We start from the raw sequence: 114,786 nt of genomic DNA, 5'->3' as shown, positions 1-114,786 counted from the left end.
GTTCGCCGGTGTAGACCGGCCGATGGAAGTTGAATTCCATCGTACTGGCTAACACTTCGTTGTCGCTCCCCAGTTTCGTCGGGAGCGTCGCGGTCAGTAATCCCTGTACCATCACCCGTCCGTCTTCGTCCGGCTCGGTATGACGGGATTGATCGTCACCAGTGAGGTCCGCAAACTGCTGTACATCTTCGACTGTGAACGTTCGCTCGTATGTTCTCGTCTCGCCTTCGATTGGCTGCGTCATCGGAATCGACCTCGAGAATGAATCTCGTCGTATAACAAGATACCGAGACGAACGTGCCCGAACTGCGAACCCGGATTCGGAGAAGCGATGTCTAACGGCACCAACACTCGAGAGGCCCCGGTTCCGAACCGGCCAGCGATCGATGTCGACGGGTAGTGTGCGGTGATTTCGATCGGACCCGCCGACCGACCGGCTATAGTGTCAACTGAAACGATTGCCATACCGATCGCATAGTCCGCGGTTCTCGCTCGCGGTGCTCGCTCACGGCTCGCTTTGCTCGCCGTTCGCATCCCCGCGGTTCTCGCTCACTCCGTTCGCTCCGAACCGCGCTCGCTCCGAACCGCGCTCCTGTCGTGCGATCAGATATGCAGTGACGCCCAGTTGGGACTGTCGTCCTCGAGTTGGCGACCTGACCGCCATCTCGTTCGGTCCAAACGAACGAGCAACCGAACCGGAGGCCCAAATCTATATCCACACCGTACCGAGAGATAGGGCATGAGCAACCGAGACGAATCTCGGCACGAGAGCGTCTCGATCGAGCCGGTTCGCGTCCTCTGTGTGGACGGCGACCCGGAGCGCCTCGCTGAGACGGTCGACGCCCTCGAGCGAGCGGACGACGCCATCGAAACGCTCGATGCGACCGGCACGAGCGATGCACTCGAGCGCCTCGCCGGGACCGACGTCGACTGCATCGTCTCGGAGTACGAGCTCCCCGATGCGGACGGGCTGGCGTTGCTGGACGCGGTCCGAGCTGACGACGAGGCCTGTCCCTTCGTGCTGTTCACGGGCGCGGGCTCCGAAGCGATCGCGAGCGAGGCGATTTCCGCCGGCATCACGGACTACCTGCGGCGGGACGCGACCGAGTACGCGACGCTGGCGGAGACCGTCCGCACCGCCGTCGAGACGACGCGGAGCCGCCTGCAACGACAGCGCCAGCTCCGCGCAATCGAAACCGCACGGGAGGGGATCAGTCTGCTCGACGAGGAGGGACGATTCGTCTACGTCAATCAGGCGTACGCTGACCTCTACGGCTACGAGCCCGCCGACCTGATCGGCCAGCACTGGGGGCGACTGTATCCGGACGACGAGATCGAGCACGCCCGCGACGTGATCATCCCGACGGTGATGGCCGAGGGCGACTGGTACGGCGAGACGACGGGGCTCCGATCGGACGGGAGCACCTTCGCCGAAGCCCACTCGCTGTCGACGACCGGCGACGGCGATCTGATCTGTACGGTCCAGGATGTGACGGACGAAAAGGAACGCGAGCGCGATCTCGAGCGCTACGAGACGATTATCGACGCCCTCGGCGATCCCGTCTATACGGTCGACGCCGAGGGCCGGTACGCGTTCGTCAACGACGCCTACGCCGAAATGACTGGCTACGAGAAGGACGAAATCGTCGGTCAGGACGTTTCCGTCCTGCTCGATGAGCCGTCCGTCGAACGCGGCACCGACTGCGTCCGGTCGCTGCTCTCCGACGCGACCGCCGAGCGCAAGCGCACCTACGAGATCACCGTCGAAACGAGCGACGGCAGAACGATCCGCTGCGAGGATCACTGCTCGTTACTGCCCATCGAGGACGGCCAGTACCGCGGCGTCGCCGGCGTCGTTCGCGATATCACCGAGCGCACGGCCCGCGAACGAGAGCTCGAACTCGACGAGACGATCCTCGAGACGATCCCCGACGAGGTGTACGCGCTCGACGAGGAGGGGTACCTCACCAAGGTCGTCCCGCCGATCAACGCCGAGATGACGACGACGGGGTACCGGCCCGAGGAACTGGTCGGCGAACACGTTTCGATCATCATGGACGACGACGATATCGCCACCGCCGAGGCGGAGATTCGTGCACTGATACAATCGGACGAACGCGAACACGCCTCCTTCGAAATGGAGACGATCACGGCCGACGGCGAACGCGTACCCAACGAGAACCACATCGCGCTCCTCCCGCGCGAGGAGGACGGTCGCATCCAGGGAACCGTCGGCGTCTTGCGCAATATAACCGAGCGCAAAGCGCGCGAACACGAGCTAAAGGCGCAAAACGAACGGCTCGATCGCTTCGCCGGCATCGTCTCCCACGACCTCCGCAACCCGCTGAACGTCGCGCAGGGGCGACTCGAGATCGCCCGCGAGACCTGTGACTGCGCCGACGACGATCTCGAGGCCGTCGCGTGGGCGCACGACCGCATGTCGGTCCTGATCGAGAACATCCTGACGGTCGCACGGGAACGCGATCCGTCGCTGGACGTCGAATCGGTCGACCTCGCGACGCTCGCCGAGGACTGCTGGAGCCACGTTGAGACGGCCAACGCCGCGTTGCGAATCGAGACGGATGCCGTCGTTCGTGCCGACCGGTCGCGACTCGCTCAGCTCCTCGAGAACCTGATCCGCAACGCCGTCGAACACGGTTCGACGAGCCCTGACTCACAGACGCATCAGGATACCGTGGAGAACGGCTCCACGAACCCCGACTCGCAGGCTCATCGGGACACCGTGGAGAACGGCTCTGCGACCCGTTCAGACCCCAAAGGCCCGATCGGACCCGGCCGCCCGAGCGTCACGATCACCGTGGACGATCTCGCGGACGAGACCGGCGGCGGCTTCGCCGTCGAGGACGACGGTCCCGGTATTCCAGCGGACGACCGCGACCGCGTCTTCGAGAGCGGCTACTCGAGCGCCGACGGCGGGACCGGCCTCGGACTCTCGATCGTCGACCGGATCGCCGAAGCCCACGGCTGGACCGTGACCGTAACCGACGGGAACGTCGGCGGGACCCGGTTCGAACTGACCGGCGTCGAGCGGGCGGATCGGCGACGAGCCGACGGCGACGGAGAGTAATCCTTTTGCGGGTCCCCTGCACACGGTCGGGTATGAGCAGCAACTGGCCGGTCGATCCCGACGGCGAGGAGGGCAGCGAGGGGATGCGCAAGTTCGACATGCGGATCATCGCGGACAAGGTCGACGAGGCGGAGGACTTCCCGATGGATCGCGACGAGTTCGTCGCTGAGTACGGCGACTATCCGATCCGGATCAACTACGAGACGGTCGTCCCGATGAGCGAGATCTTCGAGTACGTCGAACCCGAAGAGTTCGAGACGATGGTCGACATGCACAAGGCCGTCGGCGCGGCAATGCGCGCCGGTAACTTCTGGAAGTACCACCCGCAGGGCAAAAACCCCGAGAAGAAACCCGCCTGAGGCCCGGTTCCCGAGTCGCGTCACGAATCTGGATTACGTATCACTTATACGACGGCGTTCGAAAGAATCGGTCACAGTGACTAACACGCAGGTGACGCTCGTTCAGATCGACAACTACGGGCCGTGGACCGTGACGCCGGAACCCCGACGGGAGGCCGACCTCCAGACGATGCAGTCCCGACTGTTCGCAGATATCTCTCAGTTCGTCGGCAACCGCGGTGGCTACACCTTCTTCACTCGCTTCGACAACATGATCGCCGTCACGAACGGCTGTTCGCTCGAGGACCACGCGCTCCTCCAAGAATCGGTCGGTAACCGGTATCCCGTGACGCTCAGTCTCGGCGTCGCGACCGGCACGAGCCCCGTACAGGCCCTCTCGGACGCAACCGAATGCCTGCAAGACGCCGGCAGCGCACAGGACAAGCATCGCCGCGAGTGCCTCGAGGGCCGGACCATCGCGGACGACTACCGGACTGACGACGACATCCAGATCGCACACTTCGACGTGATCGACGCGACCGGCAACTACACCGACGAACTCAACGCCTTCGACACGTTCATCGAGATCGAACAGGGGTACGCAGAACTGATGCGGCACATGCGCTACACCCACAACAGCCTCTCCTTTTTCGTCGGCGGCGACAACGTCATCGTCGTCTGTCCCAATCTCGAGCGGGCCGACTACGAGGAGGCGGCCGCTCACGTCGCCGAGGCCGTCGACGTCGAGATGCAGGTCGGCGTCGGTCGCGGGAAGAGCGCCCACGAGGCGGGCTACGATGCGAAACACGCGCTCGAGACCTGCCGGGCCGACGGGACCAGAGTCGAACTCGAGTGGGAGACGGCCTGAGACGGACCGATGATCGTCGGTTTCGGTCCGACCGGGACCTGCCCTGCGATTGCTCCGGGAACATCGGTACAGTAGCCCGGATGAATTCTGGAAGAAAGGAACTTTGTTGCCGATTTGCTTAAGCGTGATGGAGGTAGCTTTTAGCCCGTTCGTGGGATGCGTTCACACATGGAATCGGAACTGTCAGTCAGAGAAATCCTGACGAGCGACTACGTCGGTGTCAGCGAGTCCGACACCGTTCTCGATGTCGTTTCCCTCATGCGAGACGAACGGACGAGTTGTGCGCTGGTCGTCCGCGGTTCGGAGCCAGTCGGCATCGTGACCGAGTGGGACGTGCTCGGTCTCGTCGATGACGAACGCGATCCCGCCACGACGACCGTCGGCGAGGCGATGACGACTCCAGTCATCACGGTCGGTCCCGACCGGTCGCTCACCGACGTCGCCACCACGATGGCTCGACAGAACATTCGCAACGTCATCGTCGACGACGACGACGGGATCGTCGGCCTGGTCACCCAGCGCGACGTCATCGCCGCTGCGAGTTCGTTCCAGGCGACGATGACCCCCACCCGCTCGAGCGAGCCGCCGGTCGATCGGGATCGCGAGCTCGCGGATCCCGTGGCCGCCCGTGCGAGCGGGGCGGGCAACGGCGGAGCGCTCCCCAACGGCGGCGACGAGTACACCACCCAGGGCGTCTGCGAGGCCTGCGGCTCGCTCGCGGACGCGCTGTGGGACGCCAACGGCCAACTCGTCTGTACGGACTGTCGGTCGGTGTGACCGGCCTCCGGCCGGACGGCGGCGTGATCCGTGTCACCGGTCGCCGAGCCCTATCTCTCCGATAGAAAGACCTTTCGGGGGCCGCGGTGCACGGATCGATAATGATCGCGACCCTCGACGATCTTGACGTCGAAGGGACTACCGTCGGTGTTCGCGTCGACGTCAATAGTCCGATCGGCGATGATGGCACGCTCGCGGACGACGCCCGACTGCGCGCTCACGTCAACACGCTCTCGGAACTCTTAGAGCGCAACGGTCGGGTCGCCGTCCTCGCCCATCAGGGTCGGCCCGGCAGCGACGATTTCGTCACCCTCGAATCCCACGCCGACCGCCTCTCGGAACTGCTCGGCCACCCCGTCGACTACGTGGACGCGACCTTCACCGCCGCCGCCCGCGAGGCCGTTAGGGACCTCTCGAACGGCGACTGCCTCGTCCTCGAGAACACCCGCTTTTACAGCGAGGAGTACATGGAGTTCGAGCCCGAACGGGCCGCCCGGACGCATCTCGTCGACGGACTCGAGTCGGTGCTGGACGCCTACGTCAACGACGCCTTCGCCGCGGCCCACCGCTCACAGCCCTCGCTGGTCGGCCTGCCGACCGTCCTCCCCAGCTACGCCGGCCGCGTGATGGAATCCGAACTCGACGTGCTAGGCTCCATCGAAGAGACGCCCGAGCCCCGCGCCTACGTCCTCGGCGGCGCGAAGGTGCCCGATTCGATCGACGTCGCCTGGTCCGTCCTCGAGAAGGGGCTGGCCGATCACGTCCTCACCGCGGGCGTCGTTGGCAACGTCTTTCTCATCGCGGACGGCGTCGATCTCGGCGACGCCAGTTCCGACTTCATCTACGATCAGGGCTACTGGGACGAGATCGACCGTGCCGCCGATCTGCTCGACGCGTACGGCGACCGGATCGCACTGCCCCGCGACGTTGCCGTCGGCCGGAACGACGAGCGCCACGAACTCGGCGTCAATGCCCTCCCGCCCGGTGACGGCGAGTCCGCAATGGACATCGGCGAGTCGACGCTGGATTACTACCGGCGAATCCTCGCGGACGCGGAAACGGTGATCCTCAACGGTCCCGCCGGCGTCTTCGAAGACGAGCGCTTCCAGACGGGGACCCGACAGCTCTACGACGCCGCGACGGACAGTCCGATGAGCATCGTCGGGGGCGGCGACACCGCCTCCGCACTACGCAAACTCGGCGTCAGCGGGTTCTCCCACGTCAGCACCGGCGGCGGTGCCGCGTTGCGGATGCTCACCGCCGAATCACTCCCCGCCGTCACGGCACTCGAGAATGCCCCCGAACGACCCGCAGCCGACGATTGAACCCGCCTCCCGGGACGACCTCGAGACGCTCACGGACCTGTGGGTCCGACTCGCCCGCGATCAGCGCCGGTACGAGTCGGCCGTCCGCGCCGACGCGAACCGCGAGACGATGCGCGAGACGCTCGGGGCCTATCAGGTCGCCGACGGGCTGCTCGTTGCCCGCCTCGAGGGCGACATCGTCGGCTTCGCGTCGGTCTCGATCGAACGCGGCACCCTCGAACTCGACAGCACCCGCGGCATGCTCTCGAATATCTACGTCGAACCGGCCGTCCGCGGTCGCGGGATCGGTACCGCGTTGCTCGAGGCGGCCGAGGAGTCGGTCGCAGAGCGGGGCGCAGACGAACTGTTACTCGAGGTGATGGCGGACAACGAGGCCGCTCGCCGCTTTTACCGTCGCCAGGGGTACGACGAGTTTCGGGTCACGATGTCGCGCTCGCTCGAGGACCGGAAGGAAAACGATACACATTCAAAGGAGGACGGCTAACCGACGACCTGTGCCAGGGGAGCATGGGCGGTTCATGCACTCGACTTGTAATCGAGACTCCCGGGGTTCAAATCCCTGCCCTGGCTTTTCTCCTCGCGAACGGACGTGAGCGTCGGCAGCTGAAGTGGGAGTTCGAGTAGCCCGCGAACGAGCGCAGCAGGGACGGAGGCGTGGGTCAAATTCCACCCTCGGCCGTTTCTCGCGACGGATCTGCGCAAGTGAAAAGCCGGCTGTTATTTGAACGACGCGACAGGTACCGTCTCGCTGCTTCATTTTCGCGGATTAGTCTCGCCTTTGTTGGACGAACTGACCGACAGATCGGGGAAGACGCTTCCCGCTAGATCGAATGTGCCCGGATTGATATGTGGCCATACAGGTTAATGTACTCTCGGAGAAATTCGAGGATGTGAAAAACAGGTATATCGCGATATTCGCGGTTGAAGGCGCTGGAGTCGGGGTCCTCTTCTATTTACTCCTTCGGCATACGATTAGAAACATCATCGATGTCTCTCAATTGATACCACAGTTTCCATATGTCGGGATCGTTGCGAATATAATCGGACTCGGTCTCGTTCTCCCGCTCGTCGTGTACGTGACTATCATGGCAGTAAAGCGTCTGAGTTTGCACAAGGTGTAGTGTTACGAGCGATGGATTCGATCGAACAGTCGAATCGTTGTACACCGCTTCTCACAGATCGCCGCCGGTGAGTAACGGCAACCGCCCCGTCAAGCGGTCACGGCTTCATACCGGAGTTCAATCCGAAAGCACTCGGTTCGCTGTTCCTGAGCGCAGGGAATTGGCACGTACTCCAGTAACGTCGTTCGATACCCGACGCTACGCGGTCACCAAGCGATGGCACTTAGCCGCTCGAGACAGAATCCGACGGCTGACCGCTATGATATCGTCGCATAACGAGCGCGCGCTCACTCGAATACACGTACACGTTGCATTCCCTACTCGGTGTCGGGTCCCTTGGCGACCCGGGCCTCGCTCGTCACGGCGTCGACGTGGACGTGGACTGGTCCCGCGTCGGTCTCGAGGGGCACGATCCAGGAGGCGCTGGTCCGGTGTGGATCATCCGAGACGCGGATCCCGTCGTACCCCTCCTGATCGGCGGTCTTTCGGGCGATCTCTGCGGCTTCGTCGGCGTCTTCGATCCGAATCTCGTCGTTCAGGCGGACGGTGACGACCGGGATGTCGGCCATTCGGACGATGCGTTCGGTGACGCTGCCGACGAGCACCCGATCGAGTCCGGTCCGGCCCTGCGTTCCCATGACGATCATGTCGATCCCGTGGTCGTCAGCGTACGCGAGGATCGCCTCGTGGGGGACACCCTGTTCGACCGCCGTCTCGACGTCGACGCCCTCCCGCGTCGCTTCGGCCTCGATCCGCTCGACCGCCCGCTCCGCGGCGGGGATCGCTTCGTCGGTCTGGAGCGTCCCCAGCGGCCCTTCGGGGACGACCGACAGCGCGTGAATCGTCGCGTCGAATCGCTCTGCGATCGCCAGTCCGTGCGTGAGCGACCGACGAGTTCCGTCGCTCCCGTCCGTCGGAACGAGGATGTCCTGGTACATCGATACCGCGAGGCTAGGCAACGCGGCCGTAAATACCCTCGAGTCCGTCCCCGTTCCTCACAGTAGCGTTCTCGTGACGACGGAGAGTCAACGCAACGACACTATTATATATTCGCACAGAGAAGTCGGAAATATGTTCGACGGATTTCGACGCGGGCTGGCGGGTATCGACGCCAGCATCGACGTGTTTCGAAACCGCCCCCGACTCGCGATTCTTCCGCTGTTGAGTCTCGCGGTCGTCGGAAGTGCGTACGCGGTCGGCGGTGTCGCATTACTCCACTACGGACTCGTCGATTCGGTGTTCACGAACCGGCTCGTCAAGTACGGCGTCATCTTCGTTGGCCTCGCCGTCTCCTCGAGCGTCGGCATCTTCTTCAACGCCGCGATAGTCCACTGTGCGACCCGACAGTTCGCCGGCGAGGAGCCGACCGTCCGCGACGGGTTGGCCGCCGCGTGGGCGGTCCGCGGTCGGATCGCGAAGTGGGGGCTGCTGTCCGCGACCGTCGGCACCCTCCTCTCCATCTTGAACGACAACGTTCCCGGTGTCGGGACGCTCACCCGGTCGATCCTCGATCTGGCGTGGGGGCTTCTGACGTTTTTCGCCGTCCCGGTGATCGTCACTGACCGGACCGATACGCTCCGGTCGGATCTGCGACGGAGCGGGGACACCTTCGCTCGAACGTGGGGCGAGAGCGTGACCGTGACGTTCGGGATCGGGCTGGCGCTACTTCCGGTCGCGCTCGCCGGTATCTGCCTCCTCGCCGCCGCGTACCTGTCTGCGACGGGCATTGCCGCGTACGTTATGGGAACGGTCGGCGGCCTGCTGCTCGTCGCGACGATCGTCGTCACGCAGGTCCTCGGCATGATCGTTCGCGCCGCCCTCTACCAGTATGCGACCACCGGCGAACCGGTCGGTCCACTCGAGGCCCTCTCGCCGGACGATATCTTCTCGGAGTGACTGGCGATGCCTCGTCAAGCCGTGTATGAGTGACCGCCGGGGTCTCCTTCGTTCCATCCCTTGACACGGAGATTCCGTATGAAGGATACCGAATATGAGGTGTACGGACGTCTGCGGCCTCGAGTCGCCCGTCGTTCGACTCATCATCGTTCTCGAACGATTCGTGTCACAATGTAACACTCGTCAATGGCGTTATTCTTGGAAAGAGATACCGCCGCTGTCCCCGAACGATGTAAATCTTTTTTACGATACACGGAAACGCATTGCACGGACTATGACAAATCTTGTCACTAATGTTGCGGATGCCGTCGAGGAACACGGCGAGAACACCGCGATCGGGTTTCAGGGGTCCGAGACGAGCTACGAGGAGTTCTGGGGGCAAACGGGTGCGTTTGCGACAGCACTCGAGGAGCGCGGCATCGGCGAGGACGACCGCATCGCGCTCTATCTCCCCAACCTGCCGCAGTTCGTGATCTCGTTCCACGGGACGCTTCGGGCCGGCGGGGTCGTCGTTCCGATGAACCCGCAGTACAAGACCCGCGAGATCGGCCACCTGCTCGAGGACAGCGAGGCCAAGGTGGTCGTCGCACTGGCCGACCTCGTCCCCTTCGTCGACGAGGTCCGGGACGACACGAGCGTCGAACACGTCGTCAGCGTCGGCGGCGACGCCGAAGGTGCGACCGCGTTCGGGGACTTCCTCGAGCCGGGTGATCCCGGAATCGCCGACCGTGACGACGACGACGACGCGGTCCAGCCCTACACGTCCGGGACGACCGGCCAGCCGAAGGGCGTCCAGCTCACCCACAACAATCTCGCGTCGAACGCGAACGCCGCCGCGGAGCTGATCCCCGACGGGATCCGTCCCGACGACAAGGGGCTTGGCGTCCTCCCGCTGTTCCACATCTACGGGATGACCGTCACGATGAACGCGGCGCTGTTCAACGGCGGCGCCTACTACCCGATGGCCTCGTGGGACGCACAGGAGGCCATCTCGCTGATCGAGGACGAGGAACTGACGATCATGCACGGGGTGCCGGCGATGTACAACGACGTCATCAATCAGCCCGACGCCGAGGAGTTCGACATGTCGTCGCTGCGGCTCTGCGGCGTCGGCGGCTCCGGCATTCCGGTTGAGGTCCTCCGACAGTTCGAGGAGCTCTACGAGCCGAAGATCTACGAGGGGTACGGCCTGACCGAGACCAGCCCGATCACCCACTTCAACAGCCCGATCGAGGGCCGGCGAGTCGGCAGCATCGGGAAGACCGTCCCCGGCGTCGACTCGAAGGTCGTCGATAGCGCGGAACGAAGTTCCGCTGACCATTCGGGCGGCGACGAGCCGCCCGAAGACGACGACTTCGGCGAGGTCGACCCGGTCGAGGAGGGACCGGTCGACGAGGAGGAGGCCGACCTCCACGAGATCACCGGCGAGATTGTCGTCGCCGGCCCGAACGTGATGAAGGGCTACTACGGCCTGCCCGACGCGAACGAGGAGGCGTTCACCGAGGAGGGTGGCCGGCGCTGGTTCCACACCGGCGACATCGGCTACCACGACGAGGATGGCTTCTTCTACGTCGTCGATCGCGAGAAACATATGATCGTCACCGGAGGCTACAACGTCTACCCGCGCGAGGTCGAGGAACTCCTCTTCGAACACCCCGACGTGGCCGACGCGGCCGTCGCGGGGATTCCGGACGAGCGCCGCGGCGAGACGATCAAGGCTTTCATCGTTCGCACGCCCGACGCCGACGTCACGGAAGACGAGATCAAGGAGTACTGCCTGACCAATCTCGCGGAGTACAAACACCCCCGAGAGGTCGAGTTCGTTCAGGAACTGCCGCGGACGACCACGGGCAAAGTCCAGAAGTTCAAACTCCGTGAGCAGGACGGCGACGAGGAGGTGACCGAATAATGGCGCTCGGCGACGCGGTCCTTCTCGATATCGAAGACGACGGCCCCGCGACGATCACGCTGAACCAGCCCGACCGCCGAAACGCCTTCTCGGCAGAGATCCACGACGGGTTCGTCGCGGCCTTCGAGGAGATCGAGGGCAGTGACGCCCGCTGTGTAGTTATCGAAGGCGCTGGCGGTGCGTTCTCGGCCGGGGGCGACGTCGAGCGGATGGTCGACGCCCTCGAGGAAGACATCCCTGCCGACGATCGTGCACGCAGCCTCGAGCAGCGAACGAAAGAGATGATGACCGCGCTGGTCGACTGTCCGATCCCGACAATCGCGGTGATCGACGGCCCCGCAGTCGGTGCCGGCGCGAACCTCGCCATCGGCTGTGACGTGCAACTGGCCAGTGACCGCTCGGTGTTCGGCTTCGTCTTCCGACAGGTCGGGCTGAGCGTCGACGCCGGCACCTCCTACCTGCTCCCGCGGATCGTCGGCGAAAACGTTGCAAAGGAACTCGTCCTCACGGGCGACATCTTCGGCGCGGATCGCGCGGCCGACCTCGGCCTGGTCAACCACGTCTACGCCGCCGACGAGTTTGATGACCAGGTCGACGAGTTCGTCGAGAAGATCGTCTCCGGCCCGCCGATCGCGCTGCGACACGCCAATCGACTTGTCGGCGAAGGCCTCGAGAAATCGCTCGAACAGGCCCTGACCGACGAGGCGGTCGCACAGGGGATCGTCTTCGAGACGGACGATCACGCGGAAGGCGTGAACGCCTTCCTCGATGATCGCGAGCCCGAGTACGACGGGCAGTAGCATCGGTCACCGGGTTCGATACCGTTCTCTTTCTTCGGAGTTGCGGCCGTTGGCAGGACACTTCTCACACGGATCCACTCAGAACCCGCTGTACCGTTCACACGTTTACTGATACACGTATTCACCGAACCGCCAAACCGCGACAAAATCAGTGGCCGCTGACCGAAACCGACTGCGGAGTCACTGAGAGCTGCCGTGGAGTTCCATTAGCGTCGACACCCGCGCGTTCTCCTTCAGTCGGAGCCCGCCGTCGGCCACCGACAGCGGCAGCAATGGCAGGTGGTCTCGGACGTGCATCGAGGGATGGGAGCCCCCTCGAGCCAACAGCTCGTTGCGCGCCTGGAGCTGTGCTGCTCCCTCCAGCCCCGTCAGAAACTCGTTGTGCTGGATCACGTACTGGCCGCCCTCGAGGTGCCACCAGCCGTACTCGTCGTGGGGGCTCTCCTGTTCGGTCGGCACCGGCTCGAGGTCGGCCTCCGCGAGTTCGTCGCCGCCGAAGTCGATGCGACCGGGAGCGGCGACCTCGTAGATCGCACCGACGGTCAGGTCGATCCCGTGTTCGTGAACCTGTACCGGCTCGTACACCAGATTGTCGACGGAGTCAGCAAGGGGGTGTTCGGCGGACATATCGGGTTGGTAGACGGTCTCGAGTCCAAAAAGAGTATCCTCGCCGGTGGCTCGCGTTTCAGACAGCGATGGCCGACACCGTCGGCTGACGGGATCGACACTCTCGTCCACCCGCGGAATGGACAGCGGGGGAAAAACGACCGCTACGAACGGGTAACCGATCTCTACGAACGAGTCCTCGAGCGATTCGACGAACATCCCGATCGCGTCTCGTTCCCCGTGAGTCGGAACCGGTAGGTATCCGTCGGGTGCGGAACGCGGATGACGGGACGAGTGGGACGGAACGACCGCGTCCGGCTCCCCGAACCCTATAGGCTGGCGATCGTATTCTCGCGTATGACCGATGTCCTCACGGACGAGATCGGCCGCTTCGTTCGCGCCGTCGGCCCGGATCCCGACGAAACCCTGATCGAGATGGACGAGTACGCCGCCGCCGAGGGGTTCCCCCACGTCGGCCCTGCGGTCGGCGCGTTCCTCCGGTTCGTCGCCCGACTGAGCGACGCCGAGCGCGTCTTCGAGTTCGGATCGGGCTACGGCTACTCCGCCTACTGGGTCGCCGACGCCCTTCCCGCGGACGGCGAGATCGTCCTCACCGAGGTCGACGAGGACGAACTCGAACTCGCCCGCGAGTACTTGGCTGCGGGCGGCTACGACGGAATCGCGCGCTACGAACTCGGCGACGCGATGGAAACGATCGATCGCGCCGACGGCCCCTTCGACATTGTCCTGATCGACCACCAGAAAGACCGGTACGCGGACGCGTTTGAGGCCGTCCGCTCGAAGGTTCCGGTCGGCGGCGTCGTTGTCGCTGACAACGCGATCACAGCGAGCGTCCTCGACTTCGAAGACTTGCTCGAGTGGGCCGAGGGCGGCGTTCCCGTCGACTGTACCGAACACACGCAGGGGGTCATCGACTACCTCGAGACGGTTCGTGCCGATCCGACCTTCGAGACGGTCGTCGTCCCGCTGGGAGAAGGAATTGCCGTCAGCTATCGAGTCGAGTAATCTGACGCGTCGCCGTCGAACATTTGGTCGTCGGGTTCCGCTGCTGGAGCCGGGGAGCCGTACTCGCGGAAGCCAAGGAAAATCGTCGACGCAGCGGCGGCGAGCAGCGTCGCCCACGTGACCGCGGTGAGCGCGACGACCGTCGCCTCAGCGGGGCCCGGTGCGACGGAGCCGATCGACTCGAGGCCGACGGCGTGAGCGCCGGCAACCCCGAGAAACGAGACCCACAGCGCCAGTGCGGTGACGGCGAGCGTCTGTCGGGAGACGGACTGGGCGTAGCGAGCGACGCAGTAGACGCCGACGACGGCAAGCCCGGTCGCTCCGAGCAGTAGTCCGAGCCCGTCGATAGCAGCGGCGGTCGCGACGCCGGCGACAGCAAAACAGGCGAGCGAGGCGGCAAGCAGAGATCCATCCGAACCGCGTATTGTCGGAATCACGTCGTGCACCGCTTTGCCGGGTCGAGTAGGTGCTCGAATATATAGCTGTTGACTGACTGCAGTCGACTCGAATCGATCGCTTGAATCGGTGTTACGGCGATAGTAGCCACTGAAACGAACCACATGCTGATCGCAACGCCGTTATGCGATCAGGTGTGCACTGGCGTTCAGTGACTACTATATTCCGACGCCGGCGGCGACGGTTCGGTCTCGTCGACGGCGGGCAGGGTAAGCGAGAACGTCGACCCTTCGCCGGGCTCGGAATCGACGCGAATCTCGCCGCCGTGGCGCTCCACGATCCGGTGACAGAGCGCGAGGCCGATCCCGGTTCCCTCGTGTTCCTCGTGACTATGGAGGCGCTGGAACACCTGAAAGATCCGATCCTGGGCCGACGGATCGATGCCGATGCCCTCGTCGCGGACCGAAATCTCCCACTCCCTGCCGCTCCGTTCGGCGCTAACGTGGATCCGCGGGGGCTCGTCCCCACTGTACTCGATCGCGTTCGTCAGGAGGTTCTGGAACACCTGTCGGAGCTGGCTCGCATCGCCCGCGACGACGGGAAGCGGCTCCGCCGTGATCTCGGCGTCTCGCTCCTCGATCCTGACCGTCAGATCCTCGCGGACGTCGGCGAGAACGTCGGCGAGATCGACCGGCTCGAGGGGATCGCCCTGCGACTCGACGCGGGAGTACTCCAGGAGGCCGTCGATCATCGCCGCCATCCGCTCGGCACCGTCGACCGCGTACTCGATGAACTCCTCGCCGTCCGCGTCGAGTTCGTCGCCGTAGCGGTGTTCGATCAATTGGAGGTAACTCGTGACCATCCGCAGCGGTTCCTGGAGGTCGTGGGAGGCGGCGTAGGCGAACTGCTCGAGTCGCTCGTTCGACTCCTCGAGTTTGCGCCGGTACTCCGTTCGCTCGGTAATGTCCTGGACGACGAGCATACCGCTTGCGACCTCGCCGCCGGTCTGAACCGGCAGCGTCGTCGCGCGCAGAGTTCGACCGCGATAGGTCACCTCGAAGGAGCGTTCGTCGCCGTCGAGAGCGGCCCGAAAGTGGGGCTCGATCTCCGTCACTAGCTCGTCGGGATACCGCTCGTAGATCGTCTGCTCGAGTTCGGCCACTCGATCGGTATCGAGGTCGTCGAGGAGCTGTCCGCCCGCGGCCGTGTACCGTAGCTCCTCGTTAAACAGGGCGACGACGCCGTTCGGGAAGTTCTCTGCGAGTGTACGGTAGCGCTGCTCGCTCTCCTCGAGCCTGCGCTGGCGTTCCTTCCGTTCGGTGATGTCCCGGACGACACCGATCCGTTCGGACCCGGACTCGTCGGTGGTGATCGACGTGACCGTCGCTTCGACCGGCCGTCGCTCGCCGGACTCGGTCTCGAGATCCGTCTCGACGGTCGGCATGTCGCTCTCGTCTTCCGCGACCTGCCGGGCGTGGTCCATCACCTGTTCGTCGACGACGAGCGAGGCGTGGCTTCCGATCAACTCGTCGCGATCGTAGCCGGTGAGCGCCACGTACGCGTCGTTGACCATGGTGAATCGGCCGTCCCCGTCAAGGACGTAGATCCCGTCCTCGACGGTTTCGATGATCCGTTCGTACTGCTCGAGTTGGCGCTCGCGACGTTTCCGATCGGTAACGTCTCGGAAGTATACCGATAGCCCCGTCTCGGAGGGATACGCCTGAATCTCCATCCAGATGTCGAGCGAGCCGGAGTAGCGCTCCCACGAGACCGGTCGCTGAGACTCCATCGCCTCGCGATACCGGTCGCCGAGATCGGATGTCGTCGCGCTGGGAAACACCTCCCAGATGGTCTCACCGAGAAGCTCCGCCTCCGTGTGGCCCAGCAGTTCCGCGGCGCGATCGTTGACGTGGGTAAACCGCCACTCGTCGTCGAGCGCGTAGAACGCGTCCGAGACGCGTCCGAGGATCTCGCTCAGTTCGGTCTCGAGTTCGTGCTTGCGGCGCTCGAGGCGGCGTTCCTGTTCTTTGAGCGTCGTGATGTCTTCGCCGGCGGAGATGACTCGCTCGAGCGAGCCGTCCGGCCCGAAGACGGGAACGGCCGTGATGGAGAACCACGTTCGGTCACCGGTCGGGTCCTTGACGACGAACTCCTCGTCACGTACCGACTGGCCGGTCGCTCTGACGCGCGCCGAGGGACCGGTCTCGGGATCGATCGGCTCGCCGTCCGCATCGAAGACGTCCAGCGCGGCGAGCAACTCGGTCTCGCCGAGGGGATCGCGGTCGCCGAGTCCCAGTTCGGTCTGCGCGTGACGGTTCGCCAGCACCGTCTCGCCGTCGGCGTCTTCGACCGAGATCGCGACCGGTGCGGTCTGGAGGAGCGTTTCGGTCTGGTTCCGCTCACGTTCGAGCGTCCGTTCGCGGCCGATCCGGTCGAAGGTCGCCTCGAGACTCGAGGCGACGATGTTCGCGAGCGAGAGATCGGCCTCATCGAACGCGGTCCGCTCCTCGGAGCCGATGATGACGACGCCGTGGGTCCCGAGGGGAAGGCAGATCTCGCTTTGGATCGGCGTCTCCGGATTGTAGACGTTCGACTCCGTCGTCACGTCATCGTAGATCGCCGGCTCGCCGGTATCGTAGACGTGCCAGGCGATCCCCTCACCGGCCGCGAACGTGGGAATTTCCTCAAACAGGGACGCTGCCGGCTGGGACCAGGCGACGGGCTCGAGCGTCGCTCGCTCCGGTTCATACAGGAAGACGCCGTTGATCTCGAGGTCGAGGATGTCGAACAGGTGCTGACAGGCCTGCTCGGCGACTGCTTCGCGCGTCCCGGTCTCGAGCCACTCGCGAACGGCCTCGTTCAGCCGGCGAAGCTGGTAGGTGCGTCGGTGCTGTTCGGTGACGTCGTAGTAGAGTTCGACGCGTCCGCCCGCGTACGGGCCGGATTCGATCGGTTTACTTCGGTGCTCGAGCCAGCGTTCCTCCCGGTCCTCGCTCGGCGTCACGTGACAGTCGAATCGTTCGGTGTCGCTGTTGTCATCGTAGGTCGCACTGAGCGTCTCGACGAATCGATCCGGATCGCTGACCCGCTCGGCGATGATCTCATCTAATAGCTCGCGTTTGTCCCGGTCGACCACCGCCGTCGAGTCGAGGCCGAAGTATCGCTCGATCGCGTCGTTGACCCACGCGACGTCGAACGATTCGTCGAGGACGAAAACGCCCACGTCGGCCCCCTCGAGCACTGCAGTAATCGATTCGAACGAGCGAAACGAGCCGGACTCGGACGCCGCGGCCGGCTCAACCGGCCGGTCTGCGCTCTCGCCCGTCTCCAATTCCGCGGGCGACGCGCCCTCGAACGGTCGCGACTCGAGGTCGCGAACGACGCCGACCGTCCCCCGCCGGCCGTTGTCGGCAGGCACCGTCCCGAGGCGTAGTTCGCAGGGAATTTCGGTGCCAGCGGCCGTCCGGATTACTCCCTCGGTCGAGGTGACGCCGCCCTCGTCATCGCTCGCTGTCCCGTCCCTTCCTTCGTCCCCGTCGGTACCTGCGTTCCTATCGCTATCCGCGTCCCCATCGCCATCCGAACCCGGATCGCTATCCGCGTCCCCATCGCCACCCGAACCGTTCTCATCGCCCCCGAATGCGTCGGTTCCGAATCCGCTAACGAGTTGCGAGATGTGCTCGCCGCGGATCACCTCGCGGTCGTAACCGGTCAGCTCGAGGAGGGTATCGTCGATTGCGATGATCCGATCGTCGGCGTCAAGCTGGAAGACTCCCTCCGCGACCGTGTCGACGAGCGTTCGGTACCACTGGAACCCTGACAGATCTCCACCATCGCTCCAGGGCGCGAAATCCGCCGGTTCCACCCGTTCAGTCATTGGACGAATGATGCCGTTCGAACGGATAAGTCCAGCGCCGCCGGTCTCGACTGTACGCCGGTTTCAGCGCCCCGTCATCGCGGTCGGCGGACGGACGCAAGGACAGGCCGCTCGTCGAGAGCCGTTACTCCTCGCCGCCGTCGGCGAGGACGCGCTCCTCCGGCGTGGGCCGTCCCGGATGGATACCGTACCGGGCGAAGCCGTACAGCACCGTCACCGACACCGCACAGCAGACCGTCGCGCCGGCGACCGACTCGAGGACGAGGCTGGCGACCGGACTGGCGAACGCGTCGCCAACGGCGGCCGCCGACTCGCTGGCGGGAGCGGTCGCCAGCGCGTAGGGAAGAAACGTCGCGAACGCGAGCAGCCACCATCGCTTCGCCGTGTGGCGGAGCTGTGTCGTGCTGTACTCCTGGGTCGTCCTGGTGACGCCGGCGACGCCGAGTGCGATCAAGAGGAGCGCGGGAATCGTTCGGAGGGGGGAATCAAAGCCGGTATTACCCGCGACGCCGAGGGCGACGATCGCGACGGAGCCGGCGAGGAAGAGAATCGAGCGGCTGCGGCCTGTTCGAGGCATTCTGTCCTGCGGTAGTCGCGGATTGTACAAAACTCTCGCGAAGCGACGATCCCCTCGATAGAGTGACAGTCTCGCCGTCCGACCGTCTCTCACAACAAAGGACGTATTACCGATGCCCGCAACTCGAACGTGAGAACGAATGAGGGAACGCGATGGCGCCGACGCCGGGACACTCCTCCGCCGGTACTCGTCGGCCGCGGCCAAAAGACTCACCAACGTCGTCTCGGGGTTGCCCGGCACCGGAACTGCAGGGCGTCTCGGGCGACTCTGGCAGCGCCACGTCCGGGAGCGTCCCGACCAGTATCGGGCGTCGATCACCTTTCCGACCGCCCCGGACCGCCCGTCGGTCGGCGAGGTCCACGGCTGGATCGAGGATCTCGAGTACGCGTTCGAGGGCCGCCTCGACGTCTACGCCCGGCGCGGGAGCGTCGCGGTCGAGACGGACAGGGTCTCGGCCGAACTGTTCGACGAGGCCGAGTTCGACGCGATCTGTGAGCGCATCGAGGACGGGTACAGCGGTTCGCACTCGATCGCCCATCTGAAAAAGTGGCGACGACACGACGATGGACTCGTCAGAGCCCACGTGATCGTCCCGGTCAAGCCGCTGTTTCCGCCCGACGAGGCCGACGATCCGACGGCTCGAGCCGCGACCGAAATCGAAGCCGACTGATCGGTGAGTCGCGACCGATCGGAATCGGCTGCGCGCGGGTACTGTGCCGACTGCGCGAGTGCTGTGCCGACAGCGTCGACTGCGATTGATACCGTGCCGACAGCGTCGACTGCGATTGATACCGTGCCGACAGCGTCGATCGCGAGCGTGACTGCGCGATTCGACGCGTGCGATCAGTCGTCGTCGTCGCTCGGCCCGGGACCGGGCTCGGATCCAGGTTCGCGGTCGGTGCTCGGACTGCTTCCGGCCCGCTCGCTGCTTCGGGATCGGCTCCCGCTGGACTCGTCCTCGCTCGGGGTGACGCTGCTCGTTCGGCTCATCCAGCCACTGATGTTCTCGGCGACGTAGTCCTTGCCGCCCCAGCCGAACGCGATGCCGGCACCGATGGCGACCGCCGCGCCGAGACCCCACGCGAGCGCTCGGGCGAACACGTAGAGAATGCCGACGTCGATCCCCATCGTGTCGAGACCGATGACGACCGCCGTGAAGTAGAGGAACATCCGCGCGCCGGTCGCGAACCACGTGGTGTAGGCTGTCTGGGTCGCCGCGCGAGTTCGTTCGATCGCGTCACCGATGAAGTCCGCGACGACGAACCCGATGGTGATGACGAGCAGCCCCGCGATGAACGCCGGCAGGTACGAGACCGCCGTCGAGATCCACTCCGACAGCAACGGGATCGCCAGCGCGTTCGCGGCCGCGAGGAACGCGAGCGCGTAGACGAACCACTTCGCCAGCGAGCCGAACGCGCTCGAGACGGCCTGTTCGGTACCGCCGAGGATGCGCCCCAGCGGCGTCTCGAGGACCATCCGGTCGAGTTCGACGCCGTCGGCGATTCGTCGGACGACGCCCGCGGCCAGTCGGCCGACGATCCAACCGATGAAGAGGATCACCAGCGCGCCGACGATCCGCGGGAGGAACGTGATCAACTCCGCGATCGGGTCCTGTAGCCAGTCCGGAACCTGTGCTTGAGCGGGATACAGTGGTGCCATGTGCAGTCGTGGTTGGTGCCGCCCGCCTTTCGTAATTGAGTGCGTATTAATCAGTCACGAAACCAACCTGTTCCGATCGCTGTCGACGCGACGATTGAAGTGTCTGTTACGGCGAATTGCGCGATGACCGTACCGTGACAGTTCGTGACGGGTTCGGCTCCGGACGACAGCGTTTCCGGCCAGCGATCGCGAAATAACCCTCGAGCCGGCGGGCGATAAACGCGTTTTGTAACCGAGTTCGGAATCGGCGACGAACAGTTGTCAATCGAGTGGAAACGGCTGGAGGAACCGACCGGCCAAACCTGTCCAGTTTCACTCATAGGGGCCGGTCAGCGGTCCGTCGGACGGGACGGAGATATTGCGGCCGAACGCGGCCGATTTCGATACGATGAGTGGCTGTCGTTGCCAGCACTCTACGGATCTCGATACTCCAACTGTGGGGCGACCGAATTGGACGAACGAGCGTCTCCTAGCCGATCGGTCGAAATACTTCTTGCAATTCGACGTCGATCCGTACACCTTGACGGAACGAATCGGACAGAGAGACCGGGAGCACCCACGAACACCGCCGAACTCGGTAACCAACAATTACCGATGTCGCCGCGTCGACGCCGCTGGCGTCCCGAATTCGCGTCCCGGCCCCACCGGGTTCGGCGCTGGTACTGCGACCGGTGTCCGGACCGGGTTCGCTCGCGGATCTGCCGTCGACAACACGTTATTGGTGGCTCGCACACGAAACCTTCCCATGTACCTCGGCGACGAAGCGTGGCCCGACCTCGAGTCGTACTTCGAATCAGAATCGCTCGCACTGGTCCCGCTGGGATCGACGGAACAGCACGGGCCGCACCTGCCGGAGGCGACCGATCACCTGATCGGCGAAGCGTTCGCGCGGGCGGTCGCGGATCGGACGGGCTATCTCTGTACGCCGACGATCAATATCGGCGTCAGCGGCCACCATCGGCAGTACCACGGGACGATGTGGGTCGAGCCGCCGGCGTTCCGACAGTACATGGAGTCGCTGACGCGAAACCTCACGTCGCACGGGATCGATCGGGTGATCTACGTCAACGCCCACGGCGGGAACGTCCCCCACCTGCGCGAGGTCGGAGCACGCCTTCGGCAGGACGAAGTCGCGTACGCCATCGAGTGGATGTGGAACGACTCGATCCCGGAACTCGTCGACGACCTGTTCGAACAGAACGGCCCCCACGGCGGTCCGAAGGAGACTGCGCTGATCCAGTACCTCGAGCCGGAGCTGGTTCACGACGACCGACTCGAGGAGGCCAGAGACACCGGAATCCCGGACGTCGAAGCGGCCGAGACGGTCAAACACGGCTCGCGAACGTTCTACGACGCGGCCGACAATACGACCAACGGCGTGCTGGGCGATCAGACGGATGCGACGGCGGCGAAGGGTGAGCAACTGTTCGAGGCGGCGAGTGATCAGCTCGTCCAGCTCTGTGAATGGCTGGCGGCCCAGGAGTTCGAGGATTTGCTTCCAAGGGAACACGTTTGAGCCGGTCGGACACGGATCAACTGGAAGCAAGCACCGCTGTCCCAGTCGGTTCTCGAGGCATATCGACGGCCGCTCGTGATGATAATCCTTAATAGCTGTAGCGTCCAGTTTATTATATGGCAGTTGTCAGCGTCTCGATGCCGGACGAACTCTTAGAACGGCTCGATCAGTTCGCCGAAGAGCACGGGTACACCGGTCGGAGCGAAGTCGTCAGGGAGGCCTCGCGAAACCTGTTGGGCGAGTTCGAGGACACCCGGCTGGAAGAACGGGACCTGATGGGAATCGTCACGGTGTTGTTCGATTACGAGACGACGAGCGTCGAAGAGCGGATGATGCACCTGCGCCACGAACACGAGAGTCTCGTCGCGTCGAACTTCCACAGCCACGTCGGGAACCACTACTGCATGGAACTGTTCGTCCTCGAGGGAGAACTCGAGGATATCTCGGCGTTCGTCGGAAAAATTCGAGCGACCAAGGACGCGCTGACAGTCGACTACTCGGTCATGCCGGTCGATAGTTTCGATCCGCTCGCTCAGGGGTAGGACCGCAGAGCGAATTGAATGCCGATTCAGCGTAGACGAATCGAGACGGTGCAGACCGCACGTACCAGTACCCAACGGTCATGATAGTAGAGAGACAGGACGATCTCGGCGAATTCCGCGACCAAAGCCAGTCAACAGGATAGTTTTACTGTCGTCCTCACGTAAGGGTCCGTATGACATACCGGAAAGTCAACTACGAGGAGGTCGAGCAGGTCTCGAGTGCGATGCACGTTCTGAGCGATCCGCTCGAGACGGAGCAGGTGGGAGTCACGGTGGCTCGCTGCGATCCGGGCTGGAAGAGCAAGCCCCACGATCACACGGACAACGACCACGAGGAAATCTACGTCCTCATCGAGGGGGAGGCGACGGTCGTCGTCGACGACGAACCCGTCTCGATGGAAACCGGCGACGCGCTGTGGATCCCGCCCGCGTCGACCCGACAGATCCGCAACGGTGACAGCGAAAGCGCGTTCGTCCTCGTGAGCGCGCCCAGCATCGGGGACGACGAGGGCGACGGCGACGAATGGCTCCTGTCGGGATTCGCCGGGTGAGTCTCGAGCGGCGACGGGAGGGCCGCGACGTCCAGAACCGGAAAGAGGCAGGACGGTTTTGTGGTCCCGCGTCGTCACCGCCCGTAGGTGACCCTCGATCTACTCGAAACACCACGCAGCCGTGTCGCTTGTCGTCGCCGGGGTTCTGACCGCATTGCTCCCGTCGAATACGCTTTTCGGTCATTCGGTCCCCGCCGCGGCCGTCGTCGCCTACGGCACCGTAGTCGGCGTCTTCATCGATCTCGATCACTTTCTCATCGCTCGTCTCAAGACCGGCGACTGGGACGCCGTCCGATTCTGTCTCACCGATCCGGGTGCGGCCGTCGCTGACCAGTCGGAGATTTTCGATCCCGGTGACGTCGGCGTCCTCTCGCGTCTGTTGAGCCACGTCGTCCTGACCGGAATCGCGGTCCCGGTGATCGCCATCGCCAGTGTTCCACTCGCTATCGTCACCGGCGCCGTTCTCTACGCACACCTGCTCGCCGATCTCGTCTGGGATATCACCTTGCTCGAGGACCACGCGGACGCGGCGACGTCCGTCGACGACCTCGCACGGATGCTCGGATAGGAGCGTCGGCAGTATGATCGTATCATCTGGATTTTGACCCATTCGCTACTTTGCTCCCTAGAATCCGATGCCGACATCACCATTTGGGAATAACTGCTGTTGCATAATCATTAAGTACAGAGAGATCCAATACTCCAGTAATGTTCATGACCCGTCTTGGCTTTCCGGCCAAGATAAATTCTCGCCGCGCTCTGGGTAGCGGGTACACCCAGCGCGGAATATCTGAGTAAGAAGGGGCCCAATAGGAGAAGCCCCCTCACCCCCCTACTTAAAGGCTCCGCGTACAGATTCCCTTTTGGTTCCGTAGGAGCACTATTCCTGATGTTGTCTATCCTAACACTCCTGTTAGCCATAGTGCTTTTCGTCGGCTATACTCTAGAGGTCATAAGCGGAGAGTATGTCGTCAAAACCATTGTCAGTGGAATAAAGACTATCATCACCGGGCTTACTGTAGCAGTTGTGGTAGAATGTTACCAATCTGGTGATCAAACATAATGAGCTCACATGAGCGGTTGTCCGAGATGAATGAGGAAAGAAAAGAAATTCTCTACGAACGTATAGGTACGCCAGAACGGGGTGAGGAAACAAGCGAAGTCGGGAAGATGGAAATAGAAACGCTTGGTCAAACTCTTGAGTTGAAGTCGAGCGCACTGAACGTTGCGCGGGCTATTTACCAACGAGCGGTCCAGAATCGAACGATCGTTGAAAATTGTCGTGTAGTGGACCTTGCAGTTTGTTCAGTATATTTAGCTTGCCGGATAGAACAACTCGGATTTGATCCAGTAGCCGTTTCAAAAGAAAGTATGATTAGTCAATATACACTCAAGAAAATATTCCCACTGGTTAAGCAGGAATTGGATCTGGAAATCGGCCCTGTTGACCCTGAGAACCATGTCCAGCGCTACTGTGAGAATTTGGGGCTCTCTGAGGCAGTTGAAGAAACAGCAATCGAAATAATTGAGGCCACAAAAGATGACGTTCTCTCCGGCCGTTCTCCATCAGGATTTGCCGCTAGTGCAGTCTATGCCTCCTCTTTGCTTCAAAATGAGAAGCGGACTCAGAGACAAGTATCAAGACATACTGGTGTAAGTGCGAGAACCATCAGAGACACTTATCAGTTACAGATCCATACTATGGGAATTGCTGATAGAAATTAAATCTAATTCAATTAGAGATGCTCTCTACGTCGAAGACAGGTCCAGCTGTTATGAAAGCGCTTGCAGACACCAATTCAGAATGTAGTCCGGAAAGTAGGGATTTTCACAAAACAATTATCTAACTAATCGATCACCTGTGCTTATGGAACGTTGTAGAACACCCCACGTAGCGAGGTCGTGAGTAATAATCGTTCGGCATATAGACGCCCCGTATTTCCGGTAAACGGCTTAAAAACCGATCTAAACCATCATATCCGGTACAAAAATCCTACGCCGTCCCGAAATGAGGAAGGCATAGTGGGCTTACATTAGGTCGACCGATTTCTCGGGTTGCATTGTTCGACCGCGGCTATTTGCACCGCGCGACCGTTTCGCGGGATATGGAGTTACTCGACGACAGCATCGTGCCTGAGCACGCTCAAGGTGTCAAGGCCGAGGCCCGCGAGTTCGCGCGCGAACACATCGAACCGAACGCTCGGGAGTACTTTCAGGCCGGCGAGTACCCCGAGGAGATCCTCGAGGCCGGTCAGGAAGCCGACCTCGTGGCACAGGACATTCCGGCGGAGTGGGGCGGCCGGGGGCTCGATCTGGCGCAGTTGCTCGCGATCACGGAGGAGTTCTACCGGGCCGACGCGGGGATCGGGCTGACGCTGCAGCTGGCGAGTTTCGGCTGCGAGATCACCTACGAACACGGCACCGACGAGCAGTGCGAGGAGTACATCCGACCGGTGGCGGAAGGAGAACAGCGCTCGGGACTGGCGGTGTCGGAACCCGACACCGGCAGCGATCTCTCGGGGATGCAGACTCGAGCGGAGAAAGCGGGCGACGAGTACGTCATCAACGGCGAGAAGTATTGGATCGGCAACGGCGTCGAGGCGGACTGGGTGACGCTCTACGCCCGCACCGGAGACGACGAGGACAACCCCTACGGGAATCACTCGATGTTCATCGTCCCGACCGATACCGACGGCTACGAGGCCGAGCACATCCCCGAGAAGATGGCGATGCGCGCCTCGAAGCAGGCGCACATCGAGTTCGACGATTGCCGGGTTCCCGAAGAGAACCTGATCGGCGAGGAGGGTGACGGCTTCATGCTGCTCGCGGACTTCTTTAACCACGGTCGCGTCGCCGTCGCCGGCCACGGACTCGGCATCGCCGCGGCCGCCATCGAGGAAGCCTGGGAGTTCACACACGACCGCGAGGAGTTCGGGAAGACGATCAGCGACTTCCAGGCCGTCCAGCACGGCCTCGCCGACATGCTACTCGAGTTCGAGAGCGCTCGAACGCTCACCTGGCGCGCCTGCGAGAAGGTCACGAACGAAGACAACGCGGGGTACTGGGCCGCGATGGCGAAGACGAAGGCGACCGAGACGGCCGTCGACGTGTCCGAGCAGAGCATGCAGTTCCACGGCGGCCGCTCGATCCTCGACGAGCGACGGATCGCCCGCGTCTTCCGCGACGCCCGCATCCCAGTTATTTACGAGGGGGCGAACGAAATTCAGCGCAACCTCATTTACGGGCAGGCTCCCTGATCGACGGCTGCGGTCTCCTCAACCGCAGCGAGGAGCCGGTTCGACACTCACCCATGGCGACGCCGCTGTCACACGTCGGTCGAAAGAACAATCTCCATCGGTAACATGTGATCGGGCAGACTAACTACTGTGGTGATCGAGATGACATCTGTCCGAACTGCTCCGTTATGAGTCGACCACGCGTGCTCTGTGTGAGCGGCAATCGTTCGACACGAGCGGCCGTCACGCTGTCGTTGACTGACGCCCCGGTCGACGTCGTCATCGCCCAGCGACCCGCGGCGGCAATCGACCGACTCGAGCAGGAAGGGATTGACGCGGTCGTCATCGACGCGAGCACGGTGACGGACGTGCCGGCGCTCGTCGATACCGTCGAGTCCGAGGCCCCGAGGACGCCGACGTTCGTCTCCTGGGGAGCGAGCGACGACGGCGGTGGGGTGTTGAGCGAAGTGATCGTCCGGGCTGGGGAGATCGAACCGGGAGCGCAGCTGGCGGCCGCCATCACTGATCGACTCGACGACGACTCGAGCGCGGAACTCCCGAGAGCGGGCGACCCGAACACGGGCGATTTCACGACCGAGCCCGCGGCGTCACTCCGAGAGTTGCCCGCCGACCTCGCTGAAATCGTCGGTGCCGTTCGCCGCCGGCTGGTCGATGTGACCTCGCCGCTGGCGGTCGAACGGGTGCTCCGCGAGGAGCTGACCGGCTGCGATCGGTTCGCGTTCGCCTGGATCGGCGAGTACGACCGCGGCGAACGCGAGATCGTGCCGTGGCTATCGGATCCCAAGGCGATGGCGTGGTCGCTCCACCGAACCGTCAGTATCGGCGACGGCGAGCAGCCGCTGCTCGAGCGAGCGATTCACAGCGGAGAGATCCAGTATCGGCGGTATGGCGAAGACGATCGCGATGCCGTCCCGTTCGGCGACCGTGCGTTCGAGCGCGGCGCTCGATCGGTCGCCGTTGCACCCCTTGCGGCCGGCGGCGAGCTGTACGGAGTGACGGTCGTCTACGCGACGGAGCCGATTTCCGAACGCGAACGGAATGCGATCCAAACGATCGCCGCGACCGCATCCCACGTCCTCGAGACGATCGCCATCCGCGGCCGCCTCGATCAGCGAGAACGCGCCCTCCACCGGTACGAGCGACTCGTCGAAACGGCCGGCGACGGGATGTACGTCCTCGACGACGCGGGTCACTTCACGACCGTCAACGACGCGCTCGTCGAGATGACCGGCTACAGCCGCGAGGGGCTGCTCGGCGAACACGCGTCGATCCTCTTCGACCGCGAGGACGTCACCGCCGCGACGGCCCTCATTCGATCGCTGCTCGAGACCGAGAGTCACACCGAAACCATCGAACTGCCACTCGAGACGAAAGCCGGCGAGCGGATCCCCTGCGAGGCTCAGATCGCGGTCCTCGTTCCCGACGGCGAGTTTCTCGGCTCGGTAGGTGTCCTCCGCGACATCACGGAGCGAAAGCGAAGCGAACGGAAGCTTCGCGAACGCAACGAGCGACTCGATACGTTCGCTCGGATCGTCAGCCACGACCTCCGCAATCCACTCGGCGTCGCTCAGGGCTATCTCGAACTCTTCGAGGAGACTGGGGACGTCGAGCACGCCGAAAAGACCCGCGACGGACTCGATCGGATAGGGTCGATCATCGAGGACGTGCTGGCCATCGCCCGCGAGGGCGACTGGGCCGCAGACACCGACCCCACCGATCTCGAGTCGATCGCTCACGAAGCGTGGGACCACGTCTCGACCGCGGAGGCGACGCTGTCAGTCACGGGCACGATGACAATCGAGGCCGACCGCTCGCGACTCCTGCGGCTCCTCGAGAACTGTTTCAGGAACAGTATCGAACACGGCGACACGACCAGAACCGTTCGCGTCGGACCGCTCGAGCGAGACGGAAGAGACGAGCGTGACAGGCGAGGCGGCCGTGGCGAACGGGACGGACGTGCGCGGGGATTCTTTATCGAAGACGACGGAGAGGGGCTCCCCGAGGAACTCCGGGACGAAATCTTCGATCCGTCGGTTTCGTCGTCGACGGAGGGACTCGGAATCGGCCTCTGGATCGTCAGAGAAGTCGCTACCGGGCACGGATGGTCGGTCGTCGCGACCGAAAGCGAGGGTGGAGGGGCTCGATTCGAGTTCGAAATCGGCGTCTAGTTCTCTGACTGGAGATCTTGAAATGCGCCGACGAAATCGTCGTGGGAGGACATTCCGGAGACCGTCTCGTCGACGCGCTGCTCGAGCTCCGCGACGCGGTCGGTGAGGTCCTGATACTCCTCGTTGTTCGTGAGTTCTCGGTCGGCCTTTTCTGACTCCAGTAGCGCCTTCTTCGAGACGAGCGCGTAGTACTCCTGTATATCGGACTCGTAGTCGGAACGGTCGGCGACGTCGTCGACCATATCGACGAGTTCGTCCTTCGAGACCGGTTTGACGAGGTAGTCGTCGAACCCCATCTCGATGATGTCGAAGTCCGGATCGACCGCCGTCACCATGACTACCCGCGAATCGTATCCCTGCTCGCGAATCTGCTCGAGGACTTCGTCGCCGGAGAGACCGGGCATCCGCCGGTCGAGAAGCACGACTTCGACAGAGTCGGCCATCTTCTCGAGCGCCTCTTCACCGTCATAGGCCGTCTCGACGACCCAGTCGGTCTGTAGCCAGGCGGCAAACAGGTCCGCGAGCCGAGCCTCGTCGTCGACGACGAGCACCTCGGCACCGTCACTCATTGGGGAACCCCTCCATTCTCTTCATCGATTACAGCCACGCGTCACCAATGGTACCTCTCTGTGATAAATCTCGCGACCAGATATCAACTGTGTAACGTTACTATCGGTCAATTAGGGGAACAGATTCGGTCACTCATATTTCATGACGAACCCGACGCTCCATTCGTCGGCGGTCGCTTCATACGATCTGCTGTCCCGATGTGTTGGAGCAACCGCAGAACGGTTCGCGGTTGCTCCGGAACTGACGTATACTATAGTAGCCACTGAACGTCATTGCACACCTGATCAAACGACAGCTGTACGATCAGTATGTGAATCGGTTCAGAGGCTACTGTAGTCCGTCTCACTCCCCCTGGAAGTTCGGCTCTTCGTCTCCCATGAAGGCCATAATACCCTCCATCAGGTCGTCGGTCGCCATCAGATGACCGAACGCGGACGCCTCATACTCCAGTCCGGCTTCGGTATCGTCGCGACCGGCGAGCATCGCGCGCTTGGTGAACTTCTGGGCGATCGGCGGCCCGCCGGCGAGGTCGGTCGCCAGCTCGAGCGCGCGCGCTTCGAGCCCGTCGCTATCGACGACTTCGGTGACGAAGCCGTAGTCGGCCATCGTCTCGGCGTCGTAGCGCTCGGCGGTGAGGATGATCTCCTTCGCGCGGCCCTCGCCGATGATGTGTTTCAGTCGCTGCGTCCCGCCCCAGCCGGGGAGCAGTCCGAGGTCGAGTTCGGGCTGGCCGAACTGGGAGCGTTCGCTCGCGACGCGCAGGTCCGCACAGGTCGCCAGCTCCATCCCGCCGCCGAGACAGAAGCCGTCGATCCCCGCAATAACTGGCAGATCGCAGGCCTCGAGTTCGCCGAACGTCGACTGTCCCAGTCGCGACAGCTCCTGGCCCTCGATCGGGTCGGCACCGTCGCCGGCCATGCTCTGGACATCCGCGCCCGCGGAGAATGCCTTCTCACCTTCGCCGGTGACGAGGATCGCACGCACCTCGTCGTCGTCCTCGAGCAGGTCGATCGCCGCCGAGAGCTCCTCGAGGAGTTCGTCGCTGATGGTGTTCATCCGGTGTGGCCGGTCGAGGACGATGTGGCCGACCATGTCGCCGGGGTATTCGACGCGGATCGCCTCGAAGTCGACCGCGTCCGAATTCTCATCACTCTCGTAGAAACCGCCCTCGTCGGCGCGTTCCGCGAGATACTCCGCGGGCGCGTACCGCTCGTGGCCGGTCTGCTCGTAGGCCTCCTCGAGCGTCTCCTGGAGCTCCGCGAGGCCGTAGTCGTCGACGAGTTTGACCGGCCCGTCGGGGAAGCCGGCTCCGAGCTGGACTGCCTCGTCGATCGACTCCGGCGGAGCGACGTCGCCGCCGATCAGCTTGGCCGCCTCGTTGGCCATCGTCGCGAGGAGTCGCTTCTTGACGAACTCCGACTGCTCGTCCGTCGGGATCTGGACGCCCTCGCCGTCTTCGTAGTCGTAGAACCCCTTCCCGGACTTCTTGCCGAACTCCTCGTTCTCGACCTTCTCCGCCAGAAGCGGCGCCGGCTCGTAGGCTTCGCCCAGTACCTCGTGCATGTACTCGAGGACGTGGTAACTGACGTCGTTGCCGACCTGATCGCCGAGTTCGAAGCTGCCCATCGGCAGGCCCATGTCGAACTTCGTCGTCGAGTCGACCTCGGCGATGGTCGCCTCGTCGTTGCTGACGAGCCACGCGGCCTCGTTCATCAGCGGCACGAGAATACGGTTGACGATGAATCCGGGCGAGTCCTTGTGGACGCGAACCGGCGTCTTCCCCAGATCTTCGGCGAGGTCCTCGACGACCGAGAGCGTCTCCTCGGCGCTCTCGGCACCCGAGATCACTTCGACCAGCTGCATCCGAACCGGCGGGTTGAAAAAGTGCATGCCACAGAACCGCTCCGGTCGCTCGGTGAACTCCGCGAGGTCGGTGATCGAAAGACTCGAGGTGTTCGTCGCGAAGATCGCGTGATCGGGGGCGGCCTCCTCGAGTTCGGTGTACACGTCCTTCTTGATCTCCATCTGCTCGGGCACGGCCTCGATGACGACGTCGGCGTCGGCGACGGCGTCCGCCATGTCGACCAGCGGCGTCACTCGCTCGAGGGCGGCGTCAGATTCTTCTTCGGAGAGTTGATCGTTCTCGGCGAGCTTGCCCAGTGACCACTCGATCTGGTCGTAGCCGTTCTGGACGAACTCGTCTTTGATATCGCGCATGTTCACGTTGTAGCCCGCAATCGCGGCGACCTCCGCGATACCGTGGCCCATGTTACCCGCACCTAGAACTGCGACAGTGTTGATATCCTCCAGGTCCATGCTCACGATTCCTATTCGGACCCGTTTCAACGTTTCCCCTCGTATGATGGAAACTACACTTCCGTTTACAGACGGTTACAAAGTTCTTTATCACTGCAATGGTAACGGTTGTCTATGGAATTCGGACTCAGCGAAGAACAGGAGCAAATCCGCGACGAGGTTCGCCGATTCGCCGAAAACGAGATCGTCCCCAACGCAGAGGAGTACGACAGCGAAGAGAAGTTCCCCCACGAGATCGTCGACGAGGCCGCCGAGATGGGCCTGGTCGGCACCTCGATCCCGATGGAGTACGGCGGTGCCGGTTACTCGACCCTCGAGTCGGCGCTCATCGCCGAGGAACTGTTCTCCCACGACGCCGGGATCGCGCTGTCGATCATGGCCTGCTCGTTCGGTACCGAGGCCATCAGCGAGTTCGGGACCGAAGACCAGAAGGAGCGCTTCCTCGAGCCCGTCGCGACCGGCGAGAAGATCTCCGGCGCGGCGATTTCCGAGCCCGACACCGGGTCGGACGTCTCCTCCGTCTCGACGCGCGCCGAGAAGGACGGCGACGAGTGGGTGATCAACGGCAACAAGATGTGGATCACCAACGGCACCGTCGGCGACTTCTTCGTCGTGCTCTGTAAGACCGATCCCGACGCCGACAGCCGCTACGGCGGTTTCAGCCAGATCATCGTCGAGTCCGACCGCGACGGCTTCAGTTCGGACAAGATCACGGGTAAGCTCGGCATCCGAGCCTCCGACACCGCCGAGCTCATCTTCGACGACGTCCGCGTGCCCCAGGAAAACCTCGTCGGCGACGAGGACGCCGCCTTCCTCCAGCAGATGCAGTTCTTCGACGCCACCCGGACCGGCGTCGCCGCGCAGGGACTGGGCATCGCCAAGGGCGCGCTCGAGGCCGCCCGCGAGTACGCCCAGGACCGCGAGCAGTTCGGCCAGTCCATCTCGGAGTTCCAGGCCATCCAGCACAAACTTGCCGAGATGGCCACCGAGACCGAGGCCGCACGCAACCTGACCTACAAGGCTGCCTGGAACGTCGACCAGGGCAACGACATCACGAAGCTCGCCTCGATGGCCAAGGAGTACGCCTCCCGCGTCGCCGTCGACGTCTCCAACGAGGCCGTCCAGATCCACGGCGGGGCCGGCTATGTCAACGACTTCCCCGTCGAGCGCTTCTACCGGGACTCGAAGATCACCCAGATCTACGAGGGCACCACCGAGATCCAGAAGAACGTCATCGCGCGGGAACTGCTGGACGAATAACAACGAAATTTCACGTCACGAACTTTTACTCTGCGGGCGCGCCAGAGGCGCGCCCTCGGTAAAACTTCGATGAAAAGCACTCGCACCGACCTTTTTCCGCTCGGGTTCACTGCGTTCACCACTTGCGCAAAAATCTCGGCTAAAAAGGCCGCTCGCTCACTTCGTTCGCTCGCGGTCGGTGAGCTGGTGACTGCCTGCCCTCCCCCGGATCGCGCGACTCTCGCAGTCGCTCGAGCCGCGCTCTCGGCCGTGGGTTTCCGTTCCGTTTTGCTGCAGATAACCGCGATCACCAGCGACAGCACGACGAAGACCACGTGCATGGCCACGTGACCGATCATGGTCGCCTCGATGCTCCGTCTCCAGAACAGCCATCTGGACGCGGGGCCGCCGATCACGTTGGCGGCGACGGTCCACGCGACGACTGCAGGGAAGAGTCCGCCGTAGGTGGTTGCCGCCGTCCGTGAAGAGGGTCTCAAACGGCGGGCGCGCCGAGCGTCGGGAAACCCTTTGTCGCGTCGGCCCCTTCCTCAGGGTATGAGAGAGTTCGTCTTCGCCCTCGAGTACGAGCCCGGTTGCAACGGGGTGGCGGACGCGCTCGCGGACCACCCCGACGCCCGGGTCCGCTCGCTGTCGCTGCACGCAACCGACGACCGCCTCTGGCGAGTCGACCACGCCACCGGCACGCCGGACGCGCTCGCGGACATCGAGGACGCCTTCCTTACCAGTGACTACTACGCGGACTGTCTCGCGACCGACGACTGCGGCGCGACCCAGACCACGCAGGTGCTCGACCGCACTGACGACACGCTCGTTCTCTACTCCGACTGGGAGCGCACCCCAACCTGTGCGTCCGTCCCGCACATCGCCCGCGACCACCTCGGCGACGGCGTGCTGTTCGAGACCCGCCACGAGGGCCGTCACTACACCTGGCGGATCGTCCACTCCGGCGAGGGCGACACGGCGGCGTTCTTCGACGCCCTCGAGGCCGCGCTCGGTGACCGCGCCCGGATGGAGATGCTTCGAGCGGCGACGACGGATACCGATGCGCCGACGGGCGACGCGAACGGTGGGTCGAACGGACTCACTCCCGAACAGGAGGCCGCGCTCCGGGCCGCCGTCGAACACGGCTACTACGAGTCGCCTCGCGAGATCGATGCCGGCGACCTCGCGGACCACCTCGACATCCCGCGGTCGACGCTCACCTACCGGCTTCGCCGGGCCGAAGAACACCTGGCCAAGCAACACGTCGCGAGCGAGCAACTGGTCGACGGGCCGTCGACACCGCTCTATAGTAGCCACTGAAAGTCATTGCACACCTGATCGAACGACAGCTATACGCTCAGTGTGTGAATCGTTTCAGTGACTACTATAGCGGCCCCGCAGATTCTTGGAATATTCCAACGAAGGCTTATCGAACTGACGCGCTTACCTCTGGGTAATGACTGACGAATCGGATGCGACGAGAGGAATGGACGGGGCCGGCCAGCGACGGGAACTAACCGTCCGGCTTGCCGTCCCCGAGATGGACTGCCCATCTTGTGCGGGAAAGGTCGACAAGAGCCTCGGCCGCGTCGACGGGGTCGTCGACGCCGACCTCAATCCGACCACCGGGACGGCCACGGTCACGTACGACCCCGATCGAGCCAGCGAGGCCGACATGGCCGACGCGATCGAAGGTGCCGGCTACGAGGTCATCGGAGGGACGGACGGCGACGAAGAGTCGACCGAATCGGCCTCGAGCGCCGGCGGTGTCGACGTCGCACCGCCGTCAGAGGTCTGGACGAGCCCCCGCGCGAAGAAGACGTGGCTCGGCGCGGTGTTCGTCGCCCTCGGGCTGGGCTTCGAGTTCCTCCTGACGGGCGGGAACGTCGCGGTGGCGAGCGTCCTCGAGTATCCGCTCCACGTCGCTGATCTCCTCTTCCTCGGCGCGGTCGCCGTCAGCGGCGTCCCCGTCGTCCGGAGCGGCTACTACTCCGCGAAAAACCGGAGTCTCGACATCGACCTGCTGATGGGGACGGCGATCATCGCCGCGACGGGTATCGGCTACTTCGTCGAGGCCGCCACGCTGGCCGTCCTTTTCAGTATCGCCGAACTGCTCGAGGACTACGCGATGGACAGGGCCCGAGACTCCCTGCGCGAGCTGATGGAGCTCTCGCCGGACGAGGCCACAGTTCTGCGCGACGGCGAGGAAGTGACCGTTGACGCGGAGGACGTAGCGGTCGGCGAGATCGTCGTCGTCCGGCCAGGCGACAAGATCCCGCTCGACGGGACGGTCCGCGAGGGCGAGAGCGCGGTCGACGAATCGCCGATCACCGGCGAGAGTGTCCCCGTCGACAAGTCTGCTGGAGACGAGGTGTACGCCGGTGCTATCACCGAGGAAGGCTACCTCGAGGTCGAAGTCACCTCGACAGCGGGCGACTCGACGCTCTCACGGATCATCGAGATGGTGCAAGGCGCACAGGCCGAACAGACCGAAACGGAGCAGTTCGTCGATCGGTTCGCGGGCTACTACACGCCCGTCGTGGTCGTGCTGGCGATCCTGACCGCTGCCATCCCGCCACTCGTTATCGGCGACCCCGTCACCGCGGGCGTCGCCGGATACGAGCTCGTGTTCGCCGGCGACTGGGGGACGTGGTTCGTTCGCGGCCTCACGTTGTTGGTGATCGCCTGTCCCTGCGCATTCGTCATCTCGACGCCCGTCTCGGTGGTCTCGGGAGTCACCAGCGCAGCGAAGAACGGCGTCCTGATCAAGGGCGGCAACCACCTCGAGGCGATGGGCGAGGTCAACGCCGTCGCCGTCGACAAGACGGGCACACTCACGAAAGGCGAACTCGCCGTCACCGACGTCATCCCGGTCGGCGACGCCGACGAGGCGACGCTCCTCCGTCACGCCGCCGGACTGGAGCGACGCAGCGAGCATCCCATCGCCGCGGCGATCCTCGCCCGCGCCGACGAGTCGGGCGCGACTGAGTTTCCCGAACCGACGGGGTTCGAGAGTCTGACCGGCAGGGGTATCCGCGGGGAGATCAGCGGCGAGACGTACTACGCGGGCAAGCCGGCGCTGTTCGAGGAGTTGGGGTTCGATCTCTCGCGGGCCCGTGCCGACGGCACGTCGGACCCGCGGACTGACGGTGGCGTCGCCTCCGAGGGAACGCTCGAGGCCGACGACGGGGCCTTCGCCACGGACACGCTCGCCGCGCTCGAGCGGGAAGGCAAGACGGTCGTCCTCGTCGGAACGGAGACCGAACTGCTCGGTGCGGTCGCGATCGCCGACGAGGTCCGACCGGCCTCCAAGCGGGCGGTCGAGCGGCTCCACGACCTCGGCGTAGAGCACGTCGTGATGCTGACCGGCGATAACGAGGGGACGGCGCGGGCGATCGCCGAGCAGGTCGGCGTCGACGAGTACCACGCCGAACTTCTGCCCGACGAGAAGGTCGCGGCCGTGGCGGACATCCAGGAACAGTATGGCGACGTGGCGATGGTCGGCGACGGCATCAACGACGCGCCCGCGCTCGCAACCGCCGAGGTCGGCATCGCGATGGGCGCGGCCGGCACCGACACCGCCCTCGAGACCGCAGATATTGCGCTGATGGGCGATGACGTCGGGAAGTTGCCGTACCTGTACGAGCTGTCGCACACGGCTAACGGCGTCATCCGGCAGAACGTCTGGGCGAGCCTCGGCGTGAAGGCCCTGCTCGCGCTCGGCGTACCGCTCGGGCTGGTGAGCGTCGCGCTGGCGGTCGTCGTCGGCGACATGGGCATGAGCCTCGGTGTGACCGGGAACGCGATGCGACTCGCGAACGTCGAACCCGAGACGCCCGAACTCGAGTAGTCGCGCCGCTCCGATCGTCACTGCCGACCGAGACGCATATGCGTTCTCGGTACTGTACTCCCGTATCCGTCCCTTCGCATGAACGAAGAGGCACACGCCGTTCTCCGCGAGGACCCCGTTATGGCGGGGCTCCTCGACCGGCACGACCCCTACGCCGAACCGGACTGGGACGAGTACGAGCGGCTCTGCATTTCGATCATCAACCAGCAGCTCTCGACCGCGAGCGCGGCGGCCGTCCGCGAGCGCGTGTTCGACCTCCTCGAGGGGGACGTGACGCCGGCGTCCGTCCTGGCCGCGGACGAGGCGGCCCTCCGGGATGCGGGCCTTTCCCGGAGCAAGGTCGAGTACGTGCAAAACGCCGCCCGCGCCTTTCGGGAGAACGATTACACGCAAACCGGGTTGGCCTCGTACACCGACGACGAGGTCGTCGATCGACTCACCGATATCAAGGGGATCGGCGCGTGGACCGCGCGGATGTACCTCCTGTTCGTCCTCGAGCGCCCGGACGTGCTCCCGCTCGGGGATCTCGCCGTTCGCCGCGGTATCGAGCAGCTGTTTGGCGACGGCGGGGAGCTGACCCGCACTGAAATGCGCGAAATCGCCGAGCCGTGGCGGCCGTATCGAAGCGTCGCCACGCGGTACATCTGGGCCGAGTACGAATCTGACTGAACCCGATCGATCTCCGACCTGACGGAATCCGTCCCGACCCGATCGGCTCCCGCGTCCCGGTTCAAGAGAGCTCTGATCACGCCCGATTCTCGCGAGCGGTAAGCACGTCCTACACGCATCTCGGGATCGTGAAACAGTCACCGCCAAGACGGACAACACCGGATTACGACCCGGCCACTGCCGGCCGAAGGAAGGGGCTCGAGAAACGAGACACTGATCCGACGGGATGGCCCTGTTGACTGAAGTACGGATCGGTCCCAGTGTCATGGGAGATGGTAACGATACATCCTCCACCGAGACTGGCGACGCCGAGCAGCGGCGAATGACTACCGATACCGAACGCATCAGAGAGTGGGCCGAGGCCCGCGACGCCGTTCCGGTCAGGGTCCGAGATAGCGAGGATCACGGCCACTCCTTCGCCCGGCGCGACGAGATGGGCGAACACCACGAGGAGTACACCTGGGACGAGTTCGAGCAGCGATTCGACGACGACGACCTCGTATTCGTCTACCACGAGGAGGAGCCGACCGGCGAGGAGATGGGCTTCTTCGAGATCGTCGAGCGCGAGCACGCGTTCGAACGCGCCGATCTCGGCCGGGACGAACTCGAGGACTCGCTGCGAAGTGGCGAGACGGTGACGACGGAGATCGTCGAGACGCAGGTCGTCGAGCGGGAGATCGTCGAACGGGACACGATCGAGAGCGAGGTGATCGACACTGATCTGGTCGAACGGGACGTCGTCGACTCCGAACTGGTGAGCCGCGAGGTCGTCGAGACCGAGTTCGTCTCCGACGACATGATCGAGGTGACCGTCGACGAAACGCATCTGGATACCATCGAGGAGATCGAACGCTACATCGTCGAGAGCGAGGTCGTCGACGTCGATATCGAGCAAGAGGAGGAGCTCGAGCGAGACGACATCCGGACGGACATCGAACTCGAGAGCGTCCAGCGATCTATCCTCGAGAGCGACGTCGTCCGCTCGAACGTGACGCCCGACGACGTGGTCCAACAGGAGGTCATCCAGAGCCAGCGGACCGAGGGAGACGCCGTCCAGAGCGAACTCCTCGAGCGCCGGACGATCGAAGAGGAGGTCACCGAGCGACTGCGGATGCAGTACATGCTCGAGGACACCGAACTGATCGAGTCCGAGGTGCTCACCAGCGAGGTGCTCGAGGGCGAGATCATCGATGTCGACGAGTACGAGTCCATGGCGACCGGCGAAATGGAGACCGGAGCCACCGGGACCACGGGCGATGAGACGATGGCGAGCACCGGGGCCGACGCTGAGATGGGAGCGACGGACGAGATGGCGGAGGCGTCGGCGATCGAACTCTCCCACCACGATCAGGGGAAAGACGTCGTCGACGAGTCGGGCCAGCAGATCGGCATGGTCGCCGAAGTCGAGGGCCAGACGGCGTACGTCGATCCAGAGCCCGGCCTGACGGATCGACTTAAAGCACGCATGGACTGGGGTGGCCACGGCGACGACGACTACCCGGTTGAGTCATCGCAAATACTGGAGATCACGGACGACGAGGTCGTCATTCGGAGCGAGTGACGCGAGAACGTGGTCGGGAACGTTCAGACCGACCGGCGGGTCGTCCGGGCCGATGGATCGACTACCGAATCGATTCCTGTCGGTACGACCGCTCGATTACTCGAGGTCGAAGCGGTCGTGCGTCATCACGTTGCTCCACGCGTCCACGAAGTCACGGACGAACTTCTCCTCCGCGTCGTCGGACGCGTAGACGTCCGCGATGGCTCGAAGCCGGGAGTTCGACCCGAAGATGAGGTCCGCGCGGGTGGCCCGCCACTCGACATCGCCCGTCTCGCGGTCGCGCAGCTCGAAGACCTCACCGTCTTCGGAGTCGGTAGGCGCTTCCCAGCCCACGATGTCCTGGGTATCGTCGGACGCTTCCCACTCGTAGTCCATATCGAGCAGGTTCACGAAGAAGTCGTTGGTCAGCGTCTCCGGCCGATCGGTGATGACACCGAGGTCGGAATCCTGGTAGGTCGCGTTCAGTGCGCGCATACCGCCGACCAGCACCGTCATCTCGGGTGCCGTCAGGTCCAGGAGGTCCGCCTTGTCGACCAGCAGTTCCTCCTGCGAACGGTCGGCCTCGTCACTGTAGTAGTTCCGGAACCCGTCGGCGTTCGGTTTGAGCGCCTCGAAGGACTCGACGTTGGTCTGTTCCTGCGTCGCGTCGGTACGGCCCGGTTCAAACGGAACCTCGACATCGTAGCCGGCATCCGCCGCGGCCTGCTCGATGGCTGCGTTGCCGCCCAGAACGATCAGGTCGGCCAGTGAGACCCGCACGTCGTCGGATCGCGAGCCGTTGAAGTCGTCCTGAATCGCTTCGTAGGTCGACAGCACCGTCTCCAGCTGGTCCGGTTCGTTTACTTCCCAGCTCTTCTGTGGTTCGAGACGGATGCGAGCCCCGTTGGCACCGCCGCGTTTGTCGCTGTCGCGGTACGTCGACGCGGACGCCCAGGCGGTCTTGACGAGCTGGGAGACCGAGAGATCCGACGCGAGGAGTTCCTCCTTGAGCTCGGCGATCTCCTCGTCGCCGATCAGGTCGTAGTCGGCGTCGGGGATAGGGTCTTGCCACAGCATCTCCTCGTCCGGCACTTCCGGCCCGAGGAACCGATCCGACGGGCCCATGTCGCGGTGGATCAGCTTGTACCAGGCCTTCGCGAACGTCTTCCGGAACTCGTTGGGATTCTCCTGGAAGCGCTCGAGGATTTCCCGGTAGTCGGGATCGCGCTTGAGCGCGACGTCCGTCGTCAGCATCATCACGTCTTCTTTCTCCGCCGGATCTTCGGTACCGGGCGCGGCCTCGTCGAGTTCGCCGTTCTGCGTGGTCCACTGCCACGCGCCGCCGGGCCCCTTCTCGGGCCACCACTTGTACTCGAGCAGGTTACTGATGTAGCCCATGTCCCACTGCGTCGGCGTGGTGTTCCACGGGCCCTCTATGCCGCTGGTGATCGTGTCGGCTCCCTTGCCGGAGCCGTGGCTGCTCTCCCAGCCGAGGCCCTGCTGATCGATCGGGGCCGCCTCGGGTTCGGGACCGACGTGGTCGTCGGGGTCGGCGGCTCCATGGACCTTCCCGAAGGTGTGTCCGCCGGCGATGAGCGCGGCCGTCTCCTCGTCGTTCATCGCCATCCGACTGAACGACTCCCGAATTCGTTCCGCCGACCACTCCGGATCCGGCTCACCGTTTGGGCCCTCCGGATTCACGTAGATGAGGCCCATCACGGTGGCACCGAGCCCTTCTTGAAGAGTATCTTCCTTGTCGAAGCGCTCGGACGCTTCCCACTCGTTTTCGGGCCCCCAGTCGACGGCCTCGTCGGGCTGGTACTCGTCCTCGCGTCCGCCGGCGAAACCGAATGTCTCGAATCCCATCGACTCGAGGGCCACGTTCCCGGCCAGAACGATCAGGTCGGCCCACGAGAGTTTCCGGCCGTACTTCTGCTTGACCGGCCAGAGCAGTCGGCGCGCCTTGTCGAGGTTTGCGTTGTCGGGCCAACTGTTGAGCGGCGCAAAGCGCTGTCGACCGCCGGCCGCGCCACCGCGGCCATCGCTGGTCCGGTACGTGCCGGCGCTGTGCCACGCCATCCGAATGAACAGCGGCCCGTAGTGGCCGTAGTCGGCCGGCCACCACTCCTGCGACGTCGTCATCAGCTCCGTGAGGTCCGCCTTCACCTCCTCGAGGTCGAGTTTCTGGAACTCCTCGGCGTACTCGAAGTCCTCACCCATCGGATCGGCTTCCTGGGAGTTCTGGTCGAGGATCGTCAAGTCCAATCGATTCGGCCACCAGTCGTGATTCGGTTTGTTGTCTGACATGAATGGTCTCCTACGCTTGCAGAAATGGATCACGGAATAATAGATGTACCGATCGCAACATCAGTTTCGTGTTTCACCCCATATTGTTTTCGTTATAGAAAATATTGGGCCGAAAGCGAGCGAACTGTCCCGTGTCGAGCGAACCCGACCGGATCCGAGATATGAACTGCGACTGTGGAATCGGCGAGCGGAGCGACCGGTCGTCTCGTTACTCCTCTTCTTCTTCTTCGGGAGTATCGGCCGCGTCGCTGTCGATCCGGCGACTGACATCGACCTGATAGTTTCCGAGAATGTCTCGCCCGAGCAAGACGGGGTAATCCATGTGGCTGCGGTCTTCGACGCTGGCCGTGACGGTGTGTTGGTTGCCGCCGACGCCGACGACGACGTCGACGACGGGGCGACTCTTGGACTGTTTGCTGCTACCGGATCGAATGCGGGTGATAGACTTGATCGGGCCGGCCCCGATATCGGCGGCGAGACTGGTGTCGATGCTCGTCCGTGTGGCACCGGTGTCGGACTTCGCGAGAACCGTCTTCGACCCGCTGGTCCCCGAGAGAATGACTTCCTCCGTGTAGCCGATTACCGCAGGTTCCGTATCCTGTCCCCTCACATCCGGGGGCTGTGCTGCCGGCCGGGAGTCGTCGAGGACGTTCGCGAGATCACGCACGCGCTCGTCGTCGACCTCGCCGCCCGCCCGTTCGATCGCGAGTTTCGCGATATACGGTGCCGGGCTCATCTGGGTCGCCTCGTAGAGCCCCTTGAACCCCGCCGTCGGGTTGACCTCGAGGACGAACCAGCCCTCGTCACCCTCGACGAGGTCGACGCCGGCATAGTCGAGGCCGACGATATCCGATGCGCGCTGGGCCATTTCGCGAGCCTCGTCGGGGAGGTCGTCGGTCGCGTCCTCGACCGAGCCGCCGAGCGCGACGTTGGTTCGCCAGTCGTTGTCCGGCGCGTAGCGATACATCGCGGCCACGACCTCGCCGCCGACGACGTAGACGCGCAGATCGCGATGGCGAACGTCCTCTTGGTCGACGAGTTCCTGCAAGAACGCATACCGGTTACCGACCTTGGCGTTGATCGGGTCGTCGGGGCCGACCTTCCACGTCCCACCACCGTGAGTGCCGATGGCGGTCTTGTAGACGGCCTCCTCGCCGTAGCGGTCCCGCGCAGCGTTCAACTGCTCGCCGCTCAACGCGAGCGTCACGTCGGGCGTCCGCACGTCGTTCGACGCGAGCGCGGTCGCCGTCGAGAGCTTGTGGATCGCCGTCATCACCGCCATCGGTTCGTTGAGTGTCGGAACCAACTGAGAGAACGCGTTTACCAGCCCGAGTTCCTCGGCGGGCTGTTCGGTATTCGATAGCAGTACCCTGTTCGCGATGACGTCCACCGCGGGCTCGAGCGTCGGACTCCCGTCGGCGACACTGACGGACGTGTTCTCGGAGCGAAGCCACTCGGTGTCGTGTCCCAGATCCTCGACGGCGTTGAGAATTGCTTTGGTTTCCTTGCTCGTATGAAGACTCAGTACCCCCACGGTCACGGGATCGGCAACGGCCATACTGCCTAGACACCGAACCCTCGGATAAGCGTTGATAGTTCACTCAGTGATAGCGGAATCGGATGGGGGACATCCGGACGGTTCGAGCCGCTGTCACCCGATGACTGACCGAACCTGTCCCGGATCAACTAGGCCGCTCAGCACCGCCAGCACGGCCCAGGTGACGGCACCGAGAGCGATCGCCCCGAACAGCATAAGCAGGTTCGAAACCAGCGGCGTTACGAGCAAGACGGCGGCCGCCATGACGCCCGTAATTCCACAGACCATCCCAGTCGTCCGCGCGAGTCGCCCCACGTGCAAGCCGAGTTCGGTATGGACGATATAGAGGTTGACCGCGACGTACACCGAGTGGGTCGCCACCGTCGCAATCGCCGCCCCGACGACGCCGATCAGCGGGATCAACACGATGTTCAGTCCGAGATTGGCCAACGCCGTCGCGCCCTTCGCGACCGCTCGAGAACGAGCGCGACCCAGATAGTCCAGGCTATCGCTGGTCAGGTTCGTAATCGCCTGTAGCACGACGAATCCGGCGAGCACCTGTAAGACGGGAATCGCACCGGCGTAATCGGCCCCGAACACCATCGTCAAGAGCGGTCCCGCGACGATCGTGAGGCCGGCCGCTGCCGGAATGTAGAGCAACAGGATGTTCGTCAACGAGGTCTCGTAAATCCGCCTGGCTTCCTCGAGTTCGCCGGCAGCCTTCTGTTCGCCGAAGTTCGGCGAGATGGTAAAGCCGAGCGACGCCGCGGGCGCGAGCACGAACTCGGTGATCTGCTTTGCGAGGGTATAGAACGCGACCGCAGCCGGATTGATGAAGGCTCCGACCAGCACGATGTCGATCTGCTTGTCGATGACGTTCGCACTCTGGGTCGCCGTCAGGGGGACGCTGTACTCGAGAAGGCGGCGCGAGAGGCCGTCCTCGTATTCGTCCGCGGCGTCGTATCGGACGTAGAACCCGTAGTAGAGGATTCCCATTCCAATGACGGCGGCGACGGCGTAGCCGACGATGTACCCGAAGAACGCGCCGAGCGCACCGAACCCGGCGAGGACGAACGCGACGACGAAGACGAGTCGGGCAGCGCCGCTGATCGCCTGAACGAGCGCGCTGTAGCCGAGGTGGTTGAAGCCCTGTAACGCCACCCGCGCGAACGCGCTAAAGGAAAAGACGCCGAGATAGATCACGCCCGCGGCGAGAAACGGGGCCGCACCCGGTTCGCCGAGCGCGACCGCGATCTGCTCGTGAAAGAGCAACAGGGCGTAGGAGACGAACGCGATCAGGATGAGTTTGACCGTGACCGTGGACCTGAGCAGGTGCGGGATCTGGCCCGGGTCCGCCTCGCGGTATTCGGAGATGTACCGCGCGACGGACCGGCTGAGACCGAGGTCCACGAACAGTTGGATGATCGCCAACACGCCGATCGCCCAGTAGAGCACGCCGTAGCCGTCCGGCTCGAGCAGATACCGCGCCAGGACGAACATCAGCAACGCGCTCGAGAGCATGTAGACGCCGCGCGCGGCGAGCGTTGCCTTGAAGCCGCTGACGATGTGGTCTTCCCTATTCATAGTAGACTGGGACGGTGAGAGACGCGCGACCGTCCGATGCGACGGTGAACTCGACCAACGTGGTCGTCCACTCGAGGGATCGGACATTTGTAATGCGGCGACAACACGCGGAAATGGGCCGCAACAGCGGCGGTGACGGGGTCGGTCCGACGAACGGTCCCAAAACGACCTGCGCGCCGGATCGACGGGGTACAACTCGAGTGTACCGTCACGCAAACGATCGCAAGCGAACCATACACGGGGCCAAAGTGCTGTTGAACAGAATCAGAACTGTACTGTACAGGGTGTTCAGTAGTGAGTTCGATGAAAGAAGTTCCCTGCTACCGTGGCAACAGGAAATCGCCACGCCCTCCCCAACCGAGTTCTACTCACGGGCCGGAGGCCCCAGGTCACTTCGTTCCCCGTTCACCTCGCGGTTCTCACTCCTGACAGCCGCTCCGAACGACGCACCGTTCGTATGGTTTGCGGGATCGACGGTCCTGAGCTATTCGTTCACTTATCCCTCACGCAACGTCATCGGCCACCCTCACTGACGTCCGGTCGGCTTGCTCACGGCTCGCTTCGATCTCCAGTCGCTTCCGAGGCGCGACTATCGGGAGCGTCTCGCTGACAGCGCGCGTCACCGTACGATGGGTGGCCGGCCCGGAGTAATACGGGGTTTCCCTATACCGATCAGCTGGTTTTTGCGCCGGTCACTGACTCGGCGTGGCGCGACGGTCACGGTTTTGTTTGCGCTCCCGCTGCCTCTCAGTCGATGGCATTGCGGTGACTGTGTGAACTCGTGTGGGTGAGTCGCACGCTACTGCTCGGCCACGACACTGAAATAGGCGTCCCACGAACGATGTGCTGACTGTCTGTCGATGATGCAAACGGCTGAGGGAGGGGATCTCCTCGAGAGAGATGACGGGACGAATCAGTCGCCGAACGGGGGTGGAGAGCCGTGACGATGCGATCCGTTCCGATCGTCGACCGGGTCACCGACGCCTTCTTCGCCCTCGATACCGGCTTTCGGTTCACCTATCTCAACGAGCGAGCCGAAACGCTGCTGAAACGCTCGCGCGCGGAGCTGATCGGCCGGGTCATGTGGGACGAGTTTCCCCAGACCGTCGAGACGCAGTTCCCCGAGGGCTTTCACCGCGCGATGGACGAACAGGTGCCGGTTTCCTTCGAGATCTACCACGCCCCCCTCGAGACGTGGTTCGAGGCGCGGGCCTACCCCTCCGAGACCGGCCTCTCGGTGTACATGCGCGACGTCAGCGAGCGGAAGGCTCAGGAGACGACGCTGGCCCAGCACGCCGCGGTCGTCGAGGCGATCCGGGACGCCGTCGTCACGCTCGATCGCAACCGCGAGATCGTCACCGTCAACGGCGCGACCGAGTCGATCTTTGGCGTCGGCCGATCGCAACTCGTCGGCGAGCACATCGAGACGCTGACCGAACTGGCAGGGATCGACGCCGAACGCGCCGTCGAGATCGGCCGGGCGATCACCGATGTCGACGTCGGCAACGCCGGCCGTCGCCAGCTCGAGCTCCCCTACACCGGTCGGGGCGGCGACGATCGAATGGGTGAGTTCCGGTTCGTCCCCGTCGAGGACAACAGGGCGACCGTCGCCGTCGTCGTCCGGGACGTTACCGACCAACACGAGTACGATCGCGTCGTCACGTCGTTACACGAGGTCACCCGGTGGCTCCTCGAGTCCGACGACCCCGAAGAGATCTGCGCGATCGCCGTCCACTCCGGCAGCGATCTGCTCGATCTCCCCATCAGCGGCATCTGGCTGCTCGAGGAGGAGCAGGGCTACCTCGAGCCGGTCGCCGGCACCGCCGGCGCGCACGACGAGTTCGGTGGCCTCCCGCGGTTCAATCCCGGAGAGGGGCTCGTCTGGGACATCTTCGAGGCCGGCGGCGTCGAACTGTTCGACGACCTCGAGACCGTCGACGGCATCTACAACCCCGAGACACCGCTGCGCTCGGAGATCATCGCACCGATCGGGACCCACGGCGTGCTCATGACTGGCTCGCTCGAGCCCCACCGATTCGACGAGAGCGACGTCGACCTCATTTCGACGCTGGTCGAGAACACGCGGGCCGCCCTCGATCGGGCCGACCGAGAACGGATCCTCAGGGACCGCACGGACGAACTCGAGCGCCAGACCGAACGCCTCGAGGCCGTCGCCGACGTGCTCTCGAACGACCTGCAGCGCCAGCTCGAGGCCGTCGCCGACGCGCTCGAGGACGACGGAGCCGAAGCATGGGAGTTTCCCCTCGCGGAGGACACCGTCGAAACGACTCTCGACCGGGCCGAGCGCCTCGTCGACGACGTTCGGGAGTTCGCCCGCAACGCCACGGCCATCGGGACCCGTGCTCGGCTCGACCTCGAGTCGGCGATCGACGACGCCATCGGGGAGTCCCGCCTCGAGGCGGACGCGCTCGTCGTCGACGCTCCGGCCACGCTCCGGGCGGACCCCGAGCGGTTCGTCCACCTGCTCGAGACGGCGTTCGACAGCGCCGCCGCGCGGGCCGACGACGACGTGATGATCCAGATCGGGCTGGTCGGCTTCGAGAACGGCGGCAGTCGCGGCTTCTTCGTGCTCGACGACGCCGCGGAGATCCCGCCGAACGCACACGAACGCGTCCTCGATCCGACCGCTGACGACGACACCGCAGTCGACGGACTTGGCCTCGCGCTCGTTCGGGCCATCGCCGAAGCCCACGACTGGAAGTGTACCGTCACCAACGGCCAGAACGGCGGCACGCGGATCGAAATCCGAGACATCACGACGCTCGAACGACGACTCGAGTGACCGGTCCGGGCGCTCGAATCCGCGTTCGGGGTAGGCCGATCAGGAGGAAGCGGATTCTGCGCTGGGATGATTCTGCGCTGGGCCGATTCAACGTTATGACCGTTCTGCGCGGACGAGCGTTCCGACTCGTCGACTGATGGACTCCGGCTCGTCAATTGATGGACTCCGTCTCACCACGCCGTCTCGATCCCCGCTACTCCTGAAAAACGGATTCGCGCGTAATGTCCTGACAGAGCTCCCGATAGCTGTTCTGTTCCAGGAGTTCCTGCATCGTGTCGTTGACCCGGACGCGAAGGACGGCCATCCGGTCCTCGAGTTCGGCGTACTCCTGGCTGGACCGGCGTTCGGACTCGGTCTTCTGGTCGTCCAGCAGCGCCTTCTTGGACGCGAGTGCGAAGAGCTCCTGGAGTTGCTCGTCGTGGGTCGCCCGGAGGAGCAACTGGTCGATAATGTCGACCAGTTCGTCCTTCGAGACGGGCTTGACAAGGTAATCGTCGAATCCGAGCTCGACGATGTCGAAATCGGGTTCGACTGCCGTCACCATCGCGACCCGGCACTCGAGTGACTGCTCTCGAATAGTCTCGAGGACGGTATCGCCCGAGAGACCGGGCATCCGACGATCGAGGAGGACGACATCGATCGCACCATCGATCGCCTCGAGCGCTTCGCTGCCGTCGTAGGCCGTCTCGACGTCGCAGTCGTCCTCGAGCCACGCGGCGTAAAGGTTCGCGAGGTCGGGCTCGTCTTCGACGATCAGGACGGACGGAGTGTCTGTGGACATCGAATTCCTCCGGTCTGGCGGTTCGTTGGACGAATCGGCCCGGTCGTATATCAATATACCGGACAATACGGCGAAAAATCCGTCGAATCGGTTCGTGGACTCTCGATCGGTCCTGTTACTCGAGTTCGCGTTCGATCGTCGCGCGTCGCTCGCGGATCGCGGCCGCGTCGGTCTCGAGCGTTCGGTCGCCGAGATCGATCGCGAGCCGACCCTCGTCGGTTGCCGTCCCGAGTTCGACGACCGGGGCGATGCCATCGAACGCCTCGCGGACGGCCGCGACCGATTCGGTCTGGATCAGCGCGCGACCCGGCTGTTCGTGGAACAGCGCGCCAGCGGGATCCGGCGCCGGGATCGACACCTCGAGGCCCGCGTCGTCGCCCACCATTTCGGCGAGCGCGACGGCGAGGCCGCCGTGACTCACGTCGTGAACGGCCAGCGTCGAGTCGTCGTTCGCGACCGCCGCCAGCGTCTCGACGACGCTCGCGGGATCGGCGGGCAGGCCTGGGAACCGATCGCTGCCGTCGAAGCGCGCGAGGTACTCGGAGCCACCGAGCCGGGACTCGTCTCGCTCGAGGCCGAGATCACCGACGAGGACCAGATCGCCCTCGGACTCGACCGACAGCGGCGGCGCATCGTACCCGTCTTTGGAGCCGACCATCGCCAGCGTCGGCGTCGGCGGAATCGGCCCCGCGACGGAATCGTTATACAGCGAGACGTTCCCGCCGACGACCGGCGTCGACAGCGTCTCGCACATCTCCGCGAGGCCGTCGACGATGCCGGTGAAGCCGCCGTAGACGTCCGGCTTCTCCGGGTTGCCGCCGTTGAGGCAGTCCACCGCGGCCAGCGGCGTTGCGCCCTTCGCCGCGATGTTCGTCGCGTTCTCGAGCGCGACCGCGCGAGCCCCCTCGTAGGGCGCGACGGTGGTCCAGTTCGGCGCGGCACCAGAGGAGATTGCGAGGCCCTGCTCGGCCTCTCGCACCGCGATGATCGCCGCGTCGTCGCCCGGTCCGACGCTCGTCCGCACGCCGACCTCGTGGTCGTATTGCCGGTAGACCCACCGCTTTGAGGCGGTGTTCGGACTCGAGACGATCGCGTCGAAGGCCGCCTCGAGGTCCGCGTCGGGCAGGTCCGTCTCGGGCTCCTCGAGTTCCTCGGTCGCGAGGTCGTTCATCGGCGCGCCCTCGCCGAGGAAGTAGGCGTCGACGTCGACGACTGTCTCTCCCTCGAAAAGACACGTGTAGTTTTCGTCGGTGACCTCGCCGATGACCGAACAGCCGAGATCGAACCGCTCGACGATCTCGCGCACGCGGTCGACGTTCTCCGGCTTGACCTCGTAACACATTCGCTCCTGAGACTCGGCCAGTAGAATCTCCATCGCGTTCATGTTCGGCTCGCGCTGGTGGACTCGCTCGAGTTCGATGCGGGCGCCGAGGTCGGCCTTGGCGACCATCTCGCTCGAGGCCCCGCCGAGGCCGGCGGCGCCGAGGTCGCGAGCGGACTCGATTAGGCCTTCATCGACGAGTTGTTCGTTGGCCTCGATGAGCAGCTTTTCGGCGTACGGATCGCCGACCTGCACCGCAGGTCGATCCGCCGTTTCGGCGTCTTCGGCGAGGTCCTCGCTGGCAAAACTCGCGCCGCCGAGACCGTCGCGACCGGTGGCGTTTCCGACAAGGACGAGCGTGTTGCCCGGCTCCTGCGCTTTGGCGGTGACGAGGCGCTCCTCATTCGTCAGCCCGACGCAGGCCACGTTGACCAGCGGATTCCCCTCGTAATCGGGGTGGAAATCGACGCTTCCGGCGACCGTCGGGACGCCGATACAGTTGCCGTAGTGGCTGATTCCCTCGACGACGCCCTCGAAGAGGTACTGCGAGTGGTCATCGTCGAACTCGCCGAAGTACAGCGAGTCCGCGAGCGCGATTGGATACGCACCCATCGAGAGCGTGTCCCGGACGATGCCGCCGACGCCCGTCGCCGCGCCGTCGACTGGGTCCACGTAGGAGGGATGGTTGTGGCTCTCGATTCCCATCGTGATGTACGTGCTCCCGTTTCCGTCTCCGCTTTCGCTATCGGGGAGTGCGACAACCGCCGCGTCGTCGCCCGGCCCAACAACGACTTGCTCGCCCTCGCTGTCGAACGCCGACAGCAACGGTCGCGAGGAGCGGTACGCACAGTGCTCGCTCCAGAGGTTCTCGAACAGCGCCGCCTCCGCTCGAGTCGGTTCCCGTCCCAGCTCGGAGACGACGAGTTCGCGGTCCGAATCGGCAAGACTCATTCACCTAGGTGGTGAAAGTCGGCCGGTAAATGGGTTTCTATATGCACGAACGTGGATAAAATCGGTCGATGGGCGGCGTCGAGAGGTGCGGACCGAGTCGTTTTTCATCAGCCCCGCTAAACGTCCGCCCGTGCTGTCGGTCGAACTTCACACGCATTCGTCGTTGTCCTACGACGGTCGCGACCCGGTCGAGCTCATTTTGGAGCAGGCCGAGGCCGTCGGTCTCGACGCGATCGCGGTGACGGACCACGACGAGATCGATGCGAGCCTCGAGGCCGCCGAGTTGGCCCCCGACTACGGCCTCGTGGGCATTCCGGGAATGGAGATCTCGAGCAAGGCGGGTCACATCCTCGGACTCGGTCTCGAGAAAGCGGTTCCCCCGGGGCTTTCCTTCGAGTCGACGCTCGAGGCGATCCACGACCAGGGCGGATTAGCCGTGATTCCCCACCCGTTCCAGGAGTCGCGCCACGGCGTAATGGCACGGATCTCCCGCGAACAGCTCGCGCTCGGCGACGCGATCGAGGTCTACAACTCCCGTCTGTTTACCGGTCGGGCGAACCGGCAGGCCGAACGCTATGCCAGGTCTCGAAATCTGCCGATGACCGCCGGGAGTGACGCCCACATCAGCGAGATGGTCGGGCAGGCGATCACCCGCGTCGACGCCGACGACCGCTCCGCCGATGCGGTCCTCGAGGCGATCGCGGCGGGCCGGACGACCGTCGAAGGGAAGCGAACGCCGTGGCGGATCAGCATTCGACAGTTCGCCGGCGGCGTCACGCGACGAGTGGGTCGCGTTTTTAATCTCATCCGATGACCGACACAACGCTTCGCGGTGCCGAATCGCCGATCGTTCGCGACGCGCTCGAGCGCGCCGACCCGCTTCCGGGAACGGCTGGCTTCGCGGGGGAGATCGACGGCCGACTCGTTCGAGACGTGCTCGGGAGAGTTCCGCTGTTCGTCGAACTGGAAACGAGTCTCTCGCGCACGGGACCGTCGTGGGCGTTCGAGCCGACCGTACTCGAGAACCCAGTCCTCTTTCCGGCCGGTGCGATGGCAGCCGTGGACAGTCCCGTTCCCGACGCCGAATCCCGCTGGGCGCTCCCCGATCCGGCCCCCGTATCGGACCACGAGGCCGCGATCGACGACCTCGAGGGTGCAATCGAAACGGCGACCGCGGGCGTTCGGCAGGACGATCGCGATATCGCCGTCGCCTTCTCCGGCGGTGTCGACTCGGCGCTGGTCGCCGAACTGCTCGACGCGCCGCTGTACGTCGTCGGCTTCTCCGACAGCCACGACGTCGCGGCCGCGCGGACAGCCGCCGATGCGATGGGGCGCGACCTCACGGTCGTCGACCTCGAGCCGGCCGACCTCGAGCGCGCCGTTCCGGAGATAGCGCGGGCGACCGGGCGGACGAACGCGATGGACGTCCAGATCGCGCTCCCGCTCTACCTGGTCGGCGAGCGCGTCGCCGCGGACGGGTTCGACGCGCTCGCCGTCGGCCAGGGAGCCGACGAACTGTTCGGCGGCTACGAGAAGGTCGTCCGACTCGACCACCGGGTCGAGGCCGAGACCGTCCGCGGAGCCGTCCGCGAGCAAATTCGAAGCCTCCCGAACCAACTGCCGCGGGACGTACTGACGATCGAGGCGACGGGCCTCGAGCCGGTCGCGCCCTTCCTTCACGACGCCGTGGTCGAGGCGGCGCTTCGACTGCCCGACGAGCTACTGGCCGACGCGGACGAGCGAAAGCGCGGGTTCCGACGCGTTGCGGACCGGCATCTGCCGGCCGAGGTCGCCAGCAGGGACAAGAAGGCGGTCCAGTACGGTAGCCTCGTCGCTCGCGAACTCGATCGACTCGCCCGGCAGGCCGGCTACAAGCGTCGGATGGACGATCACGTGGACAAGTACGTCGAATCACTACTCGCGGATGAGGAGACACGGGCAGGCTCAGACTGACTGCGTCACTGACTCCTCAGGACGGCATCGGACAGAGGCTCGCAGTGAAGCGTACCGTCTCGTCGGTCTCGTTTTCCGCACCGTGGTCGACACCGCGCTCGTGGTGGACGACTCCTGGCGCGTCGATTTCCTCGCGCTCGTCGTCCTGAATCACCGTGACTGTCCCCTCGAGCACGTGAAACACGTTCGTGCTATCGGCATGTTCGTGAGCCTCGAGTTCAGCACCCGGTCCGAGCGCGAAGGCCTTCACGAGGACATCGTCGCTGACGACCAGTTCCGCGGTCTCGACCTCGCCGGCTCCCGGCTCGAGGTCGTCGATCGAATCGGCGTACGTATCGAGCATTGCGTCTCGGTTCGACGGACGGCATCATAACAGCAGGGGAAAGAGAGAACGGATCTGCAGGGGACGATGAGGCGCGGTAGGTGAGCGCTCAGTCTTTCGTCTCGGTCGGTAGCTTGTTCGCCGGTTCCTGCGTGATGTTTTCCGAGACCGTACGGCGGTTGGCCTCGCCGATTCGGTCGGCGACCTCGCCGACGAGGTCTTCGAGGTGCTGTTGGACCTCGCTGTCGTCGTCCTTGACGAGCGCCCCCTCGCTGCCGTCGGCCCCGAAGTCGGGGTGGATCGGAATCTTGCCCAGCAGCGGAACGTCGTACTTGTCGACGATGGTGTCCGCACCGCCGGTCCCGAACAGCCCGTGCTGGTCGCCACAGGACGGACAGATGAAGGAGCTCATGTTCTCGACGACGCCGAACACCGGCGTGTCGTGTTTGTTGAACATCTGAATCCCCTTTCGGGTGTCGTCTAACGCCATCTCCTGGGGCGTCGTAACGACGACCGAGCCCGTCACGGGCATCGACTGCAACAGATTCAGCGTCGCGTCGCCGGTCCCCGGCGGGAGGTCGACGATGAGGTAATCGAGTCGTCCCCACTCGACGCCCTCGAGGAATTTCATCATGAACTTGTTGACCATTGGCCCGCGCAAGATTGCGGGGTCGTCGTCGTCCTCCATCATCATGCCCATACTGATGACGCGGACACCGTCCGAGCGTGGCGGCACGATTTCCTCGTTGGGCGTGACGCCGGGGTCGCTCTCAGGCGGGAGGATCTGCGGCACGTTCGGCCCGTGAATGTCGGCGTCGAGCAGGCCGACCATCGCACCGCGTTTCTCGAGTCCGGCCGCCAGGTTGGCCGCGACCGTCGTCTTGCCGACGCCGCCTTTGCCGGAGGAAACGGCGATGACGTTGCGCACGTTCGGGAGGACCTCGTCGTCGAAGCCGTGTTCCTCGCCGACGTGGGCCCGCAGATCGGGCTCGAGACCGGCGTCCTCGATGACATCGCGGATCTGATTCCCGATCGCCATCTCGGAGGGTGCGTACGGCGCGTTGAACGCGAGCGAAATGCGGGCCGTCTCGTCGTCGATAACGACGTCGTTGACCAGTCCGAGCGAGACGATGTCGTCGCCGATGTCCGGATCTTCGACCTCCTCGAGTTTGATCTCGAGTTCGTGTTCTGTAATGCTCATAGTGGCTGTGTTAGTCGTTGGAAGGATGTGGAACGGGATACGTGTGATGGTTCGGGACCGAATCACTGCTGAACGGCACCGCTTACGGGGTGACGGTCGCGAAAAATAAATCGGTGTTCGTTGTGAGACGGCGACGGTTACGGCGGGCCGACGCCGCTGATCGGCTCCGGCGGGCCGCCGTAGAAGACGATACCGATCAGGACGGTCAGGACGAACATCCCGACCCACATCGATGTCGTCAGTCCGACGAGGTAGCTCACGCCGAGCAGTCCGGTCTTCGTGTCGCGGGGTTCACCGAGGAACCACGCCGCGAGCATGATGTAGACCGGAACCAGGATAACCGCGAAGATGATCCAGGTCCCCTCGTTGGCGAAGCCGGTGAAGCCGGCGGTGCCGTCGTAGCCGTGGTACAGGAGTTCCGATGGGATCGCTGTCAGTGCTGCGTTCATGCTTCCACCTCGGGTTCGGTCGCGTCGTCATCGTGTGTGTGGTCGCCGCGCAGGTGTTCAACCGCGTGGAGTTCGACCACTGGAACGAGCTTCGAGAGGTTGAGGAATAAAAGTGCAACCAGCGCAGTCGTTCCGACAAGCGAGAGCCACTCGATGAGGCTCGGGAAGTAGGTCCCGGGCGTGTTGGCGTAGATGTCGAACGTCGGGTGCAGGAATCCCTCGACGACGAACAGGATCTTCTCGGTCAGGGTCCCAGCGAGGATGATACAGCTGGCGAGGAGCGCTCGCTTCTTACTGAACAGGGCCGGACGGATCCCCTGCAGGAAGATGTACACGAGCGTGCCGAATATCATCGTCATCGCAACCTGGTAGACCGGGTGGCCGATCTTTGCCTCGATCGCGACCGCCTTGTTGGTCGGTCCGAGGAAGACGCCGTTGATGATCGTCTGGAGCTGGAACCACAGGAACAGCAGAGTGAAGAATCCGAGCCACAGGAGCAGTCCGCGGAAGATGTCGTCGGTGATGATGTGATCCCAGTCGTAGGCTCGGCGGAACGCGTAGGAGATGATCATGATGCCGCTGATCGCCGACATCAGCGCGATACTGAGGAACATCGGCCCCTGAATCGCACCGGTCCAGCCGGGCATCGCCGGCAGGAGTGCGAACAGCCACGGAATCACGCCGCCGTGGAGCAAGAGCGGGGCCATGATGATGACTGCGGCGGCGAGCCACCAGACCATCCGATCGATGACCTTGTCTTCTTTCTTGCTGTAGCCGATAGTCAGTATCTTGTAGACCGGTTCGAACTTGTCCGGCAGATCGTCACGCAGGCGGTTGACGTCATAGCGCAACGTCAGTCCGAGGTAGGTCGCAGACAGCACGAAGTAGGCCGTAATGACGGTCACGTCCCACACGAGCGGCGAATTGTTGACCGTGATGTGGTAGTGACCAATGACGCTTGTCACCATCCGGTCCGGGCGTCCCATGTGGACCAGGATGTAGAAGCCGGCGGCCGAGAGGCCGCCGATCGTCGTCATCTCCGCGAGTCGAGCGACCGGCATGTACCGGTCCATATTGAGCAGGCGGACGGCGGCCGAGAGGATGATGCCGCCGTGAGCGACACCGACCCACCAGATGAACGCGCCGATATACAGTCCCCAGGTCGAGCCGCCACCGCTCCCCCAGTCGCCGAGGCCGGTGACGATAAGGCCCTGCTGAAGCTGGTAGGCCCATGCGACGAGGAAGGCGACGAGACCCAGTGTCGCGGCACCGTACAGGATGAAATACTTCTTCGTGAGCGTGTTGATCGGACGAAGGATGTCCGCTTCCGTTGGCTCCTTCGTGCTCATAAGGACACCCCGTCAATCCGCCCGACCGTGCCTTCGTCGAGGTCCTCCTGGCGCTCGTCGAGCAGGTCGACGTCCTCGTAGGCGGTCGGACCGTCGACCTGGTGGGCCTCCGGTCCGGGCTGTTGGCCGAGGTAGGTGATGTTCGGGTTCGTTCCGATGTCCTCGAGCAGTTGGAACGAACTCGGGTCGCCCGTGTACTGCTCGAGTCGGAATCGAGCCTGCTGTTCGCTGCCATCACCGAGTCCGAGTTCGGTGTACGCCTCCTCGGTGTTGAGGTCGACGTACTGCTGGAAGGCCTCGACGGCGGAGAGGATTTCCTGTTCGTTTCGGAGAATGGAGTTGTTCTCGTCGTCGCCGGGTTCGAGACCCTCACTGATCATCTCGATCGACTTCATGACCGCGAGGATGTCCACGGTGAGCCCCTCGATATTATCGATCGCGGTCTCGAGGTCGTCGCCCTCGCTGAGGGCGCTGTCGATATCGTCCGCCGACGGGGCGGATTTACTGCTTTCGGTGCCGTTCGTCAGGTGAACGATCGCGCGACTCTTGACCGGGTGCTCGCGGTGCTGGGACGGGTCGCTCTTCTCGTCTTTGACGTTTCCGAACTGGATCGCGTTCGGCGGGCAGGCCGACTCGCAGGCGGTCGTTCCGACCTTGCCTTCTCCCTGTTTACCGTCCTGCATGGACGGACACATCGTACACTTGCTCATCGTCCCGCGAGGTGCGCGACTGTCGACCCAGCGCTCGCCGTGATCGTACTCGGCGTGCGTGATCTGGTCGGGGTTGTCGGGATCCTCGAGGCCGTCGATGTCCTCGTAGGCCGTATCGGGTTCGTCCCACTGGAAGTAGTTGACGCCGTAGGGGCAGGCGACCTGACAGTACCGGCAGCCAATACAGACGTCGTAGTCGGTCAACACGAGACCGTCCTTGTCACGCGTGTGACGCGCCGTCGTCGGGCAGACCTTCTCGCAGGGAGCGTCCGTGCAGTGCTGGCACGGCCGCACGAGCATGTTGAAGTCGCTCCCCATGTTGAAGTCGGTGTAGACGTCGTATTCGGAGCCCTCTTGGCCGTGGTGGTTGTCGTCCTCCCAGGCCATGACGTACATCCAGTTGACGCCCTGGTCGAGATCGTTCTCCTCGGAACAGGCGGTCATACAGGAGAGACAGCCGTCACACCGCTCGAGGTCGATCGTCATCCCCCACTGGGTGTCGCTCTCCTCGGTGGTCTCCTGGCGCGGGCCTTCGGCCACGCTGTGCTCGGGACCGTCGCTGACGGTGCCGAACGCACCGAGGCCGACGGCCGTCGCGCCGACGCCCATCTTCTTCATGGTCTCACGACGGGTTTCCTCGCCGTCGCCGTCGAACTTATCGACCATTCGGGAGAACGTCCCCTTCGCCTCCTCCTGGGCCGCCTCGTAGGCTTCCTTGGTCGGTCGCTCGTCCTCGCCGAACTCCTCCATCACGTCCTCGTGATACTTCTCGTGGAAGTCGGCTTCGGAGAGTTCGCCCTTGGTGACCCGCATCGCGTCGCGGGCCATGTCCATACCGAGTTGGCTGTCGTACTCGGTATCGTCGAGCATCGTCTCGAGTTCGCCTTCCCACTCGTCTCCGAGGGGGTGGAATGATTCATCGTCCGTGCTCATTAGATCAGAACACCTCTGTATATGACACTGGTGTCATGCCGAGAGTACTCGACGGCATGCACTTCAAATCGTTCATTTGTGGATCCTCATTCCTCGTCTCATAACCGTACTCGCATGAAGGAGTGAGCCGATTTCCACACCATGAGAATCGAACCGATCATGTTCGCCAATATAAGTCAATCGCTGTCGGAATCGGGTATCGATCCAACTCGACAGATGGGCTTCAGTGGCGGAAGCCCCGAAGCGTCAGGAGGGTGGATTTCATTGTTTCCTCCCGGAGTTCGAGGGCGGGAACCCAGCGCGACGGCGAGTCTCACACTCGGACCGATTCCCCGGTACTGCAAAATTCGGCCGTCGATTTTCGTCGGATCACCACTCTACCGACGCGGACGGCGGAGAGGTATCTCAAACCGGAGCGCGACGTCAACGGATCGAATTACGTACTTGCGGCCGTTTCTTCGAGCGGTTCGTCTCCGTCGGAGACGCTCGGGACATCTTCGACGAACCGCTTGACGATCGCTTCTTCCGCCCGATGGAGCGTCTCGCTACACGTGGATTTGGCAATCGTGAGACGATCAGCTAGCTCCGTCAGTGAACTACGCCGCGGGGTGTCGTAGTAGCCCGCTTCGACGGCGGCGACGATCACCTCGAGCTGGCGGTCCGAGAGGAGCTGGCTCTCGTGGAGCCGCTCGCGGACGTGATCGATCCGGTACTGGAGGCCGAAGTTCTCGAGTTGTTCGGCGAGTTCGGCCAATCGCTCCCGGGAGCCGGTGACGTCGATCGTCGCCTCGCCGTCCTGAATTTCGACCGGCAGTTCGATCGGCATCCCCGACTCTCGAGAGGAGAACAACAGGAGCGGTGCGGTGGTCTCGAAGTGGACCGTCGCCTCGTCGTCGCTCCACTGGGCGAGGGAGAGTTCGGTAATCTGGGGGTGTTCCTCCATGGCTTCGACCACCGCGGGGGTTTCCGAACCGGCGATTCGGACGAGAGCGAAGCCGGTGTCTGAGCCGGGAACGGCCGCGAGGACGCGAAAGGTCGACTCGGGAAAGTCCGTCGAAACCTGTTGGATCCAGATCGCTTCGGGCATCGTGAGTGTGAGGGTTGCGTGGGCCATACGAACGTGTTCTGTTCGGAGCTATATACTGGCGGTGACGAATATGTTCGGCTGATTCCCGCGCCCCGGGAAGATCGACTGCCGCGAACACGTTCGGACGAACGGCCAACTCGCCGCGGACCGAACGACGGACCGATGACGATCGAATCCACAGAACGTACGCTCGACGTCCGTGAGATCGACGGACCGCCGTTCGACGACATCGTTACCGCACTCGAGTCGCTCGAACGCGGCGGTCAGTTACGACTGATCGTGCCGTTCGAACCGGTCCCGCTCTACGAGGAACTCGATGATCGCGGATTTGCTCACGAGAGCGAGCGACGCGAGGACGGCGTCTGGCACGTGCGTATCGAACACACGTAACACCGCCCGAACCGTGTTGTCGACCGTGTGAGACGTAGCGATGATTCACGAGCGCTCCGGCATCCCGAACGTGTTCGCACGAATTACCATCCGGCAGCCGTTCCGATGCACCAGTACATGACGCGACTCGATGTCAGAGACATTCAACCGGTGAACCGCCACCCGACCATTCACGACGAGTTCGAGGCCCTCGAGCCGGGCGAGACGCTCACGATCGTCAACGATCACGAGCCCAAGCCGCTGTTCTACGAGTTTCAGGCCGAAGTCGAGAGCTTCGACGCTGACGGCTACGAGGTCGAGCAACATGCCCCCGACGAGTTCGTCGCCCGATTCCCGAAGCTGGAGGCCTGACCGATCGCATTCGGTCGAGATATCGCTACTCACATCGCCATGTCCACGATAGCAGCCATCGTCGACGGCACGGACGCACCGTCCGACCGACCGCGGGAAACGATCGACGTTCGCTCGCTCGGTCCCCCGGAGCCACTGAAACGGACCCTCGAGACGCTCGCCGAGCTCCCCGCGGAGACGGTTCTGGTCCAGCGAAACGACCGCGTCCCCCAGTTTCTGTTCCCGAAACTGGACGATCGTGGCTATACCTACGAACCAGTCGAACGCGATGACGATGTCGTGACCGTCATCTGGCGGACGAACGGGGCGCTCGAGACGAGAGACGACGCGTAATCGGAAACTGACTTCGTGGGGCTACCCACGACCACCGATGAGACGATGCTACCGACACCAGATGATTAATGACCCTAACCGACGGCGATTCGCGGACCTGCTCGCAGCGACGACGATCGCGGCCTACGTTCTCGTCGCGCTCGGGACTGCCGTTTCGGCGACCGACGGCGCGACGTCCTGTCCCACCTGGCCGGGCTGTGCGACCGATTCGTCGCTTGGCTCGCTCTCCGGCGACCTCCTCCTGTTCTGGGCTCACCGCGTGGCGGCCCTCGTGACTGGCCTCCTCATCGTCGCGTCCGGGCTGGCCGCCCGGCAGGTCGATATCGGGCGCCGCGTGACCTGGCTCGTCGGCTGTGCGATCGTCCTCTTTCCGATCCAGGTCGCTCTCGGTGCCGCGCTCGTCGTCGGCGGCCCCGCCGCGGCGTCCGGCCTTCACCTCGTCCTTGCGATGGTCATCTTCGCCTGCCTCCTCGTCGCGCTCGTTCGGACCCTCGAGGACGGTGCCCGCGATCGATCGGAACAGCCAGACGCCGTCGATCCCGCCCGTCCCGTCGCAGAAGCGAGCGAGGTCACTGACGGTGGAGACGAGGAGGTCGTGACTGGGACCGACGGCTCAGGCGGGCGGATTGCACGCCTCCGGCGAACGGCCGGTGCGTATCTCACGCTCACCAAACCGCGGCTGATGTGGTTGCTCTGTCTCGTCGCACTGGCCGGGATGGGGCTGGCGACGCTGACCGGGACGCCGCTCGAGCCGTCGGTCGCTGTCGCGACGCTCGCCGGTGGCGTCCTCGCGATCGGCGCGAGCGGGACGTTCAATCACGTGTACGAGCGCGACCGCGATCGGCGGATGAACCGGACGGCCGACCGGCCGCTGGTTCACGATCTCGTCCCGGCGCGGAACGCCCTCGCGTTTGGCATCGTCCTCACGAGCGCATCGATGGCCGTTCTCGTCGCGTGGGTCAACGTGCTGGCCGCGGCGCTGACGCTCGCCGCGATCGGCTACTACGCCGCCCTTTACACGGTCGTCCTGAAGCCCAACACCGTCTGGAATACGGTTCTCGGCGGCGGTGCGGGTGCGCTTCCCGCGATCATCGGCTGGGCGGCCGTCACGGGATCCGTCGGACTGCCCGCGATCGCCCTCGCTGTGGTGATCTTCCTGTGGACGCCGGCGCACTTCTACAGCCTTGCGATCGCCTATCGCGACGATTACGCGCGTGGTGGTTTCCCGATGTTTCCCGTTACCGAAGGCGTGCTCGCCGCGCGTCGACACATCGCGCTCTATCTGGGTGCGACGCTGCTGGCTGCGAGCGTCCTCGGCTGGCTGGCGGGACTCGGCTGGGTCTACGCGGTGGCGTCCGTTTCGCTCGGTGCCGTCTTCCTCCGGTCGGTGATCCGCCAGTATCGCCGACCGACCGACGCGGTCGCGCTCCGCTCGTTTTACGTCTCGAACTACTACCTCGGCGCGATCCTTCTCGCGATCGTCCTCGAGACGCTCGTGATCGCCGGTTGACTGCCGGCGAACGCCATGTCGTCACCCGATCCCGTCGGCAGTTATCGGAGGGGTATATAGTAGCCCACAGTATAGCGGGAAGTGACAATTCAATTACTGATCTTCGAGAACCGTCGCTGCTATTGAACGTCTGTTTGCCATCTCTTCGGATGTAGGACGATGACCCAACACAACGCTCACCGACGACGGTTCCTGCAGGCGATGGGTGCAGCCGGAGCGGTCGCAGTCGCCGGCTGCCTCGGCGGTGACGAATCGGGCACCGAAGCAAACAGCGACCAGAACGGCGGCGAGGAGGAGGAGGGGCTGGCGGCGGCGAAATCGGTCGACGTCGACCGAATCGCACGGGATCCGACGGACATTCCGGCACCGGTCGACTGGAACGAGCCCCGGACGCACGACGTGACGCTCCGAACCGAGAAGGTCACCGCCGAAATCGAGCCCGGTGTCACCTTCGACTACATGACGTTCGGGGGGCAGGTGCCGGGGCCGATGGTTCGGGTCCGCCAGGGTGACACGGTCAACCTCACATTCGACGTGCCCGAAGACACGAACGTGGCAATGCACAACGTCGACTTCCACGCGGTCTACGGCCCCGGCGGGGGTGCCGACGCGACGACCATCGCCCCCGACGACGACCCGACCCAGATCAAATTCCGTGCGGAGTACCCCGGTGTGTTCATCTACCACTGTGCGGTCCCCGCCATGGATTACCACATCAGTAGCGGCATGTTCGGCTCGATCCTCGTCGAACCCGAGGACGGGCTTCCCGAAGTGGACAACGAGTTCTACCTCGGCCAGCACGAAATCTACACCGCCGGCGAGGTCGGCGAGGAGGGCCACCACACGTTCGACCACGATGCGATGATGCGCGAAGAACCCACCTACGTCGTCTTCAACGGCCAGGCCTACGGCTTCACCGAAGACGGCGTCGGCCCCATGCAGACCAACACCGGCGAGACCGCTCGAGTCTACTTCGCCAACGGCGGCCCCAACCTGCTCAGCTCGTTCCACCCGATCGGCAACGTCTGGAGCGACCTCTACCGCAGCGGCGACCTGCTGAGCGAACCCGCCAACAACGTCGAGACGACTCCCGTCCCGCCGGGCACCACCACCGCCGCTGAGATGGAGTTCCCCGTTCCCGGTCCGGTCAAACTCGTTGACCACGCCCTCTCGCGGGTCGTCCACCGCGGCGCACTCGGCGTCGTCAACGTTCAGGGCGAGGAAAACCCCGACGTCTACGACGAGGATCCGTGAGCGAGAGTGGGTATCCCGCCGCGGACGGCCCACCCGGAGAACTGCCCTTCGTCCTCCTTTTCACACCTCGTCTTCACGTCTCATCGTACCGTTGGTCGCTCTTTTCCTCGATTCTGTCCAATATTAATTCCAACGTTCAGGAGTGAGAATGTGACTGGTCGTAATTAAAACTCATCTGACAGTGAGGAAGGGGAATATGTGCGGGAGAACGGCTATGCAGCTTTCATAACGAGTTTCTTCCGAAAGGAAATGACTGGGTCACACTCGAGTGAATCGGAACCGATGATGCAACGACTGTACAACCGCATCTGGCTACTCGCGGCGGCGGCGCTCGTGTTCTTCGCGCTTTCGTACGTCGCGTGGGGCTGGGTCGACGTCTTTTCCGTTCCACTGGGGTGATTCGATGACGTCACCACTCAAACCCCCGGACGGCAACTGGTGGGATCAGCCGGTCAACAGACGCGAGTCGATCTGGCTCGGGCTGGGCGCCGCCTGGTCGCTCATCCTCTTCGGTTGGATGAGCACCTGGACGCGCGTCGGCGATCAGAACCCGATCGGCGAAACGTTCCGCATCGACGCCGAGGCGTACCGCGAGAAGATGAGCGCGTACAAGGAAGACGGGACCGAGACCGAGGACGGCCTCGTCCCGCCCGGGACGGACATCTATCTCAATGCGATGCGCTTCCAGTGGGACGGCGCACCAGTCATCCTCGAGGCAGGGACGGAGTACGACATTCACCTCAGTTCCATGGACATCCAGCACGGCTTCTCGCTGCGGCCGGAGGACGCGCTCAGCAAGCAGATCAACCTGCAGGTGCTGCCCGGCTACGAGTGGGTTGTCCCGATGACGTTCGACGAGCCAGGCACCTACCACATGATCTGTAACGAGTTCTGCGGGCAGGGGCACAGGACCATGCACGGCACGATCATCGTGGAGGAGTGATATCGATGGCACACAAACTAGACGTTCTCGGCCTGTTCGACAACGAGTACCGCGACGACGGCTTCCGAACCTGCTCGGTGACGGGCCTCGAGATCCACCGATCCGTCGAGAACCTCGTCAAGCTGTTCGGACTCACGGCGGTCGTCGCCCTGCTGTACGGCGGCATCTTCGCCATCACCGTCGCGATGACCCGCTGGGAAGTGATCGGGCTGCTCGACCCTAGCGATTTCTACACGCACCTCAGCATGCACGCGTGGAACCTCCTGATCTTCTGGATGGTGTTCATGGAAATCGCGATCCTCTACGTGGGCGGGCCGATGGTTCTCGGCCGCCGGCTGCCGTTTACGAGCGTTGCGAAGGCCGGCTGGCTCGTGATGGTCGCGGGCGCGCTGCTGGTCAACTACGCGATCTGGACCACCGAGGCGCCCAACGAAGCGCCGCTGTTGACCGCCTACGTGCCGATGCCGATATCGCCGCTATTCTACGCCGGCGCGATCGTCTTCATCCTGGGCACCGTCGTCGCCGCGCTGCCGTTTTTCGTGACGATGTGGTACGAGAAGCGCGAGCATCCGCGGAAGACGCTCCCACTCGTCAGCTTCGCCGCGTTCGTCACGGGAATCATCGCCGTCGAGGCGCTCGTCGGCGGCCTGTTCGCGTTCGTTCCCACCCTGCTGTGGCGACTCGAGTACATCCAGTGGTGGGACGCCGCCTGGTACCGGCAGATGTACTGGATCATCGGCCACGGTACCCAGCAGATCAACCTCGTCGCGATGATCGCGGTCTGGTACTTCCTGACCCACGTTGTCGCCGGCGCGGAGGTCGTCAGCGAGAAGGTCTCGCGGACCGCCTTCATCCTCTATCTGTTCTTCATCAACCTCGGGGCGGCACACCACCTGCTGTCGGATCCCGCAGTGTCGACCGGCTGGCGTCTCTGGAACACGTCCTACGCGTTCTACGGTGCCACGTTCGCGAGTCTGATCCACGCGTTCGCCATTCCGGCGGGAATCGAGGCCGGCCGCCGAAAGCGCGGGAAGGGCGGCGGGCTGTTCGGCTGGTTGACGTCGGCTCCCTGGCGGGACCCGGTGTTCTCCTCGACGATCTTCTCGATCATCCTCTTCGGCTTCCTCGGCGGGATTACGGGGGTTATGATGGGCCAACTGCAACTCAACATGACCTGGCACAACACGTTCGCGACGGTCGGGCACTTCCACGCGACGGTCGTCCTCGGCACCACAGTCGCGTTCATGGGCCTGGTTTTCTTCGTGATCCGAACGATGTTCATGCGCCAGTACGTCTCCGAGCGGCTCGCGTCGATCCAGCCGTTCTTCTACTCGGCCGCGATGGGCGTCGCCGTGTTGATGATGATGTACGTCGGCATTCTCTACGGCGTTCCTCGCCGGACTGCCGAGGTCGTCGAGAATATCCCCGGCACCGAGTTCAGCCTCTCGGCTGCAGCACCCCTGTTCGCCGTCTTCGGGATCTTCGCTCTGCTCGCCATCGCGGGTGGCATCCTCTTCGTTCTCGTGGCAGTCGGCTCGCTGGTCTTCGGCGACCGCGTCGAGAGCGCCGACGATAACGCCGACCTCGTCGCGGACGGCGGGCTGGGCATGGCACAGGACCCCGACGATCCCGTCCACGCCTACGAGATGCGCGGCACGTTCGTCCTCTGTCTGGTCTTCCTCGGTGCCTTCGTCATCACCTACCTGCTGAACTGGTATCTGCTGACCCAGCTCTGGTCGATCGGCGCCTGATCGACCCGACGAACCGCTTCGTTTCACCCACCCATGACACACTCCGACGCCGACGCGACCGCATCGCCGCTATCGTTCGTCAGGCGAGTCCTCGTCCAGGCCTGGCGGGACCTCCTGAGCGTCTACTACGCTAACACGCCGATCTGGCGGCTGTTCAAGAGCGCCGGGCTGCTCTTCTTCGGCTTTTTCTGCTGGTCGGCGAGCAGTCTGGTCCTCTCCTACGGGATCGAGTGGACGATCCTCGAGTTCGTTCGGGCCTACGGCTTCGTCCTCATCCTCTGGGGGCCGCTGACCCACGCCGTGATCGTGCCGCTCGTGATCCGGCTCCGGCGGACCGCCGAACGCCCGATCGTCCGGACGATCGCTCGAAACGGCTCGAAGATCAACATTTCGATCTTTCTGACTATCGTCCTGATACTCGGGACCGCACCCATCTCGCCCATGGTACTCGACTTCCAGTCACCGTTGGGGAACGATTCGGGGACGGACGTTAACCCGGATCTGGTGTGTAGCAAGTCCAGCGGCGAGATCGACTGCCACCTCTCGGACTCGACGGGGATCGACAGCGTCGTCGTGACTAGCGGTGACCGCGAAATCGAGCGCGTCGAGGAGACTCCCTACGAGTTCACGATCCGCGAGGCCGACCTCGAGGAGACCGTCGGCCAGGCGGAGTTCGTCGTCGAACTCCGCGACGAGGACGGCGAGACCCTGCGTCGCTACCGCCGGTACGTGTCGTCGGTTCCGGAGGCGTAGACTCGATCCCATTCTTCCGGTTTTCGCATAGTGGAGTACCCACGAACTAGACCGGTTGGTATCGCTGTTCGTCGCGACCAATAGAATCGGTGACGCACCGACGGGCGATCACAGAAAACCAACAGCAGGCGGTCTGGGGGTTCCGAGCCGATTCAACGACGGTCCTGTTGCGGCCCTCTCCGTCCCTCTTCACATCTGAATTCGGTCACAGCGATTCGTAGGTGAGTGCGAATCGGTGGCGCGAGTACGCTGGAATAGCCTCACGCTTCGAACAGTATCTCGCCACGCTTACTACGCCGATTCGTCGAGGGCGTAAATGCCACCGTCGTCTTCATCGGTGTCGTCCTCTGGACCCCCACAGCCAGCGAGAACGACCGCCGCGACGGTCGCAGACGTGACGAGAAGCCGTCTTCGCTTCATGGATGTGTATTGGTAACGCATATCAATAAGTGTGGGGTGGAGGGGTCGTACTCGAAACGGGACCGACTGTACTCTCCGTGAGACAGTGTTCAAATCGATCGAATGCGAAGCGGCGATGGCGAGACCTCACCGGCGAAACGTGCTCATCGATCGTCCAGCACTGCCCGCGAGGAGTTGACGACGACGATGGTGCTGCTCGCGGCCATCGCAACCGCGGCGAACAGCGGGTTGAGCAGCCCGGCCGCGGCCAGCGGGATCGCCACGGCGTTGTACAGCAGCGCCCAGGCGACGTTCTCGCGAATGCGACGGCGAGTGCCGTTCGCGAGATCGAACACGGAGCGGACGCCGTAGAGGTCGCTCGAGGTGACGACCGCATCGGCGGCGTCCGTCGCGCGAGCCGTCCCGTGGCCGAGCGCGATTCCGACGTCCGCCGCGGCCAGCGCGGGGGCGTCGTTCGTGCCGTCGCCGACCATCGCCGTCACCCCCTCGCGGGAGAGCCGTCGGACGGTCTCGACTTTCCCGTCGGGCGGAACGCCCGCGAAGACGCGATCGACCGCCGGGTGGTCGCGAAACGTCTCGGTCGCGGCCTCGTCGTCACCCGTCAGTACGACCACCTCGTGGTCTGCAAACGACTCGAGGACGTCGCGCCACTCGGCCCGCGTTCGATCGCCGACGACGATGACGGCCCGCGCTCGCCCACCGTAGCCCACGACGGCCGGGAGACGACCGGCCGCTCGAGCCTCGTCGATCGCCCGCTCGAGGTTGTCGGGAACTGGCCCGACCAGTCGCTCGACGAGCGCGGGCGTGCCGACGACGCATCGCTCGCCGTCGACGGTCGCGCTCACGCCTTCGCCGGGGTGGCGCTCGAAGTCGGTCGGCTCGAGCGCGGGCTCGGTTTCGATCGTCTCGCCCCCTTCTGGGTGCTCGAGGTGGCCGCCATCGGACGCGACGGGCGCGCCGCTTTCGGTTCGGTCCGACCGCCCGCGCTCCGCGTGAGCCACGATGGCCTCAGCCGCGGGGTGCTCCGACAGTCGTTCGACGGCCGCGGCGCGGTCGACCGCGTCGGCGTCGCCGCGGACCTCCTGAACGGTCATCTCGCCGGCCGTCAGCGTGCCGGTCTTGTCGAAGACGATCGTTTCGACGGCCGACGCGGACTCGAACAGGGCCGCGTTCGCGACGACAATCCCGCGCTCGAGGGCGTCGCGCAACCCGGAGGCGACCGCCAGCGGCGTCGCCAGACCCATCGCGCACGGACAGGAGACGACCAGTACCGTCAGCCCCGTGAGAACTGCGTCGCTGACTGGCGTCCCCGTCGCGAGCCGCCAGGCCGTGAGGACGACCGCGAGCGTCAGGACGAGCGGGACGAAGATCGTCGCGAGCCGGTCGGCCAGCCGCTGGACGCCCGGCGTCGAACTCTGGATCTCCCACATGAGCGTCGCGATGCGATCGAGCGTGCTCTCGGCACCCTCGCCCGCCTCGAGGACGAGCGCGCTATCGGTGACGATCGCGCCGCCGACGACCCGCTTCCCCGGCCGCTTCGTGACCGGCAGGGACTCGCCGGTGAGGACGGACTCGTCGACCGCCGCCGTCCCCTCGACGACCGTTCCGTCGACGGGGATCCGCTCGCCGGGTTTGACGATGACCTCGTCACCGGCCTCGAGCCGATCGACCGGGACCGTCTCAACTCCCTCCGTCGTTCGGCGAGTCGCGTCGCGAACCCGCGCGGCGGTCACGTCAGTGAGCAGGTCCGTCGCCCGACGCTTGATTCGGCGCTCGTAGTAGGTCCCGAGCGTGACGACCATGATCACGGCAACGGTCACGTCGTAGTAGAGGTGTGTGCTCCCCGTCGCCAGCGCGACCGTGCTGTAGCCGTACGCCGCGGTCGCCGCGATGGCGATCAGCAGGTCCATGTTCGGCTGGCCGACCCGGAGGCTGACGTACGCGCCGCGCAACACGGGATAGCCGGTATAGAACAGGACGCCGCCCGTCAACAGACCGATCATCGCCATCGGCAGGTAGATTCCGACGGGCGACGTCGCGTCAACCGAGAGAATCCCCGTCTCGATCCCCACGTAGCTCGGATAGAGGTAGAACAGGTACCACGGCATGACGAGCATCGCCAGGAACCCACCGATCAGCAGTCGCTGCGCGATCTCCTCGTCGGCTCGAGTCCGCCCCCCGCCCGTGTCGTCGTCGCGGAATCGCGCCTCGTAGCCGTACCCCGAAAGCGCGTCGGGGAGGTCGGCCTCGAGCAGCCGATCGGGGTCGTAGACGACGCGGGCGGTGTCGGTTGCGTAGCTGGCTTCGACGGTCAGAATTCCCTCCTCGCGTTCGCCCAGCAGAGAGACGAACCCCTCGCAGGTCGAGCAGTGCATCCCCTCGATCGCGAGGAACGCCTCCGCACACCCGTCGGGAACCGCTCGTTCGGCGGACTCGGCCGCCCGGTCCACGACGCTCGAGCCGTCCACGTCGTCGACTTCAGCGAGCGTCGCGCTCACCTCGAGGCAACCGCGACAGCAAAAGCGGCCGGCGACGTCGTCCCCGGTCACCGGCGGCTCGGGCGTCGGGAGCCCGCAGAGCGCGCAGGAACTCATCTCATAATCGATACTCGCGGCCGCCGGGTAGCCGTGACGCCGAACGAGTTCGGAACGTCCGCGGTCGGCCGCTCGGCTCGCGGCCGTAAGGGGCTGGAGCAGGTGGCCAGCCGACTCGAGTCCGAATGGGCAGTATTTTTCGCGATCACTGGCCACCGTGGCCGCGTATCGGTTACCGTCGCCTGCGGCAGCCGCCGGCCACCGCGAGCCGCCACGGAAGGACGAATCCGAGCCCGAGTGCGGCGTTGACCAGCAGGAACTCGGGCGGGGCCCCGCCGGGGAAGTACGACGACGCGCGGATCCCGCCGCCGAGCAGCGTGACGGCGAGCCACGCGGCCCCGACCACGGCGACCGTCCGTCCGACGGACTCGAGTGTTCGGCGACGGTACGCGCCCAGTAGCGGGGCGACGATCCCCCAGGCGATCACGAACGGAACCGCTGTTCGGAGGGTGTAGACCGGGTACTCCCACGGCTCGAGCCCGTGGGAGAACAGACCGAATCCGAGAAATGCCGTCACGACGACCGCGTCGGCGGCAGCGAGGGCGACGACGAACGGGTCGGAAGCGACTCGGCCGAGTGGGTTCGGACGCGTGTGTGGGTCGATCATGACTTTCGAAAGCAAACACCGCATAGTGTCGACCGTGACGGATGGGGATCCGCGACGGCCTGTTCCTGGAGTACCCGCGGTGTTAGTCGATCGAACTGACGCACACCGGGGATGCGAGTCCTTTCCCGAACGTGTTCCGGTCGGCTGACTCGAGGACATTCCCTATCGCACGGGACCGATCGCGAAACCGCCCCGACGATGTCGGAGGCTCTACGCCACGCGAGCGTGCTCGAGCAACAGTTCCGTCAGTCGCTCGGGTTCCTCGTGGGGAACCCAGTGACTCACGCCCGGCAGTATCTCGAGGCGGTGCTCCGCACAGAACGCCGCGCTGTCGACCGCCAGTGCGGGGATGAGTGCCGAATCGTCTTCGCCCCAGACGACGAGCGTCGGTGCGGCGACGCGATCGATCGCCGGTATCGGCGGATAACGCGTCGCCGCCCGGTACCAGTTGAGCATTCCAGTGAGCGCGCGGGTTCGGCTCCAGGACCGCCGGTACCGAGCCAGATCAGTCTCGGTGAACGTTCCCGGCGCGGCCGTCTCTCGAAGCGCTCGCTCGAGGAGGTGATACTCGTCGTACCGACACGCGAACTCGGGGAGCCACGGCAGCTGAAAACAGACGGCGTACCAGCTCCGACGCAGTTGCTCGAGGTTCGCGAGTAGCTGCCGACGGTACGCGGTCGGATGCGGCGCGTTGACGACGGCGAGGCGGTCGACGGCCCCGGGGAACCGACACGCGAGGTACCAGGCGACGACCCCGCCCCAGTCGTGGCCGACGACGTGGGCCGCGTCGCGTTCCTCGGTCGCGATCAGGGCGACGACGTCCCGCGCGAGTTCCGCGGTTCGGTACGCTCGCACACCGTCGGGTTTCTCGCTGCGATTGTACCCCCGCTGATCGGGAACGAGGACGCGATAACCGGCGTCGACGAGCGGCGCGATTTGCGTCCGCCACTCGTACCAGTACTCGGGAAACCCGTGGAGCAAGACGACCAGCGGATCCGCTCGATCGCCGGCGGTGACGACGTGTAACTCGACCCCGTTGACTGTTCGGCGGCTCGAGTTCGCGTCGACCCGTTCCGGGATGGCCGACTCGAGTTCCGACTCCGCTACCGTCGCCCGTGTGCTCGTTCCCATTTAGCATCACCTAGCCGCGGACCGTCCTTAGCGGACGTTTTTCCCGGCCGGGCTCGCGCCTCGAGCGCTCCGAGCCGGTTCGGCGCTCACGTCCAGACGCGCAGACAATCCGTCGAGCAGAAGTGGAGGTCGACACTCTCCTCGACGCCGGATTCGACGTAGGTCGTTAGCGTGTACGCAACCTCGTCGGCCTCGCAGTTATCACAGTCCATACTTTCAGTCCCCGGACAGCGACCTTGAGTATGAACTGATTATCTCTCACAGTTGCAGTATTAGTACCTGATTAGACAGCGGTAATAGTATCTTAAAGCCGCCATCGTGACCGGGATCGAGCACTTCGGGGCCGGTCGTCGACTGAACTGAGACGAACAATTCACGTTCGGCCCTCGTGACTGAATGCGCTCTCTTTTCGCACGAGCAGGGTGGCGTTCGAGAAGCGGGCGGTATCGAAACCCTTACTCTCCGGAGGCCGGTGCGAACACGTATGAGCGACGACGCCGTCAGTCCCGAGGAGGTCCGCCACGTCGCGGAGCTGGCTCGCGTCGACCTCGACGACGACGAGGTCGACCGGTTCGCCGGGCAGTTCGCGGACATCCTCGAGTACTTCGAGACGCTAGACGAGGTGCCGGAAGTCGACCGCGACGCCGACCTCGCGAACGTGATGCGACCGGACGAGGAACGCCCCTCGCTCGACAGCGAGGAGGCGCTCCGGAACGCGCCGGAAACCGAGGACGGCTACTTCAGGGGACCCAACGTCTCGTGATCATGTCGGAGAATATTTTCATCACAGAAGCGCGGATCGAGGGCGACGACGACGGCCCGCTCGCGGGAACGACCGTTGCGGTCAAGGACAATATCTCCACCGAGGGCCTCCGAACGACCTGCGGCTCGCGGATGCTCGAGGACTACGTCCCGCCCTACGACGCGACGGTCGTCTCTCGGCTGAAAGACGCCGGTGCGACCATCGTCGGTAAGGCCAACATGGACGAGTTCGGGATGGGGACGACCACCGAGACCTCTCACTTCGGTGCGACGGACAACCCCGCCGCGCCGGGCCACGTTCCCGGCGGCTCTTCGGGTGGCTCCGCGGCCGCCGTCGCCGCCGGCGAGGCCGACCTCGCGCTGGGCTCCGACACCGGCGGCTCGGTCCGCTGCCCGGCCGCCTTCTGCGGCGTCGTCGGTATCAAGCCCACGTACGGGCTGGTTTCCCGATACGGCCTCGTCGCCTACGGCAACAGCTTAGAGCAGATCGGTCCCTTCGGCGAGACCGTCGAGGACGCCGCGGAGTTGCTCGACGTGATCGCCGGGAGCGACGAACGCGATGCGACAACTCGCGAGACGCCGCTCGAAGACGACACGAGCTACGCCGACGCCGCCACCGGCGACGTCGACGGCCTCCGGATCGGCGTTCCGACGGAGCTGCTCGAGGGCGCCGACGAGGGCGTCGTCGAGACGTTCTGGGATGCGCTGGGAGAACTCGAGGACCGCGGCGCGGAGTACCACGAGGTCAGTCTTCCCTCGGTCGAACACGCCGTCGAAGCCTACTACGTAATCGCGATGTCCGAGGCATCGTCGAACCTCGCGCGCTTCGACGGCGTCCGCTACGGCCGTTCGGGCGGCTACGAGGGTAACTGGAATGAGGCGTTCGCCAAGGCCCGCGAGGAAGGGTTCGGCGACGAGGTCAAGCGCCGGATCTTGCTGGGGACCTACGCGCTTTCGGCGGGCTACCACGACAAGTACTACAAGAAGGCCCAGGACGCTCGTGCGTGGGTCAAACAGGACTTCGACGATGCCCTCTCGGAGGCCGACGTGCTCGCGAGTCCCACGATGCCAGTTCCACCGTTCGAACTCGGCGAGAGTCTGGACGACCCCCTCCAGTTGTATCTCGCCGACGCAAACACCGTTCCAGTGAACCTCGCAGACTTGCCCGCGATATCGATTCCGGCGGGCGAGACCGACGGCCTCCCCGTCGGGCTCCAACTCATCGGTCCCGCGTTCGGCGAGGAGCAGTTGATTCGCGCCGCGAGCGCGCTTGCCTGAACTGGCCGCGACGACCGCTACTCACTTTTCGACCGATTCGGTCGCGTCTCAACCTTCGTCGACAGATACATTTTTATACAGTTCTGTCAACTAGGACCATACCGAACGAATCACTGCAAGAGACTCTCATGAAACTCTCACAGAATCAGGAAGTCGAATTCGACGAGTTCTCGAGAGCGTGCGACCTCGTCGAGGAGTATTTCGCCGACACGATCGACAACGTCGCCTTGCACGCACCCGTCTCTCGTCGTCAGCTCATCGCCGTTCTCGCACGCGCACAGCTCTCCGGTCGCCAGCTCGCGGTCGACGGACTCACGGAGGACGGAGAGGTCGTCTATCAGTCGAACGACGAAACGCTGCTCTGGCTCGACGGTGGGTTCTGGACGGACATGCGCGGGCAGCATCACCTGGCGCCCGACGAGGGTCGCGCCGCACGCGAGGTCCACCGCCGACTCATCGAAGCCCTCGACGGCGACGTCTCGTACTATAACCGCGAACGCGACCCCTTCGTCCTCATCGAACGGTTCGATCCCTACGAGTAGTCCCATCGGCACCGCCGGTGGATGTCCGTTGACGGAACTCGAGCGGCGCTCCCTGCGACCGTTCGAGGGAACTATCTATCAGCACTGACCACTCTCACGCTCGAGACGACGGAACGCGTTCGTTCGAGATCGTTCCGTAGCCACCTCGAGCTCTCGATGGCCACGGCGTATTCATGTCGAGCCGTTATCTATCAGCGAAGGGTAATCAGGGTGTGCCCATCGCTCCGGACCCCGACGAGATATTCGAACGGGCAGTCGAGGAAGGCGAACGGCGACTCGACCAATCACTGCTCGAGCTGACGGCGACCAGCTTTATCGCGGGGTTCACGATCGTCTTCGGCATCGCAGCGCTGGGGGTCGTCGACGCGCTGGTCGAACCGCGGTTCGGCGACGTCGCGCACATCGCGGGTGCGCTCTCCTTCGGCGTCGGCGTCGTCTTCTTGGTCGTCGGCCGGTCGGAACTGTTCAACGAGAACTTCTTCGACCCGGCCGCGAAGGCCGTCGATCGAGATGGGTCCTGGCTGCTCGGGCCGCTCCTTCGACTGTGGACCGTCACCCTCGTCGTCAATCTCGTCGGCGGGTTCCTCTTCGCGTTCGTCTTCGCGGTCGACGGCGTCCTCCCGTCGGGATCGGCACACGCGCTCTCTCGGACCGCCGAAGGGATCGTCCACCGACCGATGCGGGGGATGTTCGCGAGCGCCATCATCGGTGGCGCGCTCGTGAGTCTCCTGTCGTACCTCCTCGAGGCCGTCAACAGCGTCCGGAGCCGCATCACGATTGCGTACATCGTCGGGTTCCTGCTAGCTCTGGGCCCGTTCGACCACGTGGTAGTCACCGCGATTCACGTGTTTTTCGGGTTCCTCTTCAGTACAGGTATCGGCTACTGGGCGCTGGCCGAAACGATCGTCATCGCGACCGCAGGAAACCTCGTCGGGGGATTGGGGCTGGTCACGTTCACCCACGTCGCTCAAGTGCGGGGCGCGCGGGATCCGACCGGATCGGCCGAAACCTGACCGGCTACTACGACGAACCGATCACTCCTCGTACGCGAGGTTCATGATCCACTGCGAGAAGGCGTCGCTGTTGGGGTCAACCTCCTCCTCGCCGATAAACGGCGAGAGCATGTCGCCGGCCATCAGGAGGGTGAAATCGAGGTCTCGAGCGGTCGGTGAGACGTAGTAGGTGTTGTGGCCGTCGTACACGGTCTCCTCGCGATCGACGAGTTCCTTCTCGACGAGCGACTCGACGATTCGGCTTCCTTTGCGCGAGGAGACGTCCAGTTCCTTCCAGAAGTCGCTCTGGTGGATACCGCCGGACTCGCGGACGAGCTCGAGCCCGGCCCGCTCGTCCTCGGTGAGTTCGGCTTCGGCCGCGGTAACGCTCACGGTGACCACCTCGCCGTGTGCGTCGCTACAGGCAGGAGTGCGTCCATATCCATACGAGATGGAGCGAGCCGCTTAAATGTGCCCTTCCCCTTCGAGTGCAGAGTCCTCGTCGGTCTCGTGGCCCCCGTGTTCGGGATCGGTCGCACCGTCGCCGGTTCTGACGGATACGTCGTCGTAGCTCGTTCGACACGGCGGCCCCGGTGCGAAGGCGTATCGCGCCGTCTCCGGACCGAGCGCGATCAGCGACGACGATCGCGTCCCGTACCCATTTCGGTGGATGCAGACGCCGAACTCGTGGTCGCCGAGCACGTCACCCGCCCGCTCGAGCCACGCCGCAGCGCTCTCTCCGGACTCGGGCGCGAGCGCCTCTCGCACTGATTTCGCGTTCGCCGCTTGCTCTCGACCCGCATCGGTCCGGACCGACGGGACGTCGACCGCGTCGTCGACGGCGACGTTGACGACGACGTGAACCCCCGGCTCGAACTCGGTCAGGGAGAGCGCGCCGTCCCACTCGTAACAGAACGCGTCCGCCGCGTCGGCCACGACGAGGTAGAAGCCGTCGTACTCGTCGGCGTCGGTCGCCGCTTCGACGATCGATTTCGCATCCGCGGCAGAGCGTGCCTCGAGTACGTCGGCGACGAGCAATCCCCGAGAGCGCTCGCCGGCGAGATCGGCGTCGGTCCACTTGTTCGTGATACCGACGAAGACGCCGTACTCGTTGTAGCCGATCCAGGTGCCGCCGGCTTCGGCGTCGCTCGGCGCGACGATCAGCGGCTCCTCACTGTAGACGGCGGGCGGCAGCGCTTCGCGCTCGAGTGCCTCGTCACGGTTCGCGGCGACCGCGACCGGCGCGTCGTCGAAGACCTGCCAGGCGAGCGTGAGCGTACACACGGGTCGGCGTAGGGACGCCACCGTCTTAACTTCGGCTCCGATAGGGCGCTCGCTCAATCGTCGTCAGTCACGCTGCGGGTAGTCCGCTGCCGGCGGACCGTCTGGGGACCCAATCGTTCCCGCTCGTCGTCCCGGACGTAGTCCCGGGCGACGACGTAACTGCCATACAGGATGAGCAACAGGAACAGCGAGAACGGGAGCGCCATCGTCACCGAGAGCGACTCGATGGCGCTGAACTCCTCGAGTCGGAGTGACATCATCCCGAAGAGCGCGAGCAGCGCGCCCCACCACGCGCGGTTTCGCGGGTTGGGGTTCTCGTCGCCCAGCGTAATGGCCGAGATCATGAACACCGCCGAGTCGAGCGACGTGATGATGTAGCCGGCGATGATGAGAACGAACAGCACCGCGAGCACCGTGCCGAACGGCGTGATCTCGAGCGCTCTCGCGACGGCTGCGGGATTGCCTGCCGAGGCCATCGCTTCGGCGACCGGTTCCTGATAGCCCGGCGCGAGCACCCAGCCACCGATGAGACCGTGCTGGATCCACGTGAAGACCGTCGGGACGACGACGAGCACGGCGAACATCTCCCGGATGGTCCGCCCCTTCGAGACGCGGGCGACGAAACTGCCGACGAAGATGCTCCAGGCGGCCCACCAGGCCCACCAGAAACCGGTCCAGTTGGCCGCCCAGTTGCCCTCGGCTCCCGGCGCTGTGTACAGCGTCAGCCGGAACATATCGCTGAGCCAGACGCCCGTCGCGTCCAGACTCAGTTCGAGCATGTAGAGCGTCGGTCCGACCACCACGAGCACGGCCATCGCGACGCCGATGAGCACCACCGTCGCTCGAGCCGCGTTGCGGATCCCTTTTCGGAGGCCGAGCCAGACATCAGCAAGGAAGACGGCGCCGATCAGCGCGAACACCGCGTAGGTCAGGACCGTCGCGTCGAGTCCGAACACGCGGCTGAGGATCGCCGACATCGTCTGAGCGCTGAAGCCGAGCGTCGTCGAGATGCCGCCGATCGTGGCGATGAGCGCCGCCAGATCGACCAGCCAGTAGAGCCCGGGGATGCGATCTTTGTCGACGACACCGGTGAGCATCGAACTGATCTTGTACTCGCCGACGCCGTCCGTGTAGACCACGATCCCGAAGGCGATCGCAACGGGGAGATACCACATCGCCAGCCCCGGGAACACCTCGTGAATGAACATGAAGGCCAGTGCCATCGACTCGGCTGATGCGCCCTGGACGGGGGCGGGATCCGGCGGCGGATGCTGGACGATCGACACCGGTTCCGCGACGCCCCAGATGAGAACCGAGGCACCGAACCCGACGGTGAACACCATCGATAGCCACGAAAAGAGGCCGAACTCCGGTTCGGCGTCGGGGCCGCCGATACGGAGCCGACCGTATCGTGAGACTGTGAAGGCGAAGACGGAAATGAGTAGAACGAACCCGAGGAGGATGAACCACCAGCCGAAGTAGGTGAGTATCCATCCCTTCGCACCGGTGAGAACGCTGCTCAGCAGCGACGGCCGGAAAAAGCCGAACCCGCCGAGCGAGAGCATCACGCCCATCGTCACGAAAAAGAGGGCCCGCTCCGCCCGCGATGCGTCCTCGAGGCCGAGAAGTTTCCCCGCGTTCATCGGTCGACCCCCCTGAGAGTGCCGTCAACACTGAGAGCGCTGTCAACACTGAGAGCGCTGTCAACACTGAGAGCGCTGTCAACACTGAGAGCGCTGTCAACACTGAGAGCGCTGTCAACACTGAGAGCGCTGTCAACACTGAGAGCGCTGTCAACACCACAGTTGTTTGACCGCGTGATCTTCGGCCGCGTGATGTCGCTACTCACAATTTTGTGAGCTACCATCAGATGTGTCCCGAATCCCGCAGCTAAATACTGATATACTCTTTGTCTCGAGACCGTCTCCAGAGCCGTTACCACACTCGACCCTGCCGTCTCGATACCGTTCTCCTCGGCGGAAACGGAGCGGGACTCCGTCCCTTGGGCAGTCGGATGTCGCTCGATACCGGCTACCGCCGAATCACGGCGACTCGGCCGGGTCGATGCCGCCCTCGAGCAGCCGATCCCGAACCGCATCGCGGTCGACGGTTCCCGACGCTGTCCGGGGAAGTTCATCGGCGAACCTGATCGTCTTCGGTCGCTTGAACCCGGCGAGGCGATCGTCACAGTGAGCGAGCAGCGACTGCTCGAGCCGCCCGTCCGAATCGATTTCGGGGTCGGGAACGACGAGCGCTGCGACCCGTTCGCCCCACTCCTCGTCGGCGAGCCCGACGACTGCGGCGTCGGCGACGCGAGGATGCGATCGAAGCACCGCGACGACCGCCCCGGGATCGACGTTCTCGCCGCCGGTGACGATCCGATCGCTACGGCGATTGAGGATCCACAGTCGTCCGTCCGCGTCGCGATAGCCGACATCGCCAGTGTGTAATCCGCGCTCGCCGAACGCGGACGCGGTGTTCGCCTCGTCGAGATAGCCCGGCGTCACCGTCGGTCCCGACACGACGAGTTCTCCCTCTTCGTCGGGCCCGACCGTTGTGCCGGTCTCGTCGACGACGGAGACGTCGGTGAACAACAGCGGCTGTCCAACGGTGCCCTCGTACGTGTCGATTTCCGTCGGCGTCGCCGTCGCGATCTGGGAGGCCGTTTCGGTCATCCCGTAGGTCGGATGCACCGGAACGTCCGCCGTCCGGCAGCGCTCGAGCAACTCGCTCGAGGCCGGTGCGCCGCCGAGCAGGACGAATCGCAGTGTGTCGGCCGGTTCCCAGCCGGCCTCGAGCAGGCGCTTGCACATCGTCGGGACGAGCGAGACGCCCGTAACGTCGTACTCCTCGAGCACGCGCGCGGTCGATTCCCCGCCGAACTCGCGCTGGATCACGACGGGTGTGCCGTACAGCGCCGACCGGAGGACCGGTGCCAGCCCGCCCATGTGGTACATCGGGAGACAGCACAGCCATCGATCGCTCGGCAGCACGCCGAGTCGGAACACGGAGGCCGTGGCGCTCGCGACCAGATTGCCGACCGTCAGCCGGACGCCCTTTGGCTCCCCGGACGTCCCGGAGGTGAACATGAGCAGCTGCGTGTCGTCGCGCTCGAGCGGGACCGGGTCGACCGATCGGCCGTCGAGCCCGCGGTCGGTCTCAGTCGCGTCGCTCAGCTCGGACGAGAGCAGCGATCCCGTCCGGTCGTCGTTCGGTTCATCGACCGAGCGAACGTCGACCGACTCGGTTTCGGCCGCGATTTCGAGCGCCGCGGCTTCGGTGTCCCGCTCGCAGACGACGGCGGTGATATCGGTCCGCTCAGCTTTCGAAACGAGTTCGCCGGTCGTCTCGCGAACGTTGAGCGGGACGACGGTCGTTCCGGTCCGCATCGCAGCGAAAAAGAGGGTCGCGAAGGCCGGGCGCGTGTCCATCAGAACGCCGATTCGCTGAGAGTCGCCTCGCTCCGCGTCGCTTCGCTCGAGGACGGCCGACTCGAGGGCTGACGCGGCGCGGTCGACGCGACGATCGAACTCGCGAAAACTCCACGCCGCGTCGGTCTCGATATCGAGCAGCGCCGTCCGCTGTGGCGTCGCGGCCGCGCGGTGGGCGATCGGATCGCGCGTCGGCCAGTCGACTGGGCCCGGAGTCATCGCTCACTCCAGACGTCCGAGACGCCGAGTCCCTTCGCCTGCGGGACGACCGCCGACCCCTTCTCGAGCAACACGGGATCCCGCCCGAGATCCGCCGCGAGCAGTTCGCCGGTCGCGAGCCCGCAGGCCGGCACGTCGGGGATCGCCGCTGCGAGGTGGACCGCACCCGTCCGGGCGACGACCCCGTCGATCGTCGTCGTCACCAACGGCGTGATATCGAGTTCGGTCAGCCAGGCCGCGACCTTGCGGGCGACGTCGATTCCGCCGAGTGCCATCGGCTTCAGAACGACGACGTCCGCCGCGTCGGCCTCACAGATCGAGTCGACGCCGTGCTCGAGCAGTCCCTCGTCGAGTGCGATCGAGACGCCGCGACTCATCGCCCGAAGGTCGGCGTGTCCCTCGAGCGCGCCAGCGGGCAGCGGCTGCTCGAGGATCGAAACCCCTAGATCCGCGAATGCGTCGAGCGCCGATTCGGCTTCCTCGTAGGTCCACGCCTCGTTGGCGTCGGCCCGCAGCTCGACGCTCGAGCCGACGGCGTCGCGAACGCGACGAACGCGCTCGATATCGTCCTCGACGCTTCGGATCCCCACCTTCAGCTTGCAGCAATCGAAGCCGCGATCGACCGCCCGACGTGCTTCGGACACCGTTTCTGCGGGGGAGCCGTCGCCGATCGTCGCGTTGACGGGAACCCGACCCACCATCGGCCCCTGGCCGAGATAGCGGTACAGCGGCGTCGACTCGCGCGTCGCCTGCAGGTCCGCGAGCGCGAGCGAGAGCGCGTGTCTGGCCGCGACCTGCCGGTCGACGGTCTCGAGCGCCTCGCTTGGCCCGCCCGTCCGAAGCGCGTCCCAAGCGCGCTCGAGCGCCCGTTCGCAGTCTTCGAGGGACTCGGTCCACCCCTGAAGCGGCGTGGCTTCACCGTAGCCGACGGCGGGTTCGGGCAGGACTCCACCGCCGGTTCCGTTCGGATCGGTATCGCTGCTCTCGTCGACCAACCGGACGAGAAATCCGTCCCGCGAGTCGATCGTCCCGTCGGCCGTCTGCAGCGGCTCGGCAAGGGGGAGCGAGAACGATCGGTACTCGAGGGAAAGGTCGTCGGTCTGACTCATAGGACCACCAGCCCCCCCGCGAAACAGATCGCGTACATCGCGAGCAGTTTGCCGGTCCCCTCGAGTGCCGGGTTGAGCGCCTCGCCGTCGGTTCGCGTACAGACGGTTCGGGCGACCATCGCGGCGTAGGGCAGCGTGACGAGCGGGAGCAACACGCCGGGGCCGAAACCGGCTGCGAGCCAGAACCAGACCGGGACGACGTAGGCGAGCGCGAGCATGGCGACGTACTCGAGGCGGCTCCACCGGTAGCCGAGCCGAACTGCGAGCGTCCGTTTGCCGGTCTCGGCGTCGGTCTCCAGATCGCGGACGTTGTTCACGACGAGGATGGCGGTCGAAATCCCGGCGACGGGCAGGCTCGCCACGACGGCTTCGAGCGGTATCGTTCCGTCGGGGATCGTCGTCGCCAGCGGCTCCGCGAGGACGGCCGCGGCCTGGACGTAGTAGGTCCCGGTCACGGCGACGAGGCCGAAGAAGACGAAGACGAACAGGTCTCCGAGGCCGTGATAGCCCAGCGGGTAGGGGCCGCCGGTGTAGGCCCAGCCACAGAAGACGCTCACGAGCCCGATTACGAGGATCGGAAGCCCGCCGACGTAGACGAGATAGGTCCCGGTGAGGATCGCCAGCCCGAACGTCACGGCGGTCGCGAGCTTCACCTGCTCGGGCGAGATGAGCCCCGACTGGGTTACGCGGGTAAAGCCCTCGCGATCCGCCGTGTCGGCACCCTTGACCGCGTCGTAGTAGTCGTTGGCGAAATTCGTTCCAATCTGTATCAACGCCGATCCGACGAACGCCATCACTGCCGGCAACAGCGCGAACACCCCCTCGTCGGCTGCCAGCCCCGTCCCCACGATGATCGGGGCCGCAGCCGCGGGCAAGGTCTGGGGGCGGGCCGCCATCAGCCACGCCTTCGTCCGTGATATCTCGACCTCGGCCGAACTCATTAATCGAGTGTCCCACTCGAGAGAGTGTCAACGTTGGCATTGCGAGCCGACCGATGCCCTATCGACAGTGAAATTACGGCTCGGGAACCACCAGCTCGAGTGGCTCCATCTCGACGAACGCGGTCTCGTATCCCTGGTGTCGCGCCGTTTGCGGCGGTGATTCGACCGTGATCGGTACCGAATCGCCCGGTCGCGCGTCCGCGAGGGACACTCCGTAGTGGACCCCGAACTCGCTATCGAGCGTTTGCGTGAACTCGAGCGGCTCGTCGACGGCTGGTTCCCCGTCCCGTTCGACCCCAGCGCGCAGCGACATGTTCGCGAGCGGCACGCGGTTGTACGGCGTCCGCGGCGAGACGAGCAGGTATCGGTCGTCGCCGTCGGCCAGCCGCGAACCGGACTCGAGCAGCGTGGCGACGAACGCCGCATCGCCGCTCATCGGTACTTCGTCACCCGAGTCCGTCCCGGAGTCAGCGTCCGGATCGAGCAACTGGGTTCCGGGGTAGTCGTCGGCGGGTGGCAGTGCGGAGTACGGAACCTCGGAGTGCGTTCCCTCCGTTTCTCCGTCGTTATCGTCGGTCATGGGTTCGAGCGCGCCCTGGTCACCCCAGCGCTCTCGGTCGAGGAGGTCGATGCCGCCGACGACCTCCTGGCGGAAGGTGTCGTCGTAGGTAAATTCGAACGTCACCGTCTCGATCTCGCCGAAGCGTCCCGCGAACGCACCGGTTCGCCGCATCGAAACGGGCGGCAGTTCGATCCTGACGGCATAGGTGCCATCGCTCGGGAGGGAGACGTTGTCCCCGACGTGGAGTCCCATCTCCTGGGAGAGCATCGGCCACAGCGACGATCGTCGCCGCCAGTCGTCCTCGCCGTCGATCGTCACTCGGGGCGTGCCGTCGACGGGAAGCACGCGCTCCGTCGCCGGGTCCCAGACGACGATCATCAGGTGAATCCCGCGGCTGCCGTCGGGTTCGACGAGCTGGCGATCGGTCCCGGTGACGAGCCAGAACGGATGCGGGTACGAGAGCATCGGTGCCAGCGCGTAGTCGCCGGCCTGCACCGGCTCGAGGACTCGCATCGATTTCCGGTGGCCGGGGAGATAGACCGCGTCCGGCGGGTTCTCGATCATCGGAATCGGCGCGGCTCCCGCGGCATCGTCGCCGTCGCGTTCGGCTCCGGTTTCGCGGTCGCCGCTGCTCTCGTTACCCTCCTTCGTTCCGCTACCCGGCGCTGTACAGCCTGCAACGGAGAGCACAGCCGGGACGACGGCCGTCCGTCGGAGATACGTTCGTCGATTCATAGCGGGTCGAATTACTCGAGCGGCGGACAAGCGGCTGCCCGGCCGCTCAGTAGTGCCACGGGTAGTCGTCGAAATCGGGGTCACGACCCTCGACGAAGGCGTCCCGTCCCTCCGCCGCCTCGTCGGTCATGTACCCCAGCCGCGTCGCCTCGCCCGCGAAGACCTGCTGGCCGACCATCCCGTCGTCGGTCATGTTGAACGCGTATTTGAGCATCCGCATCGCCGTTGGGCTCTTGGAATTGATGCGCTCGCCCCACTCGAGTGCGGTCGCCTCGAGTTCCTCGTGTGGCACCGCTTCGTTGACCATGCCCATCTCCGCGGCCTCCGCGGCGTCGTAGGTCTTCCCGAGGAAGAACACCTCGCGGGCCTTTTTCTGGCCGATTTGCTTGGCGAGGTACGCCGAACCGAAGCCGGCGTCGTAGCTCGCCACGTCGGGGTCGGTCTGGAGGAACTTCGCGTGCTCCTCGCTCGCGAGCGTGAGATCGCAGACGACGTGCAGCGAGTGGCCGCCGCCGACGGCCCACCCCGGGACGACGCAGACGACGACCTTCGGAATGTGCCGGATGAGACGCTGGACCTCGAGAATGTGCAATCGACCCTGCTCCGATGCCCGTTCTTCGTCTCCTTCATATTGATAGCCGTCCTCGCCGCGAATCGTCTGGTCGCCGCCGGAACAGAAGGCCCACCCCCCATCTTTCGACGACGGACCGTTCCCGGTCAGCAGGATGCAGCCGACGTCGGTCTGGCGCTTGGCGTGGTCCAGCGCGTCGTACAGTTCGTCGACGGTCCCCGGCCGAAAGGCGTTGCGAACGTCGGGTCGATCGAACGCGATCCGAACCGTTCCGGAATCGACCGCCCGGTGGTACGTGATGTCCTCGAACTCGTCGTTCAGGTCCGCCGCCTCCCACTGCTCCGGATCGAAGCGTTCCGAAACCATTTGCTCGAGTGTGGTGTGCGGGACGTGAAATAGGTTCTCGTCGCGATTCGGCCGATTTCATATAGCGATATATGATTTAGATGTCGGATGCAGACCGAATTTCCGTGCCAGCGAGTGCTGCGGTCACGGCGCGATCACCGTTCGCGAGTGACAGTCATCTAGCCCGAGTGGTTTTTTACCCGGCCGCCGAAGCGCTCACGCGATGGGCGAGTCGTACTACGAGGTGCTCGAGGTCGATTCCGATGCCACCCGAGACGAGATCGAATCGGCCTACCGCGAGCGCGTCCTCGAGACGCATCCGGATCACTCCGACGACCCCGACGCGGCCGAGCGGTTCCAGCGGGTCACGACCGCGAAGTCGGTGCTCACGGACGGCACGGAGCGCGCACGCTACGATCGGCTCGGCCACGACGCCTACGTCAGTCTCGCGCGGGGACCTGCTGGTGGGGAACCCTCGAGCGGCGGCGATGACGCGAACGGTGCAGCCGACTCGAGCGGCGCGGGCACGGGTGGTTCCGCGACCGACAGCGGCGGGGCGACTGAGAATGGCCGGAGGAAATCGGGCCGCTCGAGTGGGGCGCGGACGGACCGGCGGACCCGAAGCGGGACCGACGGCGACAGCAGCGCTCGAGCGGGGAGCCATCACGCGCGCCAGCGGAGCCATCGGCAACGCCGACGGAAGAAGCGACGAGCGACGGGCGACTGGCCCTTCGACGGTGGCCGATCACAGCCGAACGGGGCCCCGAATTCGGGACCGACGGCGGGACCCGGGGGTGCGGCGGACGCCGACGGCGACGGTGTGGCCGGGTTTCGCTACGCCGTCCACGACTGGGACGGTGCGGTCGATCTCGAGTGGGAGGGGCAACCGATCGATGGAACGACGGCGGTTTCGGTGGGATCAATTGCGTTCCTCTACCCGATGCTCGTCGTTGCGAGTCTGACGCCGCTGTTTTCACTGCCGGTGAACGCGATCGTCGCCGCGTGCACGCTCCTGTTGATCGGCTACCTGCTCACGATGCCTCGAGTCGCGATGGGGACGTTCGGCGTCTGGAGCGTCCTCTTTCCGGCCGGGATGGTGGGGTTTTCGCTGGTCGATCCGCTCTCCCCCTTCGGTTTGCTGGCGCTCGGGTTCGCCTGGATTCCGTTCGGCTATGCCGTCGCCCTCTGGTGGGTTCTTCGGCCATGAAGTGATGAATTCGTTCGTAATATCGAGATCAGAGGGACAAGTGTCCTGCTCTCGTGGACACAGGGAATTTCCACACCCTCCCCAGCCGATTCGCTCGCTCCCGTTGGTCACTCACTCATCCCTCGCACGAGGTCGTCGCTCGTCCTCGTTATCACTCGGACGACCAACAGCGCGCGCCACCGCATACCGTTTTATCAGTCGAGAACGAGGCCGGGGGGACTCCAAATCAGTCCGAACCGTCGACAGCGTCGTCTTCGAGCGCACTCGCGACCGCGTCCGTAGCCCGCCCCGCGAGCGCGTCGCGCCGCCGGTGGTTCGCTTCGGAATCGAATTCGACGGCGAGGACCTGTGTGCCCGCGGCCTCGAGCGATCGGCGATATGCGGCCGCGAAGTCCGCGGGAGCCACGCGCTCGAACTCGAGGCCGTACATTTCACCGAGCGCGTCAAACTCGAGGCCGTGGGGCGTTTTGAACTGCTGGGTGAATGGCGGATCGAACTCCTCGATCGGGAGTTTGTGAAAGATACCGCCGCCGTCGTTGTCGAGCAGTACGATCGTCGCGTCAACGTCGCAGCGATCGACCGCGAGCAGCCCGTTCGAATCGTGGTAGAACGCCAGGTCGCCGGTGACGAGCACGAGCGGGTCGTCAGTCGCGCTGCCGGCACCGAGCGCCGTGCTCGTAATCCCGTCGATCCCGCTCGCGCCGCGGTTTCCGAGCACCGTCAGGTCGGCCGCTTGCGGCCGGCCGAACCGGTCGGCGTCCCGGATTGGCATGCTGTTCGAGACGAACACCGTCGCCGGGTCCGGCGCGTTCGAAAAGACGGCTGCGAGGATCGCGCCCTCGAACGGCTCCGACTCGAGCGCGCTCGCGGTCAGCGCCTCGTCGCGAATCTCCCAGTGGCGTCGTTCGGCCGCATCGAACCGGGCGCGCCAATCGTCAGCGGTCGCCGCGTGCGGCATCGAATCCTCGGGCGCGCTTTCGGCGCGATCGCTCTCATCGAGCGCCTCGAGCAAGCCGTCGATGACGGCCCCGGGATCGGCCGCCAGCAGGTCCGTCGCGGTGAACGTCGCTTCGCGCCACGCGCCCGCGGGATCGAGCAGGAACTGCCTGGCGTCGGCGTCTCGAAGCCAGTGTCGGAGCGGTTTCGACGTCGGAGAGGCTCCGAATCGGAGGACGACGTCCGGCGACGGAAGTTCGGCGATGTAGGCGTCGTAGCCGCCGTAGATCGAGCGCGGCTCCTTGCGGTTCTCCCCGCCCGTCGGCCCGACGTGCGGACCGAACCGAAGTCCCGAGAGCGGATCCGCGAGTATCGGCGCGCCGAGCCGGTCGGCGAGTTCGGTGACCGCGGCGGGCTCGAGACCGATCAGACCGTCCGGATCGGCGGGTCCCGCGACGAACAGCGGCCGATCGGCCGCCTCGAGTGCACCCAGCAGCCGTCGGTGGTCGTCGTCCCCGAGCGCTCGCGTCCCGCCGGTCGTTTCGACGAACGGCCCGTCTCGTCCCCTTCCGGCCAGCGTCTCGGCGAACGACTCGGGGATATCGCCGGGCACGTCGATCGGCTCGAGGGGCTTTCGGAACGGACAGTTGAGGTGGACCGGACCCGGCGGGACGCCGGTCGTTTCGGCGAGCGCTCGCGCAGCGGTCGTCCGAAGACTTCGCACCGTCCGCTCGTCTGGTTCGGGTTCGGGCAGTTCCGCGTCCCACCGCACTGCATCGCCGTAGAGTTTGACCTGGTCGACGGTCTGATTCGCCCCACTATCGCGCAGTTCGGGCGGTCGGTCCGCCGTCAGAACCAGCAGCGGGACGCGGGCCCGATCGGCCTCCATCACCGCGGGGTGGAAGTTCGCGGCCGCCGTCCCGGAGGTACAGACCAGCGCCGTCGGCTTGCCGGTCCGCCGTGCGCGGCCGAGTGCGAAGTAGGCCGCGGCGCGCTCGTCGAGGTGCGAGTAGACGTCGATCTCGGCGTGCTCGGCGAAGGCGACCGTCAGCGGCGTCGATCGGCTGCCGGGCGCGAGACAGACGGCCTCGAGGCCGCCCTTTGCGAGTTCGTCGGCGAGGACGCGACCCCAGAGGGTCGCGCGGTTGGGTGCGGTCATTGGATCAGGTACTACCGTAATTCGTCGAGGATCGGCCGGAACTTCAGTTGTACTTCGTCCCACTCGTCGTCGGGATCGCTGTCGGCGACGATTCCGTTCCCCGCGAACAGCGTCACCGTCTCGTCGCTCGCGACGCCGGAGCGAAGCGCGACCGCGAACTCGCCGTCGCCGGCGGCGTCGAACCAGCCGACCGGCGCAGCGTACCAGCCCCGATCGAACGGCTCCGCGTCGCGGATCGTCTCCCAAGCCGCGTCGGGCGGGACGCCGCCGACCGCGGGCGTCGGATGAAGCGCCTCGACGATCTCGAGGACGTGACGGTCGCCCTCGAGCGTCGCCTCGATCGGCGTCTGCAGATGCTGAATGGTCGCCAACCGGCGAATCGTCTGCTCGCGAACGGTAAGATCTCGTGCGAACGGGGCGAGCTGTTCGCAGATCGCGTCGACAACGAGCCCGTGCTCGTCCTGGAACTTCGCGTCGGCCCGCATCCGTTCGACGTGCGTCTCGTCTTCGGCCGGCGTTTCACCTCGGGGGACCGAGCCGGCCAGCGCTTCTGTCTCGACGCGGTCGCCGCGTTTCGAAACGAGTCGCTCCGGCGGTGCACCGAAGAACGTACCGCCGACATCGTGAGCGACCAGAAATCGATAACAGTTGGGGTACTGGCGTCCCAGCCGCTCGAGCGTCGCGGGAACGTCGATCGGCCCCTCGAGGTCGACCGAAAGGGCCTGCGCGAGGACGACTTTCGCGAGCCGTCCCGCAGCGATTCGTTCGAGAGCGGTTTCGACCTGATCGGTCCACTCCGCCGGCGAGGTAGTGCGCCGCGTTCCGGCGACGCCGGGTGGCGAAGCGCCCGGACCCGTCGTCGACTGCGTCGTCAGGCGGTCGTGCCAGTGCTCGAGGCGGTCCTCGGCCTCGTTCGCTCGGCTTCCGACGGCCGTCAACCACGTCCTGTCGTCGGTGCGGGTCACGAGGACCTGCGGAACGACGAACGAGGCCGCGTCGAAGCCGGCCCAGGGGGCGGCCGGCTCGTGGCCGTCGTGAAACGAAAAACCGCCAATCGCCCGCGGTCGGGCCGCCGCGGGCCCGTCGTGTGTGAGCCGGTCGAACGCTCGGCTCGCCTGCGATCGAATTCGATCGAATCTGTCGGTACCGTCCGCGGTAAACCGAACGGCGACACCTCGACCGACGAGTTCGAGACCGTCGGGATCGGCCCACTGGATGCGTGAATCTGCATTTCCGTCAAGGATCGAACTGACGGAAACACTCCCCAGATCGCGGCTCCGGCTGACGAGTTCGACGGCGTCGTCCACCGACTCGGTCTCACCAGCCAGTCGGCCCTCGCCCGACGATCGGTCCATCGACACCACGTCAGGACCGCCCCGCCTTCAGCCTAACTATTTGCAGACCGATCGCGAAACGGGTCCCCTTCGCAGGTCTCGCCGGAATCGACGCTAGCTGTACCGCTCTTCCTGCCACGGGTCTGCAGTCTGGGAGTACCCCCGGCGCTCCCAGTACCCCCGCTGGGGTTCCGTAAGAAATTCGATGCCGTCGACCCACTTCGCACCCTTGTAGGCGTACTTGTGAGGCGTGACCACCCGGAGCGGGCCGCCGTGATCTTCGGGGAGCGGTTCGCCGTCGAACGCCCACGTGAACAGGACGTCATCGCGCATGCAGTCCTCGAGCGGGAGATCGGTCGTGTAGTCGTCCAGCGCCGAGAACATGACGTGAACCGCGTCGTCGTGAACACCGGCTCGGGCGGCGATGTCGGGGAACGAGACGCCGGTAAACTCGCAGTCGAACTTGCTCCAGCCGGTCACGCAGTGAAAGTCCTGCCGTTGCGTGACGGTCGGTAACTCTCGAAACTCGGCCCACGAGAACGTCAGTTCCTCGTCGACTGCACCGGTGACGGTGAACTCCCACGTCTCGGGATCCCAGTTGGGGGTTCCGCTCTTCGAAAGGACGGGAAACGCGGACGTCTCGCGCTGTCCCGGCGGCAGTCGATCGTCGCCAAACTCCTGATAGAGCTCAGTCACATCCGTCGGGTTCATACTCGTGCGTACGCCGCGATAGACGTAGATCTGACGCCATCACCTGAGACGGTCTGTTGTCCCTCTCACCTGATGCGGTCTGTTGTACCCGGATTTCGGTGCACCCGTATCGGGTCGGGGGTGCGTCGGAACTGACTGACAGCACTCCAACTGAGTGTCGCGTTCGATTCGGTCCGGTCGGTGGCTCGGGCTCGAGTCCCTGGCACGAGAGCCCCGGATGAGCAAATCGGATGGACACTGAGATGCGAGTACCGCCGCGACCGAGACGGTCGCCCCAGAGCAATCCCAAATTGGCAAGCGGGGACCGGGACAACAACTGGTCGAAACGATACACTCACGGACACAACTCGGGGGTTTCCGGCGAAACCCTCGCCATCCCTTAGTACGGTCTCGGCGACGGCTATCAATGCATGGCGAGCAAACAACAGCTAACGGAACGGGAACTGTCCGGACAGGAACCAGCGGAGATCGGCCAACAGGCGATGGGCCCCGCAGTCGTCGCGTCGGCCGCGTCGGTCGGCCTCTCGTTGTACTACTTCTTCTTCCGCGGAAAGCGCGAGCTCGGCGCGTTCGTCGGTCTCTGGCCGCCGACGATCCTCGCGTTCGCGAGTTATTTCAATCAGCGGAAGATGAGCCAGCAACTCGAGACGCTGACCCAGCCCGGGACCAAACTGAAGGACGCGTTCGATTCGATGATGGGCAACCGCTAGGGCGACCCGCGACGACGACCCCCGCCCGTACGGCCCCGCGCGACGGCTTCGGCTTTCCTTTCTCGGGGTCTGTCGTTCCGACGAGACGGATCGTGTGCTTCCGATCGATGTGGACTCCCCGTCAAACCTAAATACCCCCTCGCCGAAAGCCGAATCAGATGCCGAAAGTAGAGATCACCATACCGGAGCACCTCGAGATGCAGATCGCCCAGATGGTCGAACGCGGCGAGTTCGTCAACCGCGAGGAGGCGATCGAGGACCTCCTTTCGACGGGCATCAAGGCATACAAGACCAGTGGACCCTCGGACGAAGACGAGGGCGCAGGAACCGGCTTCGAAGACGACGGCATGATGGGCCACGACGACGAGTACGTCTTCTAGCGTATATTCAGACCGCGAGCAACGGAATTCCGAAGGCGATCGCTGCACCGACCAGTGCGACCAAAGCACCGACGAAGACGGCTCGCGACGAGTAGTCGCTCATCGGTGCGGTCGTTCGGTCGGCGTCGAAATCGTGGCCGATGTCGGCTCCCGAATCGTCGTCCTCGGGTGGTTCGGTGTCGTCTGCCATACGCGTCCCTTCTCGATTCGATCACTTAAGAACACCTACACCGATCGTCCGCGGTGGGGGCTGGCGACCGGTCGTCTGATCGGAAGTCCGAGTCCGTCGTTCGAGTCGGTGCTCGGGATCGGCCGGTCCGACCTCATGTCATCCCGCGCGATCGATCCAGACCCCTTTACTACCCGGAGTGCGAATCGAGTGGTAGTTACCACATGGTCCTGACCAAGCGAGTCATCCCGTGTATCGACGTGGACCTCGACGACGACGGGAACCCGGCTGTCTACACCGGCGTCAACTTCGAGGATCTGAAATACACCGGCGATCCGGTCGAGATGGCCCGCGCGTACAACCGCGCTGGCGCGGACGAGTTCGTCTTTCTCGACATCACCGCCTCCGCCGAGGGTCGCGAGACGATGCTCGACGTCGTCGAGCGCGTCGCGGACGAGGTCTTCATCCCCCTCACAGTTGGCGGCGGCATCCGAACCACCGAGGATATCAAGGAGACGCTCCGGGCCGGCGCGGACAAGGTTTCGATCACCACCGGCGCGCTCGAGCGGCCCGAACTCATCAACGAGGGCGCGAAGGCGTTCGGCAACCAGTGTATCGTCATCAGCGTCGACGCCAAACGGCGGTTCGACGAGGAAGGCGAACATTACGTCGAGATCGACGGCGAATCCTGCTGGTTCGAATGTACGAAGAAGGGCGGCCGCGAGGGGACCGGAATCGACGTCCTCGAGTGGGCTGCAGAGGCCGAATCGCGGGGCGCGGGCGAACTGTTTGTCAATTCGATCGACAAGGACGGGACGAAAGACGGCTATGACCTCCCCCTGACGACGGCCGTCAGCGAAACCGTCGACACGCCGGTCATCGCCTCCTCGGGCTGTGGCGGTCCCGAGGACATGTACGACGTGTTCACCGAGGCCGGTGCGGACGCGGGGCTCGCAGCGTCGATCTTCCACTTCGACGAGTACTCGATCGAGGAGACGAAAGCCTATCTCGACGAGCACGGCGTCCCCGTTCGTCTCTGATCTTCGTCCGTTTCTGAACTCGAGCGACGAACCGTCGCCGCGATCCGCCGTATTCGTTATCCGCTGTATTCACGATCAACCGGATTCGCGACCCGTCGTATTCAATACGTTTATTCCGTCGCGGACCCGCGTTTCGACCAGTGAAATGGCGGTGTACGTGGTGTGGAAAACCGCACGCTGAAAACGACCCTCCCTGTGATGCCTGCGGTCACAACACCTTCGAGAAGGCGGTCGTCCGAGTGGACGACGAAACCCAGAGCGGGACCGAGAGCGGTGTCGATACCGATGCGGATTTTGGTTCCGAACTGACGGAATCCGGCACCGTCGACACCGGTCCCGACTACGTCTGGGCCTGTCCCAACTGCGGCCGGGAGCACGTCCGGAACACTCCGCCGTGTTCTCGCTGTGGCAACCCGGACCTCGAGCGGGTCGAGCAGACCTACGAGGGGCTCGAGCGCGATCTGGAAACGCCGAGCTGGTTCGCGGTTGCGAAGCCGTATCTGCCGATTCTCGTCGTGATGGGAGTTATCGTCGCGCTGTTCGCGACGGGAATCGTTTCGCCGTCAATCCTCCCGGGGATCGGCCCGCCGTCACCGCCCGACGCGCCCGGCGAGGGGACCGAGGCGGCCGGGATCGATCTCGAGGCGACGGAGGGGGAGATTCACGATCGACTCGAGGACGAACGGGAGTCATCGGAGTCGCGAACACACGACGACGGACTCGCGGCGTACGCGGAGTATCAAAACCGCGGGCTCGTCGCGATGGAGTTCGACGATCGAGAGCCCGAGGCCGTAGACCCCGACGAGTTCGATCCCAGCTGCGGTGACTCGCGGGTCGTCAGTGGACGCCTGACACTCACTGAGGTATCGGTCCAAAACAACAGCGACGAGTCGGCGTTCGGCGACGCTATCGCCGAGCAGCTCCTCGCGGAGTACGGTGAAGACATGTTGACCGGCTTCGACGCCGAGGGGTTCGACGTTCATAGAGCGCCCAACGGGGACGTCTTCGTCTTCTATGCCGCATGTTGAGTGAGCGTTTTACTCGGATCGGTGGGTCGTGATCAGCTCTCTGAGCGATTACACGAACCCCTCGAGAAGCGACTCGAGTAGAAGAGCAGTACGGAAGGAACGTTCCAGCGCGAAATCGAGCGCCATCCGATCGGCGGTGACCGCAACTGCGGTCGTCGTTCCGGTTCAGGCCGCGGCTTCGAACGCGTCGCGGAACGAATTCGCTTTCTCGCGGACGGTTGCGGCCCCCTCCTCGAGCGCCTCGAGCGGTTCCGCACCACCTTCGGTTTTGATGGTCAGGATCGGTTCGGTCTGGCCGCCCGACTGTTCGGGGTTGACGTCGTAGGTCGCTGCGCTGACATCGTCGTGCTCGAGCAGTGCGCCCTTGAGCACGTTCATGAAGGTGTGGTCCTCGCCAGCGATCTCGATGGACAGTTCGTTCTCCGTGCTCTCGGTGACCCGCAGTTCCATGGCGGATAGTCCGGTCGTCGGCCGCTTGTACCTTTCGAAGCCGACGCTCGTCGCAGTTCGTGGCGGTATTGCTGCCTTGTCTCCGCCGGAGACGCGGCTCGGACCGGAGACACGACGACGTTCTTGATGGCAAACCACTATACGGCCCCGTTCGAACCACGGCATATGCGCTTGCTCGCGGCCCTGCTGGCGGTCGTCGTCACCGCGTCGCTGGTCGGGTCGATCGCGGTCGTCAGACGGGTCCACCGGCCGACGCGGCGCTGGCGAGACATGGCTCGGGAACGGCTCGTGTACGGCGTTCCGTGGGGTTCGCTCGTGGTGATCGCGTTTGTCGTCGCCGTCTATCTGTTCGTCCAGAGCGGGATCGCGGATTTCGACGATCCCGTGACCATTCCCTTCCGCACGTGGTCGTACTTCTATCCGCTCGGACTGGCGACGGCGGCGTTTTCCCACGCCGGCCCCGGTCATCTCATCGGCAACCTCGCCGGGACGGTCGTCGTCGCGCCGCTCGCGGAGTACGCCTGGGGACACTATCCGGACGACCGAGAGCCGAACCGTTCCGACTCGTGGCGCACGAATCCGCGGATACGGGCGTTCGTGCTCTTTCCGCTGGCCGTCATTGGGGTCGGACTGCTGACGAGCCTGTTCGCGCTCGGCCCCGTGATCGGCTTCTCGGGGGTCGTCTTCGCCCTCGCCGGGTTCGCGATCGTCCACTACCCGATCGTCACGATCGTTGGGACCCTCGGCGTCCAGAGCGTCGTTCTGCGGCTCTATTATGCGCTCCAAGAACCGATCAGTGTCTACACTGCCCAGCCGAGCCCGCCGTCTGCCCCGTCCTGGGCCGGTATCGCCATCCAGGGTCACGCGCTCGGGCTCTTCGTCGGGTTCGTCCTCGGCATCGTCCTCCTCGAGCGGCGGGATGTCCGTCCGAACCCGTTCCGGCTCTGGCTCGCCGTGTTGCTGTTTGGCTTCTCGAAGCGGCTGTGGGCGATCTACTGGTACGGAGCCGAGAACACCTTCGTGCTGTTCCAGGGGCCGGGCGTTGCCACCGTCTCGGCGCTCGCACTCGTGGTCACGCTTTCGATGACCGCGTCCGAGCGTCCCCTCATCCCAGCGGAGATTCGGCAGCGATTCGCTCGCTCGGGGGACCGAACGGCGGGAGCTGCCGGTAACGCTGAGCCGTCGGTCGGTCGCTCGCTCGAGTTAGCCGGCGGTGGCCCCAGCGACGGCATCGTCGCGGGTCACGTCGACCGCGTTCGTGAAATCGTCGGCGGAAGTCGACTGAGCCCCGAGTCCGACCGTCTCTCGGATCTGACCCGCAAGGGAGCCGCGTTCCTGACGGTTATCGGCATCCTCGCGATCGTCGCCGGGATGGCCATTCCCGCGAACTTCCTCGTCGTCGACGAGTCGACTGCGTCCTCGGACGCGGCCGTCCAGATCGAGGATTACACCGTCGAGTACGTCGAGGACGTTCCCAACGGGCTCGTCACCGGGATCGGTATCGAGGCCCTCGAGGACGACGAGGGACTCGAGTCCAGCGGGGTGATCGTCGCCAGCGACCGGCGCGAGGTCTGGCTCGAGGCGGTCAGCGCCCAGCGGCTCGCCTTTACCGGCGAGGAGACGGTCTACGTCGGCGGCCCCGGCTGGCGCGAAGCGGTCCACGTCGAACGCACCGGCTGGGAGCCGGTCGGCAACGACGCTGTCTACCAGGTCTGGCTGTGGGAAGACGGGACGGACCGACAGCTCGCACACGAATCCAATGCCTCCCGGGCCGAAGCGCAGATCGCCGGCCGAAACGTGACGGTCGGGTCCGACGACGGGACGTTCGTCCTCGGCGTCGGCTCGAGCGAGACGAATGCCGTCGCGACGACAGCGATCCCCGACGAAAGCGAAACGGTGATGGCCGGCGGACTCACCTTCGAGCGCGACGACGAGACGATCTACGCGGCCGCCGACGGGACGCGGGTCGCGATCGCGAGTCAGGAGACGTACAACGGCTACTGATCTCCGATTTCTCCCTGAACCACGGAACCACTCTGCGGTGGCGCGCGCTGTCGACTGACCGAAGTGAACACGAGGGCAGTCGATGACCTGTGCGAGGTCTTCGCGAACTTCGTGAGCGAATGGCTTGGAAGACGCTTTGTGTCTTCCAGTGGATGAGTGAGCGAACGGGGAGGAACGACCCGTGAGCGAACGAATCGGCTGGGGAGGGTGTGGAAATTCCGTGTTGCCAGCAGTAGCGAAACGCTCGAGGCACTGAGAACCGCTCGAGACACCGGTATTACCTGTGGTGGTACACTCGAGACTCGTCGCTTCTCAACGCTGATCGAGTAGTTTTACCCGTTACTTCCGGGATGGCCACTCGATGCGAAAGACCTCGGCCTCGAGCGTCTCCTGTGCCGCGGTGTGAAACTCGAAGCGCTTCGGAATCGGGAACTCGGCACGGAACGCGTGGGTCACCGACCCGCCCTCGTCGTCAGCGAACGATTCGACGAACGTCTGGCTCCCCTCGTTATGGATCGTATAGGAGACGGACCCGATCTCGCGGGCCGTCTCGAGGAAATCCCGGTCCGCGTGCCGGTTCCCGCGCTGGGCGCCGAAGGGGGGATTCGAGAGCACGGTGGCGTCGGTGAGCGAAAACGGATGACGGGAGACATCGCCGCGGAGCCACTCGATCGAATGCTCTCGGCTGCCACCATCACCGCCACCGCCCACAACCGCCCGCTCGTTCCGCCGAGCAATCTCGAGCGCCCCCGCATCCAGATCGATCCCTGCGACTCGATCACCGCCGGACAGCGAGGCCGCGATCGCGAGCATCCCCGTTCCGGTGCCGAGATCGACGACCTGGCCCTCGAGATCGCCCTGTAGTCCAGCCAGATGGCAGAGATGGGCCGCTAGCTCCGCGGGCGTCAGATACTGTTCCAATCGTGCCGAGGGCTCCGAAAAGTCCTCGATCGACTCGAGTCGACGGGCGAGCGTGCGCCGAGACGGACCGGACATCCCCGGCCGTTCAGTCCTCAACCGAAATCGGTCCCTCGAGTTCGAACGCGAGCCCCTCGCGGTCGGCCCGTTCGGCACACGCCGCCAGCGCGGGTCGGACCTTCGCGGGGTTCGCGACGTCGTCGATGGTGACGGTCACGGTTCCGACGCCGAGGAAGGAGCCGGCGCGCACGTAGCCCCGGATGCGGTCGACTTCCTCCTGCGTCGCGAGCGAACAGTCCTCGTCGAAATACGCCGCGACGGTCAACTCGGCGGGAACCAGCCCATCCGCGGTCAGTTCGCGCTTGAGCTCGCGGAGGTATTCGGGGGCGGTCGACTCGAGCGCAGTCGCCTCGAGGGCGACGGGAGTGGCGTCGGCCGGCTGACACCGGTCGATCGCGGACTCGGGTGACGATGTCGTACTCATTGCTCGGCCATACATGGCTTGCATACAAAAAGGTTGTTGAATACGCAGTAGTAATACATTCGGCTCGATGTGTCGCCGATTGTGACGCCGTTCTCGAGAGGGGGACGATTCCCTCGCGCGAATTCGAACAGTCAATTTCATGATGGGTTCGAATAGAGTTAAGGACACCCCGGCGAAGTTACAGGTATGGACGAGTGTCCACGGTGTGGGGGAGCCATCGAAGAACTCTCGCTTGGCGACGTGTCGACGATCTCGTGTTCCCAGTGTGGGTTCGCAGACATCCCCGTCGAACACCAGCCGACCGGGGAGGACGTCGAGTCCTGGCGAGACGCGTTCAATCGATTCTACGAGGAGTCGGCCGACACCTGAACGCGAGCCGTCGCTTCGCGGTGCTCGAGGCCGAACGAATATCACTCCAAAAAATCCCAATCAGCAGCGCCGACGGGTTACTCGTTTGCGGCCGCCGCTTCGGCTTCCTCTGCTTCCTCCTCGTGGTCGATGTCCTCGTCGGAGCGAGCCGCGACGAGGCCACCACGTGCCACGCTGTACAGCGGTTCGTTCGCGTGCGTGACGCCGCTAATCGAGAACGGAATGTTCGCCTCGTCCAGGTGGTCCTTGAACAGGGCCTCGAAGCCACTGGGACTCGAGGTGCCGCCGGTGACGACGACGGGGACGTCCAGACCTTCCTCGACGTCCTCCTCGTCGACTTCCTTCACGATGTTTTCAATGACGTAGTCGAGCAGGTTCTCGTAGTAAATCGAGAGCGCACCCTCGACGCCGCCGACGTCGGTCGTGAAGTCGAGCTCGAAGTCGTCTTCCTTGATGGAGGTGACCTTGTCGACGGGCGTGCCCGTCGCGCGGGCGGCCTGTTCGTCGACCCAGTCGCCACCGCGGGCGACGGAGAACTTCATGACCGGCACCGCGTAGTAGGAGAGACAGACGTTCGTCATCCCGGCACCGAACGAGATTCCGAGGCCGGTGAAGTTGTTGTCCGCGAGTTCGCTGTAGATGACGGACATCCCCTCGTTGATCGGTTCGGAGTCATACCCCATGTCGTCGAGGAATGACTCGATCGTCTTCTGATGGTAGAGCGTCGAGAGGTCGGAGTCGATCGGATCCGCCGGGGACGAGAAGTAGAGCTTCTCGTCCGGATAGGCGGGCTCACCGACGACCTGCTCGATGATGAGCTTCATCATCGGGATTGCGCTCTGTTCGTCGTTCGAGAGGATCCCGTGTTTCATCGGCCGGCGGGTCTCCTTGTTGAAAATGTTCGCGAAGTTGAGCGCGTCGTCGCCGACGACGTAGACCTTGTCGTCTTTGCGAATGTGGAGGACTTCGCTTCGCGAGAGCATCTGCTCGGCCATATCCGAGTACTCGATCTCTACGAAGGAGTTACGCTGTTGCACGAAAACCGTGTCGTTCCCATCCTGCTGTGCTGACAGGATGTTCATCGTTCCGACGTCCAGGCCTTTAGCCATGTGTTGGGAAGGCCACTGACGGATTATAAATCTATGTGCGAAACTTTCGGAACTGATACTACGATAAAAGACGCTATTTCTTTCCGTAGCCCCGTCTTAATTCCGCTTTACCAGGTTTCGGAAGCGATCGAGCAGATTCGAGAACGGTTTCGTCACCGTCGTGACGGCGCCGTCGTCGTCGGCCGTCGCCAACTCTTCGGCCCGCTGTTGCTCCCGAAGCTCTTTGAGTTTCGCCGTCTGGTCGTCGACGGTCGAACTCGAGGTGGTTTCTTTCGTTTCGCCCCCTTTCAGCCCCTTGAGACCGGCGACCTGCGAGTCGACGCCAGTCGATCGGGTGGTCGTGGTGCCGGCATCGGAATCGATGCTGACATCGTCGAGGGTGTCGCTTGAGAAGTTCAGGCGCTTGTGCTCGGTCTTCTGAACGCCGCCCCACGAGAGTTCGACGCCCTCCATCGCGTTGTCGATATCCTGTTGAATCTCCGCGTCGGTTAGTTCGGACTCGGCGTCATCGGTCTCCTCGTCGGTCACCACCGCTTGCGCTTGCTGTGCCATATCGAGGTAGTGGGCGATCAGTGCCGCCCCCGTCGAGGCGGTAATGCCGGCGAGGCCGACGGCGTACACTGCGACGACCTGAACGGTGTAATCGGCACCGTAGCCGTTCCAGTTCTTCGGATAGACGAAGAGGAAGCCGGTGACCGCAGCGACGGTGATCGCCACGCCGACGATCGACGCGTACAACATCCGCCGTTCCGACGGAAGGAGCGTAACGATCCCGAGCATCACGACCGGGAGGGCCATCATCGCGAGCGCGTACGCGGGACCCACCCACGAGAAGTAGCCGGCGGATCGTGCCTCGAACGTGTTACCCCAGAGAAAGAGCAACAGCGCGACGACTGCCAGTCCGATGCCGCCCAGAAACACCCCGAATCCGACGTAGACGTCGGTTCGATCTTCCGGTTCACCGATGTATCGACGATAGAGGTCGAAGAGATACCCGTCTGGGACCTGTTCCGCTGCCATTAACCCACTGTTTACACTCCAGTACTATGACTGTTGGGACGGGAAACGAACCGAGAATCGGACCGGAAACGGGCCGAACACACCCGTATTTTCCGCGATCGGACCGGTGTAATCGCTTCGACTGCGTGTCGTCGTGGTCCAACTCGAGACGCGCCTGCGCTCCGAGTCCGACGGTCGCGATGGGTTCGACTGTCGCGACGGGTTCGACGGTTCGATCGCCTCTGAACGTGTTACCGATAGTGAATTAGTCCATAGTTTGATATCGGTTGGGTCATGAAGTACTACCATATCGAATTATGGTTGGTGATACGAACACCGTCCTCGTCGCGGACGACGATCCGACCGTCGTCGCTCAGGTGCGATCGTGGCTCGACGATCGCTATCGAGTCGAGACGGCGACGACCGGCGACGAGTTGTTGTCGCTTGTCGGGGACGCAGACGCAGTGTTGGTCGACCGCGATCTCCGGACGGCATCCGGAACTGTCGTCGCAGCCGAGATCGAACGTCGAGCGACGGCACAGACCATGGCGATCCTCTCGAATGACGAACGCGGAGCGGCGGTCCACACGACTGCCGGCGGCTCCCTCGAAAAGCCCATCGAGCGAGCCGCGCTTCTCGAGACCGTCGACCGACTGCTTCGTCATGCTCGATATGACGATCTCCTGGACGAGTGTCTGACACTCGCGGCCGAACGCGGCACGCTCGAAAGCCGGGACGACTTCGAGCCGGACGAGGAGTACGAAACGCTCCAGCGACGACTCGAGGAGGTGTTCACCGCGTTAGACGAACTGGTGGCAACGTTCGACGGCGACGATTTTCGGGCCGAGTTTGCGACGTGCGAGTTGGGGACGCCGACCGAGCCACACCGTGCGAGCGAGCGTCCCTGATCGGGACTCGACGAACCGGTCGAAACTCTACCGGACCGATCGAGCGGATCCGATTTCAGGCGCTGATTCACAGGGGCGCATTCACCGTTATACCCGCCGAATTCGAACCGCTCGGTACAGCGTGCAGTATATACGTCCGTGGGCGTTAGGACGGCCAATGAGTCAGGAGTCGGAGTATACCGAAGGGGACCTTCGGAACACGGGGATGAGCCTCAAGCACGATCGCGAGTGGGACTACGAACTCGAGGAGATCGTCGAGGCGATCGAGGAGCGCGACGCGAAAAAGGTCGGATTGCAGTTCCCCGAGGGGCTGAAGCGACGCGGGCCGGCTGTCGCGGACGACCTCCGTGCGCTGGCCGACGACGACGTGACGTTCATGCTCTCGGGACAGCCCTGTTACGGCGCCTGCGATCTCGATACGTATCTGATGAAGCGGACCGACGTGTTCGTCCACTTCGGACACTCGCCGATGAAGGACACGGACAAGGTGATCTACGTCCCGCTGTTCTCGAACGTCGAAGTCACGCCGATCATGGAGGAATCGCTGGACACTCTCGAGCCCCCCGAGGAGACCGAGGGCGTCGGCCTCGTCACGACGGCCCAGCACATGAACCGCTACGAGGAGATGACCGCGTTTCTCGAGGAGCGCGGCTACGAGGTCCAGAGCCGTCGCGGCGACGAGCGGCTGACCAACGAGGGGCAGGTGCTCGGGTGTAACTACGCGAGCGCGGACGTCCCCGCAGAGCAAGTCCTCTACGTCGGCGGCGGCAAGTTCCACCCGCTCGGGCTGGCGATGGAACATCCGGACAAGCACGTCGTCATCGCGGACCCGGTGAACAACGTCGTTACCGTCGCAGATACGGACAAGTTCCTGAAACAGCGCTATGGTGCGGTTCACCGCGCGATGGACGCCGAGAAGTGGGGTGTCATCTTCTGTACCAAGATCGGCCAGGGTCGCTGGGAGATCGCGCAGGATATTATCGACGACAACGACAACGCCTACCTCATCACGATGGACGAGGTCACGCCCGACCGGCTGCAGAACTTCGACATGGACGCGTTCGTCAACACCGGCTGTCCGCGGATCACGACGGACGACGGCCCGCAGTTCCACAAACCGATGCTCACTCCGGGCGAGTACCGGATCGCCGTCGGCGATGAACCGCTCGATAGCCTCTCGTTCGACACGTTCCACGGTACCTGGTAACGCCACGATAGTCGCGGCTTTTTTCGCGCTTCTCACGCTCGCGGCTTCAGCGATCGATACGACTCGGTCGGGTACGCCGCGAGTACAACCCGGTGAAAGAGTATGTTCTTCGATTTTACCGGAGTAATCCACTACGTCCTCTCCTCAATAGTATTATATCGCTGAATATCGTGCTAAAGAATCGTAATGGGTTACTGATTCCAAAGCAGTTTGGAGCAGTTCTTTTGCACGCTAGTCCCCGACGAGTAGTCAATGAGTAACTCAGCTCCGAGCGGATCCACCGCCGCTACTCGCGACGAGCACTTCGACATCCTCGCTGACGCCTCTCGGCGAGCTGTTCTCGAGATTGTCCGGGAGCGATCGCCCGCGGGAATCGAGAAAGACGATCTTGCGTTCAGGCTCGCGGCAGTAATCTCGGATACCCGGCTCGCTTCGGTCTCCGAGGACGAGCACCAACGGGCGCTCGTCGAGCTGTATCACCGCCTCGTGCCGCAACTCGTGGCTGCCGGCTTCCTCGCGGAGACCGACGACGGATCGGTCGTTCCGGCCGAGCAGTCGCCCTTCGACGACCCCCGTCTCGAGCGGATCGTTTCGGGGAACCACGATGCCGATTGGGAGACGCTCGATGCGGTGTTCCGTGCGCTGGCCGACGAACGCCGGCGGACGGTCCTGTCGGTACTGAGCGATCAGTCCCATCCCATCGGGATCGAAACGCTCGCTCGAGATGTCGCGGCTCGCGAAGCCGAAACGACCGACCGGGAGGTTCCCCGGGACCGCATCGACGATATCGAGGCTTCACTCGTGCACGTCCACCTTCCCCTGCTGGCCGACGCGACGCTCATCGGCTACGACGGCGAGACGGACTGCGTCTCGTACGAGGGCCATCCCGCAGCCCGCGCCGAATGGATCCAGCCTGCAGATGATGTCACGACGACCGACGACGCAGCTGCGGACGGCACGGCGACGACGAGTACGGATGTCCGCACGCTCGAGGGCTGTCGCCCGGAGTTTTCGCGATAGACAGTGACCAGTCCGTTCGAACCCTCGCTCTTCTCCGAATTCCCTCATGCGCCGTCCTCGTCGACCGTCAGCGCAGACGACAACACTTACCCAGTCGGTCCTCGCATCCTCGCATATGATTCAGAGCGACTGGGGAGACTGGCTCGTTCGCGACGTCGAGGAGGCGAACCCGACGGGCGTTGCGATCTGGTATCTCGGCTGTAACGGATTTATCGTCAAAGGCAGCGAGGGAACGACGATCTACATCGATCCGTACCTCGGATTGGGCGATCCGCCGCGAACGGTCCGTATGATCCCCGTGCCGTTCGACCCGGCAGCCGTCGACGAGGCCGATGCGGTCCTCGCGACGCACGAACACACCGACCACGTCCACGGCCCGAGCCAGGCACCAATTCTCGCGAACACCGGTGCGACCTTCTACGCGCCCGACGACAGCGTCGCGGTCGCCCACGAGGATGAGTCCTGGACGGACGAGTGGGACGTGACGAACGACCAGCTGATCGAGGTCGCCGAGGGTGAGGCGCTCGAGATCGGCGAATTCACGGTCCACGTCGAGGTTGCGAACGATCCGGACGCGACCCACCCAGTGAGCTACGTGTTCGAACACGACGCTGGGACCTTCTTCCACGGCGGCGACACGAAACCGACCGACGAGTTCGATCGGGTCGGCGACGAGTACGACATCGACCTCGCGGCGCTCGCGTTCGGCTCCGTCGGGCGGATTCCCGACAAGCAGACCCGCGAGCCAAAGCGAACCCGCTGGTACAACGACGAGAATCAGCTCATCGAATGTGCCGCCGCACTCGAGACCGAACGGCTCCTGCCGAGTCACTGGGACATGTGGAAGGGGCTCACCGCCGATCCGACGGCGCTACACCACCACGCCGCGAGCTTCGACCGTCCCCGGCGACTCGAGGTCGTCGAGATCGGGGACCGAGTCGAGCTGTAGTCCCCATCGCGAATCGGCACCCAGACTGTCCGCACGTTTTATAGTAATGGTATGGTAACGTTGGTCTCATATGAACAGTACCGCCGACACGGACGACACAATCGAGATCAGCGCAGACGGGATCTCCGTCCGGAAGACGTTTGCAGCGGACGAGTTTCCGGTTCCCGCGATCCGGTTCGAGATCGAATCGGACCGTGATAACCCGGTCACGTTTCAGCTTTCCGAGGACATTCCCGAATCGTTCCCGATGGACAAAGTCGGATTCCACCCCGACTATCACAGCGACGACTGGACGGCCTATCAGGACAATCACGTCGAATTCACCGGCGCGCTCGAGGCCGGCGACCAGCTCGTGACGGTCTACGGTATCCAGCTCGACGACGAGAGCCGGGCCGCTGAGTTCCTCACGGAGCCGTTGGTCGTCGAACTCGATGCCGACGATGCCGACGATACCGACGATGACGACGACCGCTCGACCGCCGACGAGGTGGATGATGAGGTCATCAGCAACATCGTGTCCGAGGATCGCAATCAGGCCGTCAAAGACATGATCGCCGGCGACTCGGACACCGTTCCGGGGCTCAAGGACGAGGAGAGCCAGGACGATGTGGCTGTGGCCGACGAGACTGCTGCCGATCCGGCATCGGATTCGGACCCCGAGGCTGACGCGACCGCGGATGCATCGACAGACGAGTCGGCGGCACTCGAGGACGAGTCGGCGGCACTCGATCTCGATCTTGGAGATGTTGATCCCGATCCGGAGCCGGTAGACATCGAATCGGACGACGAGGACGACGAGACACCGGATATCGATCTCGGCTTCGAGGAAGAAGAGATTCCGGAACCCGCAGACGATGACGGAAGCGAGGCGGAGGATGACGAACTTGGCGTCGACCTCGATCTCGAGGCGGACGACGAACCGGCCGACGAGGGGGACGATGCGGACGAACCCGAGATCGACCTCGATCTCGAGGCCGACGCGGCGCCCGACGAATCCAAGGACGACCACGCTACGGAGACCGACGCGACGATCGAGACGGACGCTGACGAGGCAACCGCCGAGGACGAACCGACCGACGGTGACGCCGAACCGATAGCCGAGGACGAACCGACTACCGAGGACGCTGAACCGATAGCCGAGGACGCCGAACCGACTACCGAGGACGCTGAACCGACCGACGGTGACGCCGAACCGATAGCCGAGGACGCCGAACCGACTGCCGAGGACGACGAGTCGACTGCGACGGTCGACGACGAGGAGTCCGTGACCGACACCGAAGCCGCGGACGACTCACTCGAGACGGCTGATACCGAGCCCGAGACGCCAGCCGCGGACGACGAACTGGCCGCGGACGACGAACCGGCTACTGAAGACGAATCCGACGAGTTAGACGAGACGGCCAGCGAATCCGACGATACTGCCGAACCAACTGCCACAGCCCCGAACGCCGGACCCGAATTCGACGGGTCGATTGCGGCCCGGCTCGCAGCCGAAATTCGCGACGGGACGGTCGACGATGACGATCTCGAGACAATCCAGTCCGAACTCGATCTCGAGCCCGCTGGCCCGGAGATCGCGAAAGTCGAACACCTCCAGACCCGTGTCGAGGAGGTCACCGCCTACACCGACGCGCTCGAGACGTTCCTCGAGGAGAACGGCACCGGCGCACAGCTCATCGAGGAGCTCCAGACCGATCTCGAGGGGCTCGAGGATGACCTCGCGTCGATGGACGATCGACTCGCCGGGACGGACTCGCGGGTCGACGAACTCGACGACGATATCGCGGATCTCTCCGACTGGAACGCCGATCTCGAGTCGGACATTGGCGGCGTCGCGGACGACGTCGACGAACTCGACGATACCGTCGACGATCTGACCGACGACGTCGAGGAGATCGATACCGATGTCGCCGACCTCGAAGACGACCTCGAGGGGGCCGAAAGCGAGATCGAGCGCGTCGAAGACGACCTCGAGACGGTCGCAGAGGACCTCGAGGACGTGCAGGCGGACGTCACGGACATCCAAGAGTGGCGCGACCAGCTCGGTTCGATGTTTTCGGACTGAGTTCGGACCGCAACGGCATCGGGCCATCACTGTTCTTGAAACACAACTCGTTTATCTATCGCCAGTAGAGAGTCGGTCGATGGGCGAGACGATACCGATCGCTGTGCCACGAAAGGGGCGACCGCTCGAGTCGGTGCTCGACCGAATCGCAGGTCGCCTCGATGTCCCCGAACTCGCGGACGGCATCACGTCGACGCTCCGCCACGAGAAGGCGGTCACGAAAGACAGCGTCGATCCCGAAGAGGAGGATGTCTACCATCGTCTCGCCGACTACAGCACCGTCGACGATCCGACCGAACCCGAGTACACGCTGTTACGGGATGACCGCGCCGGAAAGCCGCGGCGAATCGTCTTCGACAGCGTCACGATCCCGCTCGCGGGTGTCGAGGGCGCACCCGACGACGCGGCGATCCAGCTCGTGGGTCGCGAGGAGCCGTTCCGATCGCTTCGGACCCACGAATTCGCGCTCGGCTTCGACAGCGCCGATCTCGTCCTCGAGGAGGTCGTCGAACTCCGACCGGAGCCGCTCAACCGAATCGCTGACATAAACGCCCGAATCGATCCCTCTGACACTGACGTCCAGGTCGTCACGGGGCTCGGCGACACCGTTTACCACACACTGTTGGCCACGCCCGACGTCGTCCCGTCCACCGAATCGGTCGATCGAGACTTCCTCGAGACCTACGAGGGGCCGCTCTGTATCGAACCCAGATACGAACGACTCGTTCAGGCGGTGCTCGGAACGCGAACGCTCGACGGCGTCGAATTCCGCTACCCCGATGAGGGCCGCGAGGAGGAAGCTGCCATCGCCGACGCGGGGCTTGGCGTCTACCTAACCGTCACCGGCTCGACCGCCCGCGATCACGGCCTCCTGCTCGGCGAGCAACTGTTCCCGAGCGAAACGGTGTTGCTCGAGAACGCGGCGGAGACCACCGAGACGGTCGAGTTCGTTCGATCGCTGCTGGACGGGGCCGACCTCGAGACGGAACTCGCGGTCGGCCGATAAGGTCCGATAGCAGTTCCGGCTTCCTCCAATAGACTACTCCCAGTTGTGTAGCGAGTCGCGGAAGATTTCCGCGACATCGTCTTTCGTCACCGGACGCGGATTACACCGAAGCAGCCGTTGCTGGGTGTCGACCGTCTGCTCGGCCAGCCAGTCGATCTCGTCTTCGGTGACGCCGGCGAGTTCGTGGAGGCCGCTCGGCAGGACGTTCAGATCCCGCTGGAGGGCGACGAACTCCTCACGGGCGCGATCGGCGGCCGCCCGGGTGCCCAACCCGTCCGTATTCGCGCCGAGCATCTCCGCGATGTCCGCGAAGCGGTCGGGATCGCTTGCGACGTTGTATCCGAGCGTGCTCGCCGGCGTGAGGGCGGCGATGGTCTCCCCATGGTACGTGTGGTACTTGTTCCCCACCGGATACGCCATCGCGTGACAGAGGCTCGCGCCGGCCGTCAACCCGGCGATCGCACCGTACAGCGCACCCTTCAACATCGCCTCGCGAGCCTCGAGGTCGTCGCCGTTGTTGACCGCCCGTCGCACGTTGCTCGAGAGGAGGTCGATCGCCGTCTCGCTGAACAGTTCGGTGAATCCGGTTCGGCCGGCATACACCGGGCGATTCGCGGGCTCTTCGGGACGAAGTAGCTCGTCGTATCGGTGAGTCGTGTACCCCTCGATGGCGTGACCGAGCGCGTCCATCGCCGTCTTCGCGGTGAGGTCCGGTGGAAGCGACGTGGTCAGCGTCGGATCGAGCACCGCCGCGTCGGCCCGCACGTTGTTGCTCGAGATTCCCTCTTTGATGTCTTTCTCGGCGACAGAGAGGATCGCGACTGGCGAGATTTCCGACCCCGTCCCCGCCGTCGTCGGGAGTAAGACGAGAGGCGGTCCCGAATCCGTCAAGTCCTCGCCGGAGCCGGTCGGCTCGGCCACGTAATCGAGGATCTCGCCGCCGTTGGCGACGACCGCGCGCGTCGTCTTCGCGGTGTCGAGACAGCTTCCGCCACCGAGCCCGACGTAGAAGTCGTAGCCGTCTTCGCCCATCTCCTCGCGGACGAACGAGATGCAGTCCTCGACGGCTTCGATCGAGGGTTCGCGTTCCGAGTCGTCGTAGACATCGATGTCGAACCCCTCGTCCTCGACGTGGTCGGCGACCCGCCCCGCGTGGCCGATCTCGGCCAGGGTTTCGTCGGTCACGATCAGTCCGCGCGCGTCCCCGTCGACACCCAGGTCCGCGAGCTGGAATCCGAGTTCCCTGACCGCGCCGCGGCCGACGCGAATCTGTGGCATCTGGACGTGCCAGACGGTCTCCGGGGTGAGTTCGTGCGGGTTGGCGGAGACCGACCGGTCGTAGCTCACAGCCCCCACCCCGGCTGCATGGCCTCGAACTGTTCGGGATCGTGTCCGTAGACGATCTCTGCGTCGTGACGCCGCTCGAGTTCCTGAATCCGGCGGAGACTGTCGAACCACTCGGTCTTCCCCCAGAGGAGGTTCGCTCCGAGCGGGATCTCTGCCTCGAAGTTGTCGGCCATGTAGACCTGGTCGCCGGTGAACACGATCGTCCCCTCGCCGTCGAGGTGGATCATCGTCCCGGTGAGTCCGGGGGTGTGCCCCGGGAAGCGGACGAACGCCAGATCCTCGAAGTGTCGCTCGCGGTCCTGATGTAGCACGTGCCAGTTCAGGTCGTGATCGAAGTCCTCGAGGATGTACGCACCGCTGCCCTCGTCGGTCTTGGCGCTGTAGTAGGCGTACTTAAGTTCCGTCTCGTGGACAAAGACCGGGACATCCGTCCCGTCGAAGAACTCCAAGCCGCCGGCGTGGTCGAGGTGCAGGTGGGTCTGGAAGACGTAATCGATGTCGTCGATTCCGAATCCGGCCTCGTTCAGGTCGTCGTCGAGGCGATGCTCGTGGGCGTCGTAGGGATAAAACGCCTGTAACAATCCTTCGGGCCAGTGTCCCTCGAGGGCGTCGTGATGGGATCCGGTGTCCCAGAGGATCGTCCCCTCGGGGTGATCGATGACGAGACTCCAGACCGGGATTTCGCCGTAGTCGATGTCGGGATTCGGCTCGTCGTGCGTGCCGAGCACGTGGCCCTCCATCATGTAGTTCATGTCGACATCGAGACTGCCGCGATCGAGTACGTGAATGCTAGCGTCTACCATATGACACCACAGGTAAACGCCAACACAACGGCTAATAACGTTTCGGGAGGTGTATCGCTGTTAGTAACCGTTCGACGGTTGCAAGACTGCTATCCCGACGAAACCAGTCGCTCCCATGGAATATGATGGCGGGACAACTATAGTAGCTGAAACCCCTAAAGGGGAGTGTATTAGTATAGCAATATTTGGTTTATGAGTTCGAAATGGGACGGGTGAATTGAGTCATCTCATAGTAACAGTTGGCTACAATCGACGTTTTTCGTGAAACAAAACCGGCGTCAGACGACAATTTCGGACGGTTCAACGCCGAGATGAGCCGAACTCAAGATAGACACCGGATCCGAAATTCGACGAGACGGTCGAACGGTCGGTCGGCCGGACGGCCAGCGTCCGGTCACCGGGTGACGGGGTAAATCGACTCGAGGTAGGTCTCACGGACGCGGTCGCCCCAGTTGTGAGTGTAGGTATCGATCACGTCGCCGGCGACGTCGCCGCGGAGGTACTGGACGATCCCTCGATCACCGGTGCGATCCCGGAGATGCGTGGTGAAGAAGTGCCGGAAGTAGTGTGGCGTGACGTTCTCTCCTGTGCCGCCGCCGGTCCGGTACCAGCCGTACTCGCGAGCGTGCTTCTCGACGATATAGCGGACATCCGACGGTGTCAACCGCTCGCCCCACGACGACCCGGTATCGAGGAAGAGCGGCCGTGCCGTCGATATTGCGTCGGGGCGGATGGCTAGCCACTCGAGCAACGCCGCTCGAAGCTCGTCGTCCACGGGGACGACCGTCTCCCGCTTTCGCTTGTTCGAGGCCGTCCGTTCCTCGCCGTTGACGGCCGTTCCGCGGGCCGGCTCGGACGAGACGAACACCGACGAGGGTCGCCGTTCGAGGCCGACGCGGGGCTCCCATGCGAGGTCGAGTTCCGGCAGCTCGAGGTGTAGGTCCCGCAGATCGAGGTTACAGCACTCGCCGACACGCATCCCCGTTTTGAGCAGAGTGACGATGACGGCCCGCTCGAGGGGATGAGCGATCGTTCCGACGAACGACTGCATTTCGCCCACCGAGATATCGCGTCTCGTCGGGTTCGTATCGATCGATTCGGACATCTCCTCCATGACGAGTGCCATCGGATTGTCGTCGAAGGCACCGACGCGGGCCATGTAGTCGTAGAATCGGTTGAGATAGGAGGCATACGACGCGATCGTGCTGTCTTCGAACTCGTCGCGCAGCGAGTGAATCCAGGCCATACACTCCCGACGCTGGGCGTTCCCGACCGCTTCGACGTCGAATCGATCGGCGAGAAACGTCTCGAACCGGCGAAGCACCCGCTCGTAGGCCTCGAGCGTCCGTTCGCTCTTGCCGTGATAGCGCTGGTCGTCGAGGAAGTACGCGATCGGTTCCGTCACATCTGCCGGCGCGTCGCCGGTGGGTTCAGTCGCCATCGCCACCACCGTCGACGGTCGTGTACCCCCCGTGGCGTCCGCTGTATCGAATCCGATTGTTCGATTGCAGTTCCTCGAGCGTCTCGTCCAGTCGCGACTCGATGTCGTCGGAGACCGCCTCGAGCAGTTCGTCCCACGAATACGTGTCAGCGGAGAGGAGTTTGAGGACCTGCGTTTCGAGGGCGTTACCCCCAGGGTCTGGGTCCGGAGAATCGGGTTCCGCAGAGCCAGCCCCGAACCCGTTTCGTCCCGCCTGAACCATCGTTCGGACGAACTCGCTTTGACTCATATCGAGATCGTCGGCGTGGGATTGCCACTCCGATTTCTGGTAGGCTGGGACATAGGTCTTGACAGATTTTCGAGAAGTGTCCCCAGAATCGCTCATACGCCATCCATCAAACGCGATGATCTTCAATCTACCCATTATTCGAGCTAAGTATATTTATCTCAGCTAGCAGGGCCAATCAATCGCGGAATGCAATCCTACTATCGAAGATAAGTAACTGCAGTGGTGATACGAGAGCAGATATTAAATTTTGGTGTGTGGGGCTATGCTTTGAGATACAGAGATGATGAGCAGCTGGGTGGCCGAGACGCTTCCATCGCTCGTGGCGTCAAATCGTCGAGTGCCGACCGGCGAATGGAGTCGATTTTACGTACGTATCACGACTCGTTCGGCGACTATCGATCGGAAATGCAGTCCCGAATCGAACCTGCTCCAGCGACAACGCACTGGTCTCATAGACGCCGCTCGCATTCGGCCGGATCTCGGCCTTTCTCTCTTCGGCGATAGCCTGTCGCTGCGCACAGAACGATCGACTCGACAGCGCGCTTCGGTTCCGAACGATCTACATCCGGTCGTCCAGCCGTGCCTCTCCGAGAGTTAGAACGTCGCGATCGCGAATTCACTCGAGTCGATACCCCTTTCGCACGTCTCCAGGAAAGAGGGGACCCTCTCAGTTTGCGGTGGACGCCAGTACCATCGTATGGGGGTCGAGCGAGTCATCCGATCGCGTCCAGAGGCGGAGTCAGCACGGATTGGTCGCTTCGAGCGCGCTCTCTCAGCGAGACACCCTCGGTCACGGCTACTGAGTTGCGAGTTCAGCGTTGAACGATGACTGTTCTCCAGTCGACGCTGTGTCGAACCTCGGTAACGGCGTCGTCGACGAGCGATTTCACCGGTTCAGACCGGACACCGTAGCCATCGATACGCAAGCCGTTCCAGGCATCGAGGCTCTGTTGAAATCCTATTAGTCAGACATGATCTGCGGTGAAACAGCCGGTAAGTGGGTGTGCGCAAGTACCTTTTTGCTGCGGGTCCTCGTTCGCTTCGCTCACTCGAACCGCTTGCAAAAATCTACGCTAAAAAGGCCGCTCACTCCCGGTGGTCGCTCGCGGGTGCACTCCTTGCGACCCGACCGCAGCGGTAACTCCACGGGCTGTACTTACCGATCATCCCCAGATTTGTTACGGGTTAAGGATTTCAACAGAGCCAGCATCAACTATACTACCGACTGAAACGGTCACACACCGTTCCCATTCACATACCGATCACACAGCCGTCGTGCGAACGGGAAGTGACGTTCAGTGGCTGCTATGGTTCTGGCACTCTCTGTTGTCTGGCAGTGAGACTGCGGTACTCCTGCGAGTCGATTCCGATCCGTCTGTCGTGTCTCTCTCGGAGCCCTCTCAGTCAGACAGGGGGAAAGCCGTATGCGACTCGAGTCGGCTCATGACGGCGTGAACGGCGTTTAATCGACTGGTAGCCTTGGCTACGAACGTGGGTACGATAGCACCTCACGGGACGCTGTGGGTCCCGAATTCGATACGTGTACTCGTCCAGCAAGCGATCTATTGTCCAGCAGAATTGTTGTACTGTTGTTCTTTCCGGAGTTGTGCACTGTCCGCTCTCGAACTTATAAATCACATATCGCTATACCGATTGGGTGGGCGCTGGTAACCCACAGTTTCGGGACACGCACCCAATTCATCGTGACGTCGGACGGGGCGCACCGATTCCCGGCAGTGCTTTCCAGCTATCCGGTAGTGAGAGCAATTCAGCCGGTCGGTTGCGCTAGGAATACCTCGGCGGTAGTTATTCCCCGTTGGTCTCCATCCGAATCGATATGGCAGACATGACCGTCGAGGAGGCGATGGAAACGTACGGACCGTCCGAACTCACTCGTGACGATCTGCTGGTACTCGAGGACCCCCACTACGCCGCCGAGAACGTCGCGATTGTGACGGGGGCCGGCTCCGGTATCGGACAGGCTACTGCGCTGGCCTTCACCGCGAACGACCTGACCGTCGTCGCGACGGACCGCGACGAGGACGGCCTCGCCGAGACGCAGAGCCAGGCCGAAGACCTGTCCCTGCCGGGCGAACTCGTCACGGTCGTCGGCGACCTGACTGACGACGCCGATCTCGAGCGGATTGTCGACGAAGCGGCCGAACAGGGCAACGTCCGGTATCTGGCCAACATCGCCGGGATTCAGACGGTCGCACCGATCGAATCGTTCCCTCTCGAGAAGTACGACCTGATGCACGACGTCATGCAGCGGGCACCGATGGTGCTCACGAAACACTGTCTCCCTCATTTCCGCGACAACGAGGACGGCACGGGCGTCGTCGCGAACATGTGCTCGGTCCACGGCCACATCGTGACGCAGGACAAGGTCGCGTACAACACGACGAAGTTCGGGCTCCGAGGGCTGACCCAGTCGATTGCCGCCGAGGGCGAGGGGGACGTACGAGCGTTCACCGTCAGCACCGCCTACGTCAAGACGGCGCTCGTCGCGAAACAGCTCCCCGACACGGCCGATCGGCGCGACATGACCGTCGACGAGGTCGTCGAGAACGTGATGTTAGAACACACTCGCGTCAAAGAGATGATGGAGCCCTACGAGGTCGCCAACCTGTTCGTGATGGGCTGTTCACACCACAGCAAGCATCTCAACGGCGGAGACATGACCCACGAGGGCGGGATGAGCCTGACCTACTGATCTCCGGAGGGCGAGTTCCGGGACGACGTGTGTCCGTACCAGCCCAAGAGCACACGGCGATCTCCGGGAGGAGCCGCTGGAGTGCCCCCGCAGTAAAGGCCGTGTGACTTCCACCACCCTGACAGGCGATTGCAACTTTCGTGTGCACGTCGCTCATTCCATGGCCGTTTCCGAGTCGATACTCCTCTCGAGCCGTCGGCAGTCGTTGCGCCCCTGTGGCCGTCACCGCTCGTCGTCGCGGTCTACCGACGCGTCCTCGTCCGCCGACTCGTCGTCGCTCGCCTCCTGAAACCACCGCCCGACCGTCCGCTGGCGCTGGCGCGCCCGGAGACGGTCCTGTAATCGCTCCTCGATGATGGCCTGTAGCTCGAGGCCACGATCCGTATCCACGTCGTGGGCCGTCGCTGCCCGGCCGAAGAAGGAGGCGGAACTCGCGGTGTCAGCAGTCACGCTGGCGAGACGACGACGACGCTGGAAGATCGTCGCCTCGTGAAGGACGGCCTGCACCCGATAGTAGGGGACGATCTTCGTCGTTCGCCGCCAGAACCCTGCCCGCGTGAGGAAGTACCGATCGCCGACGCAATAGCCTCGATTCGACCACTTCAGGTGGGCGGCGAACGGAGCAAGCACGGCGAGGACGGCGAGGACGTACCACTGGCGAACGACCGCGGTGTACCGTGCCACCGCGTACGCGCTGCCGACGATCGCAGCCACGACGAGTAGATACCGGACCGCATACCGTTCTCGAGCGCGACGCGGCGGCGACTCGAGGTCGACCGGGCCGAACGGTTCGATCGCGCGTGCGAGCGCGACCACGCGGTCGGCGTCGGCGAGCGGAATCGCGGATTCCGTCCCGCGGGAGCCGGATTGACCGGGCGCGTACCCGGCCGTCTCGACGCCCAGCGCGGCGTAGCCGAACCACCGGAAGGGGATCGACTCCGAGATGGTCAGCGTCTGGACCTTATCGAGGGGGATCGTCCCGCTGTAGCGCTGGAGGAGCCCCCGTTCATAGTAGAGTTCGTCATCGACGCGAGTGAGCCGAAAGCCGTAGTAGCGGGTGAACGTGAGGATAGCGCTGACGATCCAGGCGGCGAGCACGAAGAGCAAGAGCCCCCAGGCGAGGAGGAATATTCCCGTCGCCGGTCCCGGAAGCCCGGCGATTCGGTCGGTTGGGAGCAACGTTTCCGGATCGAATCCGCTGGCGAACGAGAGCGCGATACCGCCCAGGACGCTGGCCCCTGGATCGATGGTGAAGACGCTCAAGATTGCGAGTTCGCGGGGTTCGATCTCGAACAGGATCTCTTCGTCCTCCGACGGCTCCACAGCGGAATCGGCCGCGTCTACCTCGTCCTCGAGTGCCTCATCGTCGTCCCCTTCGGTCCGCTCGGGGCTCGCGCCACCCCGTAGTTGCCGTCTGAGGTGCCGGGCTTCCGACTCGTCGACGTACTGGAGGCTGACTTCGGTTTCGCCGCCGCCGGCGGTTTCGATGTGGACGGCCGCGATCCCGAGAAGTCGTTCGATCACGTTCTGTCTAATATCGACGTTCTGGACCCGACCAAGGGGGAGTTCGCGGTCCCGACGCGAGATCACTCCGGAGGTGACGTCGAACGTGTCCGCAGTGAGTTCGTACCGAAATCGCTGGTAGTAGGCGAACTCGTAGACGATTCCCGTAACGACCCCAAACAGGACGAGACCGAACACCGAGAGCAGATTCATCCCGTTGCCGCCGGGCGAGACGATGACGCCGATGACGAAGAAGACGAAGCCGGTGTTGAGGCTCCTCGAGAGCGATCGGACGGCGACCGACGCCGGATGGAGTTTCTTCATACGGCGTCTTCACCCGCGCTCTCGATCGCGAGCCGGCGCAACGACTCCTGTAGCTCCTCGGCTCGTGCCGGCGTCAGACCGGGGATCGCGACGTCGGAACTCCGCGAGCCGGCCGTGTATACCACCACCGTCGCGAGGCCGACGGTTCGCTCGAGCGGCGAGCGCCGGGAGTCGACGTGCTGGACCCGGACGTAGGGGACGACCGTTTTGGTTCGCGTGAAGACGCCGCGTTCGATGTAGAGGTCGTCGTCCCGAAGGTCGAACCGCCAGACGCCGTATCGCAGCCAGGCCACGCCGATCCGCAGGACGGCGAGCGCGAGGGCAATCGCGACGGCAGCCGGGACGAGTGCCGCGGGCGCGTCGGTCCAGAGGTCGGTGCGGGAAATAGCGATCGTCGCGCCGACGATGATCCCGCCGAAAATCGCGGCTCGAACGATCGCGAGAGCGAGCCAGACGCCCCGCACTCGCGGAGTGAGCCGTTCCATACGTATCGTCACGGAACAATCGTGATTAAAGGGTGGGAAAGCGGCGGCGGTTCGCACGCCGTGAGAGTCCGACGGGTCGGGTTGCGTTTAGTTCGATTACCCCCGAATTTATGCGGAGTGGACGGGTGGTAATCGGCATGACAACGCCCGGTCTCGTCGCGGTGGATCGATCCGATGGGATCGCTACCGTCCGATTGAATCGTCCGGACAAACGCAACGCCGTCACCCTCGAGCTCCTTTCAGAGCTACGTGACGCTCTCGTCGAGCTGCCAGAAGAGGCGGTGGACGGACTTCTCATCGCCGGCAACGGCCCGGCGACCTGTGCCGGAATGGACAGGGTGATCGTCGCCGACGAGGAGTATGACGAGAAGTACGCGGACGAGATCAATGACCTGAACGACGAGATCTACGGCTTCCTCACCTCGCGTCCGTATCCGACGGCCGTGGCGGCCCACGGGGCACTCGTCGGTATCGGGTTCATCCTCTCGCTGCACTGTGACTTCCTCGTCCTCGGCGAGGAAACGACGCTGTCCCTGCCCGAAGTACAGTTCGGGATCGCCGCGACGCACACGATCGCACCACTCGAGCGGATCGTCGGAACCAGAGCCGCGAAAGAAATCGCTCTCACCGGCGATGCGATCGATCCTGACCGAGCCCGCGAACTGGGGCTGGCGAACAGGGTCGTCGCCGAGGACGATGTCGAAGATGCCGCCCGCGAACTCGTCGGCGGGATCGCCGAACACGAGTCGGCCGTCGTCCGCGAACTGAAATCGGCCACGTACGTTCCCGAGTGAGCCGACGCATCGAACGGGTTTCGACGGCAGAGTCGCGAACCCGTGAACCACCGTTTTTACCGATCGCTCGAGAGAGCGAGTCTACTGGGGCTGCGAGAAGCGGGTCGCGAGCTCAGTGGGTCGTCGTCCGGACGTCCTCGACGCGATAGAGATCCTCCTGGAGCCCGTCGCCGTCACAGTCCTCGTTCGGACACTCGTAGTGCCAGCCGTCCTGCGTCGCCGTTCCCTCTCGGAACCGCTCCCCACATACCTGACAGAAGAGTTGTGCCTTTTTGCACGTATCTCGATGCAACTCGAGAGCGAGCTCGGTCTGGAACGACTGGTTGCAGTTGCGACAGGTGTGCA

General features: G+C 64.1%; 103 protein-coding genes, 1 tRNA gene and 1 pseudogene (2 of these 105 running past the window's edge). 55 read left to right on the top strand and 50 right to left on the bottom strand.

Annotation, left to right across the window (positions count from 1 at the left end):
• On the bottom strand, positions 1-244 hold the 5' portion of the coding sequence (locus tag ACEWFR_RS08955; protein WP_374060695.1) for a MaoC family dehydratase. 143 nt of this gene lie to the left of the window's left edge; the window shows 244 of its 387 coding nt (coding positions 1-244); it begins with the start codon at positions 242-244; its stop codon lies off the left edge, out of view.
• Between the two features lie 495 nt (positions 245-739).
• Here ACEWFR_RS08955 and ACEWFR_RS08950 point away from each other — a divergent pair, with 495 nt between their 5' ends.
• From ACEWFR_RS08950 to ACEWFR_RS08920, 7 genes are all read left to right on the top strand, one after another.
• Positions 740-3,088, top strand: a complete 2,349-nt coding sequence (locus ACEWFR_RS08950) for a PAS domain S-box protein (protein WP_374060694.1) — start codon at positions 740-742, stop codon at positions 3,086-3,088.
• A gap of 32 nt (positions 3,089-3,120) precedes the next feature.
• Positions 3,121-3,447, top strand: coding sequence for a DUF5785 family protein (locus tag ACEWFR_RS08945; RefSeq protein WP_374060693.1), 327 nt, complete (start codon positions 3,121-3,123; stop codon positions 3,445-3,447).
• A gap of 76 nt (positions 3,448-3,523) precedes the next feature.
• Positions 3,524-4,294: a GTP cyclohydrolase III gene (locus tag ACEWFR_RS08940; RefSeq protein ID WP_374060692.1), complete on the top strand. Its 771-nt coding sequence runs from the start codon at positions 3,524-3,526 to the stop codon at positions 4,292-4,294.
• A gap of 168 nt (positions 4,295-4,462) precedes the next feature.
• Positions 4,463-5,071: a cyclic nucleotide-binding/CBS domain-containing protein gene (locus ACEWFR_RS08935; protein WP_374060691.1), complete on the top strand. Its 609-nt coding sequence runs from the start codon at positions 4,463-4,465 to the stop codon at positions 5,069-5,071.
• Between the two features lie 101 nt (positions 5,072-5,172).
• Positions 5,173-6,396: a phosphoglycerate kinase gene (pgk, locus tag ACEWFR_RS08930; RefSeq protein ID WP_374060690.1), complete on the top strand. Its 1,224-nt coding sequence runs from the start codon at positions 5,173-5,175 to the stop codon at positions 6,394-6,396.
• Positions 6,365-6,880, top strand: coding sequence for an N-acetyltransferase family protein (locus ACEWFR_RS08925; protein WP_374060689.1), 516 nt, complete (start codon positions 6,365-6,367; stop codon positions 6,878-6,880). Before pgk ends, ACEWFR_RS08925 begins: the two co-directional genes overlap by 32 nt.
• 12 nt (positions 6,881-6,892) lie before the next feature.
• Positions 6,893-6,966: transfer RNA gene (locus ACEWFR_RS08920), tRNA-Thr, on the top strand.
• A gap of 868 nt (positions 6,967-7,834) precedes the next feature.
• On the opposite strand, the gene ACEWFR_RS08915 is transcribed toward ACEWFR_RS08920, so the two are convergent.
• A complete protein-coding gene (locus ACEWFR_RS08915) occupies positions 7,835-8,455 on the bottom strand; it encodes a universal stress protein (RefSeq protein ID WP_374060688.1) in 621 nt (206 codons plus the stop codon).
• A 133-nt stretch (positions 8,456-8,588) separates the two neighbouring features.
• Here ACEWFR_RS08915 and ACEWFR_RS08910 point away from each other — a divergent pair, with 133 nt between their 5' ends.
• The 3 genes from ACEWFR_RS08910 (at position 8,589) to ACEWFR_RS08900 (ending at position 12,122) form a co-directional block, all read left to right on the top strand.
• Positions 8,589-9,413, top strand: coding sequence for a DUF6159 family protein (locus tag ACEWFR_RS08910; RefSeq protein WP_374060687.1), 825 nt, complete (start codon positions 8,589-8,591; stop codon positions 9,411-9,413).
• Between the two features lie 274 nt (positions 9,414-9,687).
• Positions 9,688-11,322: a long-chain fatty acid--CoA ligase gene (locus ACEWFR_RS08905; protein WP_374060686.1), complete on the top strand. Its 1,635-nt coding sequence runs from the start codon at positions 9,688-9,690 to the stop codon at positions 11,320-11,322.
• Positions 11,322-12,122 (top strand): enoyl-CoA hydratase/isomerase family protein, encoded by an 801-nt coding sequence (locus ACEWFR_RS08900; protein WP_374060685.1) that lies wholly within the window; start codon positions 11,322-11,324, stop codon positions 12,120-12,122. Before ACEWFR_RS08905 ends, ACEWFR_RS08900 begins: the two co-directional genes overlap by 1 nt.
• A gap of 180 nt (positions 12,123-12,302) precedes the next feature.
• Here ACEWFR_RS08900 and ACEWFR_RS08895 read toward each other — a convergent pair whose 3' ends face one another.
• Positions 12,303-12,749, bottom strand: a complete 447-nt coding sequence (locus ACEWFR_RS08895; protein WP_374060684.1) for a dCTP deaminase — start codon at positions 12,747-12,749, stop codon at positions 12,303-12,305.
• A 336-nt stretch (positions 12,750-13,085) separates the two neighbouring features.
• Between ACEWFR_RS08895 and ACEWFR_RS08890 the strand changes: the two genes are divergently transcribed.
• Positions 13,086-13,754, top strand: coding sequence for an O-methyltransferase (locus ACEWFR_RS08890; RefSeq protein WP_374060683.1), 669 nt, complete (start codon positions 13,086-13,088; stop codon positions 13,752-13,754).
• Here ACEWFR_RS08890 and ACEWFR_RS08885 read toward each other — a convergent pair.
• The 3 genes from ACEWFR_RS08885 to ACEWFR_RS08875 form a co-directional block, all read right to left on the bottom strand.
• Complete coding sequence (locus tag ACEWFR_RS08885) at positions 13,739-14,200, bottom strand: hypothetical protein (RefSeq protein WP_374060682.1); 462 nt, start codon at positions 14,198-14,200, stop codon at positions 13,739-13,741. The genes ACEWFR_RS08890 and ACEWFR_RS08885 overlap by 16 nt on opposite strands.
• A 158-nt stretch (positions 14,201-14,358) precedes the next feature.
• Entirely contained in the window at positions 14,359-18,027 is a 3,669-nt protein-coding gene (locus tag ACEWFR_RS08880; protein ID WP_374060681.1) for a PAS domain S-box protein, read from the bottom strand.
• 124 nt (positions 18,028-18,151) lie between these two features.
• Positions 18,152-18,604 carry a hypothetical protein gene (locus tag ACEWFR_RS08875; RefSeq protein ID WP_374060680.1) on the bottom strand — a complete coding sequence of 151 codons (453 nt, stop codon included), beginning with the start codon at positions 18,602-18,604 and terminating at the stop codon, positions 18,152-18,154.
• Positions 18,605-18,743: 139 nt separating this feature from the next.
• On the opposite strand from ACEWFR_RS08875, the gene ACEWFR_RS08870 reads away from it, so the two are divergent.
• Positions 18,744-19,274, top strand: a complete 531-nt coding sequence (locus tag ACEWFR_RS08870) for a hypothetical protein (RefSeq protein ID WP_374060679.1) — start codon at positions 18,744-18,746, stop codon at positions 19,272-19,274.
• 173 nt (positions 19,275-19,447) lie between these two features.
• On the opposite strand, the gene ACEWFR_RS08865 is transcribed toward ACEWFR_RS08870, so the two are convergent.
• Positions 19,448-20,263, bottom strand: a complete 816-nt coding sequence (locus ACEWFR_RS08865) for a hypothetical protein (protein WP_374060678.1) — start codon at positions 20,261-20,263, stop codon at positions 19,448-19,450.
• A gap of 745 nt (positions 20,264-21,008) precedes the next feature.
• On the opposite strand from ACEWFR_RS08865, the gene ACEWFR_RS08860 reads away from it, so the two are divergent.
• From ACEWFR_RS08860 to ACEWFR_RS08830, 7 genes are all read left to right on the top strand, one after another.
• The gene (locus tag ACEWFR_RS08860) at positions 21,009-21,779 is read left to right on the top strand and encodes a creatininase family protein (protein WP_374060677.1); all 771 of its coding nucleotides are present in this window, start codon (positions 21,009-21,011) and stop codon (positions 21,777-21,779) included.
• Between the two features lie 116 nt (positions 21,780-21,895).
• Positions 21,896-22,321, top strand: coding sequence for a CopG family ribbon-helix-helix protein (locus tag ACEWFR_RS08855; protein ID WP_098727199.1), 426 nt, complete (start codon positions 21,896-21,898; stop codon positions 22,319-22,321).
• Between the two features lie 173 nt (positions 22,322-22,494).
• Positions 22,495-22,872, top strand: coding sequence for a cupin domain-containing protein (locus ACEWFR_RS08850; RefSeq protein ID WP_098727198.1), 378 nt, complete (start codon positions 22,495-22,497; stop codon positions 22,870-22,872).
• A gap of 121 nt (positions 22,873-22,993) precedes the next feature.
• A complete protein-coding gene (locus tag ACEWFR_RS08845) occupies positions 22,994-23,440 on the top strand; it encodes a hypothetical protein (RefSeq protein WP_374060676.1) in 447 nt (148 codons plus the stop codon).
• A gap of 521 nt (positions 23,441-23,961) precedes the next feature.
• Positions 23,962-24,597 carry a hypothetical protein gene (locus ACEWFR_RS08840; protein ID WP_374060675.1) on the top strand — a complete coding sequence of 212 codons (636 nt, stop codon included), beginning with the start codon at positions 23,962-23,964 and terminating at the stop codon, positions 24,595-24,597.
• A 380-nt stretch (positions 24,598-24,977) separates the two neighbouring features.
• Positions 24,978-26,129 carry an acyl-CoA dehydrogenase family protein gene (locus ACEWFR_RS08835; protein WP_374060674.1) on the top strand — a complete coding sequence of 384 codons (1,152 nt, stop codon included), beginning with the start codon at positions 24,978-24,980 and terminating at the stop codon, positions 26,127-26,129.
• A 167-nt stretch (positions 26,130-26,296) separates the two neighbouring features.
• On the top strand, positions 26,297-28,297 hold the full coding sequence (locus ACEWFR_RS08830) for a PAS domain S-box protein (RefSeq protein WP_374060673.1): 2,001 nt from the start codon (positions 26,297-26,299) through the stop codon (positions 28,295-28,297).
• On the opposite strand, the gene ACEWFR_RS08825 is transcribed toward ACEWFR_RS08830, so the two are convergent.
• Positions 28,294-28,866 (bottom strand): response regulator transcription factor, encoded by a 573-nt coding sequence (locus ACEWFR_RS08825; RefSeq protein ID WP_374060672.1) that lies wholly within the window; start codon positions 28,864-28,866, stop codon positions 28,294-28,296. The two genes, ACEWFR_RS08830 and ACEWFR_RS08825, sit on opposite strands and share 4 nt — an antisense overlap.
• A gap of 343 nt (positions 28,867-29,209) precedes the next feature.
• Positions 29,210-31,183, bottom strand: coding sequence for a 3-hydroxyacyl-CoA dehydrogenase NAD-binding domain-containing protein (locus tag ACEWFR_RS08820; protein WP_374060671.1), 1,974 nt, complete (start codon positions 31,181-31,183; stop codon positions 29,210-29,212).
• Between the two features lie 114 nt (positions 31,184-31,297).
• Here ACEWFR_RS08820 and ACEWFR_RS08815 point away from each other — a divergent pair, with 114 nt between their 5' ends.
• The 5 genes from ACEWFR_RS08815 (at position 31,298) to ACEWFR_RS08795 (ending at position 38,505) form a co-directional block, all read left to right on the top strand.
• The gene (locus ACEWFR_RS08815) at positions 31,298-32,443 is read left to right on the top strand and encodes an acyl-CoA dehydrogenase family protein (protein WP_374060670.1); all 1,146 of its coding nucleotides are present in this window, start codon (positions 31,298-31,300) and stop codon (positions 32,441-32,443) included.
• A gap of 534 nt (positions 32,444-32,977) precedes the next feature.
• A complete protein-coding gene (locus ACEWFR_RS08810; RefSeq protein WP_374060669.1) occupies positions 32,978-33,745 on the top strand; it encodes a helix-turn-helix domain-containing protein in 768 nt (255 codons plus the stop codon).
• 136 nt (positions 33,746-33,881) lie between these two features.
• On the top strand, positions 33,882-36,275 hold the full coding sequence (locus tag ACEWFR_RS08805) for a heavy metal translocating P-type ATPase (protein WP_374060668.1): 2,394 nt from the start codon (positions 33,882-33,884) through the stop codon (positions 36,273-36,275).
• 78 nt (positions 36,276-36,353) lie between these two features.
• Positions 36,354-36,944, top strand: a complete 591-nt coding sequence (locus tag ACEWFR_RS08800; protein ID WP_374060667.1) for a DNA-3-methyladenine glycosylase — start codon at positions 36,354-36,356, stop codon at positions 36,942-36,944.
• 322 nt (positions 36,945-37,266) lie between these two features.
• Complete coding sequence (locus tag ACEWFR_RS08795; RefSeq protein ID WP_374060666.1) at positions 37,267-38,505, top strand: hypothetical protein; 1,239 nt, start codon at positions 37,267-37,269, stop codon at positions 38,503-38,505.
• Positions 38,506-38,601: 96 nt separating this feature from the next.
• On the opposite strand, the gene katG is transcribed toward ACEWFR_RS08795, so the two are convergent.
• The 3 genes from katG to ACEWFR_RS08780 form a co-directional block, all read right to left on the bottom strand.
• Positions 38,602-40,791 (bottom strand): catalase/peroxidase HPI, encoded by a 2,190-nt coding sequence (gene katG / locus ACEWFR_RS08790; RefSeq protein ID WP_374060665.1) that lies wholly within the window; start codon positions 40,789-40,791, stop codon positions 38,602-38,604.
• 208 nt (positions 40,792-40,999) lie between these two features.
• On the bottom strand, positions 41,000-42,349 hold the full coding sequence (locus ACEWFR_RS08785; protein ID WP_374060664.1) for a RimK family alpha-L-glutamate ligase: 1,350 nt from the start codon (positions 42,347-42,349) through the stop codon (positions 41,000-41,002).
• A 93-nt stretch (positions 42,350-42,442) separates the two neighbouring features.
• Positions 42,443-43,912, bottom strand: coding sequence for a flippase (locus ACEWFR_RS08780; RefSeq protein ID WP_374060663.1), 1,470 nt, complete (start codon positions 43,910-43,912; stop codon positions 42,443-42,445).
• A gap of 946 nt (positions 43,913-44,858) precedes the next feature.
• On the opposite strand from ACEWFR_RS08780, the gene ACEWFR_RS08775 reads away from it, so the two are divergent.
• A complete protein-coding gene (locus ACEWFR_RS08775; protein WP_374060662.1) occupies positions 44,859-46,715 on the top strand; it encodes a PAS domain-containing protein in 1,857 nt (618 codons plus the stop codon).
• A gap of 193 nt (positions 46,716-46,908) precedes the next feature.
• On the opposite strand, the gene ACEWFR_RS08770 is transcribed toward ACEWFR_RS08775, so the two are convergent.
• Positions 46,909-47,496, bottom strand: a complete 588-nt coding sequence (locus ACEWFR_RS08770; RefSeq protein ID WP_374060661.1) for a response regulator transcription factor — start codon at positions 47,494-47,496, stop codon at positions 46,909-46,911.
• 115 nt (positions 47,497-47,611) lie between these two features.
• Positions 47,612-49,768 (bottom strand): phosphoribosylformylglycinamidine synthase subunit PurL, encoded by a 2,157-nt coding sequence (purL, locus tag ACEWFR_RS08765; RefSeq protein WP_374060660.1) that lies wholly within the window; start codon positions 49,766-49,768, stop codon positions 47,612-47,614.
• Positions 49,769-49,898: 130 nt separating this feature from the next.
• Between purL and ACEWFR_RS08760 the strand changes: the two genes are divergently transcribed.
• Both ACEWFR_RS08760 and ACEWFR_RS08755 read left to right on the top strand, forming a co-directional pair.
• Positions 49,899-50,582: a PHP domain-containing protein gene (locus ACEWFR_RS08760; protein ID WP_374060659.1), complete on the top strand. Its 684-nt coding sequence runs from the start codon at positions 49,899-49,901 to the stop codon at positions 50,580-50,582.
• Positions 50,579-51,721, top strand: a complete 1,143-nt coding sequence (locus ACEWFR_RS08755; protein ID WP_374060658.1) for an asparagine synthase C-terminal domain-containing protein — start codon at positions 50,579-50,581, stop codon at positions 51,719-51,721. The genes ACEWFR_RS08760 and ACEWFR_RS08755 overlap by 4 nt, the downstream gene beginning before the upstream one ends.
• A gap of 16 nt (positions 51,722-51,737) precedes the next feature.
• Here ACEWFR_RS08755 and ACEWFR_RS08750 read toward each other — a convergent pair whose 3' ends face one another.
• The 6 genes from ACEWFR_RS08750 to ACEWFR_RS08725 form a co-directional block, all read right to left on the bottom strand.
• Positions 51,738-52,064, bottom strand: a complete 327-nt coding sequence (locus ACEWFR_RS08750; protein ID WP_374060657.1) for a cupin domain-containing protein — start codon at positions 52,062-52,064, stop codon at positions 51,738-51,740.
• A gap of 88 nt (positions 52,065-52,152) precedes the next feature.
• Positions 52,153-53,244, bottom strand: a complete 1,092-nt coding sequence (locus tag ACEWFR_RS08745) for a P-loop NTPase (protein WP_374060656.1) — start codon at positions 53,242-53,244, stop codon at positions 52,153-52,155.
• Positions 53,245-53,381: 137 nt separating this feature from the next.
• Positions 53,382-53,693 (bottom strand): hypothetical protein, encoded by a 312-nt coding sequence (locus ACEWFR_RS08740; RefSeq protein WP_098727179.1) that lies wholly within the window; start codon positions 53,691-53,693, stop codon positions 53,382-53,384.
• The gene (gene nrfD, locus ACEWFR_RS08735) at positions 53,690-55,042 is read right to left on the bottom strand and encodes an NrfD/PsrC family molybdoenzyme membrane anchor subunit (protein WP_374060655.1); all 1,353 of its coding nucleotides are present in this window, start codon (positions 55,040-55,042) and stop codon (positions 53,690-53,692) included. Before nrfD ends, ACEWFR_RS08740 begins: the two co-directional genes overlap by 4 nt.
• On the bottom strand, positions 55,039-56,685 hold the full coding sequence (locus ACEWFR_RS08730; protein ID WP_374060654.1) for a 4Fe-4S ferredoxin N-terminal domain-containing protein: 1,647 nt from the start codon (positions 56,683-56,685) through the stop codon (positions 55,039-55,041). Before ACEWFR_RS08730 ends, nrfD begins: the two co-directional genes overlap by 4 nt.
• Positions 56,686-57,121: 436 nt before the next feature.
• Positions 57,122-57,799, bottom strand: coding sequence for a helix-turn-helix domain-containing protein (locus tag ACEWFR_RS08725; protein ID WP_374060653.1), 678 nt, complete (start codon positions 57,797-57,799; stop codon positions 57,122-57,124).
• A gap of 135 nt (positions 57,800-57,934) precedes the next feature.
• Here ACEWFR_RS08725 and ACEWFR_RS08720 point away from each other — a divergent pair, with 135 nt between their 5' ends.
• From ACEWFR_RS08720 to ACEWFR_RS08680, 9 genes are all read left to right on the top strand, one after another.
• Positions 57,935-58,162 (top strand): DUF2249 domain-containing protein, encoded by a 228-nt coding sequence (locus tag ACEWFR_RS08720; protein WP_374060652.1) that lies wholly within the window; start codon positions 57,935-57,937, stop codon positions 58,160-58,162.
• 117 nt (positions 58,163-58,279) lie between these two features.
• Positions 58,280-58,513, top strand: coding sequence for a DUF2249 domain-containing protein (locus ACEWFR_RS08715; RefSeq protein WP_098727492.1), 234 nt, complete (start codon positions 58,280-58,282; stop codon positions 58,511-58,513).
• Positions 58,514-58,552: 39 nt separating this feature from the next.
• The gene (locus ACEWFR_RS08710) at positions 58,553-58,846 is read left to right on the top strand and encodes a DUF2249 domain-containing protein (RefSeq protein ID WP_098727175.1); all 294 of its coding nucleotides are present in this window, start codon (positions 58,553-58,555) and stop codon (positions 58,844-58,846) included.
• A 61-nt stretch (positions 58,847-58,907) separates the two neighbouring features.
• Positions 58,908-60,356 carry a heme o synthase gene (gene cyoE / locus ACEWFR_RS08705; protein ID WP_374060651.1) on the top strand — a complete coding sequence of 483 codons (1,449 nt, stop codon included), beginning with the start codon at positions 58,908-58,910 and terminating at the stop codon, positions 60,354-60,356.
• A 159-nt stretch (positions 60,357-60,515) separates the two neighbouring features.
• Complete coding sequence (gene nirK, locus ACEWFR_RS08700) at positions 60,516-61,610, top strand: copper-containing nitrite reductase (RefSeq protein WP_374060650.1); 1,095 nt, start codon at positions 60,516-60,518, stop codon at positions 61,608-61,610.
• Between the two features lie 249 nt (positions 61,611-61,859).
• Positions 61,860-62,009 (top strand): hypothetical protein, encoded by a 150-nt coding sequence (locus tag ACEWFR_RS08695; protein WP_176548072.1) that lies wholly within the window; start codon positions 61,860-61,862, stop codon positions 62,007-62,009.
• A gap of 4 nt (positions 62,010-62,013) precedes the next feature.
• Positions 62,014-62,553, top strand: a complete 540-nt coding sequence (locus ACEWFR_RS08690) for a cytochrome C oxidase subunit II (protein WP_374060649.1) — start codon at positions 62,014-62,016, stop codon at positions 62,551-62,553.
• A gap of 5 nt (positions 62,554-62,558) precedes the next feature.
• Positions 62,559-64,304 carry a cbb3-type cytochrome c oxidase subunit I gene (locus ACEWFR_RS08685; protein WP_374060648.1) on the top strand — a complete coding sequence of 582 codons (1,746 nt, stop codon included), beginning with the start codon at positions 62,559-62,561 and terminating at the stop codon, positions 64,302-64,304.
• A gap of 33 nt (positions 64,305-64,337) precedes the next feature.
• On the top strand, positions 64,338-65,057 hold the full coding sequence (locus ACEWFR_RS08680; RefSeq protein WP_374060647.1) for a hypothetical protein: 720 nt from the start codon (positions 64,338-64,340) through the stop codon (positions 65,055-65,057).
• A 291-nt stretch (positions 65,058-65,348) separates the two neighbouring features.
• On the opposite strand, the gene ACEWFR_RS08675 is transcribed toward ACEWFR_RS08680, so the two are convergent.
• The 5 genes from ACEWFR_RS08675 to ACEWFR_RS08655 all read right to left on the bottom strand — a co-directional run bounded on the left by ACEWFR_RS08675 (position 65,349) and on the right by ACEWFR_RS08655 (position 70,021).
• The gene (locus tag ACEWFR_RS08675) at positions 65,349-65,477 is read right to left on the bottom strand and encodes a hypothetical protein (protein ID WP_374060646.1); all 129 of its coding nucleotides are present in this window, start codon (positions 65,475-65,477) and stop codon (positions 65,349-65,351) included.
• 143 nt (positions 65,478-65,620) lie between these two features.
• On the bottom strand, positions 65,621-68,071 hold the full coding sequence (locus ACEWFR_RS08670) for a heavy metal translocating P-type ATPase (protein ID WP_374060645.1): 2,451 nt from the start codon (positions 68,069-68,071) through the stop codon (positions 65,621-65,623).
• A 172-nt stretch (positions 68,072-68,243) separates the two neighbouring features.
• Positions 68,244-68,678, bottom strand: coding sequence for a DUF3054 domain-containing protein (locus tag ACEWFR_RS08665; RefSeq protein ID WP_374060644.1), 435 nt, complete (start codon positions 68,676-68,678; stop codon positions 68,244-68,246).
• Positions 68,679-68,888: 210 nt separating this feature from the next.
• Positions 68,889-69,809, bottom strand: coding sequence for an alpha/beta fold hydrolase (locus ACEWFR_RS08660; protein WP_374060643.1), 921 nt, complete (start codon positions 69,807-69,809; stop codon positions 68,889-68,891).
• An 86-nt stretch (positions 69,810-69,895) separates the two neighbouring features.
• Positions 69,896-70,021 (bottom strand): hypothetical protein, encoded by a 126-nt coding sequence (locus tag ACEWFR_RS08655; RefSeq protein ID WP_255291508.1) that lies wholly within the window; start codon positions 70,019-70,021, stop codon positions 69,896-69,898.
• Positions 70,022-70,293: 272 nt separating this feature from the next.
• Here ACEWFR_RS08655 and gatC point away from each other — a divergent pair, with 272 nt between their 5' ends.
• The 4 genes from gatC (at position 70,294) to ACEWFR_RS08635 (ending at position 73,404) form a co-directional block, all read left to right on the top strand.
• On the top strand, positions 70,294-70,572 hold the full coding sequence (gatC, locus tag ACEWFR_RS08650; protein WP_374060642.1) for an Asp-tRNA(Asn)/Glu-tRNA(Gln) amidotransferase subunit GatC: 279 nt from the start codon (positions 70,294-70,296) through the stop codon (positions 70,570-70,572).
• 2 nt (positions 70,573-70,574) lie between these two features.
• Positions 70,575-71,849 (top strand): Asp-tRNA(Asn)/Glu-tRNA(Gln) amidotransferase subunit GatA, encoded by a 1,275-nt coding sequence (gatA, locus tag ACEWFR_RS08645; protein ID WP_374060641.1) that lies wholly within the window; start codon positions 70,575-70,577, stop codon positions 71,847-71,849.
• A gap of 128 nt (positions 71,850-71,977) precedes the next feature.
• Positions 71,978-72,391 carry a hypothetical protein gene (locus tag ACEWFR_RS08640; RefSeq protein WP_374060640.1) on the top strand — a complete coding sequence of 138 codons (414 nt, stop codon included), beginning with the start codon at positions 71,978-71,980 and terminating at the stop codon, positions 72,389-72,391.
• 212 nt (positions 72,392-72,603) lie between these two features.
• A complete protein-coding gene (locus tag ACEWFR_RS08635; RefSeq protein ID WP_374060639.1) occupies positions 72,604-73,404 on the top strand; it encodes a formate/nitrite transporter family protein in 801 nt (266 codons plus the stop codon).
• A gap of 21 nt (positions 73,405-73,425) precedes the next feature.
• Here the strand turns inward: ACEWFR_RS08635 and ACEWFR_RS08630 are convergent, their stop codons facing one another.
• From ACEWFR_RS08630 to ACEWFR_RS08595, 8 genes are all read right to left on the bottom strand, one after another.
• On the bottom strand, positions 73,426-73,776 hold the full coding sequence (locus tag ACEWFR_RS08630) for a MarR family transcriptional regulator (RefSeq protein WP_098727490.1): 351 nt from the start codon (positions 73,774-73,776) through the stop codon (positions 73,426-73,428).
• 72 nt (positions 73,777-73,848) lie between these two features.
• Positions 73,849-74,667: an NRDE family protein gene (locus tag ACEWFR_RS08625; protein ID WP_374060638.1), complete on the bottom strand. Its 819-nt coding sequence runs from the start codon at positions 74,665-74,667 to the stop codon at positions 73,849-73,851.
• 53 nt (positions 74,668-74,720) lie between these two features.
• Positions 74,721-76,310, bottom strand: a complete 1,590-nt coding sequence (locus ACEWFR_RS08620; protein ID WP_374060637.1) for a BCCT family transporter — start codon at positions 76,308-76,310, stop codon at positions 74,721-74,723.
• 399 nt (positions 76,311-76,709) lie between these two features.
• Entirely contained in the window at positions 76,710-78,317 is a 1,608-nt protein-coding gene (locus ACEWFR_RS08615) for a class I adenylate-forming enzyme family protein (RefSeq protein WP_374060636.1), read from the bottom strand.
• Positions 78,314-79,426, bottom strand: coding sequence for a mandelate racemase/muconate lactonizing enzyme family protein (locus ACEWFR_RS08610; protein ID WP_374060635.1), 1,113 nt, complete (start codon positions 79,424-79,426; stop codon positions 78,314-78,316). Before ACEWFR_RS08610 ends, ACEWFR_RS08615 begins: the two co-directional genes overlap by 4 nt.
• On the bottom strand, positions 79,423-80,367 hold the full coding sequence (locus tag ACEWFR_RS08605; protein WP_374060634.1) for a 1,4-dihydroxy-2-naphthoate polyprenyltransferase: 945 nt from the start codon (positions 80,365-80,367) through the stop codon (positions 79,423-79,425). Before ACEWFR_RS08605 ends, ACEWFR_RS08610 begins: the two co-directional genes overlap by 4 nt.
• A 73-nt stretch (positions 80,368-80,440) precedes the next feature.
• Positions 80,441-81,664, bottom strand: coding sequence for a hypothetical protein (locus tag ACEWFR_RS08600; protein ID WP_374060633.1), 1,224 nt, complete (start codon positions 81,662-81,664; stop codon positions 80,441-80,443).
• A 46-nt stretch (positions 81,665-81,710) separates the two neighbouring features.
• On the bottom strand, positions 81,711-82,601 hold the full coding sequence (locus ACEWFR_RS08595; RefSeq protein ID WP_374060632.1) for a 1,4-dihydroxy-2-naphthoyl-CoA synthase: 891 nt from the start codon (positions 82,599-82,601) through the stop codon (positions 81,711-81,713).
• Positions 82,602-82,803: 202 nt separating this feature from the next.
• Here ACEWFR_RS08595 and ACEWFR_RS08590 point away from each other — a divergent pair, with 202 nt between their 5' ends.
• Positions 82,804-83,787: a J domain-containing protein gene (locus ACEWFR_RS08590; protein WP_374060631.1), complete on the top strand. Its 984-nt coding sequence runs from the start codon at positions 82,804-82,806 to the stop codon at positions 83,785-83,787.
• Between the two features lie 226 nt (positions 83,788-84,013).
• On the opposite strand, the gene menD is transcribed toward ACEWFR_RS08590, so the two are convergent.
• The 3 genes from menD to ACEWFR_RS08575 form a co-directional block, all read right to left on the bottom strand.
• Entirely contained in the window at positions 84,014-85,882 is a 1,869-nt protein-coding gene (menD, locus tag ACEWFR_RS08585) for a 2-succinyl-5-enolpyruvyl-6-hydroxy-3-cyclohexene-1-carboxylic-acid synthase (protein WP_374060630.1), read from the bottom strand.
• Positions 85,883-85,893: 11 nt separating this feature from the next.
• Positions 85,894-87,237 (bottom strand): isochorismate synthase MenF, encoded by a 1,344-nt coding sequence (locus ACEWFR_RS08580; protein WP_374060629.1) that lies wholly within the window; start codon positions 87,235-87,237, stop codon positions 85,894-85,896.
• A gap of 93 nt (positions 87,238-87,330) precedes the next feature.
• Positions 87,331-87,927 (bottom strand): sulfite oxidase-like oxidoreductase, encoded by a 597-nt coding sequence (locus tag ACEWFR_RS08575; RefSeq protein WP_374060628.1) that lies wholly within the window; start codon positions 87,925-87,927, stop codon positions 87,331-87,333.
• A gap of 410 nt (positions 87,928-88,337) precedes the next feature.
• On the opposite strand from ACEWFR_RS08575, the gene ACEWFR_RS08570 reads away from it, so the two are divergent.
• The gene (locus tag ACEWFR_RS08570) at positions 88,338-88,637 is read left to right on the top strand and encodes a hypothetical protein (RefSeq protein WP_374060627.1); all 300 of its coding nucleotides are present in this window, start codon (positions 88,338-88,340) and stop codon (positions 88,635-88,637) included.
• Positions 88,638-88,795: 158 nt separating this feature from the next.
• Complete coding sequence (locus ACEWFR_RS08565; protein ID WP_098727151.1) at positions 88,796-89,017, top strand: ribbon-helix-helix domain-containing protein; 222 nt, start codon at positions 88,796-88,798, stop codon at positions 89,015-89,017.
• A 7-nt stretch (positions 89,018-89,024) separates the two neighbouring features.
• Here the strand turns inward: ACEWFR_RS08565 and ACEWFR_RS08560 are convergent, their stop codons facing one another.
• Positions 89,025-89,207, bottom strand: coding sequence for a hypothetical protein (locus ACEWFR_RS08560; protein WP_374060626.1), 183 nt, complete (start codon positions 89,205-89,207; stop codon positions 89,025-89,027).
• Positions 89,208-89,410: 203 nt separating this feature from the next.
• On the opposite strand from ACEWFR_RS08560, the gene hisF reads away from it, so the two are divergent.
• Together hisF and ACEWFR_RS08550 are read left to right on the top strand one after the other, a co-directional pair.
• On the top strand, positions 89,411-90,226 hold the full coding sequence (gene hisF / locus ACEWFR_RS08555; RefSeq protein ID WP_374060625.1) for an imidazole glycerol phosphate synthase subunit HisF: 816 nt from the start codon (positions 89,411-89,413) through the stop codon (positions 90,224-90,226).
• Positions 90,227-90,366: 140 nt separating this feature from the next.
• Positions 90,367-91,254, top strand: coding sequence for a hypothetical protein (locus tag ACEWFR_RS08550; RefSeq protein ID WP_374060624.1), 888 nt, complete (start codon positions 90,367-90,369; stop codon positions 91,252-91,254).
• Between the two features lie 165 nt (positions 91,255-91,419).
• Here the strand turns inward: ACEWFR_RS08550 and ACEWFR_RS08545 are convergent, their stop codons facing one another.
• Positions 91,420-91,704 carry a DNA-directed RNA polymerase subunit L gene (locus tag ACEWFR_RS08545; protein WP_374060623.1) on the bottom strand — a complete coding sequence of 95 codons (285 nt, stop codon included), beginning with the start codon at positions 91,702-91,704 and terminating at the stop codon, positions 91,420-91,422.
• 165 nt (positions 91,705-91,869) lie between these two features.
• Here ACEWFR_RS08545 and ACEWFR_RS08540 point away from each other — a divergent pair, with 165 nt between their 5' ends.
• Positions 91,870-93,708: a rhomboid family intramembrane serine protease gene (locus tag ACEWFR_RS08540; RefSeq protein ID WP_374060752.1), complete on the top strand. Its 1,839-nt coding sequence runs from the start codon at positions 91,870-91,872 to the stop codon at positions 93,706-93,708.
• Between the two features lie 339 nt (positions 93,709-94,047).
• On the opposite strand, the gene ACEWFR_RS08535 is transcribed toward ACEWFR_RS08540, so the two are convergent.
• Positions 94,048-94,704 carry an METTL5 family protein gene (locus ACEWFR_RS08535; protein WP_374060622.1) on the bottom strand — a complete coding sequence of 219 codons (657 nt, stop codon included), beginning with the start codon at positions 94,702-94,704 and terminating at the stop codon, positions 94,048-94,050.
• 10 nt (positions 94,705-94,714) lie between these two features.
• On the bottom strand, positions 94,715-95,110 hold the full coding sequence (locus ACEWFR_RS08530) for a hypothetical protein (RefSeq protein ID WP_374060621.1): 396 nt from the start codon (positions 95,108-95,110) through the stop codon (positions 94,715-94,717).
• Between the two features lie 186 nt (positions 95,111-95,296).
• On the opposite strand from ACEWFR_RS08530, the gene ACEWFR_RS08525 reads away from it, so the two are divergent.
• Positions 95,297-95,479: a hypothetical protein gene (locus tag ACEWFR_RS08525; protein WP_098727143.1), complete on the top strand. Its 183-nt coding sequence runs from the start codon at positions 95,297-95,299 to the stop codon at positions 95,477-95,479.
• 77 nt (positions 95,480-95,556) lie between these two features.
• Here ACEWFR_RS08525 and ACEWFR_RS08520 read toward each other — a convergent pair whose 3' ends face one another.
• Positions 95,557-96,588 (bottom strand): hypothetical protein, encoded by a 1,032-nt coding sequence (locus ACEWFR_RS08520; RefSeq protein ID WP_098727142.1) that lies wholly within the window; start codon positions 96,586-96,588, stop codon positions 95,557-95,559.
• 96 nt (positions 96,589-96,684) lie between these two features.
• Positions 96,685-97,608, bottom strand: a complete 924-nt coding sequence (locus tag ACEWFR_RS08515) for a permease (protein ID WP_374060620.1) — start codon at positions 97,606-97,608, stop codon at positions 96,685-96,687.
• Between the two features lie 296 nt (positions 97,609-97,904).
• On the opposite strand from ACEWFR_RS08515, the gene ACEWFR_RS08510 reads away from it, so the two are divergent.
• The 6 genes from ACEWFR_RS08510 (at position 97,905) to ACEWFR_RS08485 (ending at position 104,742) form a co-directional block, all read left to right on the top strand.
• Complete coding sequence (locus ACEWFR_RS08510; RefSeq protein WP_374060619.1) at positions 97,905-98,495, top strand: response regulator; 591 nt, start codon at positions 97,905-97,907, stop codon at positions 98,493-98,495.
• Between the two features lie 157 nt (positions 98,496-98,652).
• Positions 98,653-99,702, top strand: coding sequence for a diphthamide biosynthesis enzyme Dph2 (gene dph2 / locus ACEWFR_RS08505; protein ID WP_098727140.1), 1,050 nt, complete (start codon positions 98,653-98,655; stop codon positions 99,700-99,702).
• A gap of 252 nt (positions 99,703-99,954) precedes the next feature.
• Entirely contained in the window at positions 99,955-100,722 is a 768-nt protein-coding gene (locus ACEWFR_RS08500) for a hypothetical protein (protein WP_374060618.1), read from the top strand.
• A 115-nt stretch (positions 100,723-100,837) separates the two neighbouring features.
• Positions 100,838-101,671, top strand: a complete 834-nt coding sequence (locus tag ACEWFR_RS08495) for an MBL fold metallo-hydrolase (RefSeq protein WP_374060617.1) — start codon at positions 100,838-100,840, stop codon at positions 101,669-101,671.
• A gap of 70 nt (positions 101,672-101,741) precedes the next feature.
• The gene (locus ACEWFR_RS08490) at positions 101,742-103,736 is read left to right on the top strand and encodes an AAA family ATPase (RefSeq protein WP_374060616.1); all 1,995 of its coding nucleotides are present in this window, start codon (positions 101,742-101,744) and stop codon (positions 103,734-103,736) included.
• Positions 103,737-103,815: 79 nt separating this feature from the next.
• On the top strand, positions 103,816-104,742 hold the full coding sequence (locus ACEWFR_RS08485; protein ID WP_374060615.1) for a hypothetical protein: 927 nt from the start codon (positions 103,816-103,818) through the stop codon (positions 104,740-104,742).
• Between the two features lie 33 nt (positions 104,743-104,775).
• Here ACEWFR_RS08485 and ACEWFR_RS08480 read toward each other — a convergent pair whose 3' ends face one another.
• From ACEWFR_RS08480 to ACEWFR_RS08465, 4 genes are all read right to left on the bottom strand, one after another.
• Positions 104,776-106,089 (bottom strand): hydroxyacid-oxoacid transhydrogenase, encoded by a 1,314-nt coding sequence (locus tag ACEWFR_RS08480; RefSeq protein ID WP_374060614.1) that lies wholly within the window; start codon positions 106,087-106,089, stop codon positions 104,776-104,778.
• Positions 106,086-106,892 carry an N-acyl homoserine lactonase family protein gene (locus ACEWFR_RS08475; protein ID WP_374060613.1) on the bottom strand — a complete coding sequence of 269 codons (807 nt, stop codon included), beginning with the start codon at positions 106,890-106,892 and terminating at the stop codon, positions 106,086-106,088. Before ACEWFR_RS08475 ends, ACEWFR_RS08480 begins: the two co-directional genes overlap by 4 nt.
• Positions 106,893-107,286: 394 nt before the next feature.
• The gene (locus ACEWFR_RS08470) at positions 107,287-108,333 is read right to left on the bottom strand and encodes a tyrosine-type recombinase/integrase (protein WP_374060612.1); all 1,047 of its coding nucleotides are present in this window, start codon (positions 108,331-108,333) and stop codon (positions 107,287-107,289) included.
• Positions 108,323-108,718 (bottom strand): DUF5805 domain-containing protein, encoded by a 396-nt coding sequence (locus tag ACEWFR_RS08465; protein ID WP_374060611.1) that lies wholly within the window; start codon positions 108,716-108,718, stop codon positions 108,323-108,325. Before ACEWFR_RS08465 ends, ACEWFR_RS08470 begins: the two co-directional genes overlap by 11 nt.
• 1,750 nt (positions 108,719-110,468) lie before the next feature.
• On the opposite strand from ACEWFR_RS08465, the gene ACEWFR_RS08460 reads away from it, so the two are divergent.
• Entirely contained in the window at positions 110,469-111,335 is an 867-nt protein-coding gene (locus tag ACEWFR_RS08460; protein ID WP_374060751.1) for an SDR family NAD(P)-dependent oxidoreductase, read from the top strand.
• A 58-nt stretch (positions 111,336-111,393) separates the two neighbouring features.
• On the opposite strand, the pseudogene ACEWFR_RS08455 reads toward ACEWFR_RS08460, so the two are convergent.
• From ACEWFR_RS08455 to ACEWFR_RS08445, 3 genes and pseudogenes are all read right to left on the bottom strand, one after another.
• Positions 111,394-111,492: pseudogene (locus ACEWFR_RS08455) on the bottom strand (patatin-like phospholipase family protein); the annotation flags it as partial.
• Between the two features lie 65 nt (positions 111,493-111,557).
• Positions 111,558-113,162 (bottom strand): PH domain-containing protein, encoded by a 1,605-nt coding sequence (locus ACEWFR_RS08450; RefSeq protein ID WP_374060610.1) that lies wholly within the window; start codon positions 113,160-113,162, stop codon positions 111,558-111,560.
• Positions 113,159-113,647 (bottom strand): PH domain-containing protein, encoded by a 489-nt coding sequence (locus tag ACEWFR_RS08445; protein ID WP_098727130.1) that lies wholly within the window; start codon positions 113,645-113,647, stop codon positions 113,159-113,161. The genes ACEWFR_RS08450 and ACEWFR_RS08445 overlap by 4 nt, the downstream gene beginning before the upstream one ends.
• Before the next feature lie 137 nt (positions 113,648-113,784).
• On the opposite strand from ACEWFR_RS08445, the gene ACEWFR_RS08440 reads away from it, so the two are divergent.
• Positions 113,785-114,441: an enoyl-CoA hydratase/isomerase family protein gene (locus ACEWFR_RS08440; protein ID WP_374060609.1), complete on the top strand. Its 657-nt coding sequence runs from the start codon at positions 113,785-113,787 to the stop codon at positions 114,439-114,441.
• Between the two features lie 112 nt (positions 114,442-114,553).
• Here ACEWFR_RS08440 and ACEWFR_RS08435 read toward each other — a convergent pair whose 3' ends face one another.
• Positions 114,554-114,786, bottom strand: the 3' portion of a protein-coding gene (locus ACEWFR_RS08435) for an HVO_2901 family zinc finger protein (RefSeq protein WP_098727128.1). It continues 1 nt past the right edge of the window; 233 of the gene's 234 nt are visible here — the last part of the coding sequence; its start codon straddles the right edge of the window (only 2 of its three bases are visible, at positions 114,785-114,786); the stop codon is at positions 114,554-114,556.

The sequence above is a fragment of the Natrinema sp. H-ect4 genome (genome assembly GCF_041894845.1).
GTDB lineage: Archaea > Halobacteriota > Halobacteria > Halobacteriales > Natrialbaceae > Natrinema.
Note: the sequence above shows the minus strand (reverse complement) of the source record. Positions and strands in the feature narration are given on the sequence as shown.

Bases quoted from the DNA above. Each gene is read 5' to 3' on its own strand.
- ACEWFR_RS08515 (WP_374060620.1), bottom strand. From the start codon at position 97,608: ATGGCAGCGGAACAGGTCCCAGACGGGTATCTCTTCGACCTCTATCGT.
- ACEWFR_RS08615 (WP_374060636.1), bottom strand. From the start codon at position 78,317: ATGACTCCGGGCCCAGTCGACTGGCCGACGCGCGATCCGATCGCCCAC.
- ACEWFR_RS08750 (WP_374060657.1), bottom strand. From the start codon at position 52,064: ATGCTCGATACGTACGCCGATTCGATCGACGACCTCGAGCCGGGAGCC.
- ACEWFR_RS08560 (WP_374060626.1), bottom strand. From the start codon at position 89,207: ATGGCAGACGACACCGAACCACCCGAGGACGACGATTCGGGAGCCGAC.
- ACEWFR_RS08590 (WP_374060631.1), top strand. From the start codon at position 82,804: ATGGGCGAGTCGTACTACGAGGTGCTCGAGGTCGATTCCGATGCCACC.
- purL (WP_374060660.1), bottom strand. From the start codon at position 49,768: ATGAGTCTTGCCGATTCGGACCGCGAACTCGTCGTCTCCGAGCTGGGA.
- ACEWFR_RS08490 (WP_374060616.1), top strand. From the start codon at position 101,742: ATGAACAGTACCGCCGACACGGACGACACAATCGAGATCAGCGCAGAC.
- ACEWFR_RS08810 (WP_374060669.1), top strand. From the start codon at position 32,978: ATGAGAGAGTTCGTCTTCGCCCTCGAGTACGAGCCCGGTTGCAACGGG.
- ACEWFR_RS08925 (WP_374060689.1), top strand. From the start codon at position 6,365: ATGCCCCCGAACGACCCGCAGCCGACGATTGAACCCGCCTCCCGGGAC.
- ACEWFR_RS08835 (WP_374060674.1), top strand. From the start codon at position 24,978: ATGGAGTTACTCGACGACAGCATCGTGCCTGAGCACGCTCAAGGTGTC.
- ACEWFR_RS08745 (WP_374060656.1), bottom strand. From the start codon at position 53,244: ATGAGCATTACAGAACACGAACTCGAGATCAAACTCGAGGAGGTCGAA.
- ACEWFR_RS08685 (WP_374060648.1), top strand. From the start codon at position 62,559: ATGGCACACAAACTAGACGTTCTCGGCCTGTTCGACAACGAGTACCGC.
- ACEWFR_RS08905 (WP_374060686.1), top strand. From the start codon at position 9,688: ATGACAAATCTTGTCACTAATGTTGCGGATGCCGTCGAGGAACACGGC.
- ACEWFR_RS08565 (WP_098727151.1), top strand. From the start codon at position 88,796: ATGCCGAAAGTAGAGATCACCATACCGGAGCACCTCGAGATGCAGATC.
- ACEWFR_RS08780 (WP_374060663.1), bottom strand. From the start codon at position 43,912: ATGAATAGGGAAGACCACATCGTCAGCGGCTTCAAGGCAACGCTCGCC.
- ACEWFR_RS08800 (WP_374060667.1), top strand. From the start codon at position 36,354: ATGAACGAAGAGGCACACGCCGTTCTCCGCGAGGACCCCGTTATGGCG.
- ACEWFR_RS08485 (WP_374060615.1), top strand. From the start codon at position 103,816: ATGGGCGAGACGATACCGATCGCTGTGCCACGAAAGGGGCGACCGCTC.
- ACEWFR_RS08465 (WP_374060611.1), bottom strand. From the start codon at position 108,718: ATGAGCGATTCTGGGGACACTTCTCGAAAATCTGTCAAGACCTATGTC.
- ACEWFR_RS08715 (WP_098727492.1), top strand. From the start codon at position 58,280: ATGACGCGACTCGATGTCAGAGACATTCAACCGGTGAACCGCCACCCG.
- ACEWFR_RS08570 (WP_374060627.1), top strand. From the start codon at position 88,338: ATGGCGAGCAAACAACAGCTAACGGAACGGGAACTGTCCGGACAGGAA.
- ACEWFR_RS08840 (WP_374060675.1), top strand. From the start codon at position 23,962: ATGAATGAGGAAAGAAAAGAAATTCTCTACGAACGTATAGGTACGCCA.
- ACEWFR_RS08680 (WP_374060647.1), top strand. From the start codon at position 64,338: ATGACACACTCCGACGCCGACGCGACCGCATCGCCGCTATCGTTCGTC.
- ACEWFR_RS08510 (WP_374060619.1), top strand. From the start codon at position 97,905: ATGGTTGGTGATACGAACACCGTCCTCGTCGCGGACGACGATCCGACC.
- ACEWFR_RS08575 (WP_374060628.1), bottom strand. From the start codon at position 87,927: ATGAACCCGACGGATGTGACTGAGCTCTATCAGGAGTTTGGCGACGAT.
- cyoE (WP_374060651.1), top strand. From the start codon at position 58,908: ATGATTAATGACCCTAACCGACGGCGATTCGCGGACCTGCTCGCAGCG.
- ACEWFR_RS08910 (WP_374060687.1), top strand. From the start codon at position 8,589: ATGTTCGACGGATTTCGACGCGGGCTGGCGGGTATCGACGCCAGCATC.
- nrfD (WP_374060655.1), bottom strand. From the start codon at position 55,042: ATGAGCACGAAGGAGCCAACGGAAGCGGACATCCTTCGTCCGATCAAC.
- hisF (WP_374060625.1), top strand. From the start codon at position 89,411: ATGGTCCTGACCAAGCGAGTCATCCCGTGTATCGACGTGGACCTCGAC.
- ACEWFR_RS08500 (WP_374060618.1), top strand. From the start codon at position 99,955: ATGAGTAACTCAGCTCCGAGCGGATCCACCGCCGCTACTCGCGACGAG.
- ACEWFR_RS08770 (WP_374060661.1), bottom strand. From the start codon at position 47,496: ATGTCCACAGACACTCCGTCCGTCCTGATCGTCGAAGACGAGCCCGAC.
- ACEWFR_RS08710 (WP_098727175.1), top strand. From the start codon at position 58,553: ATGTCCACGATAGCAGCCATCGTCGACGGCACGGACGCACCGTCCGAC.
- ACEWFR_RS08605 (WP_374060634.1), bottom strand. From the start codon at position 80,367: ATGAGTTCGGCCGAGGTCGAGATATCACGGACGAAGGCGTGGCTGATG.
- ACEWFR_RS08815 (WP_374060670.1), top strand. From the start codon at position 31,298: ATGGAATTCGGACTCAGCGAAGAACAGGAGCAAATCCGCGACGAGGTT.
- menD (WP_374060630.1), bottom strand. From the start codon at position 85,882: ATGACCGCACCCAACCGCGCGACCCTCTGGGGTCGCGTCCTCGCCGAC.
- ACEWFR_RS08880 (WP_374060681.1), bottom strand. From the start codon at position 18,027: ATGACTGAACGGGTGGAACCGGCGGATTTCGCGCCCTGGAGCGATGGT.
- ACEWFR_RS08440 (WP_374060609.1), top strand. From the start codon at position 113,785: ATGACAACGCCCGGTCTCGTCGCGGTGGATCGATCCGATGGGATCGCT.
- ACEWFR_RS08595 (WP_374060632.1), bottom strand. From the start codon at position 82,601: ATGGTTTCGGAACGCTTCGATCCGGAGCAGTGGGAGGCGGCGGACCTG.
- ACEWFR_RS08865 (WP_374060678.1), bottom strand. From the start codon at position 20,263: ATGGCACCACTGTATCCCGCTCAAGCACAGGTTCCGGACTGGCTACAG.
- ACEWFR_RS08475 (WP_374060613.1), bottom strand. From the start codon at position 106,892: ATGGTAGACGCTAGCATTCACGTACTCGATCGCGGCAGTCTCGATGTC.
- ACEWFR_RS08655 (WP_255291508.1), bottom strand. From the start codon at position 70,021: ATGGACTGTGATAACTGCGAGGCCGACGAGGTTGCGTACACGCTAACG.
- ACEWFR_RS08695 (WP_176548072.1), top strand. From the start codon at position 61,860: ATGACTGGGTCACACTCGAGTGAATCGGAACCGATGATGCAACGACTG.
- ACEWFR_RS08915 (WP_374060688.1), bottom strand. From the start codon at position 8,455: ATGTACCAGGACATCCTCGTTCCGACGGACGGGAGCGACGGAACTCGT.
- ACEWFR_RS08870 (WP_374060679.1), top strand. From the start codon at position 18,744: ATGAGGGAACGCGATGGCGCCGACGCCGGGACACTCCTCCGCCGGTAC.
- ACEWFR_RS08450 (WP_374060610.1), bottom strand. From the start codon at position 113,162: ATGAAGAAACTCCATCCGGCGTCGGTCGCCGTCCGATCGCTCTCGAGG.
- nirK (WP_374060650.1), top strand. From the start codon at position 60,516: ATGACCCAACACAACGCTCACCGACGACGGTTCCTGCAGGCGATGGGT.
- ACEWFR_RS08775 (WP_374060662.1), top strand. From the start codon at position 44,859: ATGCGATCCGTTCCGATCGTCGACCGGGTCACCGACGCCTTCTTCGCC.
- ACEWFR_RS08725 (WP_374060653.1), bottom strand. From the start codon at position 57,799: ATGGCCCACGCAACCCTCACACTCACGATGCCCGAAGCGATCTGGATC.
- ACEWFR_RS08945 (WP_374060693.1), top strand. From the start codon at position 3,121: ATGAGCAGCAACTGGCCGGTCGATCCCGACGGCGAGGAGGGCAGCGAG.
- gatC (WP_374060642.1), top strand. From the start codon at position 70,294: ATGAGCGACGACGCCGTCAGTCCCGAGGAGGTCCGCCACGTCGCGGAG.
- ACEWFR_RS08640 (WP_374060640.1), top strand. From the start codon at position 71,978: ATGAAACTCTCACAGAATCAGGAAGTCGAATTCGACGAGTTCTCGAGA.
- ACEWFR_RS08820 (WP_374060671.1), bottom strand. From the start codon at position 31,183: ATGGACCTGGAGGATATCAACACTGTCGCAGTTCTAGGTGCGGGTAAC.
- ACEWFR_RS08730 (WP_374060654.1), bottom strand. From the start codon at position 56,685: ATGAGCACGGACGATGAATCATTCCACCCCCTCGGAGACGAGTGGGAA.
- ACEWFR_RS08530 (WP_374060621.1), bottom strand. From the start codon at position 95,110: ATGAGTACGACATCGTCACCCGAGTCCGCGATCGACCGGTGTCAGCCG.
- ACEWFR_RS08900 (WP_374060685.1), top strand. From the start codon at position 11,322: ATGGCGCTCGGCGACGCGGTCCTTCTCGATATCGAAGACGACGGCCCC.
- ACEWFR_RS08875 (WP_374060680.1), bottom strand. From the start codon at position 18,604: ATGCCTCGAACAGGCCGCAGCCGCTCGATTCTCTTCCTCGCCGGCTCC.
- ACEWFR_RS08445 (WP_098727130.1), bottom strand. From the start codon at position 113,647: ATGGAACGGCTCACTCCGCGAGTGCGGGGCGTCTGGCTCGCTCTCGCG.
- ACEWFR_RS08795 (WP_374060666.1), top strand. From the start codon at position 37,267: ATGACTACCGATACCGAACGCATCAGAGAGTGGGCCGAGGCCCGCGAC.
- ACEWFR_RS08855 (WP_098727199.1), top strand. From the start codon at position 21,896: ATGGCAGTTGTCAGCGTCTCGATGCCGGACGAACTCTTAGAACGGCTC.
- ACEWFR_RS08785 (WP_374060664.1), bottom strand. From the start codon at position 42,349: ATGGCCGTTGCCGATCCCGTGACCGTGGGGGTACTGAGTCTTCATACG.
- ACEWFR_RS08805 (WP_374060668.1), top strand. From the start codon at position 33,882: ATGACTGACGAATCGGATGCGACGAGAGGAATGGACGGGGCCGGCCAG.
- katG (WP_374060665.1), bottom strand. From the start codon at position 40,791: ATGTCAGACAACAAACCGAATCACGACTGGTGGCCGAATCGATTGGAC.
- dph2 (WP_098727140.1), top strand. From the start codon at position 98,653: ATGAGTCAGGAGTCGGAGTATACCGAAGGGGACCTTCGGAACACGGGG.
- ACEWFR_RS08540 (WP_374060752.1), top strand. From the start codon at position 91,870: ATGCGCTTGCTCGCGGCCCTGCTGGCGGTCGTCGTCACCGCGTCGCTG.
- ACEWFR_RS08525 (WP_098727143.1), top strand. From the start codon at position 95,297: ATGGACGAGTGTCCACGGTGTGGGGGAGCCATCGAAGAACTCTCGCTT.
- ACEWFR_RS08755 (WP_374060658.1), top strand. From the start codon at position 50,579: ATGACCGACACAACGCTTCGCGGTGCCGAATCGCCGATCGTTCGCGAC.
- ACEWFR_RS08720 (WP_374060652.1), top strand. From the start codon at position 57,935: ATGACGATCGAATCCACAGAACGTACGCTCGACGTCCGTGAGATCGAC.
- ACEWFR_RS08830 (WP_374060673.1), top strand. From the start codon at position 26,297: ATGAGTCGACCACGCGTGCTCTGTGTGAGCGGCAATCGTTCGACACGA.
- gatA (WP_374060641.1), top strand. From the start codon at position 70,575: ATGTCGGAGAATATTTTCATCACAGAAGCGCGGATCGAGGGCGACGAC.
- ACEWFR_RS08740 (WP_098727179.1), bottom strand. From the start codon at position 53,693: ATGAACGCAGCACTGACAGCGATCCCATCGGAACTCCTGTACCACGGC.
- ACEWFR_RS08670 (WP_374060645.1), bottom strand. From the start codon at position 68,071: ATGAGTTCCTGCGCGCTCTGCGGGCTCCCGACGCCCGAGCCGCCGGTG.
- ACEWFR_RS08860 (WP_374060677.1), top strand. From the start codon at position 21,009: ATGTACCTCGGCGACGAAGCGTGGCCCGACCTCGAGTCGTACTTCGAA.
- ACEWFR_RS08495 (WP_374060617.1), top strand. From the start codon at position 100,838: ATGATTCAGAGCGACTGGGGAGACTGGCTCGTTCGCGACGTCGAGGAG.
- ACEWFR_RS08665 (WP_374060644.1), bottom strand. From the start codon at position 68,678: ATGATCGACCCACACACGCGTCCGAACCCACTCGGCCGAGTCGCTTCC.
- ACEWFR_RS08600 (WP_374060633.1), bottom strand. From the start codon at position 81,664: ATGAATCGACGAACGTATCTCCGACGGACGGCCGTCGTCCCGGCTGTG.
- ACEWFR_RS08890 (WP_374060683.1), top strand. From the start codon at position 13,086: ATGACCGATGTCCTCACGGACGAGATCGGCCGCTTCGTTCGCGCCGTC.
- ACEWFR_RS08545 (WP_374060623.1), bottom strand. From the start codon at position 91,704: ATGGAACTGCGGGTCACCGAGAGCACGGAGAACGAACTGTCCATCGAG.
- ACEWFR_RS08460 (WP_374060751.1), top strand. From the start codon at position 110,469: ATGACCGTCGAGGAGGCGATGGAAACGTACGGACCGTCCGAACTCACT.
- ACEWFR_RS08690 (WP_374060649.1), top strand. From the start codon at position 62,014: ATGACGTCACCACTCAAACCCCCGGACGGCAACTGGTGGGATCAGCCG.
- ACEWFR_RS08675 (WP_374060646.1), bottom strand. From the start codon at position 65,477: ATGAAGCGAAGACGGCTTCTCGTCACGTCTGCGACCGTCGCGGCGGTC.
- ACEWFR_RS08610 (WP_374060635.1), bottom strand. From the start codon at position 79,426: ATGAGTCAGACCGACGACCTTTCCCTCGAGTACCGATCGTTCTCGCTC.
- ACEWFR_RS08850 (WP_098727198.1), top strand. From the start codon at position 22,495: ATGACATACCGGAAAGTCAACTACGAGGAGGTCGAGCAGGTCTCGAGT.
- ACEWFR_RS08470 (WP_374060612.1), bottom strand. From the start codon at position 108,333: ATGGCGACTGAACCCACCGGCGACGCGCCGGCAGATGTGACGGAACCG.
- ACEWFR_RS08895 (WP_374060684.1), bottom strand. From the start codon at position 12,749: ATGTCCGCCGAACACCCCCTTGCTGACTCCGTCGACAATCTGGTGTAC.
- ACEWFR_RS08580 (WP_374060629.1), bottom strand. From the start codon at position 87,237: ATGGACCGATCGTCGGGCGAGGGCCGACTGGCTGGTGAGACCGAGTCG.
- ACEWFR_RS08660 (WP_374060643.1), bottom strand. From the start codon at position 69,809: ATGGGAACGAGCACACGGGCGACGGTAGCGGAGTCGGAACTCGAGTCG.
- ACEWFR_RS08520 (WP_098727142.1), bottom strand. From the start codon at position 96,588: ATGGCTAAAGGCCTGGACGTCGGAACGATGAACATCCTGTCAGCACAG.
- pgk (WP_374060690.1), top strand. From the start codon at position 5,173: ATGATCGCGACCCTCGACGATCTTGACGTCGAAGGGACTACCGTCGGT.
- ACEWFR_RS08535 (WP_374060622.1), bottom strand. From the start codon at position 94,704: ATGTCCGGTCCGTCTCGGCGCACGCTCGCCCGTCGACTCGAGTCGATC.
- ACEWFR_RS08935 (WP_374060691.1), top strand. From the start codon at position 4,463: ATGGAATCGGAACTGTCAGTCAGAGAAATCCTGACGAGCGACTACGTC.
- ACEWFR_RS08825 (WP_374060672.1), bottom strand. From the start codon at position 28,866: ATGAGTGACGGTGCCGAGGTGCTCGTCGTCGACGACGAGGCTCGGCTC.
- ACEWFR_RS08620 (WP_374060637.1), bottom strand. From the start codon at position 76,310: ATGAACGCGGGGAAACTTCTCGGCCTCGAGGACGCATCGCGGGCGGAG.
- ACEWFR_RS08950 (WP_374060694.1), top strand. From the start codon at position 740: ATGAGCAACCGAGACGAATCTCGGCACGAGAGCGTCTCGATCGAGCCG.